Raw genomic sequence first — 115,343 nt, 5'->3', positions numbered from 1 at the left:
ATAATTTAGGGGAAAAGAAAGTATCTGCTATCGCTGCAAGATGGTTTCACTATCCGGGTACCCGTATAACAGCAGTGTCCATGAATATACAGGGAGCCATCCTGCTTTTATTTCCCGCCATTTTCCTGATTACGAACCTGTTTTTTATATGGATACTGGTGCTGTGGATTAGAAACCGGCGCAACAGGATAAAAGACCAGGCATTTTCAAACGCTTTATTCCTTGTTATTTCATTATTGCTGGTAAATTGTGCCTTCAGCATACTGGCTTCTCCCATAGTGTTCAGATACCAGGTGTTTCCAATGATTGTTTGTCTTTCTTTCTCGCTGATGATGGCAGAAAGAATAGGTATTTTCTCAGACACCGGTACGCAGGGGTCTTAAATGCAGGATACTGTCCTTGTCGAAATAGTAATCCATGTATTGTGCAAACTTCAGCCCTTCCAGGAAGTTCACGGCTGGCTTGTTGCGGTTAATAGATCCGGTGAATGCTTTTGCATGTTCCGGTTTTATATCCAGCTGAACGGGGATACCATAAAAACGATGGATGAGCCGGGCCACTTCTTCTGCGGATGCATTATGAAACAGGTGAAGTCCTTGCCGCCATGCCAGCACATCCTCTTCATCAAATCTATAGATCTTCATTTCTTTTCCCCTGGTCAATGCAGATTCGAAACCTGGTTTCAGGAGCGCAGTATCGTGATCTGTATTTACTTTCACGGCGCCATTCACCAATGCTACTTTTACCAGGTTTGAATCGTAGGTGTTCACATTAAATTCCGTACCCAGTACCTGTATGGTAGCTCCTGGCAGATGTACCAGGAAAGGATGATCTGCTGACGGGGCGATCTTCATATATGCTTCTCCGTAAAGCGTTATTTCCCTGGCATGTCCCTTAAAGGCAATGGGGAAAAATAACTGTGATGCTGCGTTCAGCTGTATGGCTGAGCCATCGGGGAGATGCACAGTATACTCCTTTCCAGCGGGTACCGTAATGGTAGCATATTGGGACTGGCCGGAATCGGCGATAAAGCGTAATTGTTTATTGTTGTTATTGAAGGTAGCGCTGCCTGCCTGTAACCGGCCTTCTTTATCACTAAGATCTATCAGTTGTCCACCGGAGAGCTGCAATCTGATATGAGATGGATTACTTGCCGCAAGGGGCTGCGGCGTATGGTGAGCAGGAATTTTTATAATAAAAATTCCCAGTATAGCCATGGCAGACAAGGCCACAAAACCTTTTAAGCTGATATGGATGATTCGCTGGCGTTTGCGCTGATGAATGGCCTTCCATATCTCATCAGGGCCCCAGTTGTTTACCGCTGAAGATTGCATAGCATCATCCTGCCAGGTAGCATGCAGCTGACGATAGAGACCCGCAGCTTCCTGATCCTCCCGGATCATCCTGTTGAGCTCCGCTTTTTCATCTTCCCGGATCTTACCTGAAATCTCAAAAAGCACTAATTGGGTTAGATATTCTTTATCAGTTTTCATAGTCAATTCTATGCATAAGGAACAAAAAGCATAAACAGGTACTATCAGGATTAAAAAATTATTAATTAAAGTTGCTTCAGGTTGTTCCGGAGTTCTTTCAGCGCGCTGAGTACCTGGTTTTTCACCGTTTGCAAACCTATGCCTCTTCTGGCGGCGATTTCTTTCTGACTGATACCTTCCAGGTATTGCATTTCAAATACAGCCCTGCTGGCGGGGGCAATGTTATCGATGGCATGGCGAAGGCGAGCTCCCAGTTCTTTGTTTTCCAACTCCGTTGGACTGATAAAAATCTCCCTGACATAGGCGTACTGCTGTTGGCGTTTCCTGATACTTTTCTGTGCCCTGATAATATTATGACAGTAATTGCGAATCGCACCGTAAAGATAGTTTCTTAACGACGATTGTAACTCCACATTGTTCTTTTTTTGCCAAAGCCAGATAAATACCTCCTGCACGGCATCGCGGGCTTCTTCCTCCGAGCCTAACCGCTGGCTGGCTGCCATAAACAGCAGCTGCCGGTAGCGGTCAACCAATAAGGAAAATGACGCTTTGCATCCCGTTTTCACCAGGTCAAATAATGCTTCATCGCTTATTTCATGCATACGGATCATGGTTAAATCAGCTGCAAGCAAATAAATATTCCCTCTTTAACTGTAAACGGAACGTTAACAAAAAAAGGTTTCGGTATTGTTCATATTATATTAACACTAAAAACCTGTTTTCCAGATAGTACCTCCTGCCCTTATCCGTTCCTTCTAAGTACATGCATGTGAATCTTCTCCCTCAAAAAACCGGACAATGTTTAAAACATCCTCAACAAGTACTTATGAGTAAAAATTTTAAAATCCGCTCCATCGCCGGCAGGTCATTTCTTGTGATGATGCTCCTACGTTTTTGTTTATACGCCTCCGCACAGGGATATAGTGATGACCGGGTTACGCTGCTGGCGGGGAACGTTTCACTGGGAAGTATTATGAAAAAAATAGAAAAGCAAACGCACCGGCGTTTTAACTACAGTGAAAATGAATTAAATACCAATGAGAAAGTAAATGTGAGTTATAACGAAGCCCCGTTAAACCAGGTATTGGGTCAGCTGTTCAATACAAGGGGCATCACATGGAAGTATATTGATAATGGTATTTACCTGAGAAAGGAAACAAACGAAGCCAAAAAAGAGCCACAACCAGCAAAAGGAACCTCTCCGAAAGATTCCTCCGCATTCCCCCTGATAAGCGGGAAAATTACCGATGAAGAAGGCAACCCGCTTCCGGGAGCCACCATTATGATCAAAGGCACTGCGGTGGGTACCAGCGCGGATGCCGGCGGAAGATTTGTGCTCGCCAATATTCCGCACAACGCCGCACTCCGGTTTACCTATACCAGTTTTGAATCACGTGAAATTGTACCCGGCGACAGGCGGAGTCTATCTGTTACATTAAAAAGAAAAATCGGCACACTGGATGAAACAGTAGTGATCGGTTATGGTACGACCACCAAACGCTTCAACACGGGCGCCGTAAGCTCAGTACAGGCAAATGTTATTGCGATGCAACCGGTAACAGATCCCATGATGGCGTTGGAAGGCAGGGTTCCCGGGTTATATATTAACCAGGTATCAGGTATTCCGGGCGCCAACATCCAGGTACTGCTGCGGGGTAAAAACAGCATGGCTAACGGCAACAATCCATTATACATAATTGACGGCGTACCCTTTCCTGCTACCTCCATGACACCGGAAGCACTCGGTCCTACAAATGCTACCGGCAACCTGGTAAACGGCGGCGGCACAAGTCCCTTTAATGGTCTGAACCCCGGCGACATTGAACGGATCGACGTATTGAAAGATGCAGATGCAACGGCCATCTACGGCTCCCGGGGCGCTAACGGTGTAATTCTGATCACCACCAAAAAAGGACGCGCAGGCAAAACAACTTTCGATCTGAACATCTCCACCGGCGGCGGAAAGGTAACCAATATGGTATCGCTCCTCAATACCCCCCAGTATCTCGAAATGCGTCATGAAGCCTTCAAAAATGATAACAGGAACCCAGGCAAAAATGATTATGACATCAACGGAAAATGGGATACTACCCGTTATACCGACTGGCAAAAGGTGCTGATAGGCGGAACCGCCCGGTTAACAAACATACAGGCGGTGGTGGCTGGAGGAAATGCCAATACCCAGTTTTCTATCCGCGGAGGATATAGTAACCAGACAACCGTATTCCCGGGAGACTATTCCGATCGCAAAGCTTCCCTCCTGTTTAGTTTTGCACACTCCTCCGCAGACGAAAAATTTCGCACCAGCTTTTCAGCCAATTATGTGAACGACAAAAATAAAATGCCGGTATATGATTTCACCGGTAATATCCTGCTGGCGCCTGACGCTCCGGCTGTTTACGACTCACTTGGGCAGCTGAACTGGGAAAATAATACTTTCGTTAACCCCCTGGGGCCTACGAAAGCAAATTCCGTGGCAACGTCAGATAACCTGATCAGCAACCTCACGCTGTCATACGAACTGCTGCCCGGCCTCTTTGCCAAAGCCAGCTTCGGCTACAACTACTACGCTACCAACCAGGCGGCCATACAGCCATTGTCTATGAACGCCCCCATGTACATCGATTATACCTTTTTAAGATCAAACACCTATGGGAACAGCAACCTGAAAAGCTGGCTGGCCGAACCGCAGATCAACTACATAAAAAAAATGGGGAATGGTAAACTGGATATCCTGTTAGGCGCAACCTTCCAGCAAAATACCCAGACCAGCAGCGCCTACCAGGCATCCGACTTCACCAGCGACGCGCTGATTACAAATATCATGGCTGCAAAGTCATTACTGTTACTGGAAGACCGGTATACGCAATACAAGTACAATGCCCTTTTCGGACGTATCAACTACAACTGGAAAGAGAAATACCTGGTCAATCTCACCGCCAGAAGAGATGGCAGCAGCAGGTTTGGTCCGGGTAAACAGTTTGGAAACTTTGGCGCCATGGGTATTGGCTGGATATTCTCGGAAGAAAACTGGATAAAAGATCATTTCAACCTCCTGAGCTTTGGGAAAATTAGAGCCAGTTACGGTACCACCGGTAATGATCAGATACCCGACTACCAATATCTCAGCACCTATAGCAGCTATGTTTTCCCGTACCAGGGCCTTCCTTCTATCAGCCCCACCCGGTTGTTTAATCCTGACTACGGATGGGAACGGGTTAACAAACTGGAATTTGGTCTCGAAACCGGCTTCCTAAACAACAGGATATTGTTCAATGCCGATTACTACCGTAACAGGAGCGGCAATCAACTCGTAGCATATCCGCTTCCTACCACCACCGGGTTTCTTTCTGTACAATATAACAGGCCGGCCATCGTCCAAAATACAGGTATAGAACTCGAATTAACGACGGTCAATATTAAAACAGAAAAGTTCAACTGGAGTACCAGCGCCAATATCAGCATCCCGCACAATAAGCTTATTAAATACCCCGATATTGACTCATCGTCGTACGGCTCCAAATACAAGATCGGCGAATCTATTTATATCAATCCCTATTTTAAATATACCGGCGTTAACCCGGAAACTGGTCTGTATACAGTATTAGACGCCAATAACGACGGTACCATGAATGACTATATCATTTCCAGGGAAATAACGCAAAAGTATTATGGTGGCCTCCAGAATACTTTTAACTTAAAAGGATTCGAACTAAATGTATTTGTACAATTTGTGAACCAGACCGGGGCTGACTTTCTATCCCGCATTGGTAAAGTAATGGGTGGCAATAACAGGAACGCACCGATAGAAGCGATGAACAGGTGGCAGCAAAAAGGCGACATCACAGATATCCAGCGATTCTCTACCGGCAACTCAAAAACCAACGCAGCAGCGGGTTGGCGTAACAACAGCGATATCAGTATTACTGATGCTTCTTTTATCCGGTTAAAAAATATAGTACTCTCCTATTCCTTACCCAGCCAATGGCTGAAAAAAGTACACCTGCAAAACGCAAGAATTTATGCGCAGGGACAAAACCTGTTCACCATTACCAACTATAAGGGATTAGACCCTGAAACAAAAAACGGACTGGTGTTACCTCCAATCAGGATGATTGTTGGCGGAATACAACTTGGCCTTTAATAAAAATACTACTCATTATGCGGAAAAATATACGACCAGACAAACCAGTTTACTCAGAAAATATGCCTGCACGATACCTGTCAGCATTCGCGCTGCTTCTTTTGATGATGGCTTTTCCCGGATGCAAAAAATTTATAGAAGTAGCTCCGCCTAAAACCGAACTGGCCGTATCGGAGGTATTCAGTGATAACAATGTTGCTACCTCAGCAGTGACCTCCATCTACGCCCAGATGCAGTCTATGACCACCATTATCCAGTATACCGGTCTTTCCTCAGATGAATTTACCAACTACGGAGCCGATAAATATGATAATCTCTATAAGAATGCACTGACAGAAAGTACGGGTACCGACATTCAGCTGTGGACCAATGCTTATAACTATATATACCAGGCTAACGCTGTGCTGGAAGGATTGCAGCATTCAAGCGCGGTGACCACAGCAGTAAAAAACCAACTTTCAGGGGAAGCAACATTCATCAGGGCATTCTGGTTTTTCTATCTGACAACACTCTATGGAGATATTCCCATTATCAAAACAACCGACTATCGTGTTATTCCCACTCTTCCCGGGTCTCCGCAGAAAGATGTTTACCAGCAAATCATTGATGACCTGACTGCAGCACAGGCATTACTGGCAGATCATTACATTGATAGTAAAAATGCGCCCTCCGATGAAAGGGTAAGGCCAACCAAGTGGGCAGCTACTGCATTGCTGGCCCGGGCATACCTCTTTAACAAAGACTATCTCAATGCTGAACTGCAGAGCAGCAAAATCATCAACAATACGGAACTGTTTAATCTTCCGCAGGATCTCAACGAGGTTTTTCTTAAAAACAGTACCGAAACTATCTGGCAGCTAATGCCTCCTCCGGATAATTTTCACACCGATGAGGGCAGCAGATTTATACTGACAGACATCCCCGATCCTACCAGCGGTGTTGCATTAAGTCCCCAGGTTCTCGATGCTTTTGAACAGGGCGACAAAAGAAAAGATTCCTGGGTCGACAGCGTGGTAACACCAGGTTCCACCTATTACTATCCTTTTAAATACAAAATAAAAGACGGGCAGGATGAACAAAAAGAATACAGTATGGTACTGAGACTGGCAGAGCAACTGCTGATCCGGGCAGAAGCCCGCATACAGCAAAACAAACTGAAACCGGGCGCGGACGACATCGATGCACTTCGCGCCAGGGCAGGTTTGACACCAACAAAAGCGGCCACAAAAGAAGCGCTCATAAAAGCAATTATGCACGAACGGCAAGCGGAGCTGTTTACCGAAGGGCATCGCTGGCTGGATTTAAAGTCGCACAACCTGGTAGATAAGGTCATGCTGACTATTACACCGGAAAAAGGCGGAGGCCCCTGGCAAAGTTATCAGCAACTCTATCCAATACCACATTCAGATATACAAATGAGTCAGCATCTTAAACAAAACCCGGGATACTAAATCAATATGTCATGAAATTCAAACTATTAACCATCAGCATCGTTATCGGTTGTCTTGCAGCGTCAAATGCAAATGGACAAATACATTGGCAGTACAGCAGCCAGAAAATGTCCGGAAATGTTTTTAAAATACATATCACCGCTATTATAGAAAGCGGATGGCATCTGTACTCACAGGTACAGCCTCCCGAAGCCATTGCAACACCCCCTCTCGTGAAATTCAGCGAAAATCCCGCCGTGGCGTTTCATGGGAAAGTAAAGGAAATAGGCCAAAGGGAGCTTTACGAAAATAAAGAAGTAGGTATTAAATCCTATCGATATAAATCTGCCGTGGACTTTGTTCAGGTGGTACAGATTAAAGATGAAGCTGCCACAAAAATAAATGGCAGTATCTCCTACATGGCCTGTACTGATGAACAATGCATGCCTACACGTACACAACAATTTTCCATACCCTTAAAATAATTTACTATTTTTTTTAAGATGAAAAAAACAGTATTGTTCGTGCTGACCATCCTTTCAAGCCTGCACGCCTTCCCGCAGGACAAGGCGGCTGATCTGGCAGACCTCGGGCCAGGTGACTACTTTCCCGACGTTGTATTAGATGGGATCCGGGATTTTTCCGCGGAAAAAGTCAGTTTAAAAGATTATCGGGGGAAATGGGTATTTCTTGACTTCTGGAGTAAAAATTGCGGCGCCTGCATCAGCAGCTTTCCGCACATCAATGCACTACAGAAGAAATTTAATGGACAGGTACAGTATTTCCTGGTGGGCAAAGAAGATCCGGAAAACGAAATCAGGAAAAAATATGACCGGTTTAAAAAAACACTGAACCTGGAAATAGCCCATACATTTGATTCTTCGTTATTTAAGAGATTGGACATCAGCACGTGTCCTTATGTGATCATCATTGACCCTAAAGGACAGGTATATGATTTCACCATAGGCTTAACTGCCGATAATATAACAACACTTTTATCCGGCAAACAACCATTGCTGACAAAGGCATATAGAGAACATGAATCCCGCCCGCTGCAATACGACCTGGATAAAGATGCAGTTAGCGATGATAGTACCCTGATCTTTAAATCCGCGCTGAATAAATGGAATCCGCTGATTAAGGGAAGCCGGAATCTCAGTATTATCCTTGAAAACGGAAAATTCCAGTCCATCGCCGACAATATCAGCAACCTGTATGTACTGGCATATCTTGGCCGCCACCCGATTGATTACCGCGACAGCGCCTATGGCTATGTATGCGATACACCCATACTGGAGATCGCCGATAAAAAGAAATTTATGGCTTCAGAACCTGACGACCTCTATTGCTACCGATTAACGCTTCCTTATTACAAAAACACTCCCGCCGATGTAATGCGTGCGATGCAAAATGACCTGAAAAACTATTTCGGTTATGATGTTGCCATGGAAGAAAGAACCATGCCTTACTGGAAGCTGGTAGCTACCGATGAAGCAAAACGGAAACTAAAGACAAAGGGAGAAAAGCCTGTATACAAAGCCACAGATACCAGTTTACTGGTCAGAAATTTTCCGGTCAGAAAAATTTTCCGTTGCTTTTCAACACTTCCGGTACCTGTAATCGATGAAACAGGAATTAATACCAATATCGATATACTGATCCACTATCTGCCCATGAACCTGGAGGAAATTCAAAAAGGATTGGCAGCACATGGGCTCCATCTATTGGAAGGCACAAAAAAAATAAAGGTGTTGGTTATCAGAGATCCCGTTTACCCCGGAATAGAAAACTGACCACCGGCCAGGTTGAAAGTCAGTTAAAAAAGGCGGCTGGTCTTTGCGCCAGCCGCCATAATTGAAAGGTCTCCGATCAGACTGAATTACTTCAGATGGATCAATGAGCTGGTCTCAGGAAAGGACGAACGCAATTAGACGCAATTGTCCAAACAGTTTTTCCTCCGGCAGTTGTACATTTTACTGTTTGTCCTACAGGGCAGGGAGATGTAAACAGTACACAAATTTTGCTGGCGCCAACAGTGGTGAGTATTTTAGCATTTTTTACACGGCTGCTTGCCATAGTAGAAATCGCGCCTGCAACCGCCAGGATTAAAGTAGTAGCTCCCAATAAAATTCTGGTATTTCTCATATGTATGCTTGCTTTTTAAATTCAAAAAGCAAAAAAAACTTTAAGTTATTAAAAAATAGTACCTACTCTTTTACAGGTTTTCGGTTCCTCCTGTTGATCCCGGATATACTGCAGTTAACCCGGATATTATTGCGCACAATAGCTCCTGAACGCCTTATTCAAACGTCCGTCAAATTTGTATGTTGGTAAAATCTGTGTTACTTGTGTAAGAGATTAAAACAGTTTATACGTTCTTTATGCTGATGTTTCATCAGGTAATGAATAACCCCGCAATTCCCCAGCATAAAATCGGCCACCGGGTCGGGATGATACGCCATCACCCAATAATTATTTCCACCTGTAGTCATTTGAAAAAGATGCGCATAGGTATTGGTAATCCATCCTGCTCTCCGCTTCCACTCGGGGTTTCCCAGCACCTCATATGCCTCCAGGTAAATTTCTCCTAATCCTGCCAATCCGGTAGATTGGGAGAAGTCGGTAATCGTAGGACAAGCAGGTAAAAACCGCAGGGCTTTCTCTGCTGCTGCTTTATACTCAGGAGCCTTGAAATACCGGAATGCTTTAATGAACAACCATATAATTCCAGGCTGACCTAAATCACGGCTAAACAAACGTACACCGGGCGGTTGCGCTGTTTTCCAGCAAAGCATATTATTTTTGCTTATTGCCATTGTGATCAGCCGGTTCAACGCCTTTCTGACAGCGGTTATAACACGCTCTTCCGGGTAAACATTAACATAGTCCAGCAGAAAATAAACAATACCGGGAAACCCGTTTGCAATATCAATCATTTGCTTCCCTGTATTTCCGGCATCCTCCAGATGCCAGGTTCCATCCGGCAACTGCGCCTTCAATATAGTATCAATGTGTTGTGTCAACTGCAAGCGCGTGAACTCAGAATGTAACCATTTAGCGCATTGAAGTAAGGCCACCCCCTCTCCAGCAATCCCGTGAGAGAAACTAAGGCCATCGCCCGTATTGGTGAAAGAACGTTCCAGGCAATCGGTCCACTCTTTGTCAGACACAATCAAACCAGCTTCCAATCCCTGCGCTATCGAAAGTGCAACACCCGCACCTCCTCCATACAAGCCCCCCGGTAATGTTAAATGCTCTCCATAGTTTTTACGTTTAATATACTCCCAGCAGCTTTGATAGGCGGGTATCAGGTCGGATACATCATATCCGAGTAGGCCGGCCTTTGAAATGCAATATAAAATACCTGCCATGCCATTGTACAGGCCGGAAAGATAGTTTCGTTCAAGATTGGCGGTTTGCGATAAACTATTATTCAATACCACCCGGGAATCCCATAAAAGATCTTCCGTTATTAACGAGTCTCCCAATAATCCATTCAATCCTTTATCAACCAGGTATTTTACCCGATCCTCCGTTACTGCATCGGCGTTGTTACCGAATAACTTACTATCCGGCAATGTTTCCATTTTAACTTCCTGCGCATATTTAGCCAATATCTCGCTGGTTTCCTCCAGGGAAGGTCTTTCAGCAGGATCCCTGCTCAGGCATCGTACTATATGTTCGCTTATAAATCTGCTGCGGGTGTAGAACAACAGGCTTTCCAGGAGCGGTTCAAATTCCCGTACATTGAACTTCAATGGAGGCAACCCTGTAAAAGCAAATATCATCAGCCCTCCTATTGCATATAGATCTTCGGCAAACGCCGGCACTTTATGGGTACGCTGTTCCGGAGAAAGATAACCATAGGTTCCCAGTTTAAACGGAGGGTCAGGCTGTTGCCGAAAAACCGAATAGGAAAGCTCCATATCAATCAGGAAAATCCTGTCTTTCTTATCAATAAGAAAATTAGCCGGTGTAATATCCCTGTGTACATATCCCCGTCCATGAAATTTCCGGATAATGGCCACTATTTTCGAAAGGTAATTAATGAGACCAAGCCGTTTCTCCCTGGGCAACGTAAACCAGCTGTCACCATTGCAGCATGATGTCACCACATCTTCCAACGACTCTCCGCTGATAAATTCCATAGCGAGATAAAGATTCTCCTCTTCCTCAAATAAGTCGAATATTTTAGGCAACGGAATATCATTGGAAAGGTCATTACATAGCTCATACTGCCACTTCAAACGATCCTGGATATCCCGTCCAAACTCGTCGACCCACATATTACTTTTCCCTTCTTTTATAATGCAATGCTTAATGTTCAGGAATCCTTTCATGTAGATGCCTTTCAATACACGCCCTTTTGTATCATCTTTCAGGATAAGAAGTGGCTTGTACTTGTCCTTCCAGAGCTTTCTGGACGCCGGCGGTAACACCGGCGCGATGCTCTCAAATGGCCATATGCTATCGGCTGCGGGCTGGAATGGTATGCTGTAGGTATCCGGTACCAGTTCTCCGCGGCCATTATGTATATAAGGGATCTTAGCCGGATCGTCGGCCCCGATAACCGGGTTATATCCGCCAAAACGCGTATACACAATTCCGCCCAAACGTCTGTCAGTAGGAATAATTGGTCCTTTAAACTGCGCGGTCAGGGTAATTAAACGTTGCGCCAAAGCCACAATATCTGTCCCTTCTTTTGGGTAAACGGCCATTATCTTACCCAGTTTCTCATAGCCCAATGTGGCATCCAGTATATATCTTGCCGTTTCGCTATCTCTTATAATTTTAAAAGGTATGTCACCGGCAGCCAGTTCGGGTATAAGCCTGTTGAACAAATCTAACATCTGGAGGCGGATAACAGATAAATGAATGATCCATCCTTCTACCTGTTTTATTTCTCCTACCTGCAAATAGAAGTCCTTTTCCGTAAATGCCAGTCCAAACTCATTCAGCAGATGCCTGAAATCATAGAACTTCTTTGCCGCATTGTCTGTGGAAATTATCTCCGGGGGAAGCTTATCAACTGAAATATCCTGCATGATCTTATTTTTTACTTAACACCCAATCATAACTGTTCAATTTTCTCCAGCAACTGTTTTACCGTAAACCCGCCTTTTATCACTACTCTCAATTGCCCTTCCCTGTCATAAATGATAGAAGTAGGAATCGCTTTTACGCCCGATAGTTTGGGAAAAGAAGACGTATAGTCTTTTCCTACCGTGATATTGGCGTAATTCCCCAGTTTATAAAACTCAACGAATTCATGTATCTGGCTAACAGCTGCTAAACTGACAAAGTAGAACTGTATTGATTTTACTGCCTCCATATTCTTTATCAGGTCAATTGTTTCATCCTGGCAATATTCACAATCGGGGCTAAAGAACACAAACATGGTAATCTTCCCCGCCGGTATCCTCCCGGTATTGACTATTGTACTGCTATCGGATAATAGCAGGTTAAAAACCGGGATATCGCTTTCCGCCCGTTTACACGCGCCCAAAAAGAAACATACTGCCAACAGGTAAAAAGCTATGCGTTTCATACCACCAACATTTTCTTCTGTTCAGGATAGGACTGCTTCCTTTCCAGGTAAAAGCCAACCAGTGCCAGAAAAGTAAAAAAGGAATTAAACACCAGGTGCTGCCGCCACGACATCATATTAATCACTCCTCCACAGGTACAAGGCAGTTTATTTCCGGGAACAAACTTTAAAATATAGCCCACATACAACGTAAAGGCGCTCATCAGTAAAAGAGATGCAAAAAAACCGACCTTTCTGAACCGCGGTACCAGCAAACAGGTGGCAACCAGGATTTCACCCACCGGCACAGCGACAGACAGCACCGGTAAAATGGCCTCAGGCAGTGGCTGTTTATGCAACTGCGCATAAAAGAAGCCATAGCTGAGCAGCTTGCTCGCTCCCGTATAAACAAACAATAACACCAATAGATAGCTGATAACATCAATGATGATACTTTTCTTCATAAAAAGAAACATTTTAAAAAATATGTGAACGGATTACCCATGAATGGGGCATAACAATACCTTACCGGTTCATTATGAGGGAATGAGTAATCAGTATTGGAATTACTTTTTGCGGTTTTTATCCTAATGGAAAGGATTTCATCGGCATAAATATGTTATTTTGAGGACGGCAATTCAATATCAACAGCAGGTCAAACAATTGTTGGCATAAAAAAACAGGCTATCGTAACAAAAATCATATCAGCATTACGCGCTCTTCTTCTTTATCAAATATCAAAATTTAATCCTAAATTAATGTTCAAAAAAGCGAATTAAAAAACCTACAAAAATTCACCTTTATCCATTTTCTTTCCCTCATTCCGCTGACGATACTCCCGCGGGGAACAATGCTGAATTTTTCTGAACACAAAAGAAAAATAATTTGTACCTGCAAACCCCACATGATAGGCGATGGCCGTAATAGGCATATCGCTGTTTTTTAACAGGTCTGTTGCCAGTTTCACGCGTAACTGTTCAATATACTCCTTGGCCTTCACCCCGAAATAGCCTTTAAATCCCTTTTCAAAGCTCCGCAGGTTCATGCCGGCCTTGCGGCTCAGGAATTGCATTTTAAGCGGTAAATGATAATTCTCCTGTATAAACAATTCAATTTCCCGGAACCGCACCTGCTGATCCTCCACCCGAAGTTGCCCCTGGTCGGTAGTTTCAAGTGACGAGAAATAACTAACCAGCAAATCATTGATCCTTGCCTGCAGGAAAATATGTTTTGCCGGACCGGCCAGATTACTGTTGCGGATGGCATCCAGGATTCTACGCTCCTCAATACCTATTTTAAATACGGGGAATACATTTCCTGTTTTTACAGCGTTTTGCTGGGCGGTATATAATTCCTGGAAGTTGGCATGCTGCTCTGCAAACGATGACAAAAACACGGCTGAAAAAGAAAAGTAAACGGTATTATGTTCATCTTCTGCCAGCAGCACCTTGTTCTCCATTTGCGGTGGAATATAATAAAACCCATACCTGCCTCTCTGCAAAGTGAAACTGCCATAACCTGGAAGTTCATAGGCTACCTTTCCTTTGAGCGTACATATCAGGGCTACCATAGGCTGATCTGTAGTAAACGCGAGCGTTACAGGATCATTTATAGAAAAATTCAACCAGCCCATTACCCAGTTCTCATGTCGTATTTCCTGGGTAGAAAAACAACCAAAGTCACCCGCTGTATACGTTACAAAGGCACCCTTCAATGCATTATGCCGGTAATATAACGGCAACAGGGGCGACGATTCAGTTGTTACATCAGACTTGGTTGATAATGAAAATTTGATGGTCGCAGGATAGTCGTCAATAATCATTTGTTCAGTGATTTAATGGGTGACACAAACAGCGCACCGGTTGGCACAGGTACTCATGCCTGGTCAAGTACATTGCAACACAGCAACGCATCGTAGCAAATTAATCGCAGGTACTGCGGTTATACAGCGATAATAAAAACTTAACATTGACAACCACGCAATAAAAAAAGCTGGTCTTACCGACCAGCTTGTCATTTATACACTTATCTGAAAAATGACTTTATAACGTAAACGCACATACGACGTATACCGGTAAATGCTATAATGATGTAACCCACCATGTATTTCCAAACGGATCTTTCACTCCTCCGGAACGGCCATATCCCTGATCAGCTACCGGCATTACTTCCGTGGCGCCCAAAGCCAATGCCTGTTCAAAGGTGGCGTCCGCGTCATCTACATAAATAAAAAGCCCGGCGTTAGCGGTGCCCCAGGCATCGCTCGTTTGACCAAACATAATGGTGTTATGACCAATCATGATTTCTCCGTGTCTCAATGTTTTGCCATCGGCCTGGAAGCTCCGGTGTTTTTCAGTGGCGCCGAATATCTTCTTTGTAAAATCAAAAAAGCCAACGGCATTGTCCAGGATCAGGTAAGGCATAACCTGCTGATGTGTTTCAGGTAGTTTCATAATAACTTTGTTTTAAAGGTGATACTTCATCACAAAGTTGCGGAAGCTGTTCTTCAAAAAATTGGAAAAACCCGACATTCTAGTCGCGCCAGTCGGTGGCCCCTGAGCGGCCTGAGAAATATTGTTTGGGATGCATGCCGGAAAAGATCCTGAACTCGTTGATAAAATGCGACTGGTCATAGTAGCCACATTCGAGGGCAATGCTGCCCAGGCTCATTACATCGCGTTTGTAAAAAGAAGTCGCAGTCTGAAAACGGATGATGCGTGAAAACAGCTTGGGCGACAAACCTGCATATTGTTTGAACTGTCTTTCAAATTGCCGTTCCGATAAATAATATTGCTTTGATAGTTCCCGTATACTGTGCGTGGACGGCTGGTGGATAATATCCCTGATGGCGGCAAAAACCGGTAAGGTGTTGGTGTATTGGGCAGCCAGCCGCTCTTCCGTAAAACGGCTGATAATGCTGCAGCGCTCCGCAGTATTTTTTGCCAGCATCATTTTTTCTTCCAGCATAGCGCCGGTGCGCTTTAATACATAACTCAGTTCCGCCGCCGTATTGGTTAATTCAGATGCCGGCATTGAAAACAGCAACGGTATCGCCTGCGGATAGAAGTATACGCCAAACATGCTAAACCCCGTTTCAATGGTGTAACGGCGCAGCACATGACAAGCACCCTGTATGCCTGCTGTAAAAGACCGGCTCCGCTCACCGTTGTCTGCGATTTCGTCGAAGCATCCGCGATAATGAAACAACATTTCCACACAGGCATCGGCCATGTTATAGTGGGTATACCCCACCTCCCCTTCCATCACCCAGAAAAAACGGATGATATGTGCCAGGTGAGGTGGTGGTGGAATGGTTTCGTAGCGCATACTATAAATTTACAAAGAATGTTTGTCTTTTAGCAGGCGTTAACAAGGCATTAGTCGATATAGTCCGTTGCTGCTTTACCGGATTCTACATGTTTGCCGGGTGCAAAAACGTCGAAATAATATAGGTGATCTTTTGCATACAATGGCTGCTGTGCTTTTAGCCTGGCTTCGAAACCATTAAAGTCCTTCTGACCGGGTGCTGTCCAGGCTGTTTCGGCCAGGGCTGCTATACGTGGAAACAACAGGAAGTCAAGCCGGTTGTTGTTATGAACCGTTTCCGTCCACACGCAAGCCTGTACGCCCAATATCAGCGATTCCTGCCCGGCTGTTGCGGGTAGCTGCCGGGTGGTAAAATCGTATACTGTCTGCAGGTTATTTAACTCTCCATTCTTCCAGCGACGGCCAATTTTATGACTGCTGTCCTGCACAAAGTCAAAATAGAAAGGAATACGCGGACATAATACCACCGAATAGCCCTTACGCAATGCTAATGCCAGGCTCTCCGGTTTATCGTGCCGCCACCAGCAAATAATGGTGCTGTCGGCATGCAGCGTGGTGGTAGCCGCTTCATCCCAGGCCAGTACCTTGTTATGCAGTTTTAATACGGTGTCGGCCATACGCTGAATAAAATAATCCTCCACGGCTTTACGGTCTTTCAACCCATGTTCCTGTTTTAACCGCAGTACACCACTGTCGGTATCCCAGCCCCCGTTACCAAACGTTACTTCATCGCCGCCCAGGTGTATCATCTGCGAAGGAAAAAGTTGATCCGTTTCCGTTAGTATGTCTGAAAGATATCCGTATGTTCCCTCTTTACCCGGGTTAAAAGTAAACTGCGGATATTTACTGGTGCCTCCTCCGTCAAATGCAGGATAGGCCCTGTTGGCAGCGGCGGCATGCCCCGGCATATCTATTTCCGGGATAATGGTAATACAGCGTTCCTGCGCATAGGCGATAATTTCCCGGATATCGTCCTGGGCATAAAATGCCGCCGCGGCTTTTGGATCGGCAATATTGCCAATACCACCTACCGTTGTCAGCAAGGGATATTTTTTTATTTCCAGTCTCCAGCCCGGCACATCTGTCAGGTGCCAGTGAAAACGGTTCAACTTATAAAACGCCATCCAGTTGAGCAACGATTTTACTTTTGTTTTCCCAAAGAAAAATCTTGATTCATCCAGCATCACCCCGCGCCAGCCGTATTGCGGTTTATCTGTAATATGCCAGCAGTCTGCTGCCAGCGTTTTTCCCTGCATGGTGGCTGATGTAGTAAGTTGTATCAGGGAGATGATACCATTGAAGATACCTTCCCGGTCGCCGGCCGTGATCACCGCAGATTTCGGATTCATAACGAGCGTATATGCATCGGGGTTAGTGCCGCCTGTTTGTTGCTTTAATACAATCGCAGTACCGCCTTTACCCTTCCCTACCGCTACACGTAACCCGTAGCGGTTTAACAGCTCCTGTTGCAGATAAGCTGCCATCGGGCGCAGTGCTGCATCTTCCACCCTGATAGTTGTTTGATGGCTGATAACAAAAGTACCAGGCTCCTTTTGTGCTGCCGACGGCATAGGAATGACCGGGCAAACAGTTTGTGCGGCAAGCGTGGACATCATAAAAAAGCAGGCGAGCATTAATCCGTAAAACTTCATATGTTACACTGTTTTAAAAAACGGGGCGTACCTAAACGGGTCCGCCGGCTGTTGATGCAGCCGGCGGACAAAATAATAAAATATGCTCAGTACTTTGCCATATTAAATTTATTATCTGCCGTAATCTTTATCTGGTGCTCGCCAAACCAATCTACAAACCGTATCCATTTATCGTCGTTAGCCAGCTTCCAGTGGTTAAATGCCACCTTGTCGCCCTCGCTCAGTATCCAGTAGTTGTAAGCTTCCAGGTGTCCCGCTTCCCTGGCTTCCCGCTGAAAATCAAACAACACCACCGGCGCCTTTTTCTGGAAGCCCATCTGTTCATATACATCCAGGAAACGGGTACGGATGCGGTTCAATGAAGCCAGGTCTATTGTCCGGTCGCCCACCATGGCAACAGAAAGCGCCGGCTCATACATGGTAGTACCAAACGGCAGTTTGATATTCGATAATTGCTTCGCCAGCTCTTCCGGGCTGGCATTGGCACTGAGGCTAATGGTAACAGATGTTTTCTTGCAGAAACTCACCGATACACTGGTATCATTCGGAAAAGTGATCTCCGACTTATAAGTATCAAATAGCAGCTTGCTGATATGCGCTGTACGGGCCGTATTACGCTCCAGGTTCATAAATATCTCCCCGTACATCATGCCCCATACTTCTACCTGGGTGGAAGTACAGAAGATCCTGGCAGCCCAGTAATAGTTGGAAGCAAACATCGGCGCCATTTCAATACCTTTCTCAAAAAACTGTAACGCTTTTTCGTAATCCTTTGTTTTCATCTCCATCACCCCTCTTTCCAGGTAAAGATTACCGGCTTCCGGGAACAGCTTTAGTCCATCGTCGTAAGTGCTGATCGCTTTTTTAGGCTCCTCCAGCAGATCATAGCTATTGCCCAGCAACTGGTACACATTGGGACCAGCTCCATCGCGCCGGGTCAGTTTTTTCAGCATATCGCGGGCGCCTTTATAGTCTTCCATCATATAGGTGGCATAGGCGATTTCATAAGGGATATCGATATTATCCGGGTCCAGCTTTTGTGCTTCTTCCAGTACCGGTATGGATGCTGCCGGCTTTCCGCTATCCATTATTTTTACCGCTTCAGCAACTTTTTCGCGGGCCTTTTCGGCGTTGGTTTGTCCCATGGCGCTCATTACGCCAAGCAGGCTGCAGCAAAGAAAAAGGGAAGAACGTAATTTCATATGTATAGGTGTTTTACCAATGATTCAAACAGTAGCCGTATTCCACACATTAATATATAATAAATTCCGGATTTCACTGCCGGAAACGGGCCATTTCACTTCCTGAACCGGCCTTCACCATAAACGGGCATTTCTACAGGTCAATTGCTTTATCCTACAACTCATCGGAAAATCGTTTGCCACCGATCCGGCCCGGCGCATATTTGCATCAAATTATTATGTATGGGACGCTTACCCGTTTTATTAATCAGCAGCATGTTAACCATCAGGTCTGTGTTTGGCGACACCAGCGACTTTAAGCTGGTAAAGCACGACCAGGCCATTTCGCTGTATGAAAGATGGATCCCGGGCGCCGGAGGGGAAAATGTAAGGGAAATAAAGGCCATATTCCAGGTAAAAGCTGCCGTGCCTGCTATTATAGGTCTTTTCAAAGACCAGGCACGGGGCCGGGACTGGAATACCAATGCGGCTGATTATAAAATTGCCGCCGCCAGCGACCCGAAGCACTGGATCACTTATATCAAATACGACATCCCCTGGCCTATGGACGACCAGGACTGCTGTCTGCTGTACCGCTGCCAGGAACCTGCTGCCACCGGCGCCACCGAGGTAATTTTTGAAAGTACGGCCGACGGCCGTTTTCCATTACATGATAAAACCAGCCGTATCACGGGCACCCGTGGTAAATGGATCATAGAACCGGTGAACAACGGGCAAATGAAGGTCACCTATATGGTCACCACCGACCGCAGTAAAAAGATCCCCCGCTGGGTATCAGATCCGATTATTCACGATAATCTTTTCAAGACCATGACGAAGTTCAGGAGTCTGCTCGAAAAATAAATGTTATGCCGCACAATACCTACACGCTGATCACAGGCGCCAGCTCCGGGCTGGGCAAAGAATTCGCCATCCAATGCGCCAGAAAAGGCCACAACATCATCCTGATTGCCCTGCCGGGAGGCAATCTGCAGTCCATTGCACACAACCTGGAACTCGAATACCAGGTGAGCGTAAAAGTGTTTGAATTTGACCTGTCTAACAGCGAAATACTTAAATCCAGGCTGAGCGTTATCACTGCACAATACGCCATCGATTTTCTCATCAACAACGCCGGCGTGGGTGGCACCTCTTCCATTACCGATACCTCACTGGAACGGATAGACGATATTATCATGCTCAACGTAAGAAGTACCGTGCTGCTGACACATCTGCTCATCCCGCACCTGTTGCGGCATAAACAAAGTTATATCATGAACATCGCCAGTATGGCCGCCTTTACGCCCATCGCCTATAAAACGGTATACCCCGCGTCAAAGGCATTTATTTCTTCCTTCTTTCTCGGGCTGAAAGAAGAACTGGCCTCCACGGGGTTGTCGGTCAGCGTAATATACCCCGGCCCTATCATGACCAACTCCCATACCTCCCGCAGGATCATCAGCCAGGGATTAAAAGGAAAAATGGGACTGCTGCCCACCCCGGAAATAGCCAGGATAGCCCTGAAAGGCACACTCGCCGGCTATCCCGTTATCATTCCCGGCCTGATGAATAAAATTAATCATGCACTGATGCAACTGCTGCCTTTGTCGCTGAAAATGAAAATTGTTTCCAGGGAAGTAAAAAAAGAAATCCCTTTCGCATTATCTGTATAAAACAAGCACATGAAAAAAGTACTGATCACCGGCGCCAATGGCTTTCTCGGGTCCAATCTTACCCGGGAACTGTACAGGATGGGATATGATATCAAGATCATGATAAGACCTGCCGCCGATATGAAAGGCATTGCAGATATCCCCTGCGAGGTTTTCTTTGGCCATATCGACAACAGCGATCATGTAAACGACGCGGTAAAAGGTTGCGACATGGTGATACACGCCGCCTGTATCACCGAACAATGGGGCATTTCCTTTGCCGAATACGAAAAAGCCAACTTTATCGCCACCCGGCATATTGCCAACGCCTGCCTGGTCCACCAGGTGCAAAAGCTTATTTATGTAAGCACGGCCAACACCATTGGCCCGGGAAATAAAAACAACCCGGGCAATGAGCTGAACGGGTTTACCCTGTTCAACGCCAATTCAGGCTATATCAACAGTAAATATCTCGCCCAGCAATATATACTGGAACAGGTGGCTGCCCGGCAACTGCCCGCTATTGTGGTCAATCCCACGTTTATGATTGGCCCCAATGATGTAAAGCCCAGCTCCGGGAAACTGATCCTCTACGGACTAAAACACCGGCTCCTGTTCTATCCCCCGGGAGGGAAAAATTTTGTATATATCAAAGATGTATGCAAAGGCATTATCAACGCCCTTGAAAAGGGTAAAATGGGCGACTGCTATTTACTGGCCGGCCAAAACCTCACCTATGGCGAGTTTTTCAGGCTGCTGAAAAAGATCTCCGGCAAACGGCAACTACTGATCAGGATACCCAGGTTCGTTCTTAAAATCGGTGGTATGATCGGCTCACTGCCGGGTATCTCCGGAAAATTAAATTACAGCACTGCTTATATGCTGTGCCTCGATAACTATTACTCCGGCAAAAAATCAGAGCGGGAACTACAGCTCCGCTACACACCGGTAGAAGCGGCCGTTTCCGGTGCGTTAACATGGTTTAAGGAAAATAACTACTTTTAGTAATACACAATCGGCCCGATGAATTTTCAAGAGAACGAAAAATTGTTTTCCAGTAAAGTATTTCTGTATCTGTCGCGGATCCTGATCCTCTATACATTCAGTACCATCTTCAAATCCTTTGACCATAGTTTTATAAAAGGACTGCAGATGTTTGATCTCCGCGGACAGCTGTTCAGCCTGTTCTATGTGATCTTTGGGCTGCTGGCCTGGGAAGGCGCCGCACGGCTGGCCCGTACCATCGAAAGAAAAACTGCCGCCAAAAGCACTTCCGGCCGGTTGGTAGTGTTGTGCAGCAGCCTGCTCCTCTATGGTATGCTGGTGGCTTTCCTGTTTGGTTTTTTTTATGGCGGGTCAGATATATTGCTGTTTAACCGTTATGAAGCCTGGGATAGTTTCCGTGCATTCAGCTATGACCTGAACTTTGGCATTTTTATGTTTTACCTGCTGATCCTAACTTTTAACGGGATCGTGTTTTACTATTCCGGCTGGAAGGAGTACCAGCTGCAAACAGAAAGACTGATGCGGGAAAATATCCAGGCACAATACGATGCACTGCGCAACCAGATAGATCCCCATTTCTTTTTTAATTCGCTGAGCGTACTCACCAACCTCGTGTATAAGAGCCCCGACCTGTCGGCCGATTACATTACACAGCTGGCAAAGACCTACCGGTATATTCTCGACAAAAAATTTGAAAACCTGGTACCTGTACAAACAGAGCTGGATTTCCTGGATGCATATCTTTTCCTGATCCGCATCCGCCACCAGCAAAGCATACAGTTCATTACCGACATCTCTGAAAAAGTAAAAACAAAAGGGATGATACCACCGGTTACTTTACAGATGCTGATAGAAAATGCCATAAAACACAATCGCTTTTCGGCACAGGATCCTTTGCTGATCACCATAAAAAGCGAAGGAAATTTCCTCGTCGTATCTAATCATGTACGGCTGAAAGCCAACCCGGAAATATCATCCGGCATAGGCCTTGAAAATATTCAGAAACGATATGCACTGATCAGCAACAGCAACATAGATATTTGTCAGACGGAAGATATGTTCATTGTAAAACTACCCATTATCACCTCCTCATGAGAATAGTAATTTTTGAAGACGAAATGCATAATGCCGAGCGTCTTACACAGCTGCTCCACAAATGCAATCCGGACATTGACGTTGTTGCCGTAATAGAATCGGTGGAAGAAGGCCTGAAATGGATGGAAACAAAACAGCCGGTAGACCTGATGATGATGGACATACAATTGTCTGATGGCAATTGCTTTGAGCTATTCAATAAAACAAAAGTACGCACTCCCATCATTTTCACTACGGCCTATGATGGCTTTGCACTGCAGGCTTTCAAGGTAAACAGTATCGATTACCTGATGAAGCCCATCGACCAGGAAGAACTGCGTAACGCGCTCAAAAAGTATGAACAGTTCAGACCCGCCAATAACTACACAGTGGATATCAGCCGGATTGCAGAAGAGTTCCTGCGCCGCGACAGTACCCGGTTTATAGGGCGGATCAACAACCAGCTGATCTATGTAAAAGCCCGCGATATTGCCTGGCTGCAGTTTGCCAAAGGTACCACCTGGGCCACTACGGCTGCCCATCAACGGGTGCCACTGGACTACTCGCTCGATCAGATTGAGAAGCTGCTGGATAAACACCAGTTTTTTCGCATAAACCGGCAGTTTATTATTCATATAGATGCCATCAAAAAAATCACCACCTACTACAATAGCAGGTTAATTCTTCAATTAGCACCCGATGTTGATACTGATGTTATTATTAGCCGTGAAAGGGTTACTGAATTCAAAAACTGGCTCGAAGGAAGGGAAGAATAGCGAGGGAGCGCCTTCGGCGCTTGTCTTTGGGCAGGATTAAAATGATTAAGATGATTATACTGATTTTATTCCTTTTCTTGAAAGATGCTTATCTCTTTTCTGACGATATTCGGCAATAAGATAAAAACCTGTTAGATAAAAAAACTAAATCACTTTAATCATCTTAATCATTTTAATCCTGCCCAAAGACAAGCGCCGAAGGCGCTCCATAACCTACTTCTTCAGGTACTGACTGATCAGGGCTCCCAGTCCTTCGTACCCTTCCTGGTTGGGATGCAGCCCGTCAGAGAAAAGATGTTCTTCAATTTTTCCATCCGGCTTCAGGAATAATTTACCGGCATCCAGGAACTGTATTTTTTCACCGGGGATGGCGGCTATTAACCGGTTTATTCTTGCTACCCGCTCTTCCATATTCCTGCGCGGCAGGATGCCCATCAACAGGATCTGTGCATCAGGTTGTTTGGTACGGATGGTTTGTAACAGGTATTTCAATCCATCTACAATCTCCGTGTCGCTGTTTAGCTGTAGGTTGTTGGTGCCAATCATCAATACAATATAGCCGGGCGAAATGCCATCCAGTTCGCCATGTTGTACCCGCCACAACACATTTTCCACGCGGTCCCAGCCAAAGCCCATGTTCACCGCGCGTTTTGGTTCAAAGTATTTCTCCCAGGACAGGCTGCCATTTTTCACCCTGGCTTCCGGGTTGCCGCCCCAGAAATGAGTGATCGAATTACCTATAAATACCACTTTCGGGCGATGTGTTTTGTTATACGCCAGCACTTCCTGGTGCCTGGTTTCCCAGTCGTATGTGGCAGCATCCCTGCGCTGGGTAACCGGTGTAGTCGTGACCGTATTGCCGCCGGTTTCATTCAGGATGCTTTTCAGCTTTTTCGTATAGGCATCGGCGTACTTCATCATGCCCAGGTCGGTCGGATGCGTGCCATCCACCATGCTTTCCAGGTCCTGCCCTATTTCTTCTTTGGTCAGCAAACTGATATGCTTCACGCCTGCCTTCCACATAGAGTCCACCACTTCCTGCAGGGTAGCATTCACCTGCTCGTAAGATTCTTTCGCCGCCGCGCTGGTTTCATCATTACTGTACCCGTCGTGGGCGGTAAGCAGCACCGGTACATCCGGATGTGTGCGTTGCAGCTGCTTCACCGTTTCGGTAATGCGTTTTTTCAGTTCCGCCCCCCTGTATTCTTTACCAATAAGATTAGGCAAACAATCCAATACATATACGCTGGCATCTATTTCAGTCACAAAGTCCACCACTTCTTTTTCAAGCCGGCCATTGCCGGAAAAGCCGAGGTTGATCACCGGTCTTTCCATTTTACGCTCCAGGATATTGGTCCAGGCCATACCCGGACGGGAAGCGCAGGCGCCCTGCGCTATGGAAGTTCCGTATATTACTATTGGCGCAGCTTTACGCACCGGCAGCGGCTTAAACAGGCTTTCTTCCGGCACCTCCACCGACAACCATTTTACGGAGTTGTACAGGGGGAGATACAATGTATAATCGGTATTTTTTACATGCTGATCGTATTTGTTCAGGTTGGAGAAGCGGTACACAATGGTGTCGTTAAAATTATATTTACCGGCGCACCACATCCATTTTCCATCGATACTTTTGGCGTACATATCCACGCCGCTTACACCGGTAGCCGGCATATGCGGCATCGCCAACACGCCTCTGACCGTATATTTCACTACAATTTCATCGGCATCGGTTCTGAAACGTAAACTAAGCCCTGCGCTGTTACCCGATAAATTCCATACCGCGGTGCGCACCTTATCTTCCGCCCGCTGAGGCAGCCGGTCGTAATACAGATCCAGTCCGTCTTTCCAGCCCTGTCCTTCCAGCGCATACACGGTATTATCTTCAGCAGGTACCCATGATTTAAAAACACGGGGCGCCTGGGCGGCGCATACATTCATTAAAAACAACAAGACAGCCACTCCGGAAACCAATTTCCTTTTCATAAGTCGGATATTTTTCATCAGGTATTAAAATAGCAACGCAACATTTGCGACTTTGCGCTAACGGGGCATAAAATACAAAAAGGAATCGCTTCCCGCAATAAAGCGTTATCATTTATCTACTATGCAACGAAATCCTAATGTAGCGGCGCGGTCCATGCCCGGCGACATCAGCAGGTATTTGCCATGCTGCGGCAGTTGCTACGCCTGTGGAAAATACCAGTGGGATGTTTGCGGATGATAATAACTGCCTCCTTTTAATATCACGGAGCGTGTATGCGCATCCGTATATTCATCTGTCCACTGCCACATTGCCTGTAAGCCCCATCACCCCAAAGGGGGCCCCGTTCGTGTAATCATTTACGTTAACGGGTGGCCCCGGTTCCTTTCCAGCTGTGCATACAGCAACATTGGCAGCCATAGCGTAGCTATGACCGCCAATGTTGTGAACAATTTCATCGGGTTGTTATTTACCGTTTAGTATCCCCATTTCTTCATCACCTGCAAATCAGCGCGAACAGCGTCCAGCGGCGCCTGTCCCTGGTAGGACTCCTGCTCAATAATAAAATGACGGGTACCGCCCGATTTTTTACCGAGATCAATGACTTCTTTTACGGGAATAATGCCTTTACCCAGTACAGTACTTTCATACTTGCCTCCCATCTCTCCTTTCTCGGTCTTTATTTCATCTTTTACGTGCATCAGCTCAAAACGGCCGGGGTATTGTTTAATGATATCGAGGGCAATGCCGCCTGCATGATACATGTTGCCAATATCCAGCTGCTGTGCTACCAGCGAAGGATCCGTATTTTGCAGGATCAGGTCAAAAATTTTCTTTCCATTCAATTGCTGGCTGAATTCAAAATCATGGTTGTGGTAACCAAACTTCATCCCCGACTTTTTGCACAGCTCCCCGCTTTTATTAAAAACGTCCATGTAAGCTTTGAAGTCGTCGTAATTTTGACGCAGACTTTCATCCAGCCACGGGCTGATCACGTAGTGCTGGCCCACGATAGCAGCATCTTCCACCGTATATTTCCATTCGTCGGTAAAATCTTTTTTTGCGCTGTCCCAGTGTTTCTTTTGCATCACGGTATGTCCGCTGGGCATTAACAGACCGAGGTCGCCCAGCAGCTTTTTGAAATCAGCAGCGGAATAACCGTAGAATTTCCGGTTGGCGTAACCGGCATGTTCTACGTTTTTATAGCCCATGGCCGACAATTGTTTCAGTGTACCGGAAGGATCTTTTTTCATATCGTCGCGGATAGAATACAATTGTATACCCAGCACCGGCTTAGCCATGCCTGCGGCCAACAATTCCTTCGACAGCAGTGCTGTACCGGCAAGCGCCAGGGTACCTTTCATCAGGAAATTTCTTCTTGAGATACTCATAGTAAAAGATATTTTAAATGTTGACGATGTTATTTGCGTTTAAAGGGAGAATGCCATATAAGTATCTCCTGATTTTTTCCCCAGCTTGCCACCACCGCAGGAAATCACCACATACTGTTTTCCATTGGCCTCGTATACCGCCGGAGTAGCAAAACCGCATGCGGGCAATGTTGTTTCCCATAGCAGCTGCCCGGTTCTTTTATTAAATGCCCTGAACTTACTGTCGGCCGTAGCGGCAATAAACAATAGTCCGCCGGCGGTGACCACAGGGCCGCCATAATTTTCGGTACCACTGTGAATACCTTTTGCTTTCAGCTCCGGGTAGTCGCCCAGCGTATCTTTCCACAGCAGCTGGCCGGTGTTGAGATCAATGGCGCTCAGTGTGCCCCAGGGTGGCGCTACCGCCGGGTATCCTTCTTTCGTTAAAAATTTATTATAACCGGTTGCGCGGTATGGTAAATTCGTATAGGCATCCACGTTTTTACGCGATGCCACAAACGGTGTTTGTTGTGTTGCTTTAATATCGAGGATGAAAGCTGCCAGCGCTTTTTTTTCACTCCTGTCCAGCTGTTTGAAGGCGGGCATCATTCTTCTGCCGGCATCTACCAGTTGGGTAAACGCTGTTTCGTTGTATTTGTGCTGTATGTTTACGAGAGAAGGAAAAGTACTGCTGCCTTTTCGCTCCGGTCCATGGCAGGCCATACAATGAGTAGTGTATAAGCGTTTACCTGCCTGCAGCTGTGTTTCCTTTACCGGAGGATGTTGCTCTTCCGCATCTATCATGGTGAGTATCCACGGCATCTCGCTGGCATTCACGTACAACACGCCTGTTTCCGGATCTGCTGCGGGTCCGCCCCACTCGGCGCCTCCGTCAAAGCCGGGAAAAATAACGGTACCCTGCCTGGAAGGCGGAATAAAAAGACGACCGGTTTTATAACCCGCCAGTTTCGTCCTGATGTCCTGGTATGAACTGTCGGGCACCAGCCGGTTCAGGTTATCTTCTGTCAATGCCTGCCTTACAAACGGCTTGAAAAAAGAGGGTACCGGCTGCGTGGGCCATACCTGCTCACCCGGCAGCGCGGTATCCGCAGGCACCGGTGTTTCGGCAACCGGGTACAATGGCTGTCCGCTGCTTTTATCCAGTAAAAAAATAAAGCCGGTTTTAGTGACCTGCACAATGGCATCTGCTTTTTTGCCTTCCTTTTTTACCGTCACCAGCATAGGTGCGGTAGGCAGATCACGATCCCACAGATCATGATGTACCGTTTGAAAATGCCAGATCCTTTTACCGGTGGCCGCATCCAGCGCCAGCACACAGTTGGCAAAGAGGTTGCTGCCCTTGCGTTTGCCGCCATAAAAATCGTAGGAAGCAGATCCGATGGGCGCAAACAATACACCTTTTTCTTCATCCAAACTAAAACCTGCCCAGGCATTAGCTCCACCCATATGCTGCCAGGCGTCCTTGTCTTCCCAGGATTCGTAGCCGGTCTCGCCGGGTTGAGGAATAGTATGAAAAATCCATCTCAGTTTTCCGCTGTGTACATCGTATGCCCTGATGTAACCCGGCGCGCCGCCTGCTTCTTCCGCCACGCGGGTGCCGGTTATGATGAGGTCTTTATAAATAATACCGGGTGTAGTGGATGTAATGTACAACTGGTCCATGTTACGGCCCATATCGCGGTGCAGGTCTACAAAACCGCTGTCACCAAAAGACATCACCGGCTGCCCTTTATCTGCATCAATACAATACAGCTTTGCACCGGCAGTATAAAAAATACGGCGGTCGCCGCCCTCATTTTCATAAAAAGTAACGCCCCGGCAAGCGTTGTACTGGAAGTAGCCCTTGCCTTTTACTTCGCCCGAAGGGCGTGCCGGATCAAATACCCATACTTCCTTACCGGTAGCAGCATCTACGGCAAACAATTTCAGTTTGGGAGAAACGCCATATAACCGTTCATCCACCACCACCGGGTTCACCTGTATCTGCGTCATGTCTTCTGCATCGCCGGTATGGTAAGCCCAGGCAACTTTCAGCTTTGAAACGTTGCCGGTATCAAGTTGTGTTAAAGCGCTGTAGTGAATATTTTCCTTGCTGCCTCCATATACCTCCCAGTGGAGGTACCTGTTGCTGCGCGAAGTACAGGCTGTCAATAACGTGGAAATAATAAGCACGTGGATAGTGGTGGAACGCATCTAAAAAAAGTATTGATATGCTGTTCCTCTAAAAATATACTTTTTATAATAAATTTTTTTTAAAAACTAATTACAAGACCAGCGGATTCAATGCCGAGGCGGCAGGACTTCCGGGCGCCAGCCCGCCCAGCCAGCGCTGACGGTCATTTTCCTGGTGATCATTTTGCGGTTCGGTAACCATGGCATCGCCGGCCATAAAGATAATGGTCATCACCTCCCGGGTGACCGCCGCCGCATTGCCGGGGGCTGAATGCAGCGTCCATCCGTAGTGCCAGGTGGCATCGCCGGCCTTCATACTAAGCGGCCGGCTGATGGAATAGCCCTGTTCTTTTACAAATGTTTCAAAGGTGCTCTCCGACTCATCCGAAATGGCAATGTTACCGATGAAGCCTGCCTTTTGCGAACCGGAGGCAAAAGTGAGCATCCCCATTTCTTCCGTAATATCTATCAGCGGCATCCACATCGTCACTGTTTTAGGCGTGTTTAACGGCCAGTAATACTGATCCTGGTGCCAGGGGGTTAAACCGCCGCCGGGCTCCTTATACAGGGCCTGATCATGATAAATACGCACATTATCTACCCCCAGCAGTTGAGCGGCAATTTTCCCAAAGCGCCTGGCCTGGGTAAACTGCTTTACGTCGTCATCCATCTCCCACAAATTCATGATCTGCAAAAATGCCTTCCCATAGGTATCTCTTTCCGCCAATGCACGATGTTCAGTATTGTAGCGCATGGCAGCACCGCTGATCACCTTCCGCCATGCCGCCGCCTCGATGGCATCCAGCACACCGGGAATCAGCACATGACCATTGCTGCGGAAACTATCCGCAGCGGTAGCCGGTATTTCAATATAATTGTCCAGGGCGGGTAAAGAAGTAGTTGTCATGTATAGCTTTTTCCTAAAATTCCCCATAAAAAATGAGGAGATGATGGTTGATTTTAACAACTACTATGGGTATTTTATCCTGAAAACTAAAATTTATCATCCAAATGGAATATGTTTAGGGTATGATTACCGCCTCCATCGAAATCATCAGGATGGCCCATCACCATTCTTTCCTGGTGAGGGAATTCCGGGAACACCTGTTCTCCGCGCCTTATCATTTCCACCCGGAATATGAGCTGACGCTGATATTGAAAGGCAGCGGCAAACGTTATATCGGAAATCACCAGGCGGGTTACAGCGCGGGCGACCTGGTACTGATGGGACCTCATCTGCCGCATTGCTGGAAAACAGATCCCGCTACGGTATTACCAGGTGAACTGAATGCACAATCGCTGGTGATACAGTTTTCGCATGATTTTTTGGGAGAAGATTTTCTTTCCCGGCGGGAGCTGCACGCCATCGCATTACTGCTGCAGCAAAGCGCTTTCGGCCTACAGTATACCGGCGCCGCACAAGCAGCCGTGGCACAGCGTATGATGGATTTACATGCGGAACAGGACGACTTCAAAAAACTTCTCTCACTGCTCGAAATATTGCAGCAACTGGCGGGCAGCAGCGAAGTACAGGTACTGAATCATCGCGATATTATTGCGGGTCAATCTCCCAGGGACCGGGAACGTATGAAGGTGGTATACAATTATATCATTGAAAATTTCCGGGAAGATATTCAACTCAATACTGCCGCAAAGCTGGCCAATATGTCGCCCAATGCCTTCTGCAAGTACTTCAAAAAAGTGACCCGCAAAACGTTCATAGAAACGGTGAATGATTACAAATTGAACTATGCGGCCCAACAAATTATCGACACCGATAAACCCATCGCCGGAATAGCCTATGACAGCGGGTTTGGAGACCTCTCCCATTTCAATACCTGCTTCAGGGCACTGTTCAGACAAACACCATCTGATTTCAGGAAACAGTTTAACACACCATTACCCGGTTAATAAAAAAGGGAAGACAACCGCCTTCCCTTTTTACCTGTTGCTTGCCAGTTTTAAAAATAAAAATCCTTTACCCTTTCACTTTAATGACCAGCATTCCTTCCGGTACATCTCCGGGATGCAGCATAGACAAATCCACTACGCAATCTTTTCCTTTCTGCTGCCATTTCACCGCTTTGGAGGTACCAAGAATGCTCAGCGCTGCCCCTTTAGCGGGCGTATAATTGCGGATGGTTACCTGCTGCTGATAAGCCGGCACAAAGCAATACAGCGCGCCTGGTTTGGAAGTGAAAAACAATTCCACGTTGGCATGCTCCGCTGATTTCTTTACCAGCTTCGAAATGCTGTAGTCGGCCATATAACTTTGCTCCTTCATTTCAGGACGTTTTCCCAGGCTCCACTGACGGCTTTCCTTCCAGGGTTTGGTATCATAAATACCTTCTCCGTTCAGCTCCAGCCATTTACCGATGTCGAGTAATTTCTGCTGCATGATCACCGGGATGCGGCCATCTGCAGTGGGTCCTATATCCAGTAACAGGTTGCCTCCTCTTGATACGATATCGACCAACATGAGGATCAGGTCATTGCTTTTTTTGTAGTCGTCGGCTGTTTCCATACGGTTGTACCCATACGATTGTCCGATGCCCTGGCTTTCTTCCCAGATCACACCGGGTTGCATACCACTGCCGTATTCGGATGTCAGGTAAGTGGCACCATTATTTTTACCACGGGTATTGCTGCCCCAACGGTCATCTACGGCCACCTCATCTTTCACCGGCGATTCGTTATACAACCAGGCCAGCAGCGAAGTGCAGTTCCAGGCAGTATCCGACATTTCCCACTCCCCATCAGAAAATATAACAGATGGTTTATAGCGGGTGACCAGGTCCTTGAACTGCGGCGTCATCACTTCTTTTACATAGCGTTGCCGGTCTTTCAGCCACAGCGGGTTAAACCACTCATACAGGGAATAATAATATCCCATCTTCAGACCTTCTTTGCGCACGGCTTCCGTGAGGTCGCCCAGCAGATCACGTTTAGGCGTGCCCGTAACAGCGTTCCAGGAATGGCCCCATGACTCGTTTGCCTGTTTGTTATCCCATAAACAATAGCCTTCATGATGTTTGGAGGTAAGCACCACATATTTTGCGCCCGAACGGCGGAATACATTTGCCCATTGATGCGGATCAAACAGGGAAGCTGTAAACTGGCTCTCCAGACTTTCATAGGGAGTGCCCTGTCCGTAATTTTTATCGTGAAACGCCTGCACCTTGTTATGTGATCCTTCTTTGGTGCCCCTGAGATTATACCAATACCATTCGGAATAACCACCGGGACCTACTACCGCGTAAGATGGCACCGCATACACTCCCCAGTGGATAAAGATGCCGAACTTGGCATTGTTAAACCAGGCGGGAATGCCCCGTTTATCCAGGGATGCCCAGTTAGCCTCGTACTTTTGCGCAAAAGTCAGCGAGGTGCTCAGGAGAAAAACCAATAATCCTATACAGCGTTTTATCATAACAGGTCTTTGATTTCATAATGGATCTCAAAATTAACATTTGCCGCCACCTATATTAATGGTATTTTCTCTGAAGATAATAATTACTTCCCCGTCTGCACATTTCCCCGTGTTGCGGACACTTCTGCGGATCTTATCTACACGCTTCCGCCGCAAGCCGTTAATACCGGTATTTTTGGGGGTGTACCCGAAAAATCAGTAGCTTTAATGAGCACATCAGATGAACATCAGTATTCCAATTAAAAGAGTCGTTATTGCCCTCCACATACTTATCTGGAGCGCATTATTATCGCTGCCCTATATTGTTTCGGATGCAGCCAGCGATTATCGTATCGGTACCTTTCCCGGCCTGTTCTTTACCCTTTGCGGGGTCATCCATATGGTCATCTTCTACACCCATGCCTTAGTGCTCTATCCCCGGTTATGGAACAAACAGTACTGGTGGCTTTACTTTCCATCGGTGTTGTTGCTGGTGGGGGCCTCCTTCCCGCTGAAATACGGTATCATGGCACATTGGTTCCCCACCGTTTTAAGGGACCTTTCTTCCTATAAATTTGTATTTGCCCCTTCTGTGGGCGCTTTTATTGTAAGCCTGGTTTATTGTAAAGTGGTGGAGCGGATCAGGGCAGAAAGAATACAGAAAGATAAACAGGCGGAACAGCTCAGCTCAGAACTAAAATTTCTCCGCTCACAGGTAAGCCCGCATTTCCTGTTTAATGTATTAACCAACCTGGTATCCCTGGCCAGGAAAAAGTCCGATCAGCTGGAACCCGCTCTCATCATGCTGTCCGACCTGATGCGCTATATGCTTTACGACACCACCGGAAAAAAAGTATTGCTCACCAAAGAGATTGCATACCTGAACAGCTATATTGCGCTGCAAAAACTGCGCTTTGGTAACGATGTGGACATCAACAGCCATATTGATACAGATGGCCACGCAGCCAACTATACCATAGAACCTATGCTGCTGATTCCTTTCGTGGAAAATGCCTTTAAACACGGTACCGGCTATACGCAGCATCCCGAAATTAATATACGCCTGTCCGTTACCGGCGATATCCTTACTTTTGAAGTACAGAACCAGTTCGACAGCGACCCGTTGACCAGCAAAGATGAAAACTCAGGAATAGGACTGGCCAATGTAAAATCCAGGCTGGATCTGCTCTACCCGGGCAATCACCGGCTAACGATCAGGAATCAGCAACCGGTATTTCATGTCACTTTAATATTGAAACTCACATGATGCGTTGTATAGCCATAGATGATGAACAACTGGTACGTGAACTGCTGGAAGACAGCATACGCCAGGTGCCCTTTCTTCAACTGGTAAAAACCTGCCGGAATGCGATCGAAGCATTGGAGGTATTGCAACAGGAACAAATAGATCTCATCTTTCTTGACATACAGATGCCAAAACTGAATGGCATACAACTGCTGCAATCGCTGCAACAGCCGCCTATGGTCATTCTCGTAACGGCTTACGAACAATATGCATTGGATGGCTTTAACCTGCAGGTAGTAGATTACCTGTTAAAACCCTTCAGTTTTGAGCGCTTCCTGAAAGCGTGTAACCGTGCCAGTGAGCTGTTCCGGCTAAAACAAGGCGCTGCAGCCCCCGCCGATATGCAACACTCTTTTTTTGTACACGTGGAATATACGCAGGTGAAAATTATTACCGCCAACATCACCTATATTGAAGCGCTGAAAGACTATGTCAAAATACATCTCACCCATACTTCCAAACCTATACTTACCCGCATGACCATGAAGGCCATGGAAGAAAAGCTGCCCGCAGCCGCCTTTATACGTACTCATAAATCCTACCTGGTGGCTGTACAGAAAATCACCACCATCAAACGCGACCTGGTTTGTATCGGCGATATAGAAATTCCTGTCAGCGAATTCTATAAAGAGAACGTTAATAAGCTCCTGAATCAATAAGCCTTCCCCGTTTTGTCGCTACACTTTCCCGCCCTGTCTACTCTCTGAAAAAGCGCTTGCTCTTCACTATAGTTTTGCCCGTAGATCATACTACAGGTTATGAAAACAATTACCTACATATTGCTGCTACTCAGTGTTTCCGCCAGTGCGCAAAACAAACCAGCGGTTGCCGGCAGCAACTTAAAACCCGCCGTTCCGGCAGCGGATACCCTTATAAAAGACAGCGCCTCTTACAGTACCACCGTAAAGGCAGACACCGCCATTAAAAGCAAACGTTCCCTTCATGAAGTAGTGATAAGCGCAGGCTCCTTTGAAGCCAGCGACCGTGCCAAAGGCGCCTCCCTCACCCCGATCGACGCAGTAACCGTAGCCGGCAGTAATGGAGATATCAGCCAGGCGCTGCGCTCCCTCCCCGGCGCGCAACAGATCGGTGAAACGGAAGGACTCTTTGTTCGCGGCGGCACCGGTGAAGAAACCCGGCAATTTATTGACGGCACCCTGGTAAAAACACCCAACTACCCTTCCGTACCCGGGGTACCCCAATACGCCCGCATTAATCCGTTCCTGTTTAAAGGCATCCTTTTCAGCTCCGGCGGCTACTCCGCGCTTTATGGAGAAGCCATGAGCAGCGCCCTGATACTGGAAAGTGTGGACCTGCCGGAAAAAACATCCGCCAGCTTCTTCCTGTTCCCTTCCAATATGGGCACCGGTTTCCAGCATCTTTCCAAAAACAATCGCAGCAGCTACGGCGCCAACCTGAACTACAGCAACCAGTCGTTATACAACTCCATCGTACCACAAAAACCGGAGTACTTCAGTGGCCCTGTCTATTTCAACGGAAACGTGAACTTTCGCGTAAGGACAGGCAAAACCGGCATGTTAAAATTCTACAGCAACTGGGGGTATAGTGATGTGGGTATGAGAAACCCGGATATCGACAGTGCTGCACTAAAAGCCGGCTACCAGGCGAAGGGTTGGAACAGCTATAATAACCTGAGCTTCCGCAGCTACCTGGCTGATGACTGGAAAATAGATCTGGCAGCGGCCTTCAGCTATAACAAAGAGGAAACCAACCGAGACCTCACCGACGGGAAGGGGAATATGCTGAAAATTCCGTTTATCCCTTACAGTTATAAAACCGGGCAGCGGGTGATGCGCACCGATTTTTCCCAGATGCGCGCAGTAGTGACCCACTTATTTCCGCAGGGACAGGCACTGCGTTTTGGCGCAGAACATTTCTATACCGACGACAGGGGCCGGTCAAACGACAGCAACCTTGTCCTCACCGACCACCTGACCGCTGTTTTTGCGGAAGGAGATTTTTACCTGGCGGACAACCTCGCCGCCAAAACCGGGTTGCGTGTGGAATACTCCTCTGCATTAAGCAGGATGGTACTGGCGCCGCGAATCAGTTTAGCTTACCGCCTGCATGATGGCAGTCAGTTCAACCTGGCCTATGGCGTGTTTTATCAGCAACCGGGGAATGATTTTCTCTACCAGCCCAACAAGCTCACGTTTTCCAATGCTACCCACTATATACTGAACTATACCCGCAAAGCCAACAACCGCTTCCTCCGCGCGGAGGTATATTACAAACAATACCGCGACCTGGTAAAAACAGTACCAGGCCTCAGCAATAACGGCAAGGGCTATGCGCAGGGAATAGAGCTTTTCTGGCGTGATAAAAAGAGCGTTAAAAATCTCGACTACTGGATCACCTATACTTATCTCGATACCAAACGTAACTTCCTGGATTATCCTTACGAGCTGCGGCCATCCTTTGCGGCGCCGCATACCACAACAGTGGCTGTCAAAAAATTTTTCCAGGAAATTAATACCAGCGTAAACGTTTCCTGGGCCATGGCGGCCGGCCGGCCTTATTACCATATCAGCAATAACAGTATCACGGATCAGGGCAATACCAATGCCTACAATATGCTGAACCTGCATGTGGCCTACCTCTGCTCCTTCTTTAAAAACAGGAAATGGAAAGATTTCTCCGGCGTGGCCATGGGGATCAATAACATTACCGGTACCCGGCAGGTGTTTGGATATAACTATAGTTACAACGGGCTTTTCAAATCGCCGGTTACGCTCCCAGCTACACGAAATTTCTTTGTCGGTATTTTCATGAGTTTCGGGATAGACCGCACTGATGATTTTTTAAATAACAATTTATAACACTCACAAAAAAAGAAAAATGAAAAAACTACTCATTACCCTGTCTGTTGCATTATTGAGCTATAGCGGATTTACGCAATCCAATGCCCTTCAGCAGGCGGTTTCCAAACTGGACCAGGCACAAACAGTAAATGACTTTGAGCAACTGGAAAAAACATTCACCGGTATCAGCGGACAACCCGCCTGGTTATCCTCTTACTACGCCGCCCTGTGCAATGCAAAGATCGGCTTCCTGCTGCAGGACGATGGTGAAAAAATAGAGCCTTACAGCAACCGCGGTGAAGAGCAGGCTAAAAGAGCCATAGCCGCCCTTGACAGCGCAAAGCAACATAAGGAGCTGGCGGAAGTATACACCGTGCTGAGCATGGTATACCGTACCAAGGTATTTATTAACCCGATGACGTACGGCCGTAAGTATGGCATGCTGTCCGACCAGGTATTGAAACAGGCAAGAGCGCTGGATGCGCAAAATCCCCGGGCATTATACGTAGCCGCCTGGGTAAAATATGCCACGCCAAAAATGTGGGGTGGCGACAAACAACTGGCGAAACAGCTGGCTACCCAAAGCCTGCAACAGCTGGGTACCCCGGGAACGGATGTATACCCTCACTGGGGCAAAGCGGAGGACCAGGCGCTGTTGAGCAAAATCAAATAACCTTTTAAATTGCAAGATCATGGGATTCGTGTTTATCATCTTACTGCGCATACTGTTTGTCGCATGTATGGTGTTTGTTATCGGGTATGTTTTTGGTGGTTTTTCGAGAAAACCAGCCCTGAGAAGTATCACAAAAGTGGCCGTTATATTGGCGATTGTGTTATTCATCTTTACCAATATCATGTTTGCCCGGATGGCATTCCGTAATGTCAACGGGCCATGGTGCCACAGGAACGCGGACACTAAAATAGAGGCCCCGCACCCTGAAACGCCTCGTCCTTAAAAAAAACTGCCGCGCTGTGATTATATCAGCGCGGCAGTTATAAATAGCAGCGATTTTTTTTTTGCCCAGGATTAGACTGATTTTGATGATTTAAAGGATTTTCTTCTTGTGATTATAATTTGATTTTAAAAGATTAGCGTAGATCTAAGCGAATTTGCTTACATCTACGCTAATCTTTTAAAATCAAAAAAGAAAAAATCCTTTAAATCATCAAAATCAGTCTAATCCTGGGCAAAAAAAAAATCCCGGGCAAGAAAAACTACTTATACCCTCCGTTCTGTACCAAATTAGGATTCGCATCCAGCTGCGCCTGTGGAATCGGGAACAGCTTCCGGAAATCCTGATCGGCCGGATGGAATTGCCAGGTGCCATTCCATTTGCCAAAGCGGATAAGGTCCTGCCGGCGGCAGCCTTCCCAGATAAATTCGCGGCCGCGTTCGGCCAGCAGTGTATCCAGCGTCAATGCAGTGATAGGACTAGCCGTTTCGAAATTACGTGCCCGTACCTGGTTCACCAGCGCGAGTGCCGTTGCTGCCTGCCCTGTACGCAGGAGGCATTCTGCTTTCAGCATCAACGCATCGGCATAGCGGAATATTACGAGATCGTTGTTCTGATCGGAATAAGGGGTATTTTTCTCGATCTCATACTTTACGATACGCACACCTTCTGTCTGCGTGGCGTTGGCTAGATCCCCGATGGTGGTGGAGAAGATCAGCGGCGCGCCTTGCTCTGTTTTAAGCGGCGTTCCGTCTTGTGCATACTGTTGTCCTACGAGGAACATGGTTTTACGCTTATCGCTGTCGTTGTATGCTTCGTAGAAAGCCTTGAGCGTACACCAGCCATTCCAGGGTGAACTGGGCAAGCCATAAGTATAACGGTTGTTATAGTGCAGGGTAAGATAGTGCAGCATCATGCCTTTGGCGTTGATGGCATCGTAGGGCACCACGAAAATATTTTCCTTTGAATTTTCGTTACGGGTAGAGAAGTTAGCAAAGTAATCCGCTTCCAGCTGGTAACCCATCTTGCTAACGGAATCGCACATACGAATGCAATCTGCCCAGCGTTGGGTGCCGGTATATACTTCCGCATTCACGTATAACTTCGCCAGCAGCATAAAAGCCATCCCCTTTGTTACCTTGCCGTAGTTCCTGGTGTCAAGTGTGGCGGGCAACGCATTGATATTGGCTTTTATTTCTTTTTCTATGAAAGTAAACGCTTCGGCGCGGGGTGTATTTTTTGGCGGCTCCGTTTGTTCAAAGGAAGTTACAATCGGAATATTGCCAAAGGCGTCCATGGCAAGGTAGTAGTGAAAGGCGCGCAGTACTTTCATTTGTGCAATGATCTGGTCTTTGGTAGGCAGCACCACACTGGAGCCTTCCAGTTTCTGTAAAATAGCATTCACCGGGTTTACGCCATCGCGGTAAATGAAGTTCCACATATCGTTGATATACTGATGGGTAATCGGGAACTCGTGGCTGATCAGCACCCGCCACAGGCCACCTTCGTTCCAGTCGGCCCCGCGGGAAGGCACGGTGGTTTCGTCTGTGGTCACTTCATTCATTTTCCAGTAGCTGTCGCGATAACCGCGCAGCTTTGCGTAAGCGCCGTTGGAAAAGGCATTCAGCTCATCTTCTGTTTTAAGGAAGTTGTCGTCGGTACCACGGTCGTAAAAGGTTTCATCGAGTTTGGTGCAGCTGAAACCGGCTACTAACATACCGGCCAGCAATGTATATTTCAGGAATGTTGCTTTCATGTAAATCGTTTTTATTTAAAGTTCACCGTAAAGCCCAGTGCAAAAGAGCGTGTTTTCGGATATACGTTACGGTTATCAATACCCGGCGCCAGTCCGTCGATCGGCAGCTCCGGATCGAGGCCGGAATATTTCGTGATCACAAACAGGTTCTGCCCGGAGATATATACCCTTGGGTTAGCAAACATTTTGCTTTTGGCAGCTGGTATGCTGTATCCAAGGGAGAAGTTATCGAGGCGGAGGAAAGCGCCGTTTTCAATAAACCGGTCGGATACATAGGTACCTTTAATGTTGCTGTCGGCATATTTTGCCATGGCATTACGGCCGGGTAAACGGCTGAAACGATCGCTCAGCACCAGGTCGGTGGCATTGAAGATCTGGTAACCAAAAAGACTGCGTAATAAAAAGTTCAGGTCAAAGTTTTTATAACGGAAGCTATTCGCCAGTCCGGCCTGGTATTTAGGCAAGCCATTACCTGCCACGCGGCTGTCGCTGCGGAAGTCGAATGTGCCGCTGCCGTCGATGTCTTCAAACTGCTGATTGCCATTGGCATCCACGCCGGTGTAATGCGGAATATAAAATGTGCCGATAGAGTAACCTGGCACTACTTTTACGATCTGCACGGCTGTCAGCCCGCGCGCTCCCACGGTACCATCATAAATGGCATCGCTCTTGAACTGGTCGTTGGCGATGGAGAGGATCTTATTGTAGTTACGGGAAATATTAAACGATGCGTTCCAGCTGAAATCCTTATGTTCAATGATGCCACCGCTCAGGGACAGTTCCACACCCTTATTACTGATCTTACCTACGTTGGCCAGCATAGACGGGAACAGGTAAGGCGGCGAAGGTACGTTGTAGTTGAAGAGCAGGTCTTTGGTGCGCTTATCATAGTATTCCAGTGTTCCGCTCAGTCGCCCTTTGAACATGGTAAAGTCGAAACCCGCATTAAACTGTGCGGCAGATTCCCAGCGCAGGTTTGGGTTTTCATTTTGTCCGATCTGGTAGGAAGTCACCCAGCGGCCGTTGTCGAGCACTTTACCACCCGGGCTGTAGGTAAGCGGTGATTTATAGTTCTGGATTTCCTGGTTACCGGTAACGCCATAGCCTACACGAAATTTCAGGTCCTGCAGCCAGCTGCTGTTTTGCAGAAATGGCTCCTGTGTAATACGCCATGCCAGTGAGGCGGAAGGAAACGTACCCCATTTTTTATCTTTACCAAACCGGGTAGATCCGTCGCGGCGTACGGTACCGGTAAGCAGGTACTTATCGTTGTAGCTGTAGAATACGCGGCCAATAAAAGACACCAGCGAATTTTCTTCTGCGCCGGAGCTAACGGCGGGCTGATCGCCCTGACCCGCGCCGAGGTTGTTATAGCTGAAGATATCGGATACAAACTGGGTGTTGCCGGCCGACATACTATTGGTGAAGAAGTGCTGATAGGAATAACCGGCGGTTGCCTTGAATACATTTTTGCCCCATTGCTGGTTATAGGTAAAATAGGTTTCCAAAGTTTTGTTATCCCATGTTTTGGATGCGCGGGTGGCGGAACCGTTGCTGCCCGCGCCTTCAATAACAGGCGACTCCTTGGAATAATAGAGGCCACGATCGCTGGAAGCGCGTTCCATACCCAATAACAGGTCATACGTGAGATGACTCGTAATATCATAGGTCGCTTTAGCAGAACCAATGAACCGGTTCAGGGCGCGCTGATGTTTGATCTGGTTGGCGAGGGCCACCGGGTTATAGTTATCGTTGATATCAAGTTTTTCGAAAAAGGTGCCGTCTGCATGATAAATGGGCGCCGTGGGATTATAGGCGATAGCCTGCTCCCAGATACGATTGTCGCCATTACCGTCGGGGTCTGTGCCCTGGTACCTGTTCTTCTCCCCTACGTAGTTCATGGAAAGTCCCAGCCGCAACCTGTTATCAAAAATGCCCTGATCCAGGGTGATACGGCCAATGGTACGTTCCAGGCCGGAATTTGATACCACACCTTCGTTGTTGAGATAGTTGACAGAAGCGCTGTAGCGGGTATTATCTTTTCCGCCGCTCATCGACAGGTTATGACTATGGCTGATACCTGTGCGGGTGATGGCTTTCTGCCAGTTGGTGGAAGCGCCGAGATCAAAGGCTGCCGCATCAATATTATTATCTTTCAGGTATTTGCGGTAGTCTCCTGCGTTCAGCACATCGTAGGTGTTGGACATCTTTTCCATACCAATGTAGCCGCTGTAAGACACCTGTGGCGCACCTTCCTTACCACGACGGGTAGTGACGATGATAACACCGTTGGCGCCCCGGGAGCCATAGATGGCTGCTGCGGAAGCATCTTTCAATACATCAATAGATACAATATCATCCGGTGGCACTGCATTGATGTCGATACCAGGAATACCATCCACAACAAACAACGGCTGACTGCTGGCGGATAACGAGGAGGCGCCTCTCAGGCTGATGCTCACTTTACCGTTGGGGTTACCGCCGGGTTTACTGATGACCAGGCCGGCTACCTTGCCCTGCAATACCTGTACCGGATTGCTGATGATGCCTTTATTAAATTCCTTGGGGGTAATGCTGACAATGGAACCGGTGAGATCTTTTTTCTGAGTAACACCATAACCGATCACCACCACTTCTGTTAGCGCACTGGAAGATTTTTTCAGTTGCACGTCCATGCTGGCTTTCACCGGCAATTCCAGGGGTTCGTATCCTACATAGCGGAATAACAGGGTCCCTCCGGAGGGCGCGTCCAGGGAAAAGTTACCATTTTCGTCGGTGAGGGTACCGATGGTGGTACCTTTTACCTGCACGGTTACGCCGGGCAGGGATGCGTGGTCATCAGCGCCAGTGATGTGGCCTTTTACCTTTATGTTCTCCCAATCTGTATGTTCCGGGATAATTACCACCAGGTGGCCTTCCAGCTCTTTATAGGTGAAGCCGGTGCCGGAAAGCACCTTTGCCAGTACGGTTTGCAGGGACTCGTCGGTGGCGTTGATGCTTACCCGCTGCTGCAGGTCTACTTTCCGGTTGCTGTACAGAAACCTTACATCAGACTGGCTGGCGATGCGGTCCAGTACTTTTTTGATCTCTGTGTCTTTCATGTTGAGACTGATGTGCTTCTGGGAATAGCCCGTGGCAGCCACCTGCATACAGGAAAGTAAAACAATAAAGAATGATAGCTTCATAATGATCAAATGCTTGAGCATAGCCGTTCTTCGCCGGCATGCATCCGATTGGTTGACTTTTTCCATAAATTTGTGATAACGGGTGATACAATAGCAAGGCCCTGCCATCCGGTCCAAAGGGGGCTGGCGCTTTGCTGATTAGCCTTTGCACAGGGAATGTTAGTAGCATTTCCTGTGTTTTTTTTCATTGAACGATGAGCTGGTAATTAGCTTTTCATAAATGGATTTTAAGTGAACGTGTGCTTAATAAATGATGATTTGCGTGCCATTGTTTTCAAAGTGAAATTCCTCTGTCAGCTGTAATGCCTGTAGTGCCTGGGTAACTGTTTCCGACGCGAACGAACCACTGAATACATATTTTTTTACATTGTTATTGCGGAAGGTGATCTGCACGCCATACCAGCGTTCCAGCAGGGTGGCGAGCTGTTCAAAGTTGAGCGATTCAAACTGCAGCCGGTTGCTGACCCAGGCCGTTTCAGATACCGTACTGTCGATCGCTGGTAAGGCAACCGCCTTGGCCATCACCGTTTTGGAAATAACCGGTTTTATTTCCAGTATTTTTTCCGGAGATGCGATCGCGTTGTTGTTATCGTATGCCACTTTCTCATAGGGACGCAGGCGTACCCTGTGAGCGGGTGTTTTGTCGAGATATACTTCCACGGCCCCTTCCAGCAGGGTGGTTTCACATCTGCCTTCGCCGGGATAGGCCTTTACGTTAAAGGCGGTGCCCAATGCATGTATGTTCAGGGTGGCAGCGTGTACCACAAAAGGGCGTGCAGCATCTTTGGCTACTTCAAAATAGGCCTCTCCTTCCAGCCATATTTCCCGGCTGCGGGTGTTCAGGTCGAAAGCCAGGCGGCTGGAGGCATTCATATGAACAATACTGCCATCGCTAAGGCGAAACTGCCGGCGCTCCCCGTTGCGTGTTTCCACGATCTCCCTGCCGGTTGCTACGTTGTGCCATAGCCGGTAGCTGAGGGTACAGAGCAGTCCTATTACCGCCGCGGCAGCTGCCCATTTCCACCAGTGAAGGGTCCTGGTATTTTCCGTTGCTGCCGGTTGCGCTGCTTTAGCCATCATCTCACTAAAAACAATAGCAGCAGGTGCTTCCGCTGCCGGTACTGCATTCCAGTATTCTTCCAGCAAAGCAAGTTCCTGCGCCCATTCCGGGTGCTGCTGCAATAATTCCGTCAATTCCCGCTGTCCGGCTTCGTCCAGCGTGCCACTTAATTTAGCGGTCATCAATTCATCCAGGCGATGACTGTCCATGTACGATTGGTTTAAACGAACAAAAGTTCCCTACCGGGAGAGACACGAAAATGAAAGCGATTACTTACAGGGGGAGAAAAAAAATTTCAGCGGGCGGGGATTTTCTGGTCAAGTCCGTGACCATAGTGCTGTAATGCCTGTCGCAGGCGGCTGGTAGCTCTTACCAGCTGTGTTTCCACAGTACGCGGAGATATTTCGAGGATAGCGGCTACTTCTTTATATTTAAATCCTTCTTCCCTGACCAGCCTGAAAATAGTTCGTCCCTGCGGAGAAAGGGTGCCGATGGCTTTGTCGAGCCACAGCTGCATTTCTTTCCACTCCAGCTGCGGATGTACATCCCCGGTAAGCGGGGCTTCTTCCTCTTCCAGTTCCAGCCACTGGTGTTTATACTGATCGCGGTGATGATTATAGCACCTGTTGCGTACGGCGGTGAACAGGTAGGTTTTGATATGTACAATGGGGTCGTCCTGTTTGCGGTTTTTCCATAGCTGAACAAAAACATCAGACACAATTTCTTCCGCCGCCTCCCTGCTGATAGATAGATCCGTTGCAAAACGCACTAATCCTGTGTAAAAATGATTAAACAGGTTCCGGAACGACTGCTGATCGTCCGTCCTGTAAACAGTATCCCACATTGCCTGTATATCAATTCCTGGCATAGACCCTAATTAGACGAAAAACATTGGCCGTCAAAATAGCTAAATAATTATGATTTTCTACGGCTAATAGCAAAGATGGCATGAATCCGTTATAACGGATGCCAAAACGGCATCCGGAACAGTCTGGAAATAAATTTGAGCGCGTTTGTTATTATGGATAACTCAATTTCATTTCTTACGCATCAGGCGTCGAACGATAGGAGTTTATTAGATGCCTATTCCCAGACCGTTACCGGTGTAGTGGGTACTGTTGCCGAATCGGTGGTACATATAGAAGTACAGAAAAAGGTGAGCGACCAGCGCACGCGGGAAAGGCGTGTGCAGGCGGGCACCGGTTCCGGCTTCATTATTTCTTCTGACGGCTTCATCATTACCAACAACCACGTGGTAGAAAATGCTGAAAGCATAAAAGTATCTTTTGTTGATGGCAGAAAGGTAAGCGCAGAAATCAAGGGCGCCGATCCTTCCACTGATATTGCCGTACTGAAAATTGATGAAACGGGGCTTAAAGCAATGCCGTTAGCCGATTCATCGACCTTACAGGTAGGACAGATCGCCATAGCCATTGGCAACCCTATGGGGCTGCAGTATACCGTTACCGCCGGCGTGGTGAGCGCATTAGGACGCACCCTCCGCGCCAGCAACGGCCGGCTGATCGACAACGTGATACAAACCGACGCTGCACTCAACCCGGGTAACAGCGGCGGCCCACTGGTCAACTCAATGGGACAGGTCATTGGCGTAAACACCGCGGTCATCGCCTCCGCACAAGGACTCTGCTTTGCCATTTCCTCCAACCTGGCCGCCCAGATTGCAGGACAGCTGATCCTTCACGGCAAAATCAGGCGGGCACAACTGGGCATCGCCGCACAACCGGTCAATCTCAGCAGCCGCATGATTGCCGCTAATAAATTATCCGTTCAAACAGGGGTATACGTGTTTGAAACCGTACCCGACGGCAATTATTACAACACCGAATTACATATCGGTGATATCATCATCGCTTTCGACAACAAACCGGTAGCCACCGTAGATGATCTTCACCTGCTGCTTTCAGATAAGCAGATCGGCAGAAGGATTGCAGTGGATGTTTTACGGGGAGGAAGAAAGATGGTGATAGAAGTGATTCCGGGGGAAATAAAGCAGTAAGCGCGGATTTTTAAGGCTGCCCCGGGAGCGAAGCTTCCGGGGCGGTTTTAATTACGTTGCAGCATTAGCGGTTTTCGAAATAATATTTCCTACCGGGTTTACTTAACAGAAAAATCAATCCCAACAAATAAAAAATAAACGGCACTAATTTAATAACATGGTGCCAGGGATTCCTTGTTCTATGTCCAAAGAAAAAATAATTCAGATTAGACGTAAACTCCATCACTGTAGGTTCAGCAGCCCTTGCAGCCAAAAAAAACAGATTGTACAACCCGTAAATAAACAACAAAACCCCCAGCCACCAATAGATCCGCCCCCTTTTCAGCAGAACAGCTGAAATCAGCAAAATTAAAAGAACGCCTGATTTGCTAATGCCGGTATGTGCTGCTATAGCCTGATAGCAATTCAGTGCTAACAGAACAAACAGGAATGATAACGCGGTCCATTTAATGATTTCCATTCGGCAACTGGTTATTTTAAATTTTTCTTCTCTGCCATACGCCTGTAATATCAGACCTATAAGCTGCTTCTCCCTGCTGCAGGTCCGCCAATTCCAGTATTGCAGCATCCCGGTCAATGATTTGGGCTAACGCTACTATTAAATAATCACTATCGCAGACAGCCTGAGTTGCACTGATAAATTCCCACGCGCCATCCTCCTCATGATGAAACACATACAGGATTGGTTCCCCTTCCCTGATTACAAACCTGGTAGTAAAAACCGCTACATTCAAATCTTCCTTAAAACTTTTCATTCGATACTATTTCACTGGCAGAAAGCGCTACCTAAGATATTCCGTTTTACTCAATTCATCTCCATCAAATTTGCATCCCTTCCCATAAATGCGTAATTTCCTTCTCATAACACCATTGCCATGAAAAGAAACCCGTTACTCATCCTGGCGGCACTATTGCTGCCTGCGTTTCAGCCGGCGCCACACATCAACACTATCCTGCTGAAAAACATAACGCTGATCGACGGCAACGGCGGCACTCCTATAACATCTACTGATATCCTGATAAAAGGAAGCACGATCGCGCAGATAGGTCCCGGGCTTACTGCAACTGGCGCCACTGTTATAGACGGCCAGGGCAAAACAGTGATGCCAGCTATTACCAGCGCGCATGTGCATGTTGGCATGATCCAGGGAAGTACCAATAAAACGAATCCCTATACCCGCGAAAATATATTGTCGCAACTCAAAAAATACGCCGACTACGGCGTTACCAATATACTGGTGATGGGTTCTGATGAGCCCATGCTTTTTAACACCGGTCTCCGTGACTCATCCGTAAACGGCCTGCTGCCAGGCGCCCGGTTGTTCTCTGCCGGTTATGGCTTCGCTGCTTTCAAAGGAGGTCCACCCATGAAATACATCTATCACCCGGCCACCGCTGCACAGGCCACCACGGAAATGGATAGCGTGACTGCTGTAAAGCCGGCGGTTATAAAAATGTGGGTAGATGATTTTGGCGGATCATCTCCAAAAATGGACAGCAATATTTATAAAGCCATTATCGCACGTGCACATCACCACCAGGTAAGGGTGGCCTCCCATCTCTATTACCTGGCCGATGCGCGCAGTCTTGTTGACAACGGTCTTGATATCATCGCGCACAGTATCCGCGACCAGGAAATAGATGCTGCACTGCTTCAACAAATGAAGAAAAAAGGAGTGGTATACATCCCTACGCTCTCCCTCGATGAATATGCGTATATCTATGCCCGTAGGCCGGAGTGGATAGACGATGCTTTCTTCAAAGCTTCCCTGGAACCGGGCGTGTATGAAATGATCACCTCTGCCCAATACCAGGACAACCTGAAAAATTCCCCTTCTTATCAAAGGAATGTACATGCTTTCGAAACAGCATTGAAGAATGTAAAGAAAATTGCCGACGCCGGTATCCTGGTAGCACTGGGTACAGACTCGGGCGCACAACCCGTGCGCGCCCAGGGGTTTTCTGAACACCTGGAAATGGAGCTGCTGGTGCAGGCAGGATTAACGCCACTTCAGGTGATCACCATCGCTACCAAAAATGCAGCAACGGCGTTGAACATACATAAGCAATACGGAACGATTATGCCGGGAAAAACGGCCGACTTTATTATACTCAACGCCAACCCTGCCACGGATATAAAAAATACGAGGAAGATTGCTGCGGTGTACAAGGCCGGTGTAGAAGTAAGCCAGGGACCTGTAATGCAGTAAACTGTTACAGCGAAACCCTTGGGGACTCCCGGGAGCAAACTTACTGTATCCTTCAAAAGGGGATGCTGCCAAACGGCAGTATCCCCTTTCTTATTTAATTCTTTTTTTCGGACGTCCTCCGTACATTAATAAATTTGTAATACCGGGAAAAATCGAAATCCGTTAAACACTATTTATCACTGCTCCGGTCAAATTATATCAACTTTTATCTATTCACTTTTAAATGCAATTTGTCATGCTAACAACAACCTCCTCTCCGGAACTCTATTGTCCGTTCCCTGAGAGTCTCCATCCGCGCGTATCTGAAGCGGACCAACACACTACTGCCTGGGTACATCACTTCCACCTGGTAAAAGATGAAAACACCTGGGATGACTATCATGCACAGAAATTTACCTGGATGGTTGCCCGGATGTTTCCCAATGCCCCCCTGTCTTCCCTATGTATGGCCAGCGATTTCAACACCCTGCTGTTCCTGTGGGATGACCACCTCGATGCCCTGTCACCCAACGAACTCAACACCGGCTTTGAACGCACTGTGTATAACATGATGCAGATCCTGGAAGCCAATAAAACCTTTACACTGGACACCGGCGGCCCTATCCTCGCCGCCATGAGCGATATCTGGCAGCGCATGCGCAGTATCAGCACCAAAGCCTGGCAGGTGAGGTTTGCCCGCAGTTTGAAAGATGCCTTTATCGCTAATATGTGGCGTATGAAACATGTAGATAATGCGCGGAACATTTCATTGAAAGATTACATCCGGTTCCGGCCACAGATAGGCGGCGCCAATTTCTTCCTGGACCTGGCTACCCTCATGGGGGAAATTAACCTGCCTGCCGATCTGAGGGCCAACAAACAGGTAAAAAGTATGGGATTGTATTGCAGTCAAACTATTTGCTGGGCAAACGACCTCTACTCCTTTTCAAAAGAGCTGGAAGGCGGCGACGAACTGAACCTGGTAATGCTACTGAAACATCATCACCAGCTTACGCTGGAGCAAGCTGTAGAACAGGCGATCCGTATCCACAACTCGGAAGTAGCGCTGTTCAATAACACCGCAGATGTACTCACCGCTTTGTGCTCGGCTGCCGTAAAACCCATTCTGGAAGAATATGTGCTCACCCTGGGAAGGATGATGAAAGGAAATATAGACTGGAGTAGCCAGGATACCACCCGCTACCATTATGGATACGCCTGATTATTGCGGTAGCAGCTTATTCAGGGTGCTGTTCAGCAGCTTGAGATCGATAGGTTTGGAAATATATTCGCTCGCACCTGCGCCCAGCATATCATCGATCGACTCCTGGAACGCATCCCCGGATACTGCAATCACCGGAATATTTTTAAAGGCAGGTATTTCACGGAATTGCTTTACAGTATCTTTCCCGCTGAGTCCCGGCATATAACTATCTATGAAAATGATATCCGGTTTTTCATCCATTGCTTTGTTGATCCCTTCCACGCCATTTCCGGCAGTAACCGTACTGAAACCAAGCCGGCGCAGGAAATTGGATAACACCAGCTGGCTCATCTCATTATCATCTATTACAAGACCCTTTAATCCTTTGTGCAGCGTTAGCTCCATAAAAGCTTCTTTTGTTGCCGGCAAAGGCATATCACAAACAGTAAGCGGCAGATTTACAATAAAGGTAGCTCCCTGCTGCAACATACTGTTAACGGTAATTTTACCCCCCATCAGTTCTACATACTTCCGGGTAATAGGTAATCCAAGCCCGGTACCTTCAAATTCACTTTTACCCGCTTTAAACGGCGTAAATATCGATAGCAGGTCTTCCTTCGGAATACCCGGGCCCTGATCTTTTACGCGAAACTGCCACTGTTCTCCATCTCTCAATACTTTTACAGCTATCACACTGTTTACACGGGTAAATTTAATAGCATTAAATAACAGGTTATTCAATACCTGCGTCAGTTTACCCTTGTCCGCCACAATAGCCACCGGCATATCTTCCGAAATATCCGCCTTTATCCGGATACCACGGATTTCCGCAATGTATTGGTACACAATAATTTTATCCGAAATCAATTCGCGTATATTAAACGCTTCATTGTGAATATTGTGCGAGCCGCCTTCTTCAATCCTGGAAATTTCCAGCACGTTATTAATGATCTGTAATACGTTATGGGTGGCAGAGTACAGATGCTCTACTTCCGGGCGAAGATCACTGTACCGGTCTTCTTTCTGCACCTTCATCATCAGGTCCTGGCTGATCCCGTAAATGGCATTCAGCGGATTCCGGATCTCATGGCTGGTTTCCCTGACAAAAATGGTTTTTTCATCCGTTGCTTTGGCCAGTTTTGTATTGAGCGTACGCAGTTTGCTGATATATAGGAAGATAGTAGCGATATCCAGCAGCAGGATGGCCGGCAGGGTAATCCAGCGGACAATAAACTGCTGCTCATGCCCCATGGCCAGCGGAGTAATAAAATTGTTATAATAGTTTGTTTCGCAGGCAATCACCGATAACACCGATACCACAATGCTGGCCACTACCAGCGTACGGGTCTGGAAAATCATAAGGGAAGCGCCCAGCAGGAACAGGAATAACATGTGTACTTCTGTTAACATACCCATTACGGCACTGAAATACACAATCGCAATATTGTTGATCGCCACAAAGGCAATACTGGCTAAAACAGGCTTATTTATGCTATTGAGTAAAAATACCCCCAGGAAAAGGGTAGCTTCGATGCAGGCAGGTACCAGCAACTCCATTTTACCAGTCCCCAGGTAAACAAGCCCTCCAAAGAGAAGACAAAGCGTAATAGTGATAACCGAAAAAGTATTGACCATCCTGGTCACCTTTGCTAACGCTTCTTCCTGTCGGGAAGTGCCGGCATTCACAATGCGGTGGAGTAAGTGGCGAATATCCATATGGTTATCATTTTGAGAGGAGCTCGCGGGACAATGTGTAAAAAACAGTTGTAAATATTGTGTAATATCACGTCTATAAATCCACTACAATATTACACAATATTTACTTTCACTTAATATTTACTTTCCGGATTCTTTTACTTTTAACAGGCTCGCATTAATGGCCACCACCACCGTGCTCACCGTCATCAAAACCGCGCCTGCCGCAGGGCTCAGCAAAATCCCTTCTTTATACAGCACCCCGGCCGCCAATGGTAACGCCACAATGTTATACCCGGTTGCCCAAACCAGGTTCTGGATCATTTTCCGCCACGTAGCCTTCCCGAATAAAATGAGATTTACCACGTCCTGCGGATTACTGTTGACCAGCACAATACCGGCTGTTTCTGCCGCCACATCGCTGCCGCTGCCAATGGCAATTCCCACATCTGCCTGGGCCAGCGCGGGCGCATCATTGATCCCGTCTCCCGTCATCGCCACAAACTCTCCCTGCTGTTGTAATGTCTTTATCTTATCCAGCTTCTGGTGAGGCAGCACTTCTGCAATAAAATTGTCCATTCCCAACGCCTTGCTTACACTTTCCGCCACTACCCGGTTATCGCCCGTTAACAAGGTGGTTTTGATCCGGTTTTCCTTCAGCGTGGCAATAGCCCCTGCCGACTCCGGCCGTATCTGGTCTGCCAGCGCAATAAAACCCGCCACGGCATTGTTCACCACTACGTATACCAATGTTTCCCCTGCCTGTATATCCGTTGTATTCGCGTCCCGGAGCTGCTCGGCAACATATCCCGGGCTTACCACCATCACCTCTTTTCCGTTTACCTTCCCGCTGATACCTTTCCCGGTAATGGCCGTTATACTTTCCGCAGCCGGCGCCGCCAGCTGCAATGCCTTCACTTTACTCAAAATACCTGTGGCAATCGGGTGTTCCGAACTCCCTTCCAGAGCAGCTGCCAGCAGCAACACCTGTTCTTTCTCTAACCCCGCCTGTAAAGTATCAAAGCGTACCACTTCAAAACGGCCCACCGTAAGCGTACCGGTCTTGTCGAAGACAATACTGGTAATTCTCCGGGAGTTCTCAAAGTCCGTACGGTTCTTGATCAGTAAACCATGCCGTGCCGACAACGCCGTGGATTTAGCAATCACCAGCGGCACCGCCAATCCCAGGGCATGCGGACAACAAATCACGATCACCGTTACCATGCGTTCTATCGCAAAAGACAGCTCCCGCCCACTCAGCCACCAGTATAAAAACGTGGCAATCCCGGCGAGGATAGCAATCAACGTCAGCCAGCGCGCAGCCTTGTCAGCCAGCAACTGCGTTTTTGATTTGGATTGCTGCGCATCCTGTACCAGCTTTACCACCTGCGACAAATAAGAATCGGCCACACCATGTGTTACAGCCACCCTGATGGCGCCATTCCCGTTAATAGCCCCTGCAATCACCTTATCCCCCTGCTGCTTTTGCACCGGCTTCGATTCGCCGGTCAGCATACTCTCATTCAAATAGGTTTCGCCCTCTGTAATATTACCATCTGCTGCCACCTTCTCCCCCGGCTTGATTAAAATAATGTCCCCCGCCTTCAGCGATGCCGTTTTCACATCCATGATATGATCACCATGCACCAAATGCGCATCGTCCGGCATCAGCTGCACCAGCAACTCCAGCTCCCGTGAAGCGCCGGCTACCGACTTCATCTCAATCCAATGCCCCAGCAACATAATCAGGATCAGCGTAGTGAGCTCCCAGAAAAAATCCATGCCGGATAAACCAAATACAGTGGCCACACTGTATACATAAGCCACCGTAATGGCAAACCCAATCAGCGTCATCATGCCCGGCTCCCAGGCCTTCATCTCTTCATACCAGCCCTTCAGAAATGGCCAGCCACCGTATACAAAGACTACAGAAGACAACAACAGCAACAGGTATTTATCTCCCGTAAAACTAATAGTGATGCCTAACCAATGCTGTATCATTTCCGACAGCAGCATAACAGGCACCGTTAGTATCAGCACTACATAAAAGCGTTTCCTGAAATCCGCGATCATCATCGCATGATGATCATGATGTCCCCCATGTCCCATCTGTTGTTGTTCGTGTTTCATCCCCGCATGCTCATGCGATGGCATATCCATCTTCATGTCGGTGTGCTGATGCTGATGTTGATGTTCCATACTGTTCTATTTAATAGCTTAATGTAATACCCGCTCCCAGCCCCATATCGCTGTCGTAGTGAGTGGAAAAGGCAAAATTCCTTGTAACGATATACCGGAATCCGGCCATATATTCTTTATCCGTGTTCACCATAAAGCTAAAACGCAGACGTCTTGTTACCGGCACATCATCCCGCATCAGCTGCACGCGCAAACGCCCGTCTGTATCCACCGAAGCATCGGCCACAATCAGCATGGGCAACGTATATTCCAGTCCCACGTGAAACACCTGTCTGAAGTCCTTTGTATTCTTTTGCCCGAATAAATTCTTCTCTGCGTCATCCATCTTACGGTACCGCACATCCCAGCCAACGTATGGAAACAGCCATTGCATTTTACCAAAGTATCTTCCAAAATGGCTTTCGCTTTCATAACCGTGATGATCGTTTACTCCCAGCCGCCATTCAGTCGAAAAACGATACCGCGTATTCGCTACCATCACTTCTCCATCACTGCCGGTGCTTTCTAATCCCACTCTTGCCATGGTATGCAGCATGCGATCATCTTTCTTCAGCATTTTATAAGCCATCGCTGGATCCGGCACTTCCGGGTTAGGCGGTGAATTTTCATAACTGAACACACGGCCCATACCGCTCATCATGTGATAAAGGATATGACAGTGAAAGAACCAGTCACCGCTTTCCGTAGCCGCAAACTCAATAGTATCGCGTTCCATCGGCATAATATCCAGCACTGTTTTCAACGGTGAATATTCGCCTTGTCCATTTAACACCCTGAAAAAATGTCCGTGTAAATGCATCGGATGCCGCATCATGGTATTGTTATACAACACGATCCGCACGATCTCCCCTTTCTTGATTAAGATCTTATCTGTTTCAGAAACCGTTTTATTATTGATACTCCATACATAACGATTCATGTTCCCTGTTAATTCAAAATTCAGCAGCTTCACGGGTCCTTCCGGTAAAGTGGTTTTCTCCGGCGCTCTTAACATGCCGTAATTCAATGTTACAATATCCCCGGCGGCGCTATCCATTTGCATGCCATGCATGTCATGCTGCATAGGCGCAGCTTTCTCTTCACCGGTAATCTCCGGGTACATCACGGTATTCATATCCATTTGCTGATTCGACATTTCCATGCCGCCGCTGGTATCCATATCCCCGTTCATTTTCATCATGTCGTTCATCATCTTCATTCCCTCAAAATATTTGAGGCGCGGTAATGGTTTGGCAGGCATTTTCATCCCCTGGCCCAGCCATAACGAGGTGGAACCTGTACGATCTTCCGCAGTAGCCATAAATTCATACTGCATATTATCCGGTATCGTTACTATTACATCATAGGTTTCAGATACACCCACCAGCAAACGGTCCACCTCCACCGGCTCCACATCGGCGCCATCATTGGCTACCACCGAAATTTTTCCGCCGGCATAGTGCAACCAGAAATAAGTAGAGGAGCTGCCGTTCACAATGCGCAAACGCACTTTATCTCCCGCTTTAAACTGTGGCTGCTCTTCCACCGCTTTACCATTACTGAGGAAACGTTCATAATACACATCGCTTACATCCATGGCATTCATGCGTTTCCATTCATTGGTTACTTTGGTGGGGAACTGCTTATGCCCGATCGCTTCCGCATAACTCTGCACGGATCCCTTTTTAATAGCAAACCAATCGTTCGCGTTGTGCAGGTACCGGTTTACGGTATGCGGATGCATATCCGTCCAGTCACTCAGCAACAACATATATTCTTTACCGGTAGGTTCATTTCTTTTGTGCATCACGATAGCGCCATACATACCGCTCTGCTCCTGGAACATCGTATGACTATGATACCAGTACGTACCGTGCTGCACCACCGGGAAACGGTACAGGTGAGTTTCGCCGGCTTTTACCGGTCTTGTTGTCAGGTAGGATACGCCATCGTATTGGTTGGGCAAAATAATGCCATGCCAGTGGATAGAAGTTTCCTGTTTCAGCGTGTTATGTACGTATATTTCGGCGGTATCTCCCTCGGTAAAATGAAGGGTGGGGCCGGGAATGGTACCGTTAATCGCCAGTGCATGTTTGGTTTTTCCGGAATAGTTCACCATGGTATCGCCTACGTAGAGATCGTAGCGGACAACCTTTGGCGCCTGAGACAAAGAAGCCTGTGCAGCAACAATACTACACAGGCTCATCAATGTTATATACAGAAATACTGCTTTCATAATTAAATTTAAGGAACTACTTAATGGTATCGCTTACTTTTCCGCAAGTCAGCATCTGGTTACCGTAGTAAGGATTTTTGATAGCGGTGCTGCTGCTCAGCCAGTAGGCCTTTTTCATGGGGCAGTATTCCTGGTAAACGGGCTGTGCGGAAATAGATACCGCTTTGGCCAGCGTATAAAAATTATCGGAGAAGGTTTTAAAATATTCCCGCTGTTTATTGATGTCTTTTGTGCCAGACATTGCTTTGGCATCCGTCAACAGTTTCTCCGACAATGGCATATACGCTTCATGCGCCGTCGCCGGCATAGATGCCATATCCACCTTTGCAGCCGCTTCCACATACGCTTCCGCGGAGGCAGCTGCTGCAACGGAATTACCACTGATCAACGCATCTTTGATATTATAGTAAAGGGAAAGTAAAGGAGAAAGTTGAGTTGATGCGGTACGTTCCTGTGCCATGCCGGGTTGTAAAAATGCCGCTGCCAATGCTATACCTGTCAATAATATCTTTTTCATGTTATTCAGTTTTAATTTTTTTGATAATTCATCTATGCCCGCAGGCGGTTAATTTATGATAATGCTTCTGCCCTGTACCCTGCTTTCTCTATCGCCACCCTTACTTCACTTTTATCAAGGTTTTCCTTTGTTACGGTCAGTATTTTATCGGGGCTCTGCAGATCCACTTCCCAGTTGTCTTTTCCGGCCAGGTTATTTAATACAGGCGTTACCGTTGCTATACATCCTGAACATTTAATGTTTGTTTTAAACTGTACTGTTTCCATTTTATTTTCTTTTATCTGGTGATGAATATTTGTTTGATGATGTAAAATTACGGACAAAGGAAGCGGCGACTGTTATACAATTCATGATTCCTTTTACATAATTATTATACTATAATTTTGCGGCTTTCAGGCGTAAACTATTGCTCACTACGCTCACAGAACTTAGCGCCATAGCAGCCCCCGCAATCATGGGATCGAGCAGGAAACCGTTAAACGGGAACAATACCCCTGCCGCAATGGGAATACCGATCACATTGTATATAAACGCCCAGAAGAGATTTTGTTTAATCGTACGAACAGTTTTTCCGGATAATTTAAAGGCCCGGGGAATACTGTTGAGGTCTGACGTGATCAGCGTCATCTTAGCCACATCCATAGCAATGTCAGAACCCTTACCCATAGCGATGCTTACATCGGCCTGTGCCAGCGCCTGTGAATCATTGATGCCATCGCCCGCCATCGCTACCACTTTGCCTGCACGCTGTAATTCTTTTACAAATTCTGCTTTGTGTGCCGGCAACACTTCTGCCCGGTAGTGCTTAATTCCTACCTGCTGGGCCACAGCGGCGGCGGTATGCGCATTATCGCCGGTAAGCATATATACCTCAATACCGCTGCGTTGTAAGGTTTCAATAGCGGTTTTGGAAGTAGCCTTGATTTTATCTGCAATAGCTACCACTGCCAGCAGCACGGTACCGGTAGCAAAGTAGATCACGGTATTGGCCGCTGCCTGGAGAGCGCCGGCTTTAGCTGCGATATCACTGTCTATCACCACGCGGTGATCCTGCATCAGCTGCAGGTTACCTGCATACCAGGAACTGCCGGCATAAGTGCCGGCTACCCCCCGACCGGTAACGCTTTCAAAATGTTGTAAAGAAACTGCCTTTACATTTTTTTCCTGCAGATGGGATACTACCGCTTCTGCCAGCGGGTGCTCTGATTGACGTTCCAGCGCATACAAAACGGCGCTGGCGTTGGCATCTGTAGTGTTCCAGATAATATCTGTTACTACAGGTTTACCTTCCGTAATGGTACCGGTTTTATCCAGGATCAGCGCATTCACTTTATGGGCCAGCTCCAGGCTTTCCGCATCCCTGATAAGTATATTATTTTCCGCGCCCTTACCTACGCCCACCATGATCGCGGTTGGAGTAGCCAGTCCCAGCGCACAGGGGCAGGCTATCACCAGCACTGTAACGGAGGTAAGCAAAGCATGGGTAAAGGCATTATCGCCGCCCAATACCATCCAGGAAATAAAGGTTAATATCGCAATACCTATCACCACCGGTACGAAGATACCGGCAATCTTGTCCACCAGTTTCTGCACCGGCGCTTTACTGCCCTGGGCTTCCTGCACCATTTTAATGATCTGCGCCAACAGGGTATCTGCGCCTACTTTTTCAGCACGGAACTGGAAACTGCCTTTCTGGTTAATAGTACCGGCAAATACGGGCTCACCCGCCTTTTTAGCGACAGGCACCGGCTCACCGGTAATCATGCTTTCGTCTACATAAGACTGCCCGTTATCCACCTTACCATCTACCGGGATCTTTTCTCCGGGTTTTACCAGCAACAGGTCATTTACCTGTACCTGCGCAATGGGTATTTCGGTGGTATCGCCATCGGCGCTTACGAGTAACACCGTTTTGGGTTGCAGACCGATCAGTTTTTTGATAGCAGAAGAAGTATTTGATTTGGCTTTCTCTTCCAGTAATTTTCCGAGAGATATAAAGGCTATGACCACCGCTGCCGCCTCAAAGTATACATGGGCGTGCAAACCGCGCTGGTGCCAGAATTCAGGGTAGAAAGTATTAAATGTACTGAACAGCCAGGCAATACCTGTACTCAACGCCACCAGGGTATCCATATTGGCTTTACCGTGGCGGGCCTGCTTCCAGGCATTGACAAAGAAGTGTCGGCCCAGGAAAAATACTACCGGCGTAGCCAGTGCCATCATAATATAGTTGCCATAAGGCATATCCATAAAGAACATGCCGATGATCACTACCGGTAACGATAATACGGCCGACCAGATGGTTCTTTGTTTTACCTGCTGGTAATGCTGCTGTTGTGCGGCAGCCTGTTCTTCTTCCTGGTTTTCCTTATTGATCAACAGGTCGTAACCTACGCTGCGAACACTCGTTTGCAGTTGTTCCGGCGTTACCACGGAAGGATCATAATCCACCCAGGCGCGCTGGTTGGCGAAGTTAACGCCGGCATCTGCTACGCCGGGCACTGATTTCAGCATGGATTCCACGCTGACGGCACAGGCGGCACAGGTCATTTCCAATACGGGGAATGATTCTTTAATCTGCTTCTTTGCAGATACGGTTGCCGGTTGTGCGGATATAGTAGCTATTGACATAATTGACTGATTTTATGCAAAGCTACTTCGCACACGGAGGGGAATTGTTACACTATTCCCGGTTAATTGTATATAATTTTAAGAAGCCCGCATCTTGATCCGTTGGTATTTCTTTTCCAATTCCTGTATAAAAATTATAAAATAAAAGATGTCTTCATTACATTTATAATCTTATAACAATTCCACGCGATAACTATATAATCACTATCATGAAAAAAACAGTTTTATTACTGGCAGCCACAATGCTCAGTTCTGTCAGTTTTGCTACCGTTCGTTTACCCAACATCTTCGGGGACAATATGGTGCTGCAACGCGACAAACCTATTCCGGTATGGGGATGGGCAGATAAAAATGAAAAGATAACAGTGCAGTTTAACGGGCAAACAAAAACAGTAAAAGCGGATAAAAACGGGCAGTGGAAAGTATTACTGAATCCCGAAAAAGCGGGGGGCCCCTATAACCTGTCGGTGAAAGGACAAAACGATATTACCTTGCATGATATCCTGATGGGCGATGTATGGATCTGCAGTGGTCAGTCGAACATGGAATTTCACGTAAATGATGTCCTGAACGCTGACAAAGAAAAAGCCGCATCTGCCAACCCGGAGATCCGGCATTTCTATTTACCGAAAGAAATAGCCACTACTCCCAAAACAGATGTAAAACCAAGCGCCTGGCTGGCCGCCAGCCCGGAAAACACGGGCGACTTTACCGCTGTGGGCTACTTCTTTGCACGCGCATTAAATGAACAACTGCATGTACCCATTGGCTTAATACATACTTCCTGGGGCGGCACCATGGTGGAAACATGGATCAGCCGCGAAGGACTGGCAGACAATCCCGCCTTCAGCGATCTGATGAAAAACACGCCGGTACTGAATCTCGACTCATTTGCCACTGTCGCAAAAAACAAAGTCGCCAAACAGATTGCCAGCTTGCAAGGCAGTTTGCCCGACGCCGCTACCGCCGCCTCCTGGTCGGCTGCCGACGCCAACGATCAGTCGTGGAAGAAAATGAAAGTCCCCGGTGTATGGGAACAGCAACAGCTCCCTGATTTCGACGGCGAAGTATGGTTCCGTTATCACTTCAACATCGCAGATGCCGATGCAGGCAAACCCGCGGAACTAAGTCTGGGCGCCATAGATGATAACGAGGTTACGTATATCAATGGTACACGCATCGGCACTACCAACGGTTACAATATACCCCGCCAGTATACCATACCGGCAGGCGTATTAAAGGCCGGTGACAACGTGATTGCGGTGAAAATACAGGACACCGGTGGTGGTGGCGGTTTTACCGGCGAACCCGAAGAGGTTTTTGTAAATACAGGCGGCCACAAACAATCACTGGCAGGCAACTGGGCCTTCCGTATTTCCGCTGTGCAAGCGGGAAACGGCAGCAGCGTTGGACCCAACAGCTACCCTTCCCTGCTGTACAACGCCATGATCAACCCCGTTATACCTTTTGCTATAAAAGGCGCTATCTGGTACCAGGGAGAAAGCAATGCCGACCGCGCCTACCAGTACAGGACCGCATTTCCGCTGCTGATCAACGACTGGCGCAGGCTGTGGAAACAAGGCGACTTCCCGTTCTACTTTGTACAACTGGCCAGCTTTAACTCCGCCAATGGCAACAGCAAAAACGGCAGCAAATGGGCCGAGCTGAGAGAAGCTCAAACGCTCTCCCTGCAGGTACCCAATACCGGCATGGCGGTTATTACCGACATCGGCGAACCAAAAGATATCCATCCCAGGAATAAACAGGATGTAGGCAAAAGACTGGCCGCAACAGCTTTACATAATACCTACGGCCAAAACAACGTGTACAGCGGACCAGTATACCAGTCTATGCAAACAAACGGCAACAAGGTATCTATCAGCTTTACCCATATTGGCGGCGGACTTACCGTAAAAGATAAATACGGTTACATCCGGGGATTTGAAGTAGCAGGTGCTGATCAGCAATTTCACTACGCCAAAGCATATGTTGATGGTGATAAGGTTGTAGTATACACAGATGAGGTGAGCAGTCCCGTAGCCGTACGTTTTGGCTGGGCAGATGATAACCTGGAAGATAACCTCTTTAATAAGGAAGGCTTCCCGGCAGCACCTTTCCGTACAGATAACTGGAAGAGCATTACCCAGGACAAGAAATACACGGTACAATAGACCATCACAATAATGACAAACGGCTTTGCAGGAAATCCCGCAAAGCCGTTTGCCATTATACATTTAAGGCTAAAACAGCGAAGGCGCCGGCAAAATAACCAGTTCCTCCCCCCGCGTTACCGCCGCCAGGGCATCTACCAGTTTTCGTACCTGCGTCAACGTTCCTTCGTCTGTAATCACCCCCTGCTCATTTACCTTTGTTTTCACACCAGACACCACCAGTTGCGCGTCTTCCGCAATCTTCGATTCAATGATCAGCAAGGTACCCAGCAACGACTGATGCGCCTTATGCCCGGAAGTACCCGCCGTGATCAGCGCCACCGGCTTCCTGGAAAAATGCATGGACGACACCGTCCAGTCTATCGCATTCTTTAATGTACCCGGCACACCAATCGCATATTCCGGTGTGCAGATCAATACCGCATCTGCTGCCTCCAGCTGTTTACGGAACTGTTGCACCGCTGCAGGTGCAGCATCCGGCAACAGGTCCTGGTCAGGGTTAAAATGCGGGAGATCCGTTAATCCTCCGAAAAGCTGCACATCAAATACCCCTGTCCCCATTTCAGTGATCGCCTTAATAAGATGATGATTGGAGGAAGATGCACGCGTACTCCCACAAATAGCCAATACACTTATTTTACTGCTCATAATAGTTCATTATTTTTATTATCATTGTCCCCATAACGGAACGGAGGTTAAAGATAGGCCAATCCACTATCATCTTAAATCATGAACAGCCGGAATATTAGCGGCGAATAAGAAAACTCAGCACCTATGCGCATCTTCTTTATTTTATGCTTATCGGTTAGTTATATAGCCACCGCTGCACAAACCAAACAACTCCTCCCTTATGTAAATCCACTTACCGGAACAGCTAACAGTACCACCATCACCGCCCTGAAACACGGCGCCGGGACAGAACAACTGGCCAATACTATTCCCGCAGTGGGCACGCCTTTCGGCATGACGCAATGGACTCCGCAAAGCAGGCTCACGGAGCAGAAATGCGTAGCGCCCTATTACTATAAAGACAGTCTTTTCAGCGGCTTCCGGGGCACCCACTGGCTCAGTGGCTCCTGTACACAGGATTATGGCAGTTTCACCATTATGCCCGTATGCGGGGAACTAAAAACGGATCCTAACGAGTACGCCGCTACGTTTTCACATGCTTCGGAAACAGCTACTCCTTCTTACTATGGCATTACACTTGATAAATACCAGGTAAAGGCAGAAGTAACCGCCACTGCCCGTTGCAGCATGATGCAGTTCAGCTTTGGTAAAGAAGATAATTGCTACATGATTGTTCGTCCCAACAGTGACCGCAGTAAAGGAGCCGTTTACATAGACGCCGCCCATAACGAGATCTCCGGTTACAATCCCGCCTATCGCATCTACCAGGGACAGGGACAAGCCGCCGGGTTCAGTGGCTACTTCGTGGTACGGTTTGAAACTGCTTTCGAAGACCCTAAAGTATTCAGCGGAAATAACATCTATCCGGCCGACAGCATCAAAGCGCAATCCAACATCGGGGCGGTGGTGAAATTCAGGGTACATAAAGGAAGCATATTGAAAATGCGCATCGGTACATCGTTTACCAGCATCGCCGCTGCGCGCGAAAACCTGGAAGCGGAAATTAACCATTGGGATTTTGCCGCACAAACAAAAGCCGGCAACGATACCTGGAACAAGGCATTGAATAAAATTATTGTGGAAGGCCCGGTAGAAAAAAATAAACGTATCTTCTATACCGCCCTGTATCATACCATGCAGCATCCGCGGCTCTTCAACGACGTAAAAGGCACCTACCCTGCGTTTTCCAAATCATACGAAGTAAAACAACTCACCACCGGTAATTACTACGACGACTTTTCTATGTGGGATATTTACCGGGCACAGTTACCCCTGTACGAAATCCTGGATCCGCAGCTGGTAAATGACTTTGTACGGTCGCTGATACTAAAAGGCCGGCAAGGCGGCTGGCTGCCGATCTTTCCATGCTGGAATAATTACACCGCCGCCATGATCGGCGATCATGCCATCCCATTTATTGCTTCTGCCTATAACAAAGGTATACGCGATTATGATGTGCAGGAAGCCTATCGCCTCATGCGGCAGAATGCATTTGATACCGCCGGCGCCACCGACTACCAGGAAGGTAAAGGCCGCAGGGCACTGGCCTCTTACCTGCGGTACGGTTATGTTCCGCTGGAAGATAACGTACCTTATGCTTTTCATGGCAAAGAACAGGTGTCCCGTACCCTGGAATATGCGTATGATGATTACGCATTGTCGACCATCGCCCGTGCACTGGGCAAAACATCAGACTACAACATCCTGCAAAAAAGGGCCAAAAACTATCTCAACGTATTTGACCCTCAACTTGGCTATGCCAACGGGCGCTATGCTTCCGGAAAGTGGTATGAGCACCCGGATCCTGATAAAAAAGCTTTTTTCATTACCGAAGGAACACCGCGCCAATACAGCTTTTATGTACCCCACGATATTCCGGGGCTTATCAAGGCAATGGGAGGTAAACGAAAATTTGAACAGGCGCTGGACAGCATTTTTGAGAAAAAAGAATATTGGCATGGTAATGAGCCAGGACAGCAAATTCCTTTTCTTTATAACTATATAGGAAAAACAATACCGCTCCAAACATATTTAGATGCCATTACCCGGAATGAATATGACGAGGGACCCGGTGGTTTATGCGGCAACGACGACGCTGGTCAGATCAGCGCCTGGTATGTATTTACGGCTATGGGATTTTACCCTGTGAACCCGGTAGCGCCGGAATATTCACTCGTGCGGCCATTATTTGAAAAAGTGACCATTCAAACTGGCGCCAATACTACCACCACATTAACCGTTACCGGTTTCAAAAAGCATCATCCGTTCTTTATTGCCATGGTTAAAAGAAATGGGAAAAAATACCATAGCACAATCCTTTCCCACAAAGATCTTATGAACGGAGGTACATTTGAGCTGCTTTGTTCCGACGGCTGGCAATAGTATCACTCCACATAAAAACCACTCCAGAGCTGCTCCATCTGCTCCCACACAGTATGTTGTAACGGTTGTGGTGATAGCTCAAAAAATAACGCTGTACGTTGTTTTAATTTGTATACTTTTAGATGAATCACGCAATTCAGCACCATAGGCCGTTGCACCAGGTAATTCAGCATCTTTACTGTGCCGGCATATGTTTCGGCGTCACCTGCCGCTGTCTTTATTTTTTTGATGTTGGCTACTGTGGGAATTACCTTCTCGGCGGGAATCTTCCGTTGGTCAATGTTACGGCCTACAAGTCCGTTATAATAATCTGTCAGTGAAGCGCTCAGCGTAGCTGCATTAATAGCTGGTTGTCCCTGCAACCACCAGAGAAATGCATAAGTCCAGTGCTCCACGCTGCTGCTATCACCCCAGCCCGGAGCAAAACGTACATCTTCCACTCCGTTATAAGGGATTTTCGGCGCAAACGCTATCGGGAACGAAAAGCGTTCAACAGCCCAGTGCTGCGGCGTAGCCAGTTTATAAGCCGGTTCATAATTAACCGGATCAAAAATATCCAATTGCTTTTTGATCCATTGTATACATTCCACTTCATCTACAATAGAAAACGCATCCCCATACCGGGCACCATTGACCCGTTTACCCGGCTGCTTCGCAGCAATAAAAGACACAGCTTTATTGCCCGATAACTGCAGCCTGTTTAGCAGCGCTGTGGCATCGGCCATATGCATATCAAATAAACTGTTGTGCTTTTCCTTCAGCCACCACGCAATATCCGTGTCGTAATACATGCGCACCGGTACCTGCTGCAGAAACACCTCGTTGCCTGCCGCTGTATCTTCCCGGTTAAATGGTGTCAGCCATTTATAACGGCCGGGATTCTTATACAACGTGCCATTTTCCCGGGACATATAATCAAGCAGATAACCCGCATCACCTTGTTGTCCGGGGCTGTCATTTCTTTTCACAAATCGCTCACACCAATGCCATAAACTTACCAGGTCTACCGGACCGCTCACCGTAAATACCGCCCTGGGCTGCAACGGGTAATCAGCCGGATACTGGCGGGTAAGTTCCGTGTAGCGCAATGCAATGTTGCTGGCAAAATCATGTCCTGCCAACACAAACTTCGTAGTATCGGTATGGTATTTTGTTACTACATGCTGTAACACAGTATTGATGCGGCCAATCGTGGTACTGTCGGCATACAGATGCAACTGCAAAGAAACAAAAACCGTGAGCAGATCATTGGCATAAGCCACGTTGTGCAGCTTCGTTTCAGGCACCAGGTCATCTAACTGGTAAAAATTAGATAACACCACCAGCACGCCTTTGATATCTTTTGACCGGGGAGGAACAGCCAGGTAAAAACCATTGGCACTATCCTTTGCATCAAAGGTAATACGTTCGATGTATTGCGCCTGCGCACACAACGATATCAAAAGAATACTCAGCAGCAGCGAAAAAAAATGGGTTTGTTTCATACAGGAACAATTCAGTTATATATGCTTCCATAGCCTTGCTACGAAGCTTTTACCAATTAATCAGGCGATAAACCCGGCTAAAAAAATGCCGGAAAAAAGTGGATTGCTAATCAGGTATTTATAGTTATCAGATCCGTAGCGAGTGTCCGGTTTTGATACAGTGGTGTTCAGGGATGGGCAAGGGATATGCGTTCTATTTCTGTTCCGGGATTTTTTTTGTATGTTGCAGACATCGGATCAATATATTGTCGGCATGAAATAAGCTCGTATAAAACAACGTATCATGAAAGGATTAAAGCATACCACAGGCATCATATTACTACTGCTGTGCATCAGCATCGGGGCCAGCGCGCAGAAAAAGATAACCGGCATTTATCGAACGCTGAACGACTATCTGAATAAACAACTCTCCTATATCTCCGACGGGAACAGCACACCAGTCATTAAACTATATTCGCTTGTGCCAAAAAGTTATGTCACCATCCAACATAAAGGCGAACAACTGCATCTGAACAAAAATGAGATATTTGCCTACCAGCTCACCAATGGGGAAGTGTACAGGATAATAGGCAACCATAGCTACCTGGTACTCAATAACCATCCGCAATTGCTATTGTATAAAAGAAAAATTCCCACCTCTCCCAAAGAAGGACCTGAACAAAAGTTTAAGTATTATTTCTCTGCTAATAACGGCAACGTACAAACGCTTACCGCCTGGAATGTAAAACAGGCATTTGCAGACCATCCTACACTCCCGGATCAGATAGATGTTCATTTCAAGAAAGATACCGAGCTGCTCACCTACGATACCTTTCATAAAATGTATAAGCTGGAGAAGCTGTTAGCCATTAGCTTTTAGCTTTTAGTGAATGCAGCGAAGATCAACAAATAATAATCTTCTCTGCATTCACTAAAAGCTAAAAGCTAATGACTAAAAGCTGGTTCGCTGCATCTACTAAAAGCTAATGGCTAACAGCTAAAAGCTGGTTCAGTATCCAATCAACAATTGGTGTCGGGTCCGGAAAGCTGTGCGGATGATGCTCAAACCCCGGTTTATGCATTACCGTTATATTACCGCCGGCAGCACGAACTTTTTCTTCAAAGGGAAGCGTATTTTCGTTCGGCGGTACAACGGAGTCTGCATCAGCCAGTACATGCAGCATAGGGTATTTACCTTTTACGATGGCAGCCACCTTGTATAACGGGCTTCCCCTGAATCCCAATGCAGCGCTGTCTGTTTTAAATCCGTAATCCTTTTTAAAGGCTTCCCACTCGTTCCGGCCACGCTGCTGCTGTTTAAACTGGCTGCCTGGCCAGCTCAGGAGGTCCATTACCGGGTTGTCTGCATACACGGCAGCAACTTTCTGCGGATTTACAGCCGCCCAGTTGTATATGTAGATCCCTCCCCTGCTCATCCCTTCCATCACCGCTTTGGACGCCAGGCCGTTTTTGTGCAGCAGCGCATAAAAACTATTCCATAGCTGTATCGCTTCCTGGTTGCCAAATAGTTCTGCCACATCACAATACACTACATGGAAACCTCTCTCCAGCAAAGCAATATCTGTTTGCGGTTCATGACCCCAGAACCGCGCCCGCCATATCCAGGGATGACCGGTAGCAGCGGATTTAGGGGCTACCACTTTGCAATTACGGCCGTTAAAGGTAAAGTCGGCACAACGGTAACCATAAAAGGAAGATAATTTTTTCTCGCCCGGCAATTTATCGATCAGTTGAAACGCAGTGTCTCTTGCGGTATGCAGCACTTCGTACAGCGTTTTCGCCATCAGCGTAGTTCCTTCCAGTTCCGGATGTATGCCGTCAGGCACCAACGCGGGTTTGCCTATCAGCAATGCGTTCAGGTTCACCAGTTCCACCTGGTCGTTGTAAGCTACCTGTCTTACTTTTGGCAAAATCTGTTGTGTAATAACCGGATTCCAGATCTGTGTGGTATCCTTCACAAAAGAAACCACCGGCTGTAATAACAGGATACGCGGATGCGACGGCAACGCGCTGAAGGCTTTGATCATATCGTGATAATCCTGTTCGTACTCATCGAGGTGTACACGGTTCACCAGCTTGCTATCGTTACCACCAAGATCAATAAGTACAATATCCGGTTCGCTGGCCAGCGCCGCTTTATACTGCGGGGTATTCCAGTAGGGATGATCACCCTTTTTCAAAAGGGTGGTACTGCTCACACCGTAGTTGGTTACCTGGTAACCAGCTCCCAGCAAGCGCCCCAGCTGGGCGGGGTATGATGTTGTTTCAGGATTTGCAAGCCTGGCGCCGGCGCAGATACTCGCACCCAAACAGGCAACTTTAACAGGCTTACCTGGTCCTGCAAAAACAGGGAAACTAAAAGAAATCATTAACAGGAAAAAAGGAAACGTGGACTTTAGCATAGCAAAGGGCTTTAGCATTCTAACAGCTAAAAATAACCTTTCATCTTTCAATATCCAAAGCTAAAACCCAAACACCAACCAATCCCCGGCTTTTACAAATCCGCCGGCTTCCAGGAATGACCGCTGTTCCCGTACCGCTTCCGGTTCCGCCCATATAGCCTCCCGCCCTTTGTATACTGATAAACATTTTTCCAGCAATGATTTGTTCGCTGCGCTGTCTTCATAAGCTTTCAGCACGGCAAAAGCCGCCAGCTGAACAACTTTTTTATTTTCCAGAGATGCGGGCCGCCTGCCCCCATCCGTGAGAAGGGCAAAGCCCGCAGGTTCGTCGCCTGCATATACTATCAACCACTGGCTGGAAAAGTTGTTCATGCTGTCTACCAATATCTTCTTGGTATACTGGCCATCTGTGGTAATACCCGGATGTTCCTCCATGCGGGTACGGGTCATATATAACAGTTCAGCGATCATCTTGTCGGATGCTACTGCAAACTTTGTAGTGAATACTGTGCTCATATCAGGTCTGTTGAAGAATGAGCTGCGAAAGTAGCCGAAGCAGGCTTCCCCGGAAGATACAGTGAAGAAAAATTAAAACGGTACAGTCATCACCGGGGCGTAGCCGCGTAAGCGCCCGCTTTGCGGAGAGCCGCTTCTTTTGCCGGGGTATATTTATCTGCAAATACCAGCCGGAAATACTGGTCGTACCGGTTGCTGAAAGAAAATGCTGATCCTGGTGTAAACCGCACACCCGCCTGTGCACAATAGCGGTAAAATGAGGCGGTATCCTGCTGCTCCGGCAACTGCACCCATAGATGGTAACCACCCTGCGGTTTTGCCACCCTTGTGCCGGCAGGAAAATAGTCTTTTATCAACCGTAAACTCTGGTTGCATTGGGCCTGCAATTGTTGCCGGAAGGTACGGAGATGTTTTTCGTAGGCACTGCTGTCCACAATTCTCAGGATCGTTTCCTGGTACACCGGCGATACCGCGCTGCCAATGGCAAAACGGATCTGTTCTGCCTGGGAATAAAATCGTCCGGGCGACAACCAGCCCAGGCGCACACCTGGCGCCAGCGATTTGGCGAAGGAAGAACAGGTCATCACCAGGCCGCTGTTGTCGAAAGAACGGATCGTACATGGCCGCTGACCGTTAAAAAACAGTTCGCCGTAAATATCGTTTTCAATGATCGCCATGTTATTGGTTTGCGCCACCTGCAACAGCCACCGCTTCTGCTCATCACTCATCAGCGCTCCGGTAGGATTATGAAAATTGGGCGTTACCACCACCGCTTTAAGCGCATGTATGCTGCAGGCGGCCTGCAATGCGGCAATATCAAAACCGGTGCGCGGCTGGATCGGGATTTCCACTACTTTCAACCGTAATACCCGGATCACCTCCAGCACAGAAAATATACAGGGGCTCTCTATCGCAATCACATCACCGGGAGCGCATACGGCCGACAAAGCAATATAGATCGCCTGCAGGGCGCCATCTGTAATAAGTAATTCGTTGGCTTGTAAACGGGTGTTATAGTGGGCTGCGCGTTTGGTGATCGCTTCTCTCAATGCAGCCAGTCCATTGGCGGGATAATATTTCAACAGCGCGGCGCCTTTTTCGCGGATCACCTGCTGCATGGTTTTTAGTAACAGTTGTTGCGGCAATAACAGATCCCCGGGGGCGGCCACATTAAATTCCGATAAGGCGCTGCGTTGCAGGTTCTCTGATGTAATGGCAGCCAGGTTATTCCGGAATACCGGGTCCCTGATCAGCATTGTTTCACCTGCTTTGGGCAACGGCTCCGGGCGGGTGCGTACAAAATAACCCGACCGGGGCACGCTCTCCACCAGTCCCTTCAGTAATAAGTCATCATAGGCACTTTGTATCGTACTCAAACTGGTTTGATAACGTTCCTTCTGTGCCCGTACTGAAGGCAGTTTATGACCGGGGAGATATTGCCCCCCGGTTATTTTACTTTCAATATCCGCTGCTATTTCTTCGTATCTGTATTGTTTCATCTGTTTATCCCCTACGGTTACCTGGTAAAGGTAGGCGAATTATAACAGCTAATTAAACAGCACCTCATCTGCAAATACCCATCCGTGTCCTCCCTTGCCGGGATGCCATACAGGGAGTTTATCTATCGGCTGCAGGATCAGCTTTACACAGGAAACAGTAGTAACGGGGAAACTGCATTCTATATCCATGTTGGCGGCAGGATCGTCTTTCTTGCCGGCTGCAGGAATAATACGTTTCAGCAGTTTCAGGTGTTGGGCATCTGTACCTCCCCATACCTCTACCTTAGTGGGCGGGAAAATATACCCGTTAATATTTCTTAAGATGCCTACCGAGATTGTTTTGACAGGCACCGCTTTTTTAAACACCAACATCGTTTCCATATTTCCGCCGGTATAGCCAAGCCATTTCCCATTGCCCTGATCCATCCCGCCTTTCTGTTTGTCAGTCAACGTTTTGGCGCCGTTGCCGGAATAAGTGCCATTGGGCTGTGTAAGAAGCACCACACTGTCAGGCGTATACGCAGATTTGGAAAAACTATACTGCACGGGATCACTGGCATACCAGCCCTGTTTGCAGGCAATAGCACGGATGGTAGTATTTCCTTCCAGCAACAAACTGTCTTTGAATACCGGTGAGTTCATACTATCCGGCGCCGAACCGTCTGTTGTATAACGGATGGCTACACCCCTGATAGGATGTTTCAGCATCAGCATCATCTGCCCGGCGAATACGGCAGAAGTATTCAATAGCTGCGGCTGATTCAGTTTCAGCGGCTGCTTGCCATCATCCACAAAACCTTTGATGACCGTTGCCTGTTTAAAGATGGTTTGCGCCTGTTGGAGGTCTGCCGCAGAAAGCGCGGTATTCCAGAGATACAGCTCTTTTAAGGCGGGCGCCGTTTTTAATGCCTGCAGCTGGGCCAGCGTAACGCCGGTGCCTGACAAGGAAAGACTTTCCAGGTGCCGCAAAGCCGTCAGTGCCGATAGCGTTTGTCCCTTCAGGTTAGTAAAGCTCAGGTTCAGCACCCGGAGCTGTTCAAACTGCGACAATACTTTCAGATCAGCGTCCTGCACCGGCATTTTCTGCAGGTGTATTTCAATGATCTGCTTTTTCAGCGGCAACAACTCTTCAATCGATTTGCTGTTGAACTGGTCCTTATTATAACAGTTCACAATCAACGGCGCAGCATTCAGCGCGATCGGGTAAATAACACGGTAGTTGTTGTTGAGTTTTTGTACCAGCTTCTCATCTGCTGCTGCAAAGTTGTACACCGGCGCCGCCGCTGGAGCGGGGTGCAGCATGGCAGCAGCCAGCAAACGTAAACTATCATGCGCCGGTAAAGCGGCTACTTTTGTTTTAAAGTCGGCGCCGGATTTTACCCAATAATATAACAATGCCGTTTCTTCCTCGGTCAGCTGGGGCTTTCCGGCAGGTGGCATATGCTTTTTGGCATCGAGCGGCATATGCAGTCGCTCCAACAACAGGCTTACCTCCGGTTTCCCGGCCACAAACAGCTTACCGCTTTTGCCGCCTTTCAGTAACTGTTCCGGCAACTCCATGGCCAGCTCCCCTTTCGCCTTGCCCGCGTTATGACAATTCATACATTTCTCCTGCAATACCGGTTTCACCAGGTGCTCGTATACCAGTGCCTGGTCAAATGGCACCTGCGGGCCTTTTCCGGCAGGCGTTACCGGCGCCAGTACAAAGTTCTCACCATGTGTGATATCGGCTCCAAAATGGCCTGTAATGACCAATAGCAACGCTGTAAAAGCGGCGCCGCCCTTCAGCAGCCAAAGCTTCGGCACAGCGGATTGCGACAGCCAGTATAAACCGGAAGCCACCCAACAGATACCCACACCGCTCCATTTATGCCACTGCAGGATGCCGCTGCCATTGTATCCCTCTTCTTTCGACAGAAATAAACCCATGATAACGGTTACGGCTGCACTCAACGCACCAGCCAACAGCAATATAGCCATCAACTGCCGTTTCCACGATTCGGCGGCCGGCTCACGTAAACGAATAAACGTTAGCACACCTGCTACCAGGATCAGCACAATCGGGAAATGCAGCAACAAGGGATGCATACGTCCCAATACCTGCAACCATGACGGCAACACCACCCTGCCGTTAAAAATCAATAGAAAGAGAATAAAAATATTAGCTGCATACAATACATTGCTGCCAGCAGATTGCCATCGAAAACCCTTTTTCAAAATCATTATACCCTCCTGAGTTTATAGGGATAAACTTTACCCGCATTCCACTGCGCCACATATAAATTTTCATCATTGTCCACGCACACATCATGCGGATGCACAAATATCTTTTCCGCTTGCTGCATTGGCTGCAGCTGTCCATTGGTATACACCGGCTCAGTACCACCGATATTGGAAACCACCTTATTATCCTTATCCAGCACCGTTACAAAACCGCTGCCATTGGCATCCATATTAGGTGAGCGCAATACCGCCGCATACAAATGATCACCTTTTATTACCGGGCGGCATACGCAGGCTCCCGGCAAGGCAATTACTTCCATCAGTTTTCCATCCATGCTGAAACGCTTAAAGCAATTGCGCGTTCTGTCGGTAACAATCAGCGTAGGGTCGCCTTTGCGATGATCCACGCAGATACCGTGTGCATTATCCAGGTGTTCATCTCCCGTACCTTTTCCGCCCCAAAAACCGAGTAATTTACCATTACGGTCATAATGCATTACGTACTGCGCGCCATAACCATCTGCTATATAAAAATCACCGTTGGCCGCTACCGTTGTTTCGGTAGGCACAAACTCTTCCTTCTTCTTATAAACACCAGTTTCCGCCGGGTAGTCAATCGTCATCAGTATTTTACCACTCATGTTGGTTTTATACACCTGGTGTTTTTCGGTATCGGTAATAAACAAAAATTCGGTACCGTTTTCATTGCTGAGCGTAAGCCCATGTGCTCCGGGGAATTCATGGCCCCAGTTTTCCAACAGCTTACCGGATTTATTGTAAACGAGGATATTATTTTTTGTTTCGTTGGTTAGCAAAATGATACGCCCCTTTTTGTCCTGTACCATTTCATGACAGTCCTTCACCGGGTACCTGCTGCTGTCGAGCGTACCCCATTTGGTATCCAGGGCATAGCGCATATGATGATGGCCATATACCGGTCCTTTGGGCTTTGCAAAAAGATCACGGGAAATATAAAAGGAGGCGGTTACTAACGCTGACGTCTGTATGAATTTTCTTCTTTCCATGCTGTTTTCTATTTTATCAGGCCATCAATCCGGGTATTACTTTACCGGCAACATCTGTAAGCCGGTAACGGCGCCCCTGGTGTTTAAAGGTTAGCTTTTCATGGTCCAGTCCCATAAGATGCAGTACGGTAGCGTGGAAATCATGCACGTGCACGGGGTCTTTCACAATATTATAGCCGAACTCGTCTGTTTCGCCATACACGATACCCGGCTTTACGCCACCACCGGCCATCCAGATGGAAAAGCAACGGGGATGATGGTCGCGGCCATAATTATCGGCGGTCATCTTACCCTGGCAAAAATTGGTACGGCCAAATTCGCCCCCCCAGATCACCAGCGTTTCATCAAGCAAACCGCGTTGCTTCAGATCCGTGATCAATGCCGCGGATGCACGGTCTACATCCTTCGCCTGACCTGCCATTTCATTGGGCAGGTTACCATGCTGATCCCAGCCCTGGTGGTACAACTGGATAAAGCGCACACCGCTTTCGGATAACTTCCGTGATAAAAGACAATTAGCGGCAAATGTGCCCGGTACCAGGCAATCAGGTCCGTACAACTTAATGATATCGTCAGATTCCTTGGAAAGATCCGTTAACTCAGGCACCGCTGTTTGCATACGGTACGCCATTTCATACTGCTGGATCTTTGTGTTGATTTCAGGATCACCAAAATCTTTGTACGACTGGTCATTCATCGCTGCCAGCTGATCCAGCATCTGCCGGCGGTTGGCCATATCAATACCATCCGGGTTATTCAGGTATAACACCGGGCTTTCGCCACTGCTAAACTGAACTCCCTGGTGAATACTTTCTAAAAATCCATTCGACCATAATTTGGAATATACTCCCTGGCCATTACCTTTTCCTCTCGACAACAATACACAAAATGCCGGCAGGTTTTTATTTTCACTGCCCAAACCATAACTCATCCAGGATCCAAAGCTGGCACGGTTGCCCTGCTGGGCGCCCGTCTGGAAAAAAGTTAATGCAGGATCGTGGTTAATCGCTTCCGTAAACATCGACCGTACAATACAGATATCATCCACTACCTTGGCGGTATGCGGAAACAGATCGCTGATCCAGGCACGTGACTCACCATACTGCTTGAAATCGTAGTGGGAACCTACCAGCGGAAACGACGACTGCCCCGAGGTCATCCCCGTTAAGCGCTGCCCCCCGCGGATAGACGCGGGCAGCTCCTGCCCCATCATTTCCCGCAGCTTAGGCTTGTAGTCGAAACTCTCCAGCTGTGAAGGCGCCCCGTTTTGAAAAAGATAAATAATCCTTTTCGCTTTGGGCGCAAAATGCGGCACACCCGGGATAAACGGCGCTTCTTCCATCCCGCCTTTTCCAAAAATATCCGGTATCAGTAATGAACCGAGCGCCAGGCTACCAACGCCCAAACTCAACCGGGACAAGAACTTCCGGCGGTTCATATTCAGGTGATGTTCTATGAATTCGTTTTTCATCTTCCTATATTTGAAAAGGTGACTCCGCGGTTATGTTTTTGACAGCGTTTCCTCCAGGTTATAAATAGTAGTGATTACCTGCATCATGGCTGCCCACGAAGCATTGTCAAGATTAGCGGCCATCGGGTACTCACCATGCTGCAGCAGTTTTACGGCATTGGCCGGTTGTTGTTTATACAACTGCTGTTGTTGGTCATAATATTTCTGTAACCTGGCTACTTCCTGCTGCTGCGGTTTGCGGCAAACAATCAGGCGGAAAGCCTGCTCAATATTCCGGGTGCTGTTATTATCTTTTTGCAGCAGCCTGGAAGCCAGTACCCTGGAGGCTTCCAACACAGTAGGATCATTCAGCATGATCAACGCCTGTAACGGCGTATTGGTGTTGGCTCGCTTCACCTCGCACTGATCACGGTTGCTCGCATCAAAGATCATCATGGATGGTGGCGGAACAGTACGTTTGATAAATGTGTATAACCCTCTGCGATAAAGACTTTCTCCATGATCCTGCCTGTAGGTAGCTAAACTTCCCCTGCCAGAGGTAGCCATTTCCCATAAGCCCTTGGGTTGATAAGGCTTTACACTCGGACCGCCAACAGTATGCACCAGCAAACCACTGCTTTGCAGCACCAGGTCACGCACCAGCTCTGCCGGCAAGCGGAACCGCGGCCCCCGGGAGAGATAAATGTTTTCCGGGTCAGCTTTCAATTTTTCTTTTGAAACTACTGCCGACTGGCGATAAGTAGCCGACATCACCATTTGCTTCATGAGCCTTTTTATATTCCAGCCGTGTTGCTCAAAATCAGTTGCCAGCCAGTCGAGCAACTGCGGATTAGTAGGCAGATCTCCCTGCATACCAAAGTCGCCCGTACTTTTTACAATGCCTCTGCCAAATATTTCCTGCCATTGCTGGTTTACAAACACCCTTGCAGTGAGCGGGTTACGTTTGTCGAATAACCAACCGGCCAGGCCCAGGCGGTTTGCAGGATACTGTTTGGTATCAAAAGGCAGCACCGAATGCGGCGTTTCCGGTGTTACTTCCAGTGTAGGATTGTCGTAGTTACCACGGCCAAGGATATACGTTTTCCGCGTGGTATCCCGTTCTCCCATCACCGATACGATCAGCTTGTTGGTATCCTGCTTGTTGATAAAATTTAATACCCCTTTGAGATCTTCTTTAGTGATCTCCATGTAAGGTGTTTTGGCGTATGTTTCAGGACCACCTACGGTGGATTGTAATCCTACTTCTTTCACATTATTGAAGAAGGCAAAAAGCTCATAATATTCTTTCTGTGAAAACGGGTCATACTTATGATCATGACAGTGCGCGCATTCTATTGTAATACCCAGCAGGCTTTTACCAAAAGCGTTGGTACGGTCTGTTACATATTCAATGCGATACTCTTCATCTATCACCCCGCCTTCTTCCGTTATTTTATGATTGCGGTTATAACCTGACGCCAGCAATTGTTCGCGGGTAGCATTGGGCATCATGTCGCCTGCCAGTTGCCAGGTTATAAATTCTTTGTAAGACAAATTTTCATTGAAGGCATGAATCACCCAATCACGCCAGGGCCACATGCTGCGATAGTTATCATCCTGGTAACCATGGGAATCGGCGTAGCGCGCCACATCCATCCAGTGTATGGCCATCTTTTCACCATATGCGGTGTCTGCCAGCAATTCATCTACCATCCGTTCGTATCCCTGTTCGCTGGTATCTTTCGCAAAGCGGTCCATTCTTTCCGGAGAAGGCGGCAACCCTGTAAGGTCAAAACAAAGACGCTTCAGGAGTCTTTCATGATCCGCTACCGGGTTAGGTTCCAGCCCTTTTGTTTCCATATGTGCCAGCACAAAACGGTCGATCTCGTTATGCGGCCACTGCTCATTATTTACTTTGGGTAATGCAGGCACCACCGGGGCCACAAAAGCCCAGTGCGGTTTATACTGCGCACCCTGCTTAATCCATTTTTCAATCAATTTTATTTCGTAAGCCGTCAGCGCCATATTAGAGGAAGGCGGTGGCATGCGCATAGCGGTATCTTTGGTGCTGATGCGCTGATACACAGCAGAGGCCATCGGGTTACCCGGTACTAGCGCGTGCAAACCGGGCGATTCTTTCAGTGCCTTGTAAGCACTGTCGGCAATATCAAGCCGTAACCCCGCTTCCCGTTTGTTCGCATCCGGACCGTGACAGGCATAGCACTTATCTGATAAGATAGGCCGGATATTAAAATTGTAATCTACAATTTCAGGGAGCTTTTCTTCCTGCGTATCGGACGTAGCCGCATTGTTGCATGCGTACAGCCCCGCCAAAAAACAGGCAGTCAGTCTGACATAACGTTGGAACATATATCTTCAGTATTAAACGTTCATTGCACACTCATTTTGATGATCGCGGTGCTAAATTGGCCTCCGGCCGATGATCAATCACTATAGCTATTGGTTGTTTCTATTGTATCACGGTAAAGATCGGTCATTAAAAAATACCATTTCTATACTATCTTATTGCAATATAAGAGTATTTTATCATTATGTTCATACATACCTACAAACAAAACAGACCAAGGGTTAAAAATCAGGGATAAGTGGTCGGAAACCGGCATAAAAATTAAATTTGTAAAAACTTCCTTATTAAAAAAAAACAAAATTATGAACCCGATTTATTCATTGTTTTTTGTTATTTCTCTTTTTGCAGGAACATCCGTTTTTGCACAGGAAACAAAACCCGACAAAAAAACGAAAGAAGCGTTAGCCCAACGCTATGCAGAGGATAAATACTATGCCGAGTTTAAAAGGGGCATTTATAACCGCGAAGCCTGGAAGGCATCATGGGTGGGGGAAAAACTCTCCACGTTGTATAAAAGCTGGGGGGCGCCTACCCGAACAGCTACCGATGAAACCGGTGGGCAGGTAGTGGTCTATGAAAATGTGACCAATACTTCCGGAGGCAGCTATACCCCAGGTTATATCGAAACAGCCACAAATGGATTTGGACAAACGGTGATAACCGGACAAAGGTCGGCCGAAGATACCAGGTGGAGTAGCCAGTATGTTACCATCACAACAGTATATGTAGACAAAAACGGCGTGATTACTAAAGTAGATTTCAACAGCAAATACAGCCGCAATTAATAACCCCAACTCCTGTTTTATGAAAAATATTTTAGCAGTACCCCCCTTCCTCTTTATATTCCTGTGTTCCGGCTTACATGCACAGGAAAGATATTTTGAAGTAAAGCCCGAAATAAATGAATCTGCCGGAGGCTACATTGGTAAAGTGCAGCCTACAGGCGATGATCCGCAATATATAAAACTGGCTTATCCAGGTAAAACGAAAGAACAACTTTATGATGCTGTTGTGAATTATGTAAAAAGCCATCGCGGACTTAAACTGGATTATACCAATGATATAAAAAAGACGTTTTTGGCCTACCGGGATTTTGCAACGATCGGAGATAAAGTGAAATGCGGCGCCGACCTGGTATCTCTGACATATATTGCAGTGGTCACAGATTTAAAAGATACGCTGCTTGTCAGTTATAGCCGCAGCTCCAAAATTTTTTCAACTATTTTTGATGCCAAACTTGTGATAAGCCCTGGCAATGATGTGGTTTCCGAAAATGATGTTCCCTTTAATGAATATAAATTTGTTCAACCGGGGAAAGGGAGGACACAAAGCAGTATATCGCCCGGTGGCGGCCTTTTGGGTGCAGCTACTTCCCGGAACATCAACAATAAATTAGCGTATCCCGAAAGCGTTTTTGACGCTAACGGTAAAGTAGTGAATCCCGCCAATAAAAAAATAATTGAAGATTTCTTTAACGGCTATATTGTTGATCTGAAAAATTACCTGGATAAAAATGTCAAATAAGTATCAGGGCATGTTTGCCATCCCGAAGTATTTGCCGTGATGACTCAGTGAAACGGGTGTTACTATGCCTGTTTCACGGTCGAGTATATACGGTATGCCGGATTCATCTTTGTATAATACAGCAGCTGATGGAAGTATCGATGGAGCAACAGCATAGGAACCCGCGAAAACGCGCATCTGCGCTAACAACAGCGGACTCACTGCTGCGTAGGTATGGATATAGTCATGAATAATGCGGCTTTGAAAATAGTAGGTTTGTTCCTGGTGAACAACTATACCAGACATTGATGCCGGAGATGATACCATAAAACGGCCGGACATTTCCCGGGGAAGCGTCCCCTCATCATCATAACTGCTTGACAGCCGGCATGCAAATTCCCAGGGGGCAAACTTTCTTTCACCGGTAGCGCGGTGAACAATCTTATACACCGCTTCTTTGCAGCTCCACAACAGCCATACCATGACGGACGGTTGTGAAGCTGTGGCAATCATTTCTTTTTCATGCAACAAAAATAATTTGTCGATGAAACCCCGGCGGTGGATATTACTTTCCTGTGCCGCCAGCGCAAGATCTACAATGTCGTTGCCGATCATTTTTCACTCAGCTTTGCTTCCACAATATCCATGGCTGCCTGCACATTCAGCATCCGTTCCATTTCTTCATTCTGGATAACGATATCATATTTTTCTTCCACATCCAGCACCACATCTACCAGGTTGGCGGAATTAATTTTCAGGTCGTTGATAAAATCAGTGGATGCGTTGATATTTGCCAGGGCAGCCTGGTTCTTTGCGTAGGGCTTTACTATTTCTCTTAGTTGCTCAATGAATGCTACTTTATCCATGTTATATCGTTTATGGTTGCGGATATTGCTTTAAAATAATACAGGCATTTACATCTCCAAAGCCAAAACTTGCTTTCGCTGCCAAATGTATGTCTTTATACAACAGTTGTTGCGGAATCCTCTCAGGATCTACCAGTGCTGCTATTTCCGGATGCAGATCTTCACAATTGATATTCGGAAATACAAAACCTTCTTTCAATTGCAGGGCAGTTGCTACGAGTTCAATACTGCCTGATGCACTAAGGCAATGCCCCACCATCGACTTTAACGCATTGAGATATGGAAAATCCTTCCCGCTTCGTTGCAATGCCTCACACCAGTTGCGCACTTCTTCGGCATCCTTCCCGGTAGCGGTAAGATGCCCGTTGATCAGATCTATGTCGGCAGCAGATATACCGGCCGCCTGCACCGCATCCCGGATACAACGCTGTACCGCCGCGGAATTGGGGGCTGTCATACTGCCACCGTTACGCTGGCCGCCTGAGTTGATATTGCCGCCCAGCACCTCTGCATAAATAACAGCGCCGCGTGCCAGCGCACTATCCAGCGATTCCAGTAACAACGCTCCGGCACCACTGCCAGGCACTATGCCACTGGCGGTTGCGCTCATAGGTCTTGATCCCCTCGCCGGTTGGTCGTTATGTTTGAATGTACTTACTTTCATCGCATCAAAGCCCCCCCAAATATACGGACCACTGTCGCTGGTACTTCCCGCCAGCATTCGTTTTGCATGACCATGCTTAATCCGTTCATATGCCAGCAGTACACTTTCTGCACCGGTGGTACAGGCAGAAGAATTGGTCGTTACCTGGTTACCCAGTCCCAGTTTTCCACCCAGGTAAGCACTGATACCACTGGCCATCGTTTGCGTAACTGCGGTACTGCCTAAACGACGTACCTGCAATTCATCTACCTTATAAATGGCTTCCCGGAATTTATCTACCCCCGAAGAACCGGCCCCAAAAATGGTACCACTATCCCAGTCGGGACTGTCGCCCTCCGGCACCGTCAGCTGCGCATCTGCCCAGGCATCCATTCCTGCTATCACACCGTAAATAATGCCCGAGCTGCTCAGCTGTTTGAGCTCCAGTTCGTCGAAATACTGCTGCTGCAAAGCAACAGGTACATCCGGCGTACCGCCAATACAACAGGAAAACTGCAGCGCCGCCATTTGCGCTTCATAACGGATACCGGCTATACCTTTTTTTATAGCCTCGCGGAAAGCCGCTACCCCAACGCCATTAGGCGATACAACGCCAAGTCCTGTTATAACAACCCTGTTACTCATTGCTTCGATTAATGATCATGCCTGCAAGGATACCATCGCAGACTAACTCGCCTGCAGCATTATACAACGCTACACGGCATTTCAGTTTATTAAACCGGAAATATATTTTCTCCGCTGTTGCTGTTACTTTTTCCCCCGGAGAAACAGGCCGGTAGAAGTCGATCTGTGTGGAAGTCATGGCTACGGAAGGGACCTGTTGCTGTATGCTGTCTCTCAACAGGTAAATACCCAGACAAGCCAGGCCCACCTGTGCCATCACTTCTGTAAGCAGTACACCCGGCGTAACCGGCTGTCCTTTAAAATGCCCTTCATAACAAGGCAGATCCGGTTTAAATATATACGTGCCCGTTACCCTTTCCTCATCAATATATTCCAGCGCATCCACAAATAAAAAGGGAGGCGCATATGGTAAATGAAGGAGAACTTTTTCCTTTGTCATAGCTAATGAATGTGCGTTCCTCCGTCAACGGGAATAATGGCGCCATTGATCCATGCTGCTTCATCCCGGCATAACAGGTATACCACGTTTGCCACATCTTCCGGGGTGGTAAGCCGGTGAAAAGGATTACGTGCCTGCCCATACTCCAGCAACGCCCCGCTGCCCGGAATCCTTTGCAGGGATGCCGTATCAGTAATGCCTGCGCGGATACAGTTAGCCCGGATACCGTGTGTTGCAAATTCCAGTGCCATACTCCGGGTGATAGCTTCCAGCGCCGCCTTCGCGGCAGACACCGCCGCATAGTGCTCCATCGCCTTATAACTACCATCGCTTGTAAAAGAAAGGATACGCGCGTCGGCGGTAAATAGTTGCCTGTGTAGTATTTCCGCCGCCCACTCATACAGGCTTACCGCCATATTTTGGATGGTGCTGTTAAAATCATCGGCCTGTAATGCAGGCAATGTTTTGAGATTACCTCTGGCAATACTATGCAGCAAGCAACGGATACGACCCTGCGCTCCCATCGCGGATTGCAGCTGTAACAAGGCCGCCGTGCGGTTTTCACTGTTCAGCACATCTATGTTAAAGGAAATAACCTGTACCCCGAAGGCCCTGATATCTCCCAAAGCCTGCTCCACTACCGGTAACTCCACACGGGTATTACGGTGTACAATACAGATATTCATCCCATGTGCGGCTAGTTTACGGGCCGACGCCAGCCCCATACCACTGCTCCCTCCCAATATCAGCGCCCAGTAACTATTAAACTCTTTTACCATTGTAATAAAATTCGCTGTGCGGAAAAACCCGGACCAAAACTCAACATCAGCCCCTTATCTCCCTTGGGCAATGGCTTTTCCATAAATCGTTCCAATACATATAACACCGTAACGCTCGACATGTTGCCGTATAAGCGCAAAATTTCTTTGGTGTCGTCCAGTTTCTTGCCCATATTCCGGAACAGCTCTTCTACCAGGTTGATGATTTTTTTGCCGCCAGGGTGAAAGATCAGGTGATCTACTTCCGCGATCGTCAGATTATTTTTTGCCAGGAACGGGTGAACAATATCTCCAAAATGTGATTCAATTTTTTCCGGTACTTCTATATCCAGCACCATTTTCAAACCGGTGTTCGAAAGATGAAAACCCATCAGGTAATCCGCATCATAAAAATGATACATTTCTTCTGCAATGATCTCCGGTCCGTTATCTTCCCCATGCGACGATAAGATCACACAGGCAGCACCATCGCCAAAGATGGCGGCGCTCACCACATTGGCCATGGAATAATCCTCTAACTGAAAAGTAGCGGTAGGCGACTCCACAGCGATAACAGCCGCACGTTTCCCCGGGTTGGCCTCAAGCATTTTTTTGGCGTAAATAATGCCCGACACACCGGCCGCACACCCCATTTCAGTGACCGGCAACCGGGTAATATCCTGCCGGAGCTGCAACTCATTGATCAGGTACGCGTCCAGGGAAGGAATCATGATACCGGTGCAGCTCACCGTTATGATATAATCGATATCAGTGCCTTTCAGCCCTGCCTTGTCCAGCGCGCTTTGCATGCACCTGCGCCCTAATACAATGGCTTCGCGCATGTATATATTATTCTTCTCTTCAAAACTTGTTTTGGTAAATACCTCCTCAGGTCCCATGATAGAATAGCGCTTGTCCACGCCGGCATTCTCAAAAATCTTCTTCACTTTCCGGATAAAACGGTCCTCCTGTCCGGCGAGCCAGATATCTAAAAAGGGAAGTATTTCTGCGGTAGATCTGGTATAGGGTGGTATTGCTTTGGCGACAGTCTGTATTTTAACGCTCATATGTTATTGATTATCCATTGATACCGGAATGCCCATTTCCATTGCAGGGAGTATGCGCCGATATTTAGTTCTGCTGATAAGTGATGCAATTCTTTTTTCTTAAAGCCACGGAGGATCGATACCTGTCCGTCGGCCCTGACCATGCTGTTTAAATTAAACACAAAACAAACCAGCTGGAAGAGGCGCACTGCCAGGGCGCTGCGGTGAAGATCGTTGATAACGATACCGATCCTCGCCTGTCGGCGAAAAGCCGCCATCAGCTGCCTGATTTCTGCCTCTTTAAAATGATGTAAGGTAAGCGTACATAAAATAATATCATAATGCTGTTCCCCGAAAGCGGGGCTCATAATATCCTGACAGTGATATGCAATATCCGGATACTCCTTTGACAATTCCCGTGCATGCGTTACCGTAGTAAGGTTAGCATCCACACCGGTAAGTAAAAAATTCCTTTGTTGTTTTTTGCCGTAGGCAGACAGTTCTCTTAACATGTCTCCATTACCGCAACCCACATCCAGGATACTGATGGGTTGCCCTGCAGGTATATTTTTGATGAGGGCGGCCACTCCCTTTCGTGTGATCCTGTTACCGCCGAGTAAACGGTTGATCTGTGCTATTTTCTTTAATGTTTCCTTCAGTAATTCCCCTTCCATGTTAAAATCATCCATGATTTCAGGCGCCTGACTTCTTTGCCGGGTGTTTATGCGCATTCCAGAGCTGCTTTTAGAGGTTTGCCATGCGTACGCCTGATAATGCCCGGCAACAGGCCGGGAAACAGGATCAGCCCCTTCATCATGGTGGCGGAAAGCTTTTCGTTATGGAACAACCTTGATAAAACCCGGCCGGTACGCATACGGCCGCTGAACATTTTATTCCAGGCCTTTGTATAGTTTTGTTCCATCAGCAACCGGTTCTTTACATCAGCAGTAAAATACTGCAATACTTTTTCCGATGCTATCTGCGCGCTTTGTATGGCCATAGCCATGCCATTACCGCACAACGGGTGAATAAGACCAGCCGTATCGCCTGTCATCAGAATATGATTCATTACTTTTTCCTTTTCAGAAAAGCATACCTGGCTTATCGTTAAAGGTTTATCGAACAGCATGACGCTGTTTTCAAAAATATCTTTCAGGTGCTGATTACGGTATAATACCTGTTCCTGGTGAGCCCCTATATTTTTATAGGTTTTAAATGTTTCATAACTCACGAGATAACAGATATTGAGGATATCCTCTTCTACTTTGGATACCCCGCAATAACCACCATCGAAGTTATGCAGCCCTACCGTATCTGACGGAAAATCTCCCTTGTAATGCGCCTTCACTGCCAGCCAGGGCGATTTTTCATTGATGAAGCTGCGCGACAGCTTTGCATCCAGTGCCGCCCTTTTGCCATAGGCGCCAAGCACCACCGGCGCGGAAAACACGCCATGACCATTGGTATCAATAAAAAAACGGTCATTTTCAAATACCACGTTGGTCACGGTATCTTCTACCAGCTCCACTCCTGTGGTGAGCATTTGCTGCATCAGGAACCGGTCGAAGGCATAACGACTGAGACCAAAGCCGCCCAGCGGCAATGGCGTTTCCAGGGTTTTGCCGTAATGGTCTGAAATAATCAGGCGGTTGATCCTGGCCGGATTCAATGCCGCAGGATCCGCCCCAAGCGATTGCAGATATGGTAACACTTCGTTGGAAACATATTCCCCGCAAACCTTGTGCGAAGGGTATGCATTCTTTTCTATAATGGTTACATGTAAACCAGCTCTCGATAAATGAATAGCGCTGGTCAGGCCGGAAAGGCCGCCTCCGATAATAATGACATCTCTTGAACCCATACCCCTATGGTTAAAACAATAACAAGCTCCGACACAACAGCCGGTTGCTGCTCCCAATATAACAAATTTATCGGTGATAATTGCAGCGATCCGGATATAAAAAAACGCCTTTCAGCCTGCCACTATCCCTTCCGGCTATACGAAAAACGAAGTCCTTCCACCACCATAATATTCAATAAAAACATAATTTACAAAAAGCATATACGCTTGTTTCTCACTTTACTATAAAACTTAACATTGCCAATATTATATAATTGTTAATTTTGAAGATAATCGTTTTTGTAAACCAATTTATGTACCCATGCCCGATTCCAGTAAACCGACCGGTAAGCATCTTAAAAAAGAAGCTGGTTTAAAAGTAACCGAAGTATTAACCGTTGCCCTGGTTGATTTAAAAGCCCAATTGGGAGAAAAAAAGTTTCTCCGCAATGTTAAAAAAGCCACAAAGGCGATGATAGCAGGATTGTCAGAGAAAAAAGCGGCGGATAAGCCTAAAAAGAAAGCGCCCGCGAAAAAAGCTGGTGTGGCCAAAGCCGATACGCCTAAAAAAGTTGCCGCAAAGAAAGCAACCGCCCCTATAGCTGATACTCCTAAAGCTGCCGTGAAAAAAACAGCTGCCAAAAAAGCTGCCGCCAAAAAGGCCTAGACCAACAACAACCGGATAACTTTCCTGTAATGCCGTTTATTGTTCCGCTATAGCAGGAGCCTGACATTGTCATCCCCCTGGTGATGACGAAGTCGCATTACAGGCGAGGGGGCAACAAGGCATACATGTTCACATCGAATGCCTTGTTGTCCCAAAGCATCCATTGCTGCAGTAATCCTTCGTGGCGGAAACCCGCTTTCTCCAATACTTTTTCAGAAGCTTTATTCCCGGGTAATACTTCCGCTTCTATCCTTTTCAGCTCCAGCGTTGAGAAGCCATAGGCGGTTACTGCCGCTATCGCCTCCGCCATATAGCCCTTGCCCCAGTACTCCTGTACCAGTGCAAATACCAACACCCCTTTATGACCAGGGGCAAAGCTGTTAAAGCCGATCATGCCAATCAGCTCCTCTTTATTTTCCAATGCTATCCCCCAACGGACGCCTTCTTTATCGATGAAACGCTGATGCAGAAAGTCAACAACTTTTCTCACATCGGCAACTTCCTGTAAAGGTATTACGTGGTAATATTCAGTGACCCGCTTATCTGTCAACAGGTAAAAGAGATCCGGCTGGTGTGAATGATTTATCTCAATCAGGTGCAGGCGTGGGGTATGCAGGACGGGGAATTGATCCGACAATGCTTTCATGTTTAAGGTTGGGTCGTTTTAGGTACTAAATATAACACAAAAAAACAGCGCTGCCGTACATCTAAAATATTGTGACGCCTTTTCGAAAAAAAGTATCTTGTTTTCAAATTTATTCCACGACATGTTATCATTCACTCAGCGTCCCGCAGCAATGTTGCTGGCAGCACTGGCGTTCTATGGATCCAACGCCCGCGCGCAAAAGCTCACTTTTAATGAGAAAGGTATTTCCAGGCCTGTATTGGAGAATTATCTCAACCACGCCGTTACTATGACCGAGTTCCTGGCAGTCGATCCTTATGCATCAGATGCGCCCTACCCTCACAAAGAAGATGATATCCGCCTGATACATCACCTGGGGGCAAAATTTATCGGCAGGGCTATTTATCGTTGGGGAGGCGAATCAGTGCTTACCAACAAAGACTATCTCGACAACGCCAGGCGACTGGTAAAGGAAGTACAGCAAAATGATCCTGAAGTGATTTTCCAGGCCGCCCTGTTTGAGCAGATCAGCGAACAGGTAAACACCATCCCCATACCCGGCTGGGCTTTCAAAGCTCTTTCCCTACCGGTGGAGAACCGGCATTTCCGCTACCAGGAAATGCTGAACCTCAAAGGGAAACTCGTGGATCACTGGAGTAAAGGAAACAGCGTGCCGGACATTACCCGGCAGGAAACACAACTGTGGTTTATGTTCCTGGCAGGCACCTATATGGAGATGGGTTGTGAAGCCCTGCACCTCGGACAAATAGCGCTTATCGGCATGGAAGATCCTGCCCTTACCGGATGGAGCACCTTCCTGGTAAAATTACGCGCCTATGCGAAAGATCATACCCGCCACCACTGGGTATTACTGGATGCGCACACACCTTCCGGCGGTATGGTGGTGAATGGCAAAAGTTTACTCGACTTCAACTCCTTCCCCCTGCGGATTAAATCCGTACCGGAACATCCGCAGCAAGGCATTTTACAAATGGGGTTTACGGATGCCCTTTTTGGAAGAAGCCATGGCGGTATAGCACCCAGTGGCTGGAAAGCGGCATCAATGCCTTACCTGGTGGAGTTGGATAATTTTGGTATCAGCAACCATCCGGGTGTGCCGGACACCACAACGATCTACCCCTGGGGCTTCGATGAAATCAGCTGGTTTTATCAGCAACCGGAGCAATACCGCAACAACTGGCTCCGGTATGCCCATGCCTGGATAGCCTCCCACGATACCAATGGCCACCTGCAGATGCCGGTAACACGCGTGGTAACGCTGGGAAGGAAAATGCCCCGGCTGAAATTCCGGGCCAATACACGTTCTGAAAATTGCCCGGATGGCATGAACACAGAAAATACGATCAAAGAAATATGGCAGGAAGCCAATGTAAAACAGCGATAAACAGGAAGGGTGGCCAAATTGGCCACCCTTCCTGTTTATCGCAAACAAAATGATTATTTCTTCCTTGTAAACTTCGCAACCAGTGAACCTGAAACCGTTGAACCCGGCACCGGCACTGCAACCTTACTCAAATCAATAGTCATCGTCATGTTATCCCCGTCAAAAGCCAACTTAGCCTCGCCGCCCAGTGTTTCAGTTCCACCCAGGCCGGAAGGATCCTCTATAAATCCTTTCTCGAGGTAAATGGTCGTTTCATTAATTTCCTGATACGGCGAATTTGCATTATATGGCGGTAAAGTCACTCCGATCGGTATCGTCATGTCGGTGGGAGGCACGCCCGGCCCTGTCATCACCGTTCTCATAGTGCCGTTCATCGTGTAGCCTAACCCCGTTATGATAACATTTTTGCCATCAAAAACAAAAACACCCTTGTTATCGGAAGTGGTATAGTCGGTATACAAAGTGGCTGTGATTCCCTCGGCGCTGGAAGAACTCGTACTTTTCAGCGTAACGCCTAAATAATTCCAGGTGCCCCGTACTTTAGCACTACCAGCTGGTGGTGTTCCGGGCGTCGGTGTACCAGGATTAACTGGTTTAGCATCAGGACCTGCCATTTCCAGATTACAGGACGCAAACGTTGCACAAAAAGCAACTAACAGGAACAGGGATCTATAAACGCTCATCTTCATAAGTTAGGTATTACAATGGGATTCTGTCGGCGAAGGTACATCATTCCGTCTATCTTAAACGGGAATAAATAAAATACTTATCAAGGTACCGGCTACGCCCCTACGTTATCAATAAATTATCACATCCGGGTTTTATTTGTGATCTTAGATCAAATATTTACGGAAACATCATGAAAAGATTTGTAGCAATTTCCGCTTTCATAGCACTCAGCATGGGACTTAAAGCACAAACGATGCAATGGTATAACACACCCAAAAAATGGTCGGCAGATAACAATAAAATTATGGTGACAGTAGATCCCGGCACCGACTACTGGCAGGTAACACACTATGGATTTATCCGCGACAACGGCCCGTTTTATTTCCACGAACAGGAAGGCGATTTTACAGCCACCGTAAAAATCACCGGTCACTATAAAGAACTCTTTCATCAGGCTGGTCTGATGATCCGCACCAATGACAAAAACTGGATTAAAACCGGCATTGAATACGTGGATGGCGTACAAAACGTCAGCGCCGTAGTAACCCATGAAGTATCCGACTGGTCGGTAGTACCGCGGCACGACAGTCCTAAAAGCATGTGGCTGAAATTACTGCGCAAAGGAGACTATGTACAGATTGAATATTCTTTTGACAATAAGAAATTTGATATGCTGCGACTAGCCTACTTCCCTCCGGGAGGTAAAGTGCAGATTGGACCTGTAGCCGCCGCACCCGGCAAGTTGCCTTTCGATGTGGTGTTTGAGGATTTTAAAGTAGTACCGCTGAAATAACTTGACTATGCGGCTGCCAGGAGGTAGCCGCATTTTATTTAAACACATCGATACAGATCTGCAGGCCGTTGTAACCCATAAACCCATCCCATTTCCCCGCAGCGATAAACGCTGCTGCAGTCTCCAGGAACAGCGCTCTTTCTTTCCAGTTATGTAACTGCGATTTTTTCATTTGCAGGAAATTAAACTGATGCAGCGGCTCCTGTTTATTGGACGTCAATAACCCGGTACTGATAAAATCATTCACATCGTTTATCTGCTCTCCGCTCACATGGCAGGTTTTACGCATAAACGTATCTGTCTGCAGATCCACATAATGCATCACCTCTTCTTTCAGTGAGTGCTTATCAAGACAGCTGGCATGTACACCGGCATCACTGAAAATAAACAGCGGATCCTTCATGTTGTTCGTCAACGGCGGAAACATCTGAAGATCACTGCTATCCCGCAAAATATCACCGCATAAAGCGCATTCACTTTGATTAAGAAATATAATAGCCATGGCGTTCATCTTTCAGGTACTCAAAAATTCGGGCGAAGCCCCTTCTCCCGCAAAAATATTTTATTAGCACATATAATATATAACATAATAAAAATATCTTTATCGGGTACAGCATATCCTTATCAGCAATTTTTATTTAGGGAGATAAATACATACACATGAATTTCTTTGCCACAAACTATCTTAAGAAAACCTGGGGCCTTTTGCTGTTGTTCGCTGCCAATAGCTATGCACAACAACAACGCCCAAACATTATTTTCATTTTCTCGGATGATCACGCCTATCAGGCTATTAGCGCCTATGGCAGCCAACTGGTACAAACGCCTAATATTGACCGCATCGCCAAACAAGGAACCCTTTTTAAGAATGCGCTCGTCACCAACTCCATTTGCGGCCCCAGCAGGGCTACGCTGCTCACCGGCAAGTATAGCCACATCAACGGCTATACGCTAAATGAGAAAAAGTTTGACGTGCAGCAACAACTTTTCCCGGCACTGCTTCAGCAAAATGGCTACCAAACGGCCTGGATAGGTAAATGGCACCTGGGTAGCCTCCCCAAGGGCTTCAACTATTGGCGCATCCTCAACAGCCAGGGCCAGTATTTCAATCCTGATATCATAAGCCCTGGTGATACCACCCGCCAGGAGGGATATGTAACCAATATTATTACCGGTCTGGCTATCAAGTGGCTGAACAACCGCGATACGTCCAGCCCTTTCTTCCTGGTAGTAGGCGAAAAAGCGACCCATCGCGAATGGCTGCCGGATATCCAGGACCTGGGCGCCTACGATGATAAAACATTCCCGCTCCCCCCTACCTTCAAAGATGACTACAAAAATCGCCTGGCAGCACAAAACCAGGATATGACCATCGACAAAACCATGCGCCTGAAAGAAGACCTGAAAGTACACGCCGACTACGAAAAAGGCATCTATGGCCGTTTTACGCCGGAACAGAAAAAGGCCTATATCGATTACTATGAAAATAAAATCAGTAAAGAGTTTGATGCCAAACATCTCTCCGGCGATGCACTGGTGGAATGGAAATACCAACGTTACCTGAAAGATTACCTGGCCACCGCAAAATCTCTCGACCGTAATATTGGTCAGTTACTGGACTACCTCGACAAATCAGGGCTGGCGCAAAATACAGTGGTAGTATATGCTTCTGATCAGGGCTTTTATATGGGAGAACATGGCTGGTTCGATAAACGCTTTATGTACGAAGAATCATTACGTACACCTTTTATCATAAAATATCCCGGCGTAACCAAACCCGGAACTGCCGTGAATCAACTGATGCTGAATATCGACTGGGCGCCTACTATTCTCAATATAGCCGGTGTACCCGTTCCCTCCGATATACAAGGCGCGTCCTTTCTGCCCCTGCTGAAAGAAAATGCTCAGAATGTATCCTGGCGGAAAGAAGCTTACTACCACTATTATGAGTTCCCCGAACCGCACCACGTGTATCCGCATTTTGGTATCCGCACCGAACAATATACCCTCGTGCATTTCTACGGCGATTCAAGCAGCTGGGAGTTGTATGACCTGAAAAAGGATCCGCATGAAATCAATAATCTTTACGGACAAAAAGGCTATGAAAAGCTTACAGCTACGCTAAAGGCCCAACTAAAAAAACTAATGATACAGTATAAAGACACCGACGCCCTGAAAATACTGGAGAAAAATTAATGGCAATTAAGCCAAAAGGGCTACTTTTGGGTCCTGATTACAGTATTTACTGTTGATCTGCAGGCTTGAATGTGCTTCCGAAAATATTTCTTTAAGTTATTGATAAATAGGAAATTAAAAACTTAAGGAACCGCATCAGCAACGATGCGGTTTTTTTTATGCACCGTCTAATCATTATACGATTATATTAAAATATGAAGACATACTTCCGACTCTTATCATTTGCTAAACCTATTAACAAATTTGCGATCCCCTATTTCATCTGCACCTTGTTGTCTGTTATTTTCAGCACGCTGAACCTGGCGCTGCTGGCGCCTTTGCTGGATACGTTATTTAACAAAACACCGGCGAAGGAAGTAACCGCCATGCCCGACAATTACTTTAAGATCTTCGATGTATTCAAACATTATACTACCTCCATTTCAAGCCAGTATGGTCAGCTGGTCAGCCTGGAATTTGTATGCATTGCTATTGCAACTTCCGTATTGCTGGGTAACCTGTTCCGCTATTTTGCCGACCGTACCATGGAAAGCCTGAGAATACAAACCTTATTGAACTTACGCAGAAGCGTATTTAACAACGTAATGAACCTGCACCTGGGCTATTTCAGTAATGAAAGAAAGGGAGATATTATCTCCAAAATTGCGTCGGATGTACAGGTGGTACAATATACTGTTACCGGCACGCTGCAGGTTTTATTTAAAGAACCGGCCACGCTGATTTCCTTCCTGGTAATGTTATTCCTGATCTCCTATAAATTAACGCTGATCTCTATGCTGATCATTCCGGTGGCAGGTTTGATCATCGCAAGAATTGTAAGGAGACTGAAAGAACAAGCCACAGCTTCCCACGAAACCTACGGAATGATGATCAGTTATCTCGATGAGGCACTGAACGGCATCCGGATCGTAAAGGCATTCAATGCGGTGAATTTTATCACCGATCGTTTTGATAAGCAAAACCGCCGCTATTCAAAGATTACCCGCTCCATGGCGAAAAGACAACAGCTGGCCTCTCCCGTTTCTGAAACCCTTGGTGTATTAATGGTGGCCGGTATCGTATTTTATGGCGGCTCCCTGATCATCAATAACCAGGGAGATATGGACGGGTCTACCTTTGTGGTGTATATCGCCCTCTTCTCCCAGATCATGCGCCCGGCAAAAGCTATTTCCGGCGCTTTCACCAACATCCATTCCGGTGTTGCAGCTGGTGAACGGGTACTGGACCTGATAGATGAAAAATCATTGGTCGTGAATGCCCCCGGAGCTACCGAATTAACCGGCTTCGAACAAGAGATCCGTTTCGAAAATGTGTCTTTCTCTTACGGCGAAAAAACGATCCTGCACAATATCAATCTTACTATCCCCAAAGGTTCTTCAGTAGCCCTGGTAGGCCCTTCCGGTGGTGGTAAGTCTACCCTGATGGACCTCATCCCCCGTTTTATGGATCCTCAGTCGGGTAATGTGCTGATAGATGGTAAAAACCTGAAATCAGTTACCATGGAATCACTCCGTGCCCTGATGGGTGTGGTTAACCAGGAATCGATCCTGTTTAATGATACGATCTTTAATAACATCGCCTTTGCCAAGCCGGCTGCAACCGCAGCCGAGGTAGAAGCCGCCGCCCGGATCGCCAACGCCCATGAGTTTATTATTAATACAGAAAATGGATACGATACCAATATAGGTGACAAAGGATCCAAACTTTCCGGCGGACAACGCCAGCGTATCTGTATTGCACGTGCCGTACTCTCCAACCCGCCGCTGATGCTGCTGGATGAAGCTACCTCTGCACTGGATACAGAATCCGAAAAAATGGTGCAGGATGCACTCAACAACCTGATGAAGAATCGTACCTCCCTGGTGATTGCCCACCGCCTGAGCACCATCCAGAATGCGGATCTTATTGTAGTACTGGATAACGGGCAGGTTGCCGAACAGGGTAACCACCTGCAACTCCTCAATAACAACGGTATTTACGCACGACTCATAGAAATGCAGACCTTCGCAAGCAACGCTGATTCGTCTGATTAATATGATTGTCCTGATAAGCGCATATAAAAAGCAAAGAAGCCGTTTGATATTATATCAAACGGCTTCTTTGCTTTTATTTGCTGATTTCAATCTTTTTTTAATCTTCTCTCATCACGGACAATCACACTAATCACAGTCACAGTTGGTGATGATACCCGTTTGAACAATAAGCAATGCCACGATTCAGTGTATCGAGGTACACCCTGTAGTTGATATTCTCATGCACACGATCGTTAAACGGATGGTGCAGGTGGTAGCAAACGGCCTTCAGCTTGATCTTTTTCTGGTAAAGCCCCGAATTGATAAAACGCGCTGCCAGCTCTATATCCTCGTGTCCCCAACCCTTTAGCTCATTATTGTAACCGTTCACTTTCAAAAAATCCTGCCTCCAGAAAGCACAGTTACAACCAATCCAGTTCCTCGAACGTTTGCTCTTTTTTATGACCAATGGCGCCAGTAAAGGAATTCTAAGCGAGTTAATCCTGTTCCTGAGCCCTTTTGTAAAAGTGGTTACCGGCTCAAAACTGCCGGTGCGTAAACACCTCTTAGTGATCTCTTCCTGTAACAATACGCGGCTGCCGCGAATATAGTAGCCTCTTTCCGCTTCGCTGACATGATCCTTGATGAAAAGCTCATGCATCACAATGTCGCCATCAATTTGTATAATATATTCAGAAGAAGTACCTGTAATGGCCTGGTTTATAATAATCGTTTTGCGAAAGCCTTCATCCGGATGCCAGAAATGCTTTACCGGGATGGAAGTTTTTTGTCTGAAAGCATCAACAACAGCCCTGGTGGCCTCTCCGGAGCCATCATCAGCGATAATGACTTCATCAGGGAGGACGGTTTGCACCAGTACACTTTCCAGCACAAGCTTTAACGCTTCCGGCCAGTTATACGTTGAAACAAGTAAGGCTACCGACACTCTTTCACCCATATTGATTATATATAAAATTAATGTTTAAAAAGCTCACGTTGCTAAGCTTTCAAGTATATAACGTCGTATTCCGCAAGTTATTACGTAGTATCCTTTTCTATCGCGTGCACAATATGCTCTTGTTATACATGCATATAATCAAGAAAAGTGTAGGTTCATCTTGCTAGTAATCCGTTAGTTAAACTTCAAGTTAGCTTTGTAATTGTTAATAACGCTTCAAGGATACTTTTAGTTACATGTTGCTACGGTACTTTCAATAAAATTGTGCCAAATTGGGCTTTCCAAAAACTTATCATGATTTTTTTATGGTTAATAATAAAAAAACTATAAAAACATAATAATTTTATGCAATTTATAATATAATTACCACAACGACATAATATTTTTTTTAACGATACAAGCGCTAGTCCCCTGTGTCTATCTTCTTAACTAATTCCTGTCTTACTGCAGCCGGCACTTTGTCCAACAACTTATAACGCGTTATCTTCTCAATTTCTGTTATGGAGGTCAGATAAGCTGTCCACTTCGCATTAACATCATTCTTATTCGGAGTATTCACGGCTATGATGCGTGTATTTTTATTAATACGTTGCAGGTCATTATTCCCCTCTGGCAAAACAACCAGTATTTTCCAGATATGATCCGGAACAGTCACACGGCTGTCATCTATCGTTTTCGTCAGTCCTTTGCTGCCAACACCTCCGATGCCATAGCTGCCCATAATCACATACACTTCGTTGCCTTTCATCACCAGCTCACGGGTATATTCTTCCAGGTTTTTCCACAAATGCTGATTATGGTTCGGCGCCTGCGGAATCATATTGGTCATGAGGAACGTGGCTTCGTTGGCATCCCTGCTGAAAGTCCGGTCGCCCGAAGGACAATTATGTCCCCTGTCAAAACCACTTCCTATATAACTGGTTTGCGATACCTGGTACCAGTCTCCCGGCAGATCGGCATCCGGTCTGAAATCATTCGCCCTCGACATATGCCCCAGGTCGCGCCTGGAAACATGCCAGCATACCCAGTTGGGCGTACCTTTCGCCCGGTTATAAGATAACTGGTAATACCCTTTGTTCATGAGGTAATTATTGGCCATCACCATCGACGTACCGGCGCCACTGGGATTACCCAGCAGCATATTATCGTCTGCTCCGCTTTCAGCGGGTGTTTCCGGACCGGGCGGCGGCAGCTTTCCGCCTGCTATAACCCGGAAGGCATCCACATTGATCCTGCTGTTGCCCTTATCCGTTTTGCGGATATCAAAACGGATCCTTCCGGTAACAGCCACTGTAAATGTAGCCGTTCGCAATGCATTCGTGGCAGCACTCACCCCATCCCCTACACGAAAATAACTTTGCCCCCCGTTTACAGAAGCCCACAACTCCCACTCCCCTTTTTTATCATTTCCATACAGCGCATGTTTCAGTGTAACCGTTACCGTGCCCCTGAACCGGATATCGAAATCCATACCTGCCATACCGGTATTCCGGATGCGCAGGGCCTGGGTGCCTGTTTTATGGTCCTCCTCCAGATCGCCGGTAACAGCATCTTTGAATTTCCAGGGGCCGCTGAACAGGTCAACCACACCATTATTATAATTTGTTTTAGAACCGGATTCAAAATCCTCCGTCAGCAAGGGAGTGACGGCAAGTGGTTTCTTATCTTTTTTATGGACCGCTTTTTTATGGGGAGGAGGAGAAACTTTATCTCCTGCTATCTTGCGGGAACAGGTAGTTACCGCAAAAGCGGCAATGATCAGGATAACAACAACGGCTATACTATTAAATCCCTGATGCTTCTTTTGTGTCTTTTGTTTCCTTGGCTTCTTTTTCCTCTTTGACATAGAATGGTAACGAACGGCGGCGAAGATAAAGCAGAAAGCGGATACTTTCCTGCACGCAAACAAGAAAATATCCGCTCTCTGTTACCTTTAGTTACATATGTTCGCTAGTAGAACAATTGCGACAATACGTTGGCGGCATCATTGGTTTTAGGCTTCAGACCCAGCAGCTTGGTATATTGACTCAGCGTCAGTAATGTTTTCAGTTTGGAAAATAAGCCGTTCTTCAATCCTCCGAATTTCGACGTATAGCCGCTGGGGTTAGATTGCTGCAGCGGCAGTATGCCCGCCTTCTTTTTCAGGAAGCCGGTGATCAGATCCTGTACCTTCGGTTGTTGCGCACCTGTCAATGCCAGGGCAGGGGTAAGTTTTCCGAGGATGCTGCCGGCGATACCTCCCGCATCAAACGATTGTACGCTGCCGGCCGTCTTCTTCGCCTGGTCAAGTATACTTTGTGCCTGCGTGGTGGCCGTACTCAAAAAACAAACACATGAAAATACAAGAAGGATTCGCTTCATAATAATTGGGATTTAGTAGTGGATAATAAATTGATGACGCATTACTAAATATAACGAAATACTCTCAAAAGACCGGTGGCCGGAACTAACAAAAAAATGACTCAAAAACGCAGATCAGCCATAAAATGTCCCCGTATTTTTGTGCCCGCAAAGCGCACAGGCCAGCTACCGCGACGAACAGGTTGATTATTTTCCCAATGCCTGTAAAGGGTGGTTCAAACACCACCTCTGCTGCAGGAGGCCCTTAGCTGGCATGCCCGCTTTAAGAAAAACGGAACCATAGTTAGAACCAATTCCTGTGAAGTTTGATAGTGTGAAGAGAGTGATGATAAGAAGCCGGTTCCGCACTGAGGGCCGGCTTTCTTTTTATCAGGTTTTCTATTTCGCACCGGCGCTGCTGATCATATATTTCCATACCCCTGTAAACTCTTTTCCCAAGGTAGACCCATGCCGGTCGCTTTTATCTATATCTGTAACCAGTATCTGACGCGTGGAGCGTACTGCCGCTCCAGGTTTCACCATCGTGGTATCCGTTACTGCCAGGTGGTTGATGGCCGCTACATCTGCTACCTGGTATTGAAAATTAAACGGGTCGCCGGTATGCAGAAACGCATAATACCTTTTCACCGGTGTGCGGCCATTCTCCCGCTGCCAGCGTGCCGGCATATTAAAATACTGCAGGTAGTCCTGCGGCCCCGAAAACATCAATACACCACGCAGTACGAACTGCTTGCCCATATAAGCGGCATGTCCTGCTCCTTGTGAATGCCCCGCTGCGATGACCTTATCCCAACGCACTTTTCCCTGTTGTATAAATGTTTGCCAGCTGGCATCCCGTTTAGCCAGGTATACCAGCAGGGCTGTTACACGGCTTACAATACAATTGGCTGAATCTACGGCTACTTTATCACTCACCGGCGTGCCAAACATAATCTCCCGGCGGAAATTATCAAAACAGGTACTGTCTTCACTTTTCGAGCAAACAGTAGTAATCACGCTATTCGGATAATCCAGCGTCACCACGTAATATCCCATCGCGGCAAAGCAGCTGTCAAACGAACGGAAATCGGCGGCGCTTCCACCGGTACCCGGTATCATGACCAGCAGCTGATGCCGGTTAACATGCCCGGCGGGCTGTACTACCAGGTGCGGCGAATGAATGGTCTTTAATTTCGTACCGGTTACTTCCGGCGCCACCGACAACACCCTTACCTGGGTGCTGCCGGCCATTGACAACAACAACGCTGCCATGAAGAGAAGTGATATTCGTAATGCAACCATGTGATAACGTGTAATGAGTTTGTATCAAGATACACATTTTGGCTGCTTTTACATACCCTGTGTTAACGGATCAACGTCACGGTTCCTTTCACCAACTGTGTGGTGCCATCCAGGAATTCTACTGTGGCAAAATAAACATAGGTGCCCATCGGCGATGGCTTACCATTCACATTTCCATCCCATCCGTAGCTCCTGTCGTTGGCAGGTGTATTGTGCGCTTCAAACACCACATTACCCAGGCGATTGTATATGTGAAAATCTCTCAGCTGCTTAATATCCCAGCTGCCAATCACATAAAACCAATCGTTTTGTCCATCTCCGTTTGGAGTAAAGGCATTAGGCATGCTAATGCCGAAATTGGTGAAGGTCTTAATATGCACTGTAGCGGTATCTGTACAATAATACTGGTTGGTAGCTGTAACAGTATAACGCATGGAAGAAGTGGCAGCGGCTCTGGGCCATGCGCAGTTACTGCACGACAAACCGCTTACCGGCTCCCATGCGTAAGCGGAGGCAGGTCCCCCATCTATCAGCGCATGGAGGTTTACCGCTGCGGGTCTTGGTAATTCTATCACCGAAGGCGTCAGACTTACCGTAAATGGCGTATAGGGGGCATCTGCCAGGTTGTTGGCGTAATTGGTTTCATCCATTACAAAATTCGTTTGCCGGTTTACAATCGCAGTTACATTGTTACTCCGGGGCGCCGACAACACCGTTGTAAAATCCCTGCATACACCTGTCGTTACAGGCGTATGAAACAACGGTAACAACAACGATGTTTGTTCACTCGACGGATCGCCGTTATAAAAGGAAACAGGTATACCCGCATGAATACTATCGTAACCATTGGCCGTACAGATCCTGAAACTAACCAGTATATGATCGTTATCAAAGCAATCCATTTTCAGGAGGCTGATAGTGAAATCAGGCGGAAAAATGCGTACATATTGCCGGCCCTTTATCACACAACCATATTTATTGGTGAGCTGCACACCCACAAAGGCACTGTCTTTCATTGCTGCCACGGGTGAAGGACAGTTATAGCAACTCAGCGTATAGGCGATATCGTTCTGCCATAAAATATTTGTCGGGGTAAAATTCGAAACGCCGTAATACAGCGGGAAAGTGGCTTTTCTCATCACCACGGTGTCCAGGGGAAACACCGACGCCACTGGCGCAACATACTGCCAGCGTTGCGTATTGTTGTTATAGTCGGCTTCATTCAAACCTGTTGCCGGCGGATGAACAATTTTGTCTTTATTGACAATAGCATATACCGCTCCGGTGGTGGATTGCCTGATATAGTAACCATAGTCCGCGCAGGTACCTGCACTTTGTAAAGGCGTGCTAAAACCTTTGCCCAGCAACTGGGCTGCAGGGTCAGCAGGCGTTCTGTCATAAAATGACACCGGAAGCTGCGCCGGGATATTTCCCTTGGGATATAAATTACAAAGAGAGAAATCTACATGTAAACTATCGCCCCTGGAACAATCCACCGCTTTCATGGTTACCGTATAATCATCCACCACCGGGATATGCAGTGTGGCAATGGTGCTGTCGTAACAGGCATATTGTGTATAGGCCATCACCTGTGCTTGGGTCACTGTATCCTTCCTGTAAGGAGCAGTAAAGGTGGCATTGATACAATCACTGCAGTCCAAGTAGTTGCCGGTCCATTTAGCACTTTGTATGGTACCATTGGCGCCCTGTGGTTTGAGGACTACCTGTTGTTCCGGTGTAAGCGTATAGTCGTTGGGGTTCAGCGTCACCTTAAACTTAAAGCCATGTTTAACACTAATATTATTGCCATAAGAAGTTTCCACCAACGTCGTATTCGGTAATGCAAGCGGCAGTGTGGATCCATCATCATTCAGCACAATACCCAGGTCGTTGATACCGGCTTTACCTACATCTACAATGGTAGATAACAACGCACTGGAACATTTCCCCTTAAGGTCTGCCGGTAAAGCCCATACCGCGCCAACCTTTTTGGTGCCCGGCTTGCGGGGATCACCATCATAGAAAGATACCGGCGTATTTTTAGGAATGGTATGATACCCGAAGTTGTGGAAATACAGGGTTACCCGCACTTTTGTTTGCTGGTAACATTCTATTTTGGTAACGTACACGGCGCCATCCGCAGTAGGATCATCCACTACAATTTTTACGGCATTTGACGTATCAAAGCAATGGCCATCGGTCACGGCTAAACGAACACGGTAATTGGCAGGCGTCTTAAATACATACTTCAGCTGCTCTGCAGTACTTATTTCCTGTTCGGTCATTCCCTTATCATTACTCATCAGCCAGCTCCAGCTGGTCGCATTCCGGGAACGGTTGGTAAAATATACGCTGTCCAGTTCTATTCCATCTTTGGATGCAATTTTTCTTTTGCTGGGCCAGAACCGGGCCACTACGCCACAGCTCACAGATACAACATCGTTGGTTGTTGCAAAACATCCACTCACGGTGTTGGTTACACGCAATATAACTTCGTAGTTTTTTTTCCGGGTAACCGTCAGCTGCAGGGTGGCGGCCGTACCGCTGGGAACACCGTCTACCAGCCACTGATAAGCATTAGCACCTGTGCCGGTGCTGGTAAATGTAACCACGTTACCGATTACCGGGTAATCTATATCTCTTGTAAAAGAGGAAGTAATATTTTCTGCACAGGGTTCATTGCATACGGTGCTGGCCAGCATACCGGGAAGGGCCACATCTATAAAACTATGCATCCGCGCTGCCTGCCCTGCGGTAAACGACAGGATACAGCCAATACCCTGCCCGTAGTCCATGAAGTTATCCGGCAAATCCGGTACATCTACTGTAAACCCGGAAAGGGTATCCGAACTGCAGGAATTTTGCGGCACGCCACAGGCATAGCCCCCTGTGATGGTTTTTTCCGGCGGGGTATCGCATACCATGTCGCCGTCGGTAAGACAATCATCATTCTTACAATCCCTGTTGGCAAAAGTATGTGCAAGACTCAGGTAATGCCCCATTTCGTGCGCCAGTACACCTACGCCCAAACCAGCTACCACTATATCGCCGCCGGCGCTGGCATAACCGCCCATTTTGAGACGGGTCCAGCTGCCACAGGCAAAGTCCTGCATGTACTCCGACTTAATATCCGTAACCACCCATATATTCACATAGCGCGCCGGATCCCATCTGCCCAGTGCAGTAAGGTCGCCGCCCTCCATTTCATTGTCAAAATCTGTTAAATAGGAATGTGTACGCACAATACCAGTGGTTTTACCACCATCCGGTGCTGTTTTAGCAAGACAAAACTGGATCTTTGTATCGGTACGGCCGCCAGTGAAGGCGCCTGTAGCTGCATACGCATCGTTTAACTCTTTCAGCGCGGCTAGTACGGCTGCATCCGGGTTTGCAGCCGGATCTTCGCTGATAATATGAAATACCACCGGTAACACCACCAGGCCGGCTGCCTTTAACGGGGCTCCGGGAACGGTAATATATTGTTTTTGTAAGATAGCCTTGTTAATAGCGCGCTCCCGCGCCAGGAAAGAAGCATCCTTCCGCCACACCTCCTGGAGGGCGTCAGTGCCACAAGGCCGCACTGTGGCAGGCATTCCCTCCTGCGCTTTTAATACAACAGGAAAAAAAAGACATAGCGATAACAGGATGTGTAGGCATTTCATTGTTGGCAGTGCATCGACGACAGAAAAAAAATAATAACGTGTAACAAATATATAATCATTTTCACTAATTGATGGGGGTGAAAATGATATACATTTATTTTATATATAAAAAGGGCTGGCTGTAAATACAACCGGCCCGATCCATCACCCTAAATAAGCATATTAATACCTGAACGCTTCCCAACCGGAAATAGTAGTACGATTGCAGGTCATTGCCTGTGTGCCGTTTTCGCACGAAACATACCTGCCATTATTACCCCGGAGAGAAATGGAGCCATCCGTATTAGCGATCCAGTCAAATTTTTCCCAGTCGCCCACACTGGTACGGTTACACGTAATTGGGTTCACGCCATTTTCGGACGACACATACTTACCCTGGCTTTTCAACGCTACCTTGCCGCCGCCGGCATCTTCCACGGTAAACTGTTCCCAGGCCTGCGCAGTAGCACGGTTACAGGTCATCGCCTGCGTGCCGTTTTCACCACTTACAAAAGCATTGTTAAACCCTTTCAGGGTAATAGTGCTCCCAACAGGTGCAGTACCTCCGCCATTGGTGATGGAATATACCCTTACATAATCTACATACATATTGGCAGGCAACTTGCTTTCGTCAATGGTTTGACCCGGGAAATCCCCTCCTACGGCCATGTTCAGGATGATGAAGAACTGGTTGTGAAACTCTTCAGTGCTGTTAATATTATTGAGGATATCAGCCGTAGCATACTGGTTACCGTCCAGGTACCAGCGAATGGAACTGGCATCCCACTCTACCGCATATACGTGGTAATCGGTGATACTGGTGCTGGTATTACCACCGTATGATACGTGCCCGTTGGCATCCCAGTGGATAGTGCCATAGATGGTGCTGCTGGTATTTACCTGCTCCATAATATCAATCTCCCCGCATTTTGGCCAGCCCACAGTACCTATATTATTCCCCAGCATCCAGAAAGCCGGCCATAAGCCCTGCCCCGAAGCCAGCTTAATACGGGCTTCTATACGGCCATACTGCGTAGTGAAGTGGCCCGCAGTATTCATGCGCGCTGAAGTATAAGGCCAGCCGTTAACGCTTTGTTTTTTTGCCGTGATTACCAGGTTACCGTTGCTTACACTCGCATTGGACGACTGGTAATACTGTTTTTCATTATTAACCCCGGGGCCGGTTTCAAAAGACCATTTTGAAGTGTTGACGCTGCTGCCGTCAAATTCGTCTGACCAGATCAGCTGGTAAGCGGCAGCAGCCTGCACTGCGGCTGCAGTGGATTTGGTGGTAAGTGGTTGCAGGGTATCAGTTTTCTTCGCCTCTTTTGTGCAGGAGGTAACAGCAGCCACTAACAGGCACGAGCCTACGCTAATGGAAAATAGTTTTTCTTTCATGGAATTTACAATTAATAATAGGTGAACAAATAAGGGTCATGGATCAACGCGGAATATTTTTACCTGGCAGTATAAATTTGCAGTTTGTTTTCTGGGTAACAAAATCCGGGGCTACGCCAAAAATACGTCAGCGGCTATTGCCTTACAAAAGTAATCCCGCTGAACCGGCATCCGCCCTGTATAAACTCGATGCGTATACGATTAACGCCCTTTCTCAACCGGATATTTTTCAGTTCAATTACCTGCCATTCTTTGTCATTCGGCGGAACAACTACATTCGTTGCCAGTGGCTTATCATTATCACTGATATTAAAACGCGCTGTTGCCGGGGCTGTATCTGCTCCCACTTTTACCTGCAGCGTATAAGTGCCGGCACCAGCCACCTGCGCGGTATATTGCAGCCATTCCCCGTTTTCGGTATGGAATACAAAAAAATCATCGCCTTCTCTCCGGATATCCACCCCATCATTGCGGTAAGCATAGCCCCGGTTGCCCTGTGTATTTACACCCGGCGTATAATGATAACTGGCGGTATCCGCATCTGCATAAGCCGATAAATGGCGACCCAGATCATAGTCTGCCGCATTTATCACCGCTCCATCGCGTATCACATGCGTTTTGAACGGGATGGCTTCAGCACTGGAAACCTGTCTGAACATGGCATCTGTTACATCTTTATGATATACATTATTCTCCAGACGGATATTGTTCAGGAACCCGAGCAGCGCCTGCCAGGCATCATCTGCTGCGGGGGCCGGACCTTTACCATTCCAGTAATCCAGGATAGCCGCATAACCCGGCGTCATCTTTATCTCCAGCGGTTGATTGTTGCCCATCTTTTTCAGCTGCCACCATACCCAGCCAATTTCATTACTTTCCACCATCCGGATGGTATTCGTGTACCAGTTATTGGAATTCTCTCCCGATTCCCCCAGCCACAACGGTAACTGATATTTCTCCCGCAGATCCAGGAAGTGTTGTATTGAAGACACTTGCGTGAAGTTGCCATATTTATGAAAACTCATCACCATGTTATCATCCCAGGCCGGCAATATCCCATTGTAGTTATTGCCAAATCCATTGCCTTCTATGATAATCATATGCTTTTTATCTACCTCCCGGATGGCTTTGGTACGGTGAGGGCAAAGCCTTTATCCAGCCATGTGTGCTGTCCCGGTACTGGCTCCTCATCTGCCGGCAGTGTATACAATTCAAAGTGCATGGGCAGCCGCACCGCATTAAAACCCCAGGCGGCCATGGAGTCGATATCCCGTTTGCCGGTATGCTCCAGCAGCCACCTGTCGTAAAAGATCTTTGTTCTTTCCTCCCCTACCAGCTCCCGGATCTTTGCCCGGATCTTATACTGCTGCCCGATATTCCCCAACCGGAACATATAGCCCTCCTGTAACATCCAGCCCCCCAGTCCCATTCCCCTCAGGATGACTTTCTCGTTTTTTTCATTGACAATAACAGGACCCCGGGTTTTCAGATACCCCTGCCCGTTTGCAGCTATTGCTAAGGCAGATAAAAAAATGAGTGCCAGCCCGTGGAATTTTAGCTGTGATAACCGCATGAGGAAATCTCTTTTAATAATGATGACTAAGATCTGTATTAAACAAGGAAAATTCATTTTTATGGCTACGTCATTTCTACTTCAAATTGTAATAAGCTATTGATTATTAATTCATCTTCATTACTACTATGCTACATCAGCAAAAAAATTCTACATTTAGTGAAACGCTTTTTACATGAAGCCTTTTCTGTTGCTGGCACTTGTATTCCACGTAAGTATCCTCCATGCCCAAAACACGATCGGGTTACCGGCTATTGTTAACTACAGCAAAACCCAATACCAGGGCAACGGGCAAACCTGGGATATCGACATCGACAACCGGGGCATTCTTTACTTTGCCAACAACGAAGGCCTTATCACCTTTAACGGCAACTACTGGAAATTGTACCCGGTTCCCAACAATACCCGGCAACGGGCAGTGAAAGTGGCGCCCGACGGACGCATATACGTAGGCGCCCAGGACGATTTTGGCTTTTACTATCCCGATGCCAGCGGTATACTGGTATATACTTCTCTCAAAAAAAATATCCCCGCCGGTCAAACAGAGTTTGCAGACATCTGGAATATTGCGCTCTATGAAGACGGTGTTTACTTTAAAAGCAATAATAAAATCTTTGAGTGGCGGCAGCAAACCATCCGGGTGTATGATGCCCCGGTAGAATGGAAAATAATGGGCAGTACCGCTCACGGACTTTATGCACAGGACCTGCGCCTGGGATTACTAAAACTGGTCAATGGTAAATGGCAGCAGGTATGCCCGCAAACAAGCGGACAACAACTGCTGATCACCGCCTTCCTGGAAGAAAAAAATGATACGCTGACGATAGCCACGCTGAAGGATGGTCTTTATAAGATCAGTGACCAACAACTGATCCCGCAACATACCGAAGCAGATGAAATATTCCGCAACAGCCGGATCTATTGCGCCATCCCGCTCCGGAACGGGCAACTGGCCATCGGCACCTTTTCCAAAGGCTGTTATATCCTCAACAGTGCCGATGGAAAAATTGTCCAGCAATTCAGCATGGACGAAGGCCTGCAGAATAATAATGTACTCCGGCTCTTTACAGATCCCAAACAAAATATCTGGCTTGCGCTGGATAACGGTATCGACCAGCTGCGTTACAATACGGCCGTAAAACAAATACTGCCGGACAAACATAATTCCCTTACCACCTACGCAGCCATCGTGTTTAACAAACGCCTGTATATCGGTACCTCCGATGGCTTGTATAATAGCCCCCTTGACAACAGCGCCGATATCAGTTTTTCAAAGGGCCATTTCCAACCCGTAGCCAATACAAAAGGACAGGTTTGGAACCTGTCTGCCGTAGAACAACATTTGCTCATGGCCCACCAGGAAGGCACCTTTGAGGTGTCGGGCAATACAGCTATTGCCCTGCTGAAAGACGTAGGATGCTGGCTGTACCTGCCCATCAACAATAGGATCCTGACGGGTTGCTACAATGGTCTGGCTGCCATCCGTTATGATAATACAGGCGTTACCGTTACACGCCATTTGAATGGTTTGTTTGAATCATTGCGCTTTCTTGCGAAGGACAATGCGCAGCGCATCTGGTCTTCGCATCCTTATCGCGGCGTATACCTGTTCACGTTAAAAAACGATACCGCCCTGCAGGCCCGTTTGTTTACCGCCAAAGACGGACTTCCCGCCACCAACAACAATTATGTATTCCGTATCCGCAACAATATGGTGGTAGCTACTATGCACGGCATCTATGAATACAGCGAACAGCAACAACGTTTTATCCCTTCGCCGGTACTGTACCCTTTGCTAAAAGACCGGAGCATACAATACCTGGCGGAAGACAGCTCCCGGCGCATCTGGTTTGTGTCTGATAAAAAACCGGGTGTGATAGATGCCGGACAAAAAAATATTACCTGGTTTCCCGAACTGACAGGGAAAATTGTCAGCGGTTTCGAATTTGTCTATCCCTATAACGACGAAAACATTTTCTTTGGCGGCGATAAAGGTATTTATCATCTTAATTATAAAAAGTATGCTGGTCACGATGGACGCCTTTCCGTACTCCTGGGCGCTGTAAGGGCTACCGGCAGAAAGGACACCCTTTTATTTGGCGGTTACGCCAGACCGGATGCACAACAAAAAGTAACATTGCCCAATGCATACAATAGTTTTCATTTTGAATACACAGCGCCCGCTTCAGAACAGGGCAACAACATCACTTACAGCTACCAGCTATCCGGATTCGATAAACAACCGGGAGAATGGACAGCTAAAACAGAAAAAGAATATACCAATCTCCCTTTTGGACATTACACCTTTACAGTAAAGGCAAAAGATAACCTGGGCAACATTTCCCCGGCGGCCACTTACAGCTTTACCATTTTACCTGCCTGGTATCAAACCTATGCTGCGTGGGCCGCATACCTGCTAATACTGGCGGGACTCGGCTACTATCTCTATCTGCGTCAAAAAAAGAAGTTTGCACGGCAACGGCAAAAACACCAGCAGGAACAGGAGCACCTGATTTTTCAGCATCAGCTGGAGCTGGAAAGAAACGAGAAACAACTGATACAACTGCGGAACGAAAAACTGGAATCAGATGTACAACATAAAAACAAAGAGCTGGCCACTGCTACCCTGCACCTGGTGCAAAAAGGCAAACTGTTATCCAATATCCGGGAGGAGTTTATCCAAACTGTGAAGAAAACAAATGATGCCGCCGCCATGCCTTCCTTCAAAAAAGTAATGCGGCTGTTTGAAGAAGCAGAAAATAACGAGGAGGACTGGGCGCAATTTTCTCAACACTTTGACGAAGTACATAATAATTTTCTGCGCACACTCAAGAAACGGTTCCCGGAATTAACCACTACCGATCTTAAACTCTGCGCTTATCTGCGCATCAATCTCACTACGAAAGAAATTGCGCAGTCTATGGGCATCTCCGTTCGTGGCGTGGAAACCAGCCGTTACCGGCTGCGCAAAAAACTCAATATTGCAGGAGAAACGCCGTTGTATGATTTTCTGATTGACATAAAAGAGACATAAGATCTTTACAGGGATCAGACAATCGCCCTCCTCCCGCCTCAATTTTTCTGCTTATTTTTGCGCTGCATTTTCTAAAGCCAGCTTTACCTTGACCAACGAACACTCCAGATCGAAATATATTTCGCTGATTCTTATATTGGGTACACTTACTGCATTAGGACCATTTTCCATTGACATGTACCTTCCCGGCTTTCCGGCTATAGGAAAGGATTTAGGCGTAGACCCTTCCAGGGTGGCGCTTTCCCTTTCCAGTTTCTTTATTGGTATTTCTGCCGGACAGCTGTTATACGGGCCGTTGCTGGACCGCTTTGGCAGAAAGAAACCGTTGTATATAGGCCTTTTTCTGTATGTGATATCTTCTATCGGTTGTATTTATGCATCGTCCTTAAACGGGCTGATCGCGCTGCGTTTTATACAGGCAATCGGCAGTTGTGCTGCGGCGGTGGCCTCTGTGGCGATGGTGCGGGACCTGTTTCCCGTTAACGAAAATGCCAAAGTATTTGCGTTGCTGATGCTGGTTGTAGGCACCTCTCCTATGATAGCGCCAACGGTTGGAAGTTATGTGACCAGCGCTTTCAGCTGGCATGCCGTATTCCTGATACTGGGTATAATGGGTGCCATGATCCTGCTGGCCACTATTTTCTGGCTGCCGGAAAGTTATAAGCCAGATACTTCTATGTCGCTCAAACCCAGGCCTATCATCAATAATTTCCTGCAGGTGGTAAGTGAGCCACAGTTTTATACCTATTGCTTTGCAGGCGCCATTTCCTTTTCAGGACTGTTTGCCTATGTATCTGCTTCACCACAGGTATTTATGGATATTTTTAAGCTGAGCGACAAAGCCTATGGCTGGGTATTCGCTTTCCTGTCGATAGGACTCATCGGCTCCAGCCAGGTGAACAGCCTGATGTTGAAACGTTTTAAAAGTGAGCAAATCGTACCTGTAGCGCTCACCGCACAAACGCTTACCGGGGCTGTTTTTGTATTATGTGCCTGGAATAACTGGTTATCGCTGGCTGGCACCATCACCCTTTTGTTTATCTTCCTTTGTTGCCTGGGTTTTATAAACCCCAATACAGCAGCATTATCGCTGGCGCCATTTACAAAAAATGCGGGCAGTGCATCTTCCCTGATGGGAGCCGTGCAAATGGGTATCGGCTCGCTGGCTTCTACGGTAGTGAGCTTATACAATACGCACACGGCCACCCCCATGGCAATCACCATGTGTGGATCCTCGCTGCTGGCATTACTGATTTTAGTGATATGCGGCCGGAACATCAAGACGGCCGGAACTGCCGGTGCCAGTGCGCCTGCAATGGCGCATTAACAATTTGAGATTATCCCGGAGACCTTTTACCTTTGGATTTTTTTATGAAGATACCCGCGCTGGCCCTGCTCCTGTTACCAATGTCCATCTGTGCCCAATCATTCAAACCAATGGCCGACAGCATCCGGCGGGCCTGGCATATTCCCGCACTGGGCTATGCAGTGGTATCGGCCGACAGTATCCTGGAGATGGAAATGCTCGGCGACAAAAAAGCCAATACCCCTGCCACACTCAACGACCGGTTCCGCATCGGTTCCAATACCAAAGCCATTACCGGTATGATAGCTGCCCTGCAGGTAAAGAAAAAAGCCATTGCATGGGATACACCCTTCTTCGCACTCTTTCCCGAACTCAGGAAAGGCAGCCATGCCGCCTATCATGATATCACGTTATTGCAGGCGCTTACCTTCCGCAATAAACTTCCCCGTTATAGCTATACCAACGCAGCTCCTGCAAAAGAACAGATCCGGGGGAATGAGACGGAACAACGCTATGCTTTTGTGAAATGGCTGCTGCAGCAACCACCGGTAACCGATACAGCGGCGCTTAACCTTACAAACGCCGGTTATGTACTGGCCGGTCTGATGCTGGAGAAAGCGGCACATAAAAGCTATCCACAGCTGATTCATGACCTGAATCAACAGCTACACATTCAGCTGGGATTTGGTAGTCCCAATTATCCCGACAGCACGCAAACCTGGGGACATGATGCCAGCGGTAAACCGGAACCTCCTGCCAGTAATTATAAACTCAACTGGTTGCTGGCAGCTGGTAATATCAACGCCTCGCTCCCCGACTACGCACGGTTCATTCAAGAGCAACTAAAGGGACTGAACGGTCAATCAACAATGTTAACCACCGATCAGTTTAATTTCCTTCATTATGGTTTACCCACCTTTGCAGTGGGTTGGTTCTGGCATCTCAACGAAGCCGGTCACCAGGTGAGCGAAAATACCGGTAACCCCGGCACCTTTATCACAGAAGTACATCTTGTAAAAACAGCCAACAGGGCCTATATCTTCTTTACCAATCAACAAAATGACCAGGTGTACGAGGCACTGGCATTGCTAAGGAGTGCGCTGGAAAAACGTTACGGCAATTAGTGGGAAATCGTATCTTTATTATCTCCCAAAAACATCATCATGGCATATAATGAAAAACTGGCCGACCGTGTGCGCGAAATCCTGTCGGCATCTACCAGCAATATCGAAGAAAAGAAAATGTTTGGCGGACTTTGTTTTATGGTCAATGATAAAATGTGCGTAGGCGTTCGTCCCGATACCATAATGGTAAGAATAGATCCTGAAAAATCAGACGAAGCACTGGAAGCATCACCCGGAGCTAAACCAATGGTGCATGGCGGAAAAGAAATGAAAGGCTTTATTTATGTTGGGGAAGATGAACTGCATACAAAGAAACAATTGCAGTATTGGATTAAAATGGCATTAGAATTTAACGGAAAAGCGAAATCTTCCAAAAAAAAGTAACCTGGTAATGCCGGTCAGCCAATGATTTGCCACATTTTTTTCTATCTTTAAAGCCTCCCGGAAATAACTGTAGCATCATTAGGAACCTGATTTTTTAACTGGCATTATTCGATTTGCTTATGAACACATTTACGCTGATAACGGCTTTAGTTACCATTAGTGCTTTAATTTCCTATATCAACAACCGTTTTATTAAACTGCCCGGAACCATAGGCGTAATCGTGGTTTCACTCTTATTATCCCTGTTGATTTCCCTGACCGGTAAAATATTTCCGGACGCATTTACCTTTATCAAAGATGTTACTAACGGTATCGATTTCACCGGCACCTTACTGGATGTAATGTTAGGCTTCCTGCTCTTTGCCAGCGCGCTTCATTTTGATTTTAACAAACTAAAGGCCCAACGATACCCGGTACTCGTACTTAGTACAGTAGGTGTGGTTGGCTCTACTTTTATATTCGGATTCCTGTTATATTGGGCTACAACACTGATGCATATTAATATACCACTGGTATATTGCCTGCTTTTTGGTGCATTGATTTCACCTACCGATCCGGTAGCAGTGCTGTCCATCCTAAAAAAATCGAAAGTACCACCAGCCCTCGAAACGATCATTGGCGGCGAATCTTTATTAAATGATGGTACCGGTATCCTGTTGTTTGTAATATTGAAAGAAGTAGCCGGACAGGCAGACACCCACGTATCACTGGCGCATGCGGCTGCACTCTTTTCACAGGAAGTATTTGGCGGCATTATACTGGGTGTAATTTCCGCCATTGTAGCCTACCGTACCATGAAACGGGTAGATGATTTCCAGATCATTGTAATGGTATCGTTATCTATGGTGATGGTGATATCCTTGCTGGGAGCCATGTTACACGTATCCATTCCGCTGGCCGCGGTGTCGGCTGGTCTGATCCTGGGTAATACCTCTCTCGGTACCAAACAGTCGGAAGATATGCAGCACTATTTTCATAATGTATGGAGCCTGATAGATGAATTGCTGAACACTATCTTATTTGTAATGATAGGCTTGCAGATCGTGATTATGCCTTTCCTGAAAAACTACTGGTTCACCGGTTTAATGGCCACCGCATTTGTGCTGATAGCCCGCGCACTCAGTATCACCTTGCCTTCTATCCTGTTAAAACGTACACTCAATATTAACTACAGGAGCATTACTATTCTTGTATGGGCAGGACTTCGTGGGGGCATTTCCGTTGCATTGGCGCTTTCACTGCCGGATTCTGATTACAAGGAAATCATTTTGTCGGCCAGCTACTTTGTAGTGTTATTCTCTATCATTATCCAGGGGCTTACACTGAAGAAAGTGGTGGATCGGATGGTATAGCGGATTTTTTCTTGCCCAGGATTAGACTGATTTTGATGATTTAGATGATTTTTTCTTTTGATTTTAAAAGATTAGGGAAGATGACAGCGGATATATGCTGTTATCTTCCCTAATCTTTTAAATCAAAAATCTTTTAAAAATCACCAAAAGAAAAAATCATCTAAATCATCAAAATCAGTCTAATCCTGGGCAAGAAAAAACTCGCGCGTAAGCACAAAGTTATCAGCGCTCTTACCAATATTCAGCTTATACGTGCCTTTATATGTTTTCCAGGCATGTTGCGACAGGTCCCATTTCTGCAGTTCTGCTACGGGAATGGCCAGTTCTACTATTTCCTGTGCGCCCTGTTTAACCGGGATGCGTTTAAATGCTTTCAGCTCCTTCACAGGCATACGTTCCATATTTGGGTAACTGATATAAGCCTGCACTACTTCATCTCCGTCAAAGGCGCCGCTGTTTTTAACAGCAACGGATACACGGATAGTATCGTTTGAATGGTATGTTTTTGCCGGTGCTGTTTGCCATGCGTAGTCAAACTTCGTGTAGCTGAGACCGTAGCCAAAAGCATAATCTACTGCCCCTTTAAAATAGCGATAGGTACGGTTCTTCATGCTATAGTCTTTATAGTCCGGTAAATCCTGCAGGGATTTATAAAAAGTAACCGGCAGTCGCCCTGCGGGCGAATATTTTCCGAAGATGATATCTGCGAGGGCATTGCCTCCCTGCTCACCCGGGTACCAGGCCAGGATCACCGCATCTGCGTATGGAGCAATCGCTGCTGCATCTACCGCGCTGCCGGCGGTAATTACCGCAACGATCGGCTTTTTGTGCGCCGCTCTCAGTTTCTTCATAAAGGCAATCTGCGAACGGGGTAAACTCAGCGTACTTTTATCTCCTCCGGAGGCGGACAGAAAGGCATCTCCTTCTTCACCTTCCAGCAAGGGGGTGAGACCAATAACGGCTACGGTTACATCGCAGTTCTGGGAAGCCCAGATACCACCAAAATGCACGGTATCGGTGAAATCGCAACCCTGGTCATACTGCATAGCCATACCAGGTCCTGCTGCCTTTGCCAATCCGGCGGCAAACGTCACCATATCACCAGATACGCCGTGATAGTTGCCCATCAGTGCTTCCAGCGATGCGGAGTTGGAACCGGTTACCAGCATAGAAGCATATTTGTCTGCCTGTAACGGCAATATGCCATCATTCTTCAGCAATACCATGCTCTCCCGAGCCGCTTCACGGGCCAGCCGGGCATGGTAGTTATTATTAACGCTATCCGCTCCAAAGTGGCTGTAAGGACTTGCTCCGGCAGCATCATACAAGCCCAGTTTTAACTGGGTCCGTAAACTGGCGCTGAGTGCACTGTCTACGTCCGCAGCACTAAGCCATCCTTTTTTAATAGCCTTCATCACATCGTCCTGCAAAATATTGGCGCAGTCCAGGTTTACCCCCGCTTTGACAGCCGCCGCAGCTACCTCTTCGCGGGTCGGAATAGCTTTATGTCTTAACCAGATGTCATCCAGCGCCCAGCAATCGGTTACCACCTGCCCGCCAAACTTCCACTCATGCCGCAGGATATCCTGCAGCAAAGTATTCCCGGTGCAGCAAGGCTGACTGTTTACCCGGTTATAGGCACACATAATCGATTCTACCTTACCATCTACCAGTTTTTTAAACGCGTAGAGATAGGTTTCCCGCAGGTCTTTTTCGTCGATGATCGCATTAAAACTATGACGGTCCGCCTCAGGGCCGCTGTGTACTGCAAAATGCTTCGCACATGCGGCTGTTTTCAGCATGCCAGGTACATCTCCCTGCAGGCCTTGTACAAAAGCACCCGCCATAGTAGCAGTCAGGTAAGGATCTTCACCATATGTTTCCTGTCCCCGACCCCAGCGCGGGTCACGAAAAATATTGATGTTCGGTGTCCAGAAATTAAGTCCCAGGTATTGTACATGCCGGTGCTGTTGCACCGCCAGGTTATATTTAGCACGCGCTTCAGTGGAAATGGTATTGGCTACCTCCCGTGCCAACGGCGCATTAAAGGTCGCGGAAAGCCCGATCGCCTGCGGATATACTGTAGCCTCCCCGCCCCGGGCAATACCGTGCAGGGCCTCGTTCCACCAGTTATAGGCCGGTAGTTGTAAGCGTTCTATTGCCGGACTGTTATAACCCAGCAATGAAATCTTCTCCGGTAACGTTAGCGTATGCAGCAGGTCATTTACCCGCTCATTCATCGGAGCAGCAGCATTCCTGAAAAGCTGCTGCGCGCCAGCCTTAAAAACAAATAAAAAAAGAATCGGATAAAGTAGGAGGTACCGTTTTCTCAACATGCTAAACCTTATTTATAAAATGAAATATATCCTGCAACGTCCGCAAGTTATCACATAAAAAACATAATCGTTATGCCCGGGCTGTACACTGATCTATTTTGCTTATTATCGCACAGGATTTAATAAAATAGTATAACCGGTTGTATATGAATAAATGGGAAACAATCAGGGCAGATTACCCCGTAACCAGTAATGGCGTTTATTTATTTACCAATGGTGGCGGCCCTGTCAGCACCTCCCTGGTGGAAAAGGGCACTGCCCTGCTGACCGAACTCAGCAACAAGGGACGTTTGGTAATGCCGGGATGGGATCACCAGGCAAATGAAGTGCGGCAGCTCCTTGCAAACATGATCCGTGCCCGCGCCAGCGAAATTGCTTTCGTCACCAACACCGCGCATGCCATGACGTTGCTCTATGAGATGTTCCCTCTTGACTATGAAGTCATCACCATGCGGGATGAATTTCCTACCAGCTTTGTGGGATGGCTGCACCGCGGACATACTGTGCATTTTGTAAACAGCAATGCCGGCGGACATATCTCATTGGAAGACATCGAAGCGCAGATAACGCCCGCCACCAAAATACTGATCACCAGCCATGTAATGTTCAGAACCGGCTTCCGGCAGGACCTGGAAGCCATCGGGCAGTTATGCAAACAACATGACATCATTTTTATCGTAGACGCCACGCAATCCTTTGGGGTAAATGATATTGATGTTGCGGGCAGTAATATTGATATTCTTATTTTTCATGGGTATAAATGGGTAACTGCAGGGTATGGCGCCGGCGCCATGTATGCGTCTCAACAACTACTGGATCGCTATCCGCCCGCTGTGATGAGCTGGTATAACGTAGACTATGAAAATCCTGATTTCGACCTGGTACAGGATTATACGCAGTTTACGCCAAAGAAAAACGCGCGGGCTTTTGAAACCGGCACACTGCCCTTTATTAATATCCTGTTACTCGGACACGCATTAGCGTACTTAAATCGTATAGGCATTGCCGATATTGAAGCATATGTAGCAACGCTCATCCAATACCTGGCAGAAAAAGCAGCCGCACATAAGATAACGCTGCTCTCCGATTTTGTACCTGCACATCGTTCCGCCATTCAACGTTTAGCCATCACGCCGGAACAACATTCCAAACTGGTACAGCATAACATCATGGCGAGATATAAAAACGGAAGACTCACCGTTGCACTGAATTTCTATAATAATAAGGAAGACATAGACAAATTATTCGCAGGACTTTGTCTTTCCCGGGATTAAACTGATTTTGATGATTTATTTGTCTTTCCCAGGATTAGACTGATTTTGATGATTTACAGGATTTTTTTGGGGTGATAGTTTGATTTTAAAAGATTCGGGAAGATGTAGGGGGAGTCCGCTTATATCTTCCCGAATCTTTTAAAATCAAAATGGAAAAATCTTGCAAATCATCAAAATCAGTCTAATCCTGGGAAAGACAAATAAATCACCAAAATCAGCCTAATCCCGGGAAAGACAAAAATTAAAAGTTAAAGTTGGCCGGATCCGGTCCTACTCTTTCCCCGCGGTCCAGCGCAGCAATTTTTTGTACATCTTCTTCACTGATATTAAACCGGAAGATGTCGGCGTTGGATATCACCCTGTCTTTGCGAATGCTTTTTGGGATAGTCACTACGCCTTTCTGCAGGTCCCACCTTAATACCAGTTGGGCTACCGATACCTTATATTTTGCAGCCAATTCTTTCAGCAGTGGTACATCAAAGGCTTTACCCTGCATCAGCGGGCTCCAGGCCTCGTATTGTATGTTATGCTGTTCACAGAAATCCAGCAGGGACGGTTGCACCAGGTAAGGATGAAACTCCAGCTGGTCAACCATCGGCAGCACATGGGCTGTCTGGAACAAATCTTCCAGCTGATGTTGCAGGAAGTTGCTGACCCCAATCGCTTTCACACGGCCATCGGCATACAGCTGCTCCAGGGCACGCCACGTTTCTTTGTATTTTCCGGCTACCGGCCAATGTACCAGGTACAGATCCAGGTAGTCTGTTTTCAATTTAGCCAATGAAGTGTCAAAGGCTTTTAAAGTGCTGTCGTATCCCTGGTCGGCATTCCAAACTTTCGTGGTCAGAAAAATATCTTTACGGTCGGTTGCATTTTTTTCAATGGCGATCCCTACGCCTTCTTCGTTACCATAAATAGCTGCCGTATCAATATGCCGATACCCTGCATCCAGTGCATACGTTACTGAGTCAACTACCTCCTGTCCTTCTTTTGTTTTAAAAACACCTAGTCCGAAATAAGGCATTTGTACGCCATTCGACAGTTGCACGGTACCATTAATATCTGTAATGTTCATGTGTTGAGTTTTATATTATAATA

The 115,343-nt window shown here is 47.1% G+C and carries 93 protein-coding genes (1 of these 93 running past the window's edge); 35 read left to right on the top strand and 58 right to left on the bottom strand.

Going from position 1 to position 115,343, the window contains the following annotated elements:
- Positions 1–383, top strand: the end of a protein-coding gene (locus KE626_RS32270; protein WP_211977213.1) for a hypothetical protein. Its footprint begins 1,084 nt before the window's first position; the window shows 383 of its 1,467 coding nt (coding positions 1,085–1,467); its start codon lies off the left edge, out of view; it ends in the stop codon at positions 381–383.
- Here the strand turns inward: KE626_RS32270 and KE626_RS32265 are convergent.
- Together KE626_RS32265 and KE626_RS32260 are read right to left on the bottom strand one after the other, a co-directional pair.
- Complete coding sequence (locus tag KE626_RS32265; protein ID WP_211977212.1) at positions 357–1,493, bottom strand: FecR family protein; 1,137 nt, start codon at positions 1,491–1,493, stop codon at positions 357–359. The genes KE626_RS32270 and KE626_RS32265 overlap by 27 nt on opposite strands.
- A 65-nt stretch (positions 1,494–1,558) precedes the next feature.
- Positions 1,559–2,095 (bottom strand): sigma-70 family RNA polymerase sigma factor, encoded by a 537-nt coding sequence (locus KE626_RS32260; protein WP_211977211.1) that lies wholly within the window; start codon positions 2,093–2,095, stop codon positions 1,559–1,561.
- A 224-nt stretch (positions 2,096–2,319) separates the two neighbouring features.
- On the opposite strand from KE626_RS32260, the gene KE626_RS32255 reads away from it, so the two are divergent.
- Genes KE626_RS32255 through KE626_RS32240 form a run of 4 tightly spaced genes read left to right on the top strand, consistent with a single transcriptional unit; the run spans position 2,320 to position 8,860 of the window.
- Positions 2,320–5,637 (top strand): SusC/RagA family TonB-linked outer membrane protein, encoded by a 3,318-nt coding sequence (locus KE626_RS32255; protein WP_211977210.1) that lies wholly within the window; start codon positions 2,320–2,322, stop codon positions 5,635–5,637.
- 17 nt (positions 5,638–5,654) lie between these two features.
- Complete coding sequence (locus KE626_RS32250) at positions 5,655–7,088, top strand: RagB/SusD family nutrient uptake outer membrane protein (protein WP_211977209.1); 1,434 nt, start codon at positions 5,655–5,657, stop codon at positions 7,086–7,088.
- Between the two features lie 11 nt (positions 7,089–7,099).
- Positions 7,100–7,552: a protein-disulfide reductase DsbD domain-containing protein gene (locus KE626_RS32245; protein ID WP_211977208.1), complete on the top strand. Its 453-nt coding sequence runs from the start codon at positions 7,100–7,102 to the stop codon at positions 7,550–7,552.
- 18 nt (positions 7,553–7,570) lie between these two features.
- Positions 7,571–8,860, top strand: coding sequence for a redoxin domain-containing protein (locus tag KE626_RS32240; protein ID WP_211977207.1), 1,290 nt, complete (start codon positions 7,571–7,573; stop codon positions 8,858–8,860).
- Positions 8,861–8,960: 100 nt separating this feature from the next.
- Here the strand turns inward: KE626_RS32240 and KE626_RS32235 are convergent, their stop codons facing one another.
- From KE626_RS32235 to KE626_RS32195, 9 genes are all read right to left on the bottom strand, one after another.
- A complete protein-coding gene (locus KE626_RS32235; protein ID WP_211977206.1) occupies positions 8,961–9,212 on the bottom strand; it encodes a hypothetical protein in 252 nt (83 codons plus the stop codon).
- Positions 9,213–9,409: 197 nt separating this feature from the next.
- Positions 9,410–12,112 carry a class III lanthionine synthetase LanKC N-terminal domain-containing protein gene (locus KE626_RS32230; protein WP_211977205.1) on the bottom strand — a complete coding sequence of 901 codons (2,703 nt, stop codon included), beginning with the start codon at positions 12,110–12,112 and terminating at the stop codon, positions 9,410–9,412.
- A 26-nt stretch (positions 12,113–12,138) separates the two neighbouring features.
- Complete coding sequence (locus KE626_RS32225) at positions 12,139–12,615, bottom strand: TlpA family protein disulfide reductase (protein WP_211977204.1); 477 nt, start codon at positions 12,613–12,615, stop codon at positions 12,139–12,141.
- Entirely contained in the window at positions 12,612–13,058 is a 447-nt protein-coding gene (locus KE626_RS32220; protein ID WP_211977203.1) for a MauE/DoxX family redox-associated membrane protein, read from the bottom strand. The genes KE626_RS32225 and KE626_RS32220 overlap by 4 nt, the downstream gene beginning before the upstream one ends.
- Before the next feature lie 320 nt (positions 13,059–13,378).
- Complete coding sequence (locus tag KE626_RS32215; RefSeq protein WP_211977202.1) at positions 13,379–14,416, bottom strand: helix-turn-helix domain-containing protein; 1,038 nt, start codon at positions 14,414–14,416, stop codon at positions 13,379–13,381.
- 259 nt (positions 14,417–14,675) lie between these two features.
- The gene (locus KE626_RS32210; protein WP_211977201.1) at positions 14,676–15,047 is read right to left on the bottom strand and encodes a VOC family protein; all 372 of its coding nucleotides are present in this window, start codon (positions 15,045–15,047) and stop codon (positions 14,676–14,678) included.
- Between the two features lie 79 nt (positions 15,048–15,126).
- Positions 15,127–15,921 carry a helix-turn-helix transcriptional regulator gene (locus KE626_RS32205; RefSeq protein WP_211977200.1) on the bottom strand — a complete coding sequence of 265 codons (795 nt, stop codon included), beginning with the start codon at positions 15,919–15,921 and terminating at the stop codon, positions 15,127–15,129.
- Positions 15,922–15,971: 50 nt separating this feature from the next.
- Complete coding sequence (locus KE626_RS32200) at positions 15,972–17,573, bottom strand: beta-N-acetylhexosaminidase (RefSeq protein ID WP_211977199.1); 1,602 nt, start codon at positions 17,571–17,573, stop codon at positions 15,972–15,974.
- A gap of 86 nt (positions 17,574–17,659) precedes the next feature.
- Entirely contained in the window at positions 17,660–18,775 is a 1,116-nt protein-coding gene (locus tag KE626_RS32195; protein WP_211977198.1) for a tetratricopeptide repeat protein, read from the bottom strand.
- Between the two features lie 222 nt (positions 18,776–18,997).
- On the opposite strand from KE626_RS32195, the gene KE626_RS32190 reads away from it, so the two are divergent.
- From KE626_RS32190 to KE626_RS32170, 5 genes are read left to right on the top strand one after another with little or no spacing between them, the layout of a single operon-like run.
- Positions 18,998–19,618: an START domain-containing protein gene (locus KE626_RS32190; RefSeq protein WP_211977197.1), complete on the top strand. Its 621-nt coding sequence runs from the start codon at positions 18,998–19,000 to the stop codon at positions 19,616–19,618.
- Positions 19,619–19,623: 5 nt separating this feature from the next.
- A complete protein-coding gene (locus KE626_RS32185; protein ID WP_211977196.1) occupies positions 19,624–20,427 on the top strand; it encodes an SDR family NAD(P)-dependent oxidoreductase in 804 nt (267 codons plus the stop codon).
- 9 nt (positions 20,428–20,436) lie between these two features.
- Complete coding sequence (locus tag KE626_RS32180; protein ID WP_211977195.1) at positions 20,437–21,411, top strand: NAD-dependent epimerase/dehydratase family protein; 975 nt, start codon at positions 20,437–20,439, stop codon at positions 21,409–21,411.
- 18 nt (positions 21,412–21,429) lie between these two features.
- A complete protein-coding gene (locus KE626_RS32175; protein ID WP_211977194.1) occupies positions 21,430–22,506 on the top strand; it encodes a sensor histidine kinase in 1,077 nt (358 codons plus the stop codon).
- On the top strand, positions 22,503–23,261 hold the full coding sequence (locus KE626_RS32170; protein ID WP_211977193.1) for a LytR/AlgR family response regulator transcription factor: 759 nt from the start codon (positions 22,503–22,505) through the stop codon (positions 23,259–23,261). The genes KE626_RS32175 and KE626_RS32170 overlap by 4 nt, the downstream gene beginning before the upstream one ends.
- A gap of 213 nt (positions 23,262–23,474) precedes the next feature.
- Here the strand turns inward: KE626_RS32170 and KE626_RS32165 are convergent, their stop codons facing one another.
- The 4 genes from KE626_RS32165 to KE626_RS32150 all read right to left on the bottom strand — a co-directional run bounded on the left by KE626_RS32165 (position 23,475) and on the right by KE626_RS32150 (position 29,715).
- Positions 23,475–25,247, bottom strand: coding sequence for an SGNH/GDSL hydrolase family protein (locus KE626_RS32165; RefSeq protein WP_211977192.1), 1,773 nt, complete (start codon positions 25,245–25,247; stop codon positions 23,475–23,477).
- 474 nt (positions 25,248–25,721) lie between these two features.
- Positions 25,722–26,636 carry a sugar phosphate isomerase/epimerase family protein gene (locus tag KE626_RS32160; protein WP_211977191.1) on the bottom strand — a complete coding sequence of 305 codons (915 nt, stop codon included), beginning with the start codon at positions 26,634–26,636 and terminating at the stop codon, positions 25,722–25,724.
- A gap of 39 nt (positions 26,637–26,675) precedes the next feature.
- Positions 26,676–28,829 carry an outer membrane protein assembly factor BamB family protein gene (locus tag KE626_RS32155; protein WP_211977190.1) on the bottom strand — a complete coding sequence of 718 codons (2,154 nt, stop codon included), beginning with the start codon at positions 28,827–28,829 and terminating at the stop codon, positions 26,676–26,678.
- Positions 28,830–28,899: 70 nt separating this feature from the next.
- Positions 28,900–29,715: a phytanoyl-CoA dioxygenase family protein gene (locus tag KE626_RS32150; RefSeq protein ID WP_211977189.1), complete on the bottom strand. Its 816-nt coding sequence runs from the start codon at positions 29,713–29,715 to the stop codon at positions 28,900–28,902.
- 122 nt (positions 29,716–29,837) lie between these two features.
- Between KE626_RS32150 and KE626_RS32145 the strand changes: the two genes are divergently transcribed.
- Positions 29,838–30,719: an AraC family transcriptional regulator gene (locus KE626_RS32145; protein WP_211977188.1), complete on the top strand. Its 882-nt coding sequence runs from the start codon at positions 29,838–29,840 to the stop codon at positions 30,717–30,719.
- Positions 30,720–30,786: 67 nt separating this feature from the next.
- Here the strand turns inward: KE626_RS32145 and KE626_RS32140 are convergent, their stop codons facing one another.
- Positions 30,787–32,238 (bottom strand): alpha-L-fucosidase, encoded by a 1,452-nt coding sequence (locus KE626_RS32140; protein WP_211977187.1) that lies wholly within the window; start codon positions 32,236–32,238, stop codon positions 30,787–30,789.
- A 220-nt stretch (positions 32,239–32,458) separates the two neighbouring features.
- Between KE626_RS32140 and KE626_RS32135 the strand changes: the two genes are divergently transcribed.
- The 5 genes from KE626_RS32135 (at position 32,459) to KE626_RS32115 (ending at position 37,301) form a co-directional block, all read left to right on the top strand.
- On the top strand, positions 32,459–33,484 hold the full coding sequence (locus KE626_RS32135) for a sensor histidine kinase (protein WP_211977186.1): 1,026 nt from the start codon (positions 32,459–32,461) through the stop codon (positions 33,482–33,484).
- Positions 33,481–34,182 carry a LytR/AlgR family response regulator transcription factor gene (locus KE626_RS32130; protein ID WP_211977185.1) on the top strand — a complete coding sequence of 234 codons (702 nt, stop codon included), beginning with the start codon at positions 33,481–33,483 and terminating at the stop codon, positions 34,180–34,182. Before KE626_RS32135 ends, KE626_RS32130 begins: the two co-directional genes overlap by 4 nt.
- 99 nt (positions 34,183–34,281) lie before the next feature.
- Positions 34,282–36,363 carry a TonB-dependent receptor plug domain-containing protein gene (locus KE626_RS32125; protein WP_211977184.1) on the top strand — a complete coding sequence of 694 codons (2,082 nt, stop codon included), beginning with the start codon at positions 34,282–34,284 and terminating at the stop codon, positions 36,361–36,363.
- Positions 36,364–36,382: 19 nt separating this feature from the next.
- Positions 36,383–37,018, top strand: coding sequence for a hypothetical protein (locus KE626_RS32120; RefSeq protein WP_211977183.1), 636 nt, complete (start codon positions 36,383–36,385; stop codon positions 37,016–37,018).
- Between the two features lie 19 nt (positions 37,019–37,037).
- Positions 37,038–37,301: a hypothetical protein gene (locus tag KE626_RS32115; RefSeq protein WP_211977182.1), complete on the top strand. Its 264-nt coding sequence runs from the start codon at positions 37,038–37,040 to the stop codon at positions 37,299–37,301.
- 259 nt (positions 37,302–37,560) lie between these two features.
- Here KE626_RS32115 and KE626_RS32110 read toward each other — a convergent pair whose 3' ends face one another.
- From KE626_RS32110 to KE626_RS32095, 4 genes are all read right to left on the bottom strand, one after another.
- Positions 37,561–39,054: a RagB/SusD family nutrient uptake outer membrane protein gene (locus tag KE626_RS32110; protein WP_211977181.1), complete on the bottom strand. Its 1,494-nt coding sequence runs from the start codon at positions 39,052–39,054 to the stop codon at positions 37,561–37,563.
- An 11-nt stretch (positions 39,055–39,065) separates the two neighbouring features.
- The gene (locus tag KE626_RS32105) at positions 39,066–42,239 is read right to left on the bottom strand and encodes a TonB-dependent receptor (RefSeq protein WP_211977180.1); all 3,174 of its coding nucleotides are present in this window, start codon (positions 42,237–42,239) and stop codon (positions 39,066–39,068) included.
- Between the two features lie 243 nt (positions 42,240–42,482).
- The gene (locus KE626_RS32100; protein WP_211977179.1) at positions 42,483–43,508 is read right to left on the bottom strand and encodes a FecR domain-containing protein; all 1,026 of its coding nucleotides are present in this window, start codon (positions 43,506–43,508) and stop codon (positions 42,483–42,485) included.
- 86 nt (positions 43,509–43,594) lie between these two features.
- Positions 43,595–44,167, bottom strand: coding sequence for an RNA polymerase sigma-70 factor (locus KE626_RS32095; RefSeq protein ID WP_211977178.1), 573 nt, complete (start codon positions 44,165–44,167; stop codon positions 43,595–43,597).
- Between the two features lie 153 nt (positions 44,168–44,320).
- On the opposite strand from KE626_RS32095, the gene KE626_RS32090 reads away from it, so the two are divergent.
- Entirely contained in the window at positions 44,321–45,316 is a 996-nt protein-coding gene (locus KE626_RS32090) for a S1C family serine protease (protein ID WP_211977177.1), read from the top strand.
- Between the two features lie 64 nt (positions 45,317–45,380).
- On the opposite strand, the gene KE626_RS32085 is transcribed toward KE626_RS32090, so the two are convergent.
- Both KE626_RS32085 and KE626_RS32080 read right to left on the bottom strand, forming a co-directional pair.
- Positions 45,381–45,776, bottom strand: a complete 396-nt coding sequence (locus KE626_RS32085) for a hypothetical protein (RefSeq protein ID WP_211977176.1) — start codon at positions 45,774–45,776, stop codon at positions 45,381–45,383.
- Between the two features lie 16 nt (positions 45,777–45,792).
- Positions 45,793–46,071, bottom strand: coding sequence for a hypothetical protein (locus tag KE626_RS32080; protein WP_211977175.1), 279 nt, complete (start codon positions 46,069–46,071; stop codon positions 45,793–45,795).
- Positions 46,072–46,191: 120 nt separating this feature from the next.
- On the opposite strand from KE626_RS32080, the gene KE626_RS32075 reads away from it, so the two are divergent.
- Both KE626_RS32075 and KE626_RS32070 read left to right on the top strand, forming a co-directional pair.
- Positions 46,192–47,526 (top strand): amidohydrolase family protein, encoded by a 1,335-nt coding sequence (locus tag KE626_RS32075; protein ID WP_211977174.1) that lies wholly within the window; start codon positions 46,192–46,194, stop codon positions 47,524–47,526.
- A gap of 235 nt (positions 47,527–47,761) precedes the next feature.
- Positions 47,762–48,727 (top strand): terpene synthase family protein, encoded by a 966-nt coding sequence (locus KE626_RS32070; RefSeq protein ID WP_211977173.1) that lies wholly within the window; start codon positions 47,762–47,764, stop codon positions 48,725–48,727.
- On the opposite strand, the gene KE626_RS32065 is transcribed toward KE626_RS32070, so the two are convergent.
- The 6 genes from KE626_RS32065 to KE626_RS32040 all read right to left on the bottom strand — a co-directional run bounded on the left by KE626_RS32065 (position 48,728) and on the right by KE626_RS32040 (position 57,966).
- Complete coding sequence (locus KE626_RS32065) at positions 48,728–50,425, bottom strand: ATP-binding response regulator (RefSeq protein ID WP_211977172.1); 1,698 nt, start codon at positions 50,423–50,425, stop codon at positions 48,728–48,730.
- A gap of 120 nt (positions 50,426–50,545) precedes the next feature.
- Positions 50,546–52,603, bottom strand: coding sequence for a copper-translocating P-type ATPase (locus KE626_RS32060; RefSeq protein WP_249207863.1), 2,058 nt, complete (start codon positions 52,601–52,603; stop codon positions 50,546–50,548).
- Between the two features lie 10 nt (positions 52,604–52,613).
- Positions 52,614–54,818, bottom strand: a complete 2,205-nt coding sequence (locus tag KE626_RS32055; RefSeq protein ID WP_211977171.1) for a multicopper oxidase domain-containing protein — start codon at positions 54,816–54,818, stop codon at positions 52,614–52,616.
- Positions 54,819–54,834: 16 nt separating this feature from the next.
- Positions 54,835–55,335 carry a DUF3347 domain-containing protein gene (locus tag KE626_RS32050; protein ID WP_211977170.1) on the bottom strand — a complete coding sequence of 167 codons (501 nt, stop codon included), beginning with the start codon at positions 55,333–55,335 and terminating at the stop codon, positions 54,835–54,837.
- A 53-nt stretch (positions 55,336–55,388) separates the two neighbouring features.
- Positions 55,389–55,601 carry a heavy-metal-associated domain-containing protein gene (locus KE626_RS32045; protein WP_211977169.1) on the bottom strand — a complete coding sequence of 71 codons (213 nt, stop codon included), beginning with the start codon at positions 55,599–55,601 and terminating at the stop codon, positions 55,389–55,391.
- A gap of 109 nt (positions 55,602–55,710) precedes the next feature.
- Positions 55,711–57,966: a heavy metal translocating P-type ATPase gene (locus tag KE626_RS32040; RefSeq protein WP_211977168.1), complete on the bottom strand. Its 2,256-nt coding sequence runs from the start codon at positions 57,964–57,966 to the stop codon at positions 55,711–55,713.
- 209 nt (positions 57,967–58,175) lie between these two features.
- On the opposite strand from KE626_RS32040, the gene KE626_RS32035 reads away from it, so the two are divergent.
- Positions 58,176–60,137 carry a sialate O-acetylesterase gene (locus KE626_RS32035; RefSeq protein WP_211977167.1) on the top strand — a complete coding sequence of 654 codons (1,962 nt, stop codon included), beginning with the start codon at positions 58,176–58,178 and terminating at the stop codon, positions 60,135–60,137.
- A gap of 69 nt (positions 60,138–60,206) precedes the next feature.
- Here KE626_RS32035 and KE626_RS32030 read toward each other — a convergent pair whose 3' ends face one another.
- A complete protein-coding gene (locus KE626_RS32030) occupies positions 60,207–60,785 on the bottom strand; it encodes an NADPH-dependent FMN reductase (protein WP_211977166.1) in 579 nt (192 codons plus the stop codon).
- Positions 60,786–60,911: 126 nt separating this feature from the next.
- On the opposite strand from KE626_RS32030, the gene KE626_RS32025 reads away from it, so the two are divergent.
- The gene (locus KE626_RS32025; RefSeq protein ID WP_211977165.1) at positions 60,912–63,149 is read left to right on the top strand and encodes a GH92 family glycosyl hydrolase; all 2,238 of its coding nucleotides are present in this window, start codon (positions 60,912–60,914) and stop codon (positions 63,147–63,149) included.
- Positions 63,150–63,151: 2 nt separating this feature from the next.
- Here the strand turns inward: KE626_RS32025 and KE626_RS32020 are convergent, their stop codons facing one another.
- The gene (locus KE626_RS32020) at positions 63,152–64,633 is read right to left on the bottom strand and encodes a hypothetical protein (RefSeq protein WP_211977164.1); all 1,482 of its coding nucleotides are present in this window, start codon (positions 64,631–64,633) and stop codon (positions 63,152–63,154) included.
- Positions 64,634–64,916: 283 nt separating this feature from the next.
- On the opposite strand from KE626_RS32020, the gene KE626_RS32015 reads away from it, so the two are divergent.
- Entirely contained in the window at positions 64,917–65,492 is a 576-nt protein-coding gene (locus KE626_RS32015; RefSeq protein ID WP_211977163.1) for a hypothetical protein, read from the top strand.
- A 103-nt stretch (positions 65,493–65,595) separates the two neighbouring features.
- Here the strand turns inward: KE626_RS32015 and KE626_RS32010 are convergent, their stop codons facing one another.
- From KE626_RS32010 to KE626_RS31980, 7 genes are all read right to left on the bottom strand, one after another.
- Entirely contained in the window at positions 65,596–67,035 is a 1,440-nt protein-coding gene (locus tag KE626_RS32010) for a GDSL-type esterase/lipase family protein (protein WP_211977162.1), read from the bottom strand.
- A 60-nt stretch (positions 67,036–67,095) separates the two neighbouring features.
- Positions 67,096–67,551, bottom strand: coding sequence for a hypothetical protein (locus tag KE626_RS32005; protein ID WP_211977161.1), 456 nt, complete (start codon positions 67,549–67,551; stop codon positions 67,096–67,098).
- An 89-nt stretch (positions 67,552–67,640) separates the two neighbouring features.
- Positions 67,641–69,050, bottom strand: coding sequence for an aminotransferase-like domain-containing protein (locus tag KE626_RS32000; protein ID WP_211977160.1), 1,410 nt, complete (start codon positions 69,048–69,050; stop codon positions 67,641–67,643).
- 48 nt (positions 69,051–69,098) lie between these two features.
- The gene (locus KE626_RS31995; RefSeq protein WP_211977159.1) at positions 69,099–71,273 is read right to left on the bottom strand and encodes an FN3 associated domain-containing protein; all 2,175 of its coding nucleotides are present in this window, start codon (positions 71,271–71,273) and stop codon (positions 69,099–69,101) included.
- Entirely contained in the window at positions 71,273–72,298 is a 1,026-nt protein-coding gene (locus KE626_RS31990) for an NHL repeat-containing protein (protein ID WP_211977158.1), read from the bottom strand. Before KE626_RS31990 ends, KE626_RS31995 begins: the two co-directional genes overlap by 1 nt.
- Before the next feature lie 16 nt (positions 72,299–72,314).
- Entirely contained in the window at positions 72,315–73,769 is a 1,455-nt protein-coding gene (locus KE626_RS31985; protein WP_211977157.1) for a DUF1501 domain-containing protein, read from the bottom strand.
- Positions 73,770–73,799: 30 nt separating this feature from the next.
- Entirely contained in the window at positions 73,800–76,118 is a 2,319-nt protein-coding gene (locus tag KE626_RS31980) for a PSD1 and planctomycete cytochrome C domain-containing protein (RefSeq protein ID WP_211977156.1), read from the bottom strand.
- A 300-nt stretch (positions 76,119–76,418) separates the two neighbouring features.
- Between KE626_RS31980 and KE626_RS31975 the strand changes: the two genes are divergently transcribed.
- Both KE626_RS31975 and KE626_RS31970 read left to right on the top strand, forming a co-directional pair.
- A complete protein-coding gene (locus tag KE626_RS31975; protein WP_211977155.1) occupies positions 76,419–76,901 on the top strand; it encodes a hypothetical protein in 483 nt (160 codons plus the stop codon).
- Between the two features lie 19 nt (positions 76,902–76,920).
- A complete protein-coding gene (locus KE626_RS31970; RefSeq protein WP_211977154.1) occupies positions 76,921–77,640 on the top strand; it encodes a hypothetical protein in 720 nt (239 codons plus the stop codon).
- 3 nt (positions 77,641–77,643) lie between these two features.
- On the opposite strand, the gene KE626_RS31965 is transcribed toward KE626_RS31970, so the two are convergent.
- The 8 genes from KE626_RS31965 to KE626_RS31930 are packed head-to-tail and all read right to left on the bottom strand — an operon-like array spanning position 77,644 to position 83,877.
- The gene (locus KE626_RS31965) at positions 77,644–78,234 is read right to left on the bottom strand and encodes a 4'-phosphopantetheinyl transferase family protein (protein ID WP_211977153.1); all 591 of its coding nucleotides are present in this window, start codon (positions 78,232–78,234) and stop codon (positions 77,644–77,646) included.
- Positions 78,231–78,485, bottom strand: a complete 255-nt coding sequence (locus tag KE626_RS31960; RefSeq protein ID WP_211977152.1) for an acyl carrier protein — start codon at positions 78,483–78,485, stop codon at positions 78,231–78,233. The genes KE626_RS31965 and KE626_RS31960 overlap by 4 nt, the downstream gene beginning before the upstream one ends.
- A 10-nt stretch (positions 78,486–78,495) precedes the next feature.
- Positions 78,496–79,773 (bottom strand): beta-ketoacyl-[acyl-carrier-protein] synthase family protein, encoded by a 1,278-nt coding sequence (locus KE626_RS31955; protein WP_211977151.1) that lies wholly within the window; start codon positions 79,771–79,773, stop codon positions 78,496–78,498.
- Positions 79,766–80,212, bottom strand: coding sequence for a 3-hydroxyacyl-ACP dehydratase FabZ family protein (locus KE626_RS31950; protein ID WP_211977150.1), 447 nt, complete (start codon positions 80,210–80,212; stop codon positions 79,766–79,768). The genes KE626_RS31955 and KE626_RS31950 overlap by 8 nt, the downstream gene beginning before the upstream one ends.
- Before the next feature lie 2 nt (positions 80,213–80,214).
- Complete coding sequence (locus KE626_RS31945) at positions 80,215–80,991, bottom strand: SDR family oxidoreductase (protein ID WP_211977149.1); 777 nt, start codon at positions 80,989–80,991, stop codon at positions 80,215–80,217.
- Entirely contained in the window at positions 80,985–82,037 is a 1,053-nt protein-coding gene (locus tag KE626_RS31940; RefSeq protein WP_211977148.1) for a type III polyketide synthase, read from the bottom strand. Before KE626_RS31940 ends, KE626_RS31945 begins: the two co-directional genes overlap by 7 nt.
- Complete coding sequence (locus tag KE626_RS31935; RefSeq protein WP_211977147.1) at positions 82,034–82,747, bottom strand: methyltransferase domain-containing protein; 714 nt, start codon at positions 82,745–82,747, stop codon at positions 82,034–82,036. Before KE626_RS31935 ends, KE626_RS31940 begins: the two co-directional genes overlap by 4 nt.
- Positions 82,738–83,877 carry an NAD(P)/FAD-dependent oxidoreductase gene (locus KE626_RS31930; protein ID WP_211977146.1) on the bottom strand — a complete coding sequence of 380 codons (1,140 nt, stop codon included), beginning with the start codon at positions 83,875–83,877 and terminating at the stop codon, positions 82,738–82,740. Before KE626_RS31930 ends, KE626_RS31935 begins: the two co-directional genes overlap by 10 nt.
- A gap of 301 nt (positions 83,878–84,178) precedes the next feature.
- On the opposite strand from KE626_RS31930, the gene KE626_RS31925 reads away from it, so the two are divergent.
- Positions 84,179–84,523 (top strand): hypothetical protein, encoded by a 345-nt coding sequence (locus KE626_RS31925; RefSeq protein WP_211977145.1) that lies wholly within the window; start codon positions 84,179–84,181, stop codon positions 84,521–84,523.
- A gap of 97 nt (positions 84,524–84,620) precedes the next feature.
- Here KE626_RS31925 and KE626_RS31920 read toward each other — a convergent pair whose 3' ends face one another.
- The gene (locus KE626_RS31920) at positions 84,621–85,169 is read right to left on the bottom strand and encodes a GNAT family N-acetyltransferase (RefSeq protein ID WP_211977144.1); all 549 of its coding nucleotides are present in this window, start codon (positions 85,167–85,169) and stop codon (positions 84,621–84,623) included.
- A gap of 121 nt (positions 85,170–85,290) precedes the next feature.
- Here KE626_RS31920 and KE626_RS31915 point away from each other — a divergent pair, with 121 nt between their 5' ends.
- Complete coding sequence (locus tag KE626_RS31915) at positions 85,291–86,553, top strand: hypothetical protein (protein ID WP_211977143.1); 1,263 nt, start codon at positions 85,291–85,293, stop codon at positions 86,551–86,553.
- A 53-nt stretch (positions 86,554–86,606) separates the two neighbouring features.
- Here KE626_RS31915 and KE626_RS31910 read toward each other — a convergent pair whose 3' ends face one another.
- On the bottom strand, positions 86,607–87,236 hold the full coding sequence (locus KE626_RS31910; RefSeq protein ID WP_211977142.1) for a hypothetical protein: 630 nt from the start codon (positions 87,234–87,236) through the stop codon (positions 86,607–86,609).
- Positions 87,237–87,412: 176 nt separating this feature from the next.
- Between KE626_RS31910 and KE626_RS31905 the strand changes: the two genes are divergently transcribed.
- Entirely contained in the window at positions 87,413–88,015 is a 603-nt protein-coding gene (locus KE626_RS31905; RefSeq protein ID WP_249207862.1) for a DUF1349 domain-containing protein, read from the top strand.
- Positions 88,016–88,049: 34 nt separating this feature from the next.
- On the opposite strand, the gene KE626_RS31900 is transcribed toward KE626_RS31905, so the two are convergent.
- Positions 88,050–88,517 (bottom strand): hypothetical protein, encoded by a 468-nt coding sequence (locus KE626_RS31900; protein WP_211977141.1) that lies wholly within the window; start codon positions 88,515–88,517, stop codon positions 88,050–88,052.
- A 158-nt stretch (positions 88,518–88,675) separates the two neighbouring features.
- Here KE626_RS31900 and KE626_RS31895 point away from each other — a divergent pair, with 158 nt between their 5' ends.
- Both KE626_RS31895 and KE626_RS31890 read left to right on the top strand, forming a co-directional pair.
- On the top strand, positions 88,676–90,211 hold the full coding sequence (locus KE626_RS31895; protein ID WP_211977140.1) for a sulfatase family protein: 1,536 nt from the start codon (positions 88,676–88,678) through the stop codon (positions 90,209–90,211).
- 194 nt (positions 90,212–90,405) lie between these two features.
- Entirely contained in the window at positions 90,406–92,244 is a 1,839-nt protein-coding gene (locus KE626_RS31890) for an ABC transporter ATP-binding protein (protein WP_211977139.1), read from the top strand.
- A gap of 136 nt (positions 92,245–92,380) precedes the next feature.
- Here KE626_RS31890 and KE626_RS31885 read toward each other — a convergent pair whose 3' ends face one another.
- From KE626_RS31885 to KE626_RS31850, 8 genes are all read right to left on the bottom strand, one after another.
- Entirely contained in the window at positions 92,381–93,181 is an 801-nt protein-coding gene (locus KE626_RS31885; RefSeq protein ID WP_211977138.1) for a glycosyltransferase family 2 protein, read from the bottom strand.
- Between the two features lie 403 nt (positions 93,182–93,584).
- A complete protein-coding gene (locus KE626_RS31880) occupies positions 93,585–95,027 on the bottom strand; it encodes a DNA/RNA non-specific endonuclease (protein ID WP_211977137.1) in 1,443 nt (480 codons plus the stop codon).
- A gap of 104 nt (positions 95,028–95,131) precedes the next feature.
- Entirely contained in the window at positions 95,132–95,542 is a 411-nt protein-coding gene (locus tag KE626_RS31875) for a hypothetical protein (protein WP_211977136.1), read from the bottom strand.
- A gap of 378 nt (positions 95,543–95,920) precedes the next feature.
- Positions 95,921–96,823, bottom strand: coding sequence for a BPSS1187 family protein (locus KE626_RS31870; RefSeq protein WP_211977135.1), 903 nt, complete (start codon positions 96,821–96,823; stop codon positions 95,921–95,923).
- 62 nt (positions 96,824–96,885) lie between these two features.
- A complete protein-coding gene (locus KE626_RS31865; protein WP_211977134.1) occupies positions 96,886–100,416 on the bottom strand; it encodes a T9SS type B sorting domain-containing protein in 3,531 nt (1,176 codons plus the stop codon).
- 231 nt (positions 100,417–100,647) lie between these two features.
- A complete protein-coding gene (locus KE626_RS31860; RefSeq protein WP_211977133.1) occupies positions 100,648–101,862 on the bottom strand; it encodes a family 16 glycosylhydrolase in 1,215 nt (404 codons plus the stop codon).
- 134 nt (positions 101,863–101,996) lie between these two features.
- Positions 101,997–102,962, bottom strand: a complete 966-nt coding sequence (locus tag KE626_RS31855; protein ID WP_211977132.1) for a carbohydrate-binding domain-containing protein — start codon at positions 102,960–102,962, stop codon at positions 101,997–101,999.
- An 11-nt stretch (positions 102,963–102,973) separates the two neighbouring features.
- Positions 102,974–103,435 (bottom strand): hypothetical protein, encoded by a 462-nt coding sequence (locus KE626_RS31850; RefSeq protein ID WP_211977131.1) that lies wholly within the window; start codon positions 103,433–103,435, stop codon positions 102,974–102,976.
- 175 nt (positions 103,436–103,610) lie between these two features.
- Between KE626_RS31850 and KE626_RS31845 the strand changes: the two genes are divergently transcribed.
- The 5 genes from KE626_RS31845 (at position 103,611) to KE626_RS31825 (ending at position 110,635) form a co-directional block, all read left to right on the top strand.
- On the top strand, positions 103,611–106,469 hold the full coding sequence (locus KE626_RS31845) for a ligand-binding sensor domain-containing protein (protein WP_211977130.1): 2,859 nt from the start codon (positions 103,611–103,613) through the stop codon (positions 106,467–106,469).
- A gap of 88 nt (positions 106,470–106,557) precedes the next feature.
- Positions 106,558–107,796 carry a multidrug effflux MFS transporter gene (locus KE626_RS31840; protein ID WP_211977129.1) on the top strand — a complete coding sequence of 413 codons (1,239 nt, stop codon included), beginning with the start codon at positions 106,558–106,560 and terminating at the stop codon, positions 107,794–107,796.
- Positions 107,797–107,840: 44 nt separating this feature from the next.
- The gene (locus KE626_RS31835; protein ID WP_211977128.1) at positions 107,841–108,899 is read left to right on the top strand and encodes a serine hydrolase domain-containing protein; all 1,059 of its coding nucleotides are present in this window, start codon (positions 107,841–107,843) and stop codon (positions 108,897–108,899) included.
- 39 nt (positions 108,900–108,938) lie between these two features.
- Positions 108,939–109,283: a TfoX/Sxy family protein gene (locus tag KE626_RS31830; RefSeq protein ID WP_211977127.1), complete on the top strand. Its 345-nt coding sequence runs from the start codon at positions 108,939–108,941 to the stop codon at positions 109,281–109,283.
- Between the two features lie 119 nt (positions 109,284–109,402).
- A complete protein-coding gene (locus KE626_RS31825; protein ID WP_211977126.1) occupies positions 109,403–110,635 on the top strand; it encodes a cation:proton antiporter in 1,233 nt (410 codons plus the stop codon).
- Between the two features lie 179 nt (positions 110,636–110,814).
- Here the strand turns inward: KE626_RS31825 and KE626_RS31820 are convergent, their stop codons facing one another.
- Positions 110,815–112,971 carry a glycoside hydrolase family 3 N-terminal domain-containing protein gene (locus KE626_RS31820; protein ID WP_211977125.1) on the bottom strand — a complete coding sequence of 719 codons (2,157 nt, stop codon included), beginning with the start codon at positions 112,969–112,971 and terminating at the stop codon, positions 110,815–110,817.
- Positions 112,972–113,117: 146 nt separating this feature from the next.
- Between KE626_RS31820 and KE626_RS31815 the strand changes: the two genes are divergently transcribed.
- Complete coding sequence (locus KE626_RS31815; RefSeq protein ID WP_211977124.1) at positions 113,118–114,245, top strand: aminotransferase class V-fold PLP-dependent enzyme; 1,128 nt, start codon at positions 113,118–113,120, stop codon at positions 114,243–114,245.
- 241 nt (positions 114,246–114,486) lie between these two features.
- Here the strand turns inward: KE626_RS31815 and KE626_RS31810 are convergent, their stop codons facing one another.
- Positions 114,487–115,320: an aldo/keto reductase gene (locus KE626_RS31810; protein WP_211977123.1), complete on the bottom strand. Its 834-nt coding sequence runs from the start codon at positions 115,318–115,320 to the stop codon at positions 114,487–114,489.
- Positions 115,321–115,343 lie beyond the last annotated feature (23 nt).

The sequence above is a fragment of the Chitinophaga hostae genome, assembly GCF_018224885.1.
GTDB classification, from domain to species: domain Bacteria; phylum Bacteroidota; class Bacteroidia; order Chitinophagales; family Chitinophagaceae; genus Chitinophaga; species Chitinophaga hostae.
Note: the sequence above shows the minus strand (reverse complement) of the source record. Positions and strands in the feature narration are given on the sequence as shown.

Bases quoted from the DNA above. Each gene is read 5' to 3' on its own strand.
- KE626_RS32265 (WP_211977212.1), bottom strand. From the start codon at position 1,493: ATGAAAACTGATAAAGAATATCTAACCCAATTAGTGCTTTTTGAGATT.
- KE626_RS32260 (WP_211977211.1), bottom strand. From the start codon at position 2,095: ATGCATGAAATAAGCGATGAAGCATTATTTGACCTGGTGAAAACGGGA.
- KE626_RS32255 (WP_211977210.1), top strand. From the start codon at position 2,320: ATGAGTAAAAATTTTAAAATCCGCTCCATCGCCGGCAGGTCATTTCTT.
- KE626_RS32250 (WP_211977209.1), top strand. From the start codon at position 5,655: ATGCGGAAAAATATACGACCAGACAAACCAGTTTACTCAGAAAATATG.
- KE626_RS32245 (WP_211977208.1), top strand. From the start codon at position 7,100: ATGAAATTCAAACTATTAACCATCAGCATCGTTATCGGTTGTCTTGCA.
- KE626_RS32240 (WP_211977207.1), top strand. From the start codon at position 7,571: ATGAAAAAAACAGTATTGTTCGTGCTGACCATCCTTTCAAGCCTGCAC.
- KE626_RS32235 (WP_211977206.1), bottom strand. From the start codon at position 9,212: ATGAGAAATACCAGAATTTTATTGGGAGCTACTACTTTAATCCTGGCG.
- KE626_RS32230 (WP_211977205.1), bottom strand. From the start codon at position 12,112: ATGCAGGATATTTCAGTTGATAAGCTTCCCCCGGAGATAATTTCCACA.
- KE626_RS32225 (WP_211977204.1), bottom strand. From the start codon at position 12,615: ATGAAACGCATAGCTTTTTACCTGTTGGCAGTATGTTTCTTTTTGGGC.
- KE626_RS32220 (WP_211977203.1), bottom strand. From the start codon at position 13,058: ATGAAGAAAAGTATCATCATTGATGTTATCAGCTATCTATTGGTGTTA.
- KE626_RS32215 (WP_211977202.1), bottom strand. From the start codon at position 14,416: ATGATTATTGACGACTATCCTGCGACCATCAAATTTTCATTATCAACC.
- KE626_RS32210 (WP_211977201.1), bottom strand. From the start codon at position 15,047: ATGAAACTACCTGAAACACATCAGCAGGTTATGCCTTACCTGATCCTG.
- KE626_RS32205 (WP_211977200.1), bottom strand. From the start codon at position 15,921: ATGCGCTACGAAACCATTCCACCACCACCTCACCTGGCACATATCATC.
- KE626_RS32200 (WP_211977199.1), bottom strand. From the start codon at position 17,573: ATGAAGTTTTACGGATTAATGCTCGCCTGCTTTTTTATGATGTCCACG.
- KE626_RS32195 (WP_211977198.1), bottom strand. From the start codon at position 18,775: ATGAAATTACGTTCTTCCCTTTTTCTTTGCTGCAGCCTGCTTGGCGTA.
- KE626_RS32190 (WP_211977197.1), top strand. From the start codon at position 18,998: ATGGGACGCTTACCCGTTTTATTAATCAGCAGCATGTTAACCATCAGG.
- KE626_RS32185 (WP_211977196.1), top strand. From the start codon at position 19,624: ATGCCGCACAATACCTACACGCTGATCACAGGCGCCAGCTCCGGGCTG.
- KE626_RS32180 (WP_211977195.1), top strand. From the start codon at position 20,437: ATGAAAAAAGTACTGATCACCGGCGCCAATGGCTTTCTCGGGTCCAAT.
- KE626_RS32175 (WP_211977194.1), top strand. From the start codon at position 21,430: ATGAATTTTCAAGAGAACGAAAAATTGTTTTCCAGTAAAGTATTTCTG.
- KE626_RS32170 (WP_211977193.1), top strand. From the start codon at position 22,503: ATGAGAATAGTAATTTTTGAAGACGAAATGCATAATGCCGAGCGTCTT.
- KE626_RS32165 (WP_211977192.1), bottom strand. From the start codon at position 25,247: ATGAAAAGGAAATTGGTTTCCGGAGTGGCTGTCTTGTTGTTTTTAATG.
- KE626_RS32160 (WP_211977191.1), bottom strand. From the start codon at position 26,636: ATGAGTATCTCAAGAAGAAATTTCCTGATGAAAGGTACCCTGGCGCTT.
- KE626_RS32155 (WP_211977190.1), bottom strand. From the start codon at position 28,829: ATGCGTTCCACCACTATCCACGTGCTTATTATTTCCACGTTATTGACA.
- KE626_RS32150 (WP_211977189.1), bottom strand. From the start codon at position 29,715: ATGACAACTACTTCTTTACCCGCCCTGGACAATTATATTGAAATACCG.
- KE626_RS32145 (WP_211977188.1), top strand. From the start codon at position 29,838: ATGATTACCGCCTCCATCGAAATCATCAGGATGGCCCATCACCATTCT.
- KE626_RS32140 (WP_211977187.1), bottom strand. From the start codon at position 32,238: ATGATAAAACGCTGTATAGGATTATTGGTTTTTCTCCTGAGCACCTCG.
- KE626_RS32135 (WP_211977186.1), top strand. From the start codon at position 32,459: ATGAACATCAGTATTCCAATTAAAAGAGTCGTTATTGCCCTCCACATA.
- KE626_RS32130 (WP_211977185.1), top strand. From the start codon at position 33,481: ATGATGCGTTGTATAGCCATAGATGATGAACAACTGGTACGTGAACTG.
- KE626_RS32125 (WP_211977184.1), top strand. From the start codon at position 34,282: ATGAAAACAATTACCTACATATTGCTGCTACTCAGTGTTTCCGCCAGT.
- KE626_RS32120 (WP_211977183.1), top strand. From the start codon at position 36,383: ATGAAAAAACTACTCATTACCCTGTCTGTTGCATTATTGAGCTATAGC.
- KE626_RS32115 (WP_211977182.1), top strand. From the start codon at position 37,038: ATGGGATTCGTGTTTATCATCTTACTGCGCATACTGTTTGTCGCATGT.
- KE626_RS32110 (WP_211977181.1), bottom strand. From the start codon at position 39,054: ATGAAAGCAACATTCCTGAAATATACATTGCTGGCCGGTATGTTAGTA.
- KE626_RS32105 (WP_211977180.1), bottom strand. From the start codon at position 42,239: ATGAAGCTATCATTCTTTATTGTTTTACTTTCCTGTATGCAGGTGGCT.
- KE626_RS32100 (WP_211977179.1), bottom strand. From the start codon at position 43,508: ATGGACAGTCATCGCCTGGATGAATTGATGACCGCTAAATTAAGTGGC.
- KE626_RS32095 (WP_211977178.1), bottom strand. From the start codon at position 44,167: ATGCCAGGAATTGATATACAGGCAATGTGGGATACTGTTTACAGGACG.
- KE626_RS32090 (WP_211977177.1), top strand. From the start codon at position 44,321: ATGGATAACTCAATTTCATTTCTTACGCATCAGGCGTCGAACGATAGG.
- KE626_RS32085 (WP_211977176.1), bottom strand. From the start codon at position 45,776: ATGGAAATCATTAAATGGACCGCGTTATCATTCCTGTTTGTTCTGTTA.
- KE626_RS32080 (WP_211977175.1), bottom strand. From the start codon at position 46,071: ATGAAAAGTTTTAAGGAAGATTTGAATGTAGCGGTTTTTACTACCAGG.
- KE626_RS32075 (WP_211977174.1), top strand. From the start codon at position 46,192: ATGAAAAGAAACCCGTTACTCATCCTGGCGGCACTATTGCTGCCTGCG.
- KE626_RS32070 (WP_211977173.1), top strand. From the start codon at position 47,762: ATGCTAACAACAACCTCCTCTCCGGAACTCTATTGTCCGTTCCCTGAG.
- KE626_RS32065 (WP_211977172.1), bottom strand. From the start codon at position 50,425: ATGGATATTCGCCACTTACTCCACCGCATTGTGAATGCCGGCACTTCC.
- KE626_RS32060 (WP_249207863.1), bottom strand. From the start codon at position 52,603: ATGGAACATCAACATCAGCATCAGCACACCGACATGAAGATGGATATG.
- KE626_RS32055 (WP_211977171.1), bottom strand. From the start codon at position 54,818: ATGAAAGCAGTATTTCTGTATATAACATTGATGAGCCTGTGTAGTATT.
- KE626_RS32050 (WP_211977170.1), bottom strand. From the start codon at position 55,335: ATGAAAAAGATATTATTGACAGGTATAGCATTGGCAGCGGCATTTTTA.
- KE626_RS32045 (WP_211977169.1), bottom strand. From the start codon at position 55,601: ATGGAAACAGTACAGTTTAAAACAAACATTAAATGTTCAGGATGTATA.
- KE626_RS32040 (WP_211977168.1), bottom strand. From the start codon at position 57,966: ATGTCAATAGCTACTATATCCGCACAACCGGCAACCGTATCTGCAAAG.
- KE626_RS32035 (WP_211977167.1), top strand. From the start codon at position 58,176: ATGAAAAAAACAGTTTTATTACTGGCAGCCACAATGCTCAGTTCTGTC.
- KE626_RS32030 (WP_211977166.1), bottom strand. From the start codon at position 60,785: ATGAGCAGTAAAATAAGTGTATTGGCTATTTGTGGGAGTACGCGTGCA.
- KE626_RS32025 (WP_211977165.1), top strand. From the start codon at position 60,912: ATGCGCATCTTCTTTATTTTATGCTTATCGGTTAGTTATATAGCCACC.
- KE626_RS32020 (WP_211977164.1), bottom strand. From the start codon at position 64,633: ATGAAACAAACCCATTTTTTTTCGCTGCTGCTGAGTATTCTTTTGATA.
- KE626_RS32015 (WP_211977163.1), top strand. From the start codon at position 64,917: ATGAAAGGATTAAAGCATACCACAGGCATCATATTACTACTGCTGTGC.
- KE626_RS32010 (WP_211977162.1), bottom strand. From the start codon at position 67,035: ATGCTAAAGTCCACGTTTCCTTTTTTCCTGTTAATGATTTCTTTTAGT.
- KE626_RS32005 (WP_211977161.1), bottom strand. From the start codon at position 67,551: ATGAGCACAGTATTCACTACAAAGTTTGCAGTAGCATCCGACAAGATG.
- KE626_RS32000 (WP_211977160.1), bottom strand. From the start codon at position 69,050: ATGAAACAATACAGATACGAAGAAATAGCAGCGGATATTGAAAGTAAA.
- KE626_RS31995 (WP_211977159.1), bottom strand. From the start codon at position 71,273: ATGATTTTGAAAAAGGGTTTTCGATGGCAATCTGCTGGCAGCAATGTA.
- KE626_RS31990 (WP_211977158.1), bottom strand. From the start codon at position 72,298: ATGGAAAGAAGAAAATTCATACAGACGTCAGCGTTAGTAACCGCCTCC.
- KE626_RS31985 (WP_211977157.1), bottom strand. From the start codon at position 73,769: ATGAAAAACGAATTCATAGAACATCACCTGAATATGAACCGCCGGAAG.
- KE626_RS31980 (WP_211977156.1), bottom strand. From the start codon at position 76,118: ATGTTCCAACGTTATGTCAGACTGACTGCCTGTTTTTTGGCGGGGCTG.
- KE626_RS31975 (WP_211977155.1), top strand. From the start codon at position 76,419: ATGAACCCGATTTATTCATTGTTTTTTGTTATTTCTCTTTTTGCAGGA.
- KE626_RS31970 (WP_211977154.1), top strand. From the start codon at position 76,921: ATGAAAAATATTTTAGCAGTACCCCCCTTCCTCTTTATATTCCTGTGT.
- KE626_RS31965 (WP_211977153.1), bottom strand. From the start codon at position 78,234: ATGATCGGCAACGACATTGTAGATCTTGCGCTGGCGGCACAGGAAAGT.
- KE626_RS31960 (WP_211977152.1), bottom strand. From the start codon at position 78,485: ATGGATAAAGTAGCATTCATTGAGCAACTAAGAGAAATAGTAAAGCCC.
- KE626_RS31955 (WP_211977151.1), bottom strand. From the start codon at position 79,773: ATGAGTAACAGGGTTGTTATAACAGGACTTGGCGTTGTATCGCCTAAT.
- KE626_RS31950 (WP_211977150.1), bottom strand. From the start codon at position 80,212: ATGACAAAGGAAAAAGTTCTCCTTCATTTACCATATGCGCCTCCCTTT.
- KE626_RS31945 (WP_211977149.1), bottom strand. From the start codon at position 80,991: ATGGTAAAAGAGTTTAATAGTTACTGGGCGCTGATATTGGGAGGGAGC.
- KE626_RS31940 (WP_211977148.1), bottom strand. From the start codon at position 82,037: ATGAGCGTTAAAATACAGACTGTCGCCAAAGCAATACCACCCTATACC.
- KE626_RS31935 (WP_211977147.1), bottom strand. From the start codon at position 82,747: ATGCGCATAAACACCCGGCAAAGAAGTCAGGCGCCTGAAATCATGGAT.
- KE626_RS31930 (WP_211977146.1), bottom strand. From the start codon at position 83,877: ATGGGTTCAAGAGATGTCATTATTATCGGAGGCGGCCTTTCCGGCCTG.
- KE626_RS31925 (WP_211977145.1), top strand. From the start codon at position 84,179: ATGCCCGATTCCAGTAAACCGACCGGTAAGCATCTTAAAAAAGAAGCT.
- KE626_RS31920 (WP_211977144.1), bottom strand. From the start codon at position 85,169: ATGAAAGCATTGTCGGATCAATTCCCCGTCCTGCATACCCCACGCCTG.
- KE626_RS31915 (WP_211977143.1), top strand. From the start codon at position 85,291: ATGTTATCATTCACTCAGCGTCCCGCAGCAATGTTGCTGGCAGCACTG.
- KE626_RS31910 (WP_211977142.1), bottom strand. From the start codon at position 87,236: ATGAGCGTTTATAGATCCCTGTTCCTGTTAGTTGCTTTTTGTGCAACG.
- KE626_RS31905 (WP_249207862.1), top strand. From the start codon at position 87,413: ATGAAAAGATTTGTAGCAATTTCCGCTTTCATAGCACTCAGCATGGGA.
- KE626_RS31900 (WP_211977141.1), bottom strand. From the start codon at position 88,517: ATGGCTATTATATTTCTTAATCAAAGTGAATGCGCTTTATGCGGTGAT.
- KE626_RS31895 (WP_211977140.1), top strand. From the start codon at position 88,676: ATGAATTTCTTTGCCACAAACTATCTTAAGAAAACCTGGGGCCTTTTG.
- KE626_RS31890 (WP_211977139.1), top strand. From the start codon at position 90,406: ATGAAGACATACTTCCGACTCTTATCATTTGCTAAACCTATTAACAAA.
- KE626_RS31885 (WP_211977138.1), bottom strand. From the start codon at position 93,181: ATGGGTGAAAGAGTGTCGGTAGCCTTACTTGTTTCAACGTATAACTGG.
- KE626_RS31880 (WP_211977137.1), bottom strand. From the start codon at position 95,027: ATGTCAAAGAGGAAAAAGAAGCCAAGGAAACAAAAGACACAAAAGAAG.
- KE626_RS31875 (WP_211977136.1), bottom strand. From the start codon at position 95,542: ATGAAGCGAATCCTTCTTGTATTTTCATGTGTTTGTTTTTTGAGTACG.
- KE626_RS31870 (WP_211977135.1), bottom strand. From the start codon at position 96,823: ATGGTTGCATTACGAATATCACTTCTCTTCATGGCAGCGTTGTTGTTG.
- KE626_RS31865 (WP_211977134.1), bottom strand. From the start codon at position 100,416: ATGCCTGCCACAGTGCGGCCTTGTGGCACTGACGCCCTCCAGGAGGTG.
- KE626_RS31860 (WP_211977133.1), bottom strand. From the start codon at position 101,862: ATGAAAGAAAAACTATTTTCCATTAGCGTAGGCTCGTGCCTGTTAGTG.
- KE626_RS31855 (WP_211977132.1), bottom strand. From the start codon at position 102,962: ATGATTATCATAGAAGGCAATGGATTTGGCAATAACTACAATGGGATA.
- KE626_RS31850 (WP_211977131.1), bottom strand. From the start codon at position 103,435: ATGCGGTTATCACAGCTAAAATTCCACGGGCTGGCACTCATTTTTTTA.
- KE626_RS31845 (WP_211977130.1), top strand. From the start codon at position 103,611: ATGAAGCCTTTTCTGTTGCTGGCACTTGTATTCCACGTAAGTATCCTC.
- KE626_RS31835 (WP_211977128.1), top strand. From the start codon at position 107,841: ATGAAGATACCCGCGCTGGCCCTGCTCCTGTTACCAATGTCCATCTGT.
- KE626_RS31830 (WP_211977127.1), top strand. From the start codon at position 108,939: ATGGCATATAATGAAAAACTGGCCGACCGTGTGCGCGAAATCCTGTCG.
- KE626_RS31825 (WP_211977126.1), top strand. From the start codon at position 109,403: ATGAACACATTTACGCTGATAACGGCTTTAGTTACCATTAGTGCTTTA.
- KE626_RS31820 (WP_211977125.1), bottom strand. From the start codon at position 112,971: ATGTTGAGAAAACGGTACCTCCTACTTTATCCGATTCTTTTTTTATTT.
- KE626_RS31815 (WP_211977124.1), top strand. From the start codon at position 113,118: ATGAATAAATGGGAAACAATCAGGGCAGATTACCCCGTAACCAGTAAT.
- KE626_RS31810 (WP_211977123.1), bottom strand. From the start codon at position 115,320: ATGAACATTACAGATATTAATGGTACCGTGCAACTGTCGAATGGCGTA.